This is a genomic window from Stutzerimonas chloritidismutans (assembly GCF_020783375.1).
Lineage (GTDB): Bacteria > Pseudomonadota > Gammaproteobacteria > Pseudomonadales > Pseudomonadaceae > Stutzerimonas > Stutzerimonas kunmingensis.
The window spans coordinates 56,349-166,780 of the sequence record NZ_CP086067.1 but is presented as its reverse complement, the minus strand read 5'-3'; the positions used below and the strand labels follow the sequence as shown (position 1 = coordinate 166,780).

The window sequence follows — 110,432 nt, the reverse complement described above, 5'->3', positions numbered from 1 at the left end:
TCGGCGAGTACCTGGCCAACAACGGCAAGACCCAGCTGCGCATCGCCGAAACCGAGAAATACGCCCACGTCACTTTCTTCTTCTCCGGCGGCCGCGAAGAGCCCTTCCCCGGCGAAGAGCGCATTCTGATCCCCTCGCCTCAGGTCGCCACCTACGACCTGAAACCCGAGATGAGCGCGCCCGAGGTCACCGATCGTATCGTCGATGCCATCGAAAACCAGCGCTACGACGTTATCGTGGTCAACTACGCCAACGGCGACATGGTCGGTCATACCGGCGTGTTCGATGCCGCGGTCAAGGCGGTGGAATGCCTGGACAGCTGCGTCGGGCGGATCGTCGAGGCGCTGGACAAGGTCGGTGGCGAAGCGCTGCTGACCGCCGACCACGGCAACGTCGAACAGATGGAAGACGTCATGACCGGCCAGGCGCACACCGCGCATACCTGTGAGCCAGTGCCTTTCATCTATATAGGCAAGCGCAACGTCTCGATCCGCGAAGGCGGCGTGCTGGCCGATGTCGCGCCAACCATGCTGACCCTGCTCGGCATGCCGGTACCGCCAGAGATGACCGGTCGCTCGATCGTCGAGCTGAGCTGATCGAGCCGGGCGGGAAGCGGCTGGCGCCAGCCGCCGTTTCCCGCTACAGGCTTCAAGCTTCCAGCTTGCTTTTTAGGCATACTACGTCGGTCATAACGCTCGGTTGACGCCCTCCAATGCCTCGTACCTTTCTCGCCCTCGCCTTCCTCTGCCTGCTCGGCCCCGCCGTGGCGGACGAACGTGCCGCAGCGCGGCAGCAGATCGAAGCCGCTCGCCAGGACATCGCCGAACTGCAGAAACTGCTCAAGCAGATCGAGCAGGAGAAATCCGGCGTTCAGAAGCAGCTGAAGACCACCGAAAGCGAGATGGGTCAGCTGGAAAAGCAGGTCGACACCCTGCAGCAGGAGATCGACCGCAGCGAGGCCGAGCTGGAACGCCTGAACGAGGAGAAAACCACCCTCGAAGGCGCACGTCTGGAGCAGCAGCGCCTGATCGGACTGCAGGCCCGCGCCGCCTATCAGAATGGGAGACAGGAATACCTCAAGCTGCTGCTCAACCAGCAGAACCCGGAAAAATTCAGCCGCACCATCACCTATTACGACTACCTGAACAAGGCGCGCCTCGAACAGCTCGACAGCTTCAACGAGACCCTGCGCCAACTGGCCGGAGTCGAGACTGACATCGAAGCGCAGCAGAACCTTCTGGCGGAAAAGAAGGACGGCCTGCTGGAGCGGCGCGAGCAACTCGCCGAGGTGCGCAAGGAGCGCCAGCAAACGCTGGCCAAGCTCAACAGCGACCTGTCCAGCCGCGAACAGAAGCTGCAGGCCCGCCGTCAGGAGCAGGCCCAGTTCGAACGGGTACTCAAGACCATCGAGGAAACTCTGGCCCGCCAGGCTCGCGAAGCCGAGGAAGCCCGGCAACGCGAACTGCTTGCCGAGCGCCAGCGTCAGGAACAACAACAATCCCGGTCCGGCACCAGCACTGCGCCGAGCGGCCCATTGGTTTCCAGTGCCGGCGGCAACTTCGGCGGCCCGTTCGCCAAGGCCAAGGGCAAGCTGCCATGGCCGGTGGATGGACGTCTCGTCGCCCGCTATGGCACTCCGCGCGGCGGCGACGCTCGAACCAAGTGGGACGGCGTACTGATCGGCGCCAGCGTCGGTACTCAGGTCCGCGCCGTCCATGGCGGACGCGTAGTGTTCGCCGACTGGCTGCGTGGCGCTGGACTGCTGGTAATCCTCGACCATGGCAATGGTTATCTGAGCCTGTATGGCCACAACCAGAGCCTGCTGCGCGACGCCGGCGATATCGTCAAGGCCGGCGACGCAATTGCCACGGTAGGCACCAGCGGCGGCCAGGAAACTGCCGCACTGTATTTCGCCATTCGCCAGCAGGGGCGCCCCAGCGATCCTGCCCAATGGTGCCGCGCGCAAGGTTAGCGAGCAGCGGCGTTCGGTCCTGCCGAGCCGCCCGCACCACCAAGCGCGCCCTCTCATAATTGGAGTTCGACATGTTGCACCTGCGCCGTTTCGCCCGCCCATCCACGCTCGCCCTGGCCGTATTGCTGGGGATGCAGGGCGGCGCATGGGCCCAGCAGCCCATGGAGGAGGCCGCGGCGCCAAGTGCCAGTGCCAAAGCCCCGCTGCCGCTGGAGGAGCTGCGCACCTTTGCCGAGGTACTGGACCGCATCAAGGCTGCCTATGTCGAACCAGTGGATGACAAAACCCTGCTGGAAAATGCCATCAAAGGCATGCTCAGCAATCTCGATCCTCATTCCGCCTATCTCGAGCCCGAAGCGTTCGCCGAGCTGCAGGAAAGCACCAGCGGCGAATTCGGTGGTCTCGGCATCGAAGTCGGCATGGAAGACGGCTTCATCAAGGTCGTTTCACCGATCGACGATACCCCGGCGTCCAAGGCCGGCATCGAAGCCGGCGACCTGATCGTCAAGATCGATGGCCAGCCGACCAAGGGGCTGTCGATGATGGACGCCATCGGCAAGATGCGCGGCAAGCCGGGCAGCAGCATCAGCCTGACGCTGGTGCGCGAAGGCGGCCAGCCGTTCGACGTGAAGCTGACCCGCGCGGTCATCAAGGTGCGCAGCGTCCGCAGTCAGATCCTGGAGCCGGGCTACGGCTACCTGCGCGTCACTCAGTTCCAGGTCAACTCCGGCGAGGAAGTGGGCAAGGCGCTGGCGAAGCTGAAGAAGGACAATGACGGCAAGAAGCTCAACGGCCTGGTCCTCGACCTGCGCAACAACCCCGGTGGCGTGCTGCAGGCGGCTGTCGAGATTTCCGACCACTTCCTGACCAAGGGCCTGATCGTCTACACCGAGGGTCGCATCGCCAATTCCGAGCTGCGCTTCAACGCCGACCCGGCCGATGCCAGCGAAGGCGTACCGCTGGTGGTGCTGATCAACGGCGGCAGCGCCTCGGCCTCTGAGATCGTCGCGGGCGCGCTGCAGGATCACAAGCGCGGTGTGGTGATGGGCACCGACAGCTTCGGCAAGGGCTCGGTACAGACCGTGCTGCCGCTGAACAACGATCGTGCACTGAAGCTGACTACCGCGCTGTACTACACCCCCAACGGCCGCTCGATCCAGGCCCAGGGCATTGAGCCGGACATCAAGGTCGAGCGTGCCAAGCTGACCCGCGAGCAGGCCGCCGATGGCTTCCGCGAGGCCGATCTTGCTGGCCACCTGGGCAACGGCAACGGCGGTCCGGACCGTCCCACCGCCACCCAGATCACCAGCGACTCGCCGCGCCCGCAGGACGATGACTACCAGCTCGGTCAGGCCCTGAATCTGCTCAAGGGATTGAACCTCACCCGCGGCCAGTGAAGATGTCAGGCTGGGTAGCAGGGCTGGCGCTGCTGGTGTTGCTCGCCAGCCAGGCGCTGTATGCCAGCGAGCCCGCAGCCACGCCGGACCATGTCCCGCGACCGCGGTTGACCCTGATAATCGACGACCTCGGGCAGAACCCGGCACGCGACCGCCGCGTGCTGCAACTGCCGGGGCCGGTCGCGCTGGCGATCCTTCCCGACACCCGCCATGCAGCCGACCTTGCCGAGCAGGCCCATCGCGCCGGCAAAACGGTCATGCTGCACATGCCGATGGCGCCTGCCCAAGGCCGTTTCGCCTGGCATCCCCAACTACCTCATGACGAACTGGCGCGCCGTCTCGACGCAGCGCTTGCGGCGGTACCGCATGCCAGCGGGCTGAACAACCACATGGGCAGCGCCATGACCGATCAGATACAGGCCATGACCTGGCTGATGGGCGAACTGCAGCGCCGCCACCTGTTCTTTCTCGACAGCCGCACCAGCCCGCGCACCGTGGCCGCCGCCAGCGCCCAACGCACGGCACTGGCCAGCCTGTCGCGGGACATCTTTCTCGATGACGATCCTTCACCGTCCGCGGTAGCCGAACGCTTTCACGCGGCAGTCGCGCTGGCGCGCAAGCAAGGCTCGGTCGTCATCATCGGTCATCCCCACGAGAGCACGCTGGCCGTGCTCGAACGCGAACTGCCGCGACTCTCGGCGCAGGGCATCGAATGGGTCGATGTCGGGCAGATGATCGCCACCCGCAGCAACCGCGCGATGGCCGCCCATGGTCGTGGCGGCGTCTACCGCTGAGCTTCAGAGATAGCGGCGCAGCATCGCATCCACCGTGCCCTCGGCACGCATCGCATCCAGCGCCCGCTGCAGACGCTCAACCACCTCGTCCGGTGTCGCCCGGTTGAGCGCGAGGAACAGCCGCGCTTCATTGAAACGCAGCACCGGTTTCAGGCCGGTCACACCTTCCTGCTTGGCCAGGTAGGGTCCGACCGGATCGGCGGTGGCCCAGACGTCGATCTGACCCTTGAGCAGCTTGCCGATGTTCTCCTGATCACGCAGCGAGTTGATCGGCGCCAGGCCCTTGCCCTCCAGATGCTGGCTGACCGCATCGTTCTTGTAGGCACCGATGCGCAGGTCGCGTGCCTGCTCCAGCCCGGTCAGGCGCAGAGGACTGTCGGCGGGCGCCAGCAGCACCCAGCTGATGCTCGCCAACGGGCCGACCCATTTGAACTGCTGCTCGCGCTCGGCCGTAAAGGTGGTGGAGAACAGCCCCTGATCCGGCTGTTCGAGCACCTGCTTGTAGATGCGATCCCAGGGAAAGCGCAGGGTCAGCTCGTAGCGGATATTCGCGCGGCGGAACATCTCGCGCACGATGTCGGCGTTGATGCCGTGGATGCGCGCGTCGGCGGCGTAGTTCTTGCCGTCCTCGGCCATGTTGAATGGTGGAAAATTCTCGGTCAGCAGCACGACTCGGTAGTCGTCAGGCAGCGCGGCGTGCGCATGAGCGCAGAGCAGCAGCAAGACGACGGCAATGATTCGCTTGAACATGGATCGCTCCCTTTTTCTCGATTCCCTGGCCCACCCCTCCGCGAGCCAGAGCCGGGGGCTGTCCAAAGCAAGATGCGAACCAGCGAAGTGCCACGGCGCCAGCGGCTGAGCGCCCGCTGAATCAGGGAAGCGTGCATGCGCCACGACCGCGCGAGCAGGAGGATCGGTGCACGCTACTGGCGCACCGCCGTCACTCGAGAAAGTCGGCGCAGAAGATGCGCCGACCTGGGAAGGCTCAGAGGTAGCGCGCGTTGATCTCGTCGATCACACCTTCGCTACGCATCTGGTCGAGCGCTTTCTGCAGCTTCTGCACCGTCTCATCGGCGACCTGCTTGTTCAGCGCCAGGTACAGCTCGGCACTGTCGAAACGCAGCACGCGCTTGAGTCCGGTCACGCCGTCCTGGCGGGCGAGGTAGCGGCCAGCGGGATCACCAGTGGCCCACAGGTCGATCTTGCCGTCGATCAGCTTCTTCACGTTCTCCTGATCGCGCAGGGCGAGCTGCGGCTGCAGCCCCTGACCGTCCAGGTGCTCGGCAATGGCATCACCCTTGTAGGCGCCGATGTTGTACTGGCGCGCCTGATCCAGGCTGGTCAGGTTGATCGGACTGTCGCCACGAGCCAGCAACACCCAGTCGTCCGGGCCGATGGGACCAACCCACTTGAACAGCTCTTCGCGCTCGGGCAGGCGCGCCGTGACGAAAACCCCGTAGTTCGGCTGCTCCAGCGCCATGCCGTAGATACGCTCCCAGGGGAAGCGCAGCGTCAAGGTGTAGTCGATGCCGGCACGCTTGAACATCTCGCGCACGATGTCCGCGGCGATCCCGGTGATGTGCTCGTCACGCGCGAAGTTCTTGCCATCGTCCGCCATGTTGTAGGGCGGGAAATTCTCGGTCAGCAGATTGATCTTGTCTGGCGCCTGAGCGTGCGCCAGCGTAGCGCCCAGCAGCAAAGCTGCGGCGATGGTAGAGATTGTCTTGCGCATGTGTGTACCCCCTGAGTACTTATCCGCAACAGCCGCGGACGTGTCCATGTTTCGAGAGCGAAGCCTTTCGCTCTGCCGGCAACGCGATCAGCGCATCACGATGCCGCGGGCGGCCAGATAGGCCTTGGCTTCCGGAATCGTGTATTCGCCGAAGTGGAAGATGCTGGCGGCGAGCACCGCATCGGCCTTGCCTTCGAGGATGCCATCGGCCAGGTGCTGCAGATTGCCGACGCCACCGGAGGCGATCACCGGGATGCACAGCGCTTCGCTGATGGCCCGGGTGACGCCCAGGTCGTAGCCGCTCTTCACGCCGTCCTGATCCATGCTGGTCAGCAGGATTTCGCCAGCGCCGAGGTCTTCCATCTTCTTCGCCCAGGCCACCGCATCCAGGCCGGTGGGCTTGCGCCCGCCATGGGTGAAGATTTCCCAGCGACCCGGCTCGCCCGGCGCGGAGACCTTCTTGGCGTCGATGGCGACGACGATGCATTGCGAGCCGAAACGGTCCGCGGCCTCGCCAACGAAGTCCGGATTGAACACCGCGGCGGTATTGATCGAGACCTTGTCGGCGCCGGCATTGAGCAGGTTGCGGATGTCCTGCACGCTGCGCACGCCGCCGCCGACGGTCAGCGGGATGAACACCTGGCTGGCCATGCGCTCGACGGTGTGCAGAGTGGTGTCACGGTTGTCGACGCTGGCGGTGATGTCGAGGAAGGTGATCTCGTCGGCGCCCTGCTCGTCGTAGCGGCGGGCGATTTCCACCGGGTCGCCGGCGTCGCGAATGTTCTCGAACTGGACGCCCTTGACCACGCGGCCGTTGTCCACGTCGAGGCAGGGAATGATGCGTTTGGCCAGGGCCATGGCTTTCTCCGAAAGCGGCTTCTTCAAGCCGCAGGCTTCAAGCTGCAGGTAGCGTGTAGGGTGGATCGCGCTTCACCGATCCACCGCAGTTCAGCGAATCACTCGTCCTTGTACTTCAGGTCGCAGAGCGCCTGCGCTTCGGCGACGTCGAGCGTGCCTTCGTAGATCGCCCGGCCGGTGATGGCGCCGACGATACCCGGCGTGTTGGTATCGAGCAGCTTCTGGATGTCGCCGATGTTATGGATGCCGCCGGAGGCGATCACCGGGATGCGGCTGGCGCTGGCCAGCGCCACGGTGGCCTCGACGTTGCAGCCCTGCATCATGCCGTCCTTGGCGATGTCGGTATAGACGATGGCCGAGACGCCATCGGCCTCGAAGCGGCGGGCCAGGTCGGTGGCCTGAACGCTGCTGACCTCGGCCCAGCCATCGGTGGCGACGAAGCCATCCTTCGCATCCAGACCAACGATCACCTTGCCCGGAAAGGCGCGGCAGGCCTCGGTGACGAACTCAGGCTCTTTGACCGCCTTGGTACCGATGATCACGTAGCTGACGCCAGCGCGCACGTAGTGCTCGATGGTTTCCAGGGTACGGATGCCGCCACCGATCTGGATCGGCAGGTTCGGATAACGCTTGGCGATCGCCGTGACCACCTCGCCGTTGACCGGCTGGCCTTCGAAGGCGCCGTTGAGGTCGACCAGGTGCAGACGACGGCAGCCGGCCTGGACCCACTTGGCAGCCATGGCCACCGGGTCGTCGGAGAACACCGTGGCATCGTCCATCAGGCCCTGGCGCAGACGCACGCAGGCACCGTCCTTCAGATCGATAGCGGGAATAATCAGCATGGCTTGAACCTGTTCAAATCAAGTGTCGGTTAAGGGTCAGCTCTTCTCGAGCGCCCACAAGTCGCTTTCGATGCTCTCGAACCGTTCCTTCAGGTGGCTCTGCACGTCGAAGATCGCCTTGTTGTAATACAGCGGCGCGATTTCCCGGGCGAACAGATCGAGCACTTCCTGCGCCTCGAACGAGCCCAGCTCGAGTTCGAAGCGGTCTTGCAGAAAGCGCTTGATGACCTGTTGCGCCGCCTGCTCCTGAGCGGCATCCAGCGTCAAAACCGGCGGCTTGAGCTTGGCCCGGCTCATTTACCAGCGACCATCCCAGGCGGCGAAGTTCTGCAGGAGCTGCAGGCCGTGGGTGTGGCTCTTCTCCGGATGGAACTGCACGGCGAAGCGCGAGCCATCGGCCAGCGCGGCGGCGAAGTCGTTGCCGTAATGGCCGCGACCGACCACCTGGCGCGGATTGCCGGCCTCGATGTAGTAGCTGTGCACGAAATAGAAGCGCCCATTGTCCGGAATCGCGTGCCAGAGCGGGTGGTCGACCACCTGCTTGACCTCGTTCCAGCCCATGTGCGGCACCTTCAGATGCTCGCCGTCCTCGTGCAGGTCCTTGCCGAAGAAGCGCACCTGGCCGGGGAACAGACCGATGCAATCGACACCTTCGTTCTCCTCGCTGCGCTCCATCAGCGCCTGCATGCCGACGCAGATACCGAGGAACGGGCGATCCTGGCTGACTTCGCGAACCAATTCATCGAAGCCCAGCCGGCGAATCTCGGCCATGCAGTCGCGAATCGCGCCGACGCCGGGAAACACCACGCGGTCGGCCTCACGGATGACCTGCGCATCGCTGGTGATCAGCACGCGGCCAGCGCCGACGTGTTCTAGCGCCTTGGCCACCGAATGCAGGTTGCCCATGCCGTAGTCGATGACGGCAACGGTCTGCATTACAGGCACCCTTTGGTGGACGGCATCTGCCCGGCCATGCGCGGATCGAGCTCGACGGCCATGCGCAGCGCGCGGCCGAAGGCCTTGAACACGGTTTCGATCTGGTGGTGGGTGTTGATGCCGCGCAGGTTGTCGATGTGCAGGGTCACCAGGGCGTGATTGACGAAGCCCTGGAAGAATTCCTGGAACAGATCGACGTCGAACTTGCCGACCACCGCGCGGGTGTAGGGCACGTTCATGGTCAGCCCCGGGCGCCCGGAGAAGTCGATCACCACGCGCGACAGCGCCTCGTCCAGCGGGACGTAGGAATGCCCGTAGCGGGTCATGCCCTTCTTGTCGCCGATGGCCTTGGTGAAGGCCTGGCCAAGGGTGATGCCGACGTCCTCGACGGTGTGGTGGTCATCGATGTGCAGGTCGCCATTGCACTCGATATCCAAGTCGATCAGCCCGTGACGGGCGATCTGGTCGAGCATGTGTTCCAGGAAGGGCACGCCGATGGCGAAGCGCGCCTTGCCGGTGCCATCCAGATTGATGGTGACCTTGACCTGGGTTTCCAGGGTGTTGCGCTCTACGTAAGCCGTACGTTCGGACATCAACAGCTCCGCTGATCGTGGGCGAAAAGGGGCACATTATAGGCGCAAACGCCGCAGCACGGATACGCGCCGGGCTTACTGGACTGCATCTTGCAGGAACCTGAGCGTCAACCCGCGGAGGTGCCGCCCATGCACGGACGGAAAATGCCTGCGACCCTGCGCTTCATGCTGGCGTCCCGGCGCAGCGAACTGCTCGGCCTGGAAGACCTGGCGCGCACCTGCGAACTGGTCACCCGTATCAGCCAGCTGGTGCACGCGCTGCAGAAAGAGCGCGGCTACTCGAACATCTACCTCAGCGGCAACGCCGCCCATCAGCGCCAGCAGCTGGACATGCTCAGCCTGGAAGCCGAGGCGCTGGAGCGCGAGGTGCGCCTGGATCTGGATCGCATCGATCTGGATGCCGTCAGCACTGCGGACAAGACCCGCCTGTTCACTCGCATCGCCTATGCCCTGCACAGTCTCGACGAGCTGCCGGCGCTGCGCCGGCGCATCCGCGAGCACGCCATCAGCATGCAGGACGCCACGGCAACACTGGTACGGCTGATCGGCGGGCTGCTGGCGGTGGTGTTCGAAGCGGCAGACACCGCTGCCGATCCGGACATCACCCGCTGCCTGGTGGCGCTGTTCAATTTCATGCAGGGCAAGGAACTGGCCGGCCAGGAGCGCGCGCTCGGTGTGGTCGGCTTCGCCAGCGGCTATTTCCGCGCGGACATGCTGGAGCGTCTGGAGCACCTGCTCGAAGGCCAGGAGCGCTGCTTCGCCACCTTCAGCCGCTTCGCCAGCCCGGCAGCGCAGGCGCTATGGCAAGCGCTGTGTGCCAGCGAGACGAACATCAACGCCTGCCGCCTGCGTGACATCGCCCGCCGGACCAGTCCCGGCGCGGCGGTCGAACCGCAGCTGTGCGAACTCTGGTTCGAGCTGCACACGCACCGCATCGATGCGATGAAGCAGGTCGAAACGCGCTTGGAGCAGGACCTGTTGCAACAGTGCCGCTACAGCATCGAGCGCATCCGCAAGGATCTGCAGAGCCATCGCAAGCTGCTCGACGGCATCGCCGACATGCACGCCGCCGCCGAGCAGGCCAAGCTGTTCAGCGTGCAGGCTAGCGACCTCGACGCACCACCTCCGGACGGCATGACCGCGATGGTGGCGCGCTCGACTTTGGAGCTTTTGCTAACCCAGAGCGTGCGCCTGCAGGGCCTCAATGAAGAGTTGCGCGAGGCACGTCAGGCGCTGGATGAGCGCAAGCAGGTGGAGCGCGCCAAGCAGCAGCTGATGCGCCAGCAGGGCTTTTCCGAAGGCGAGGCCTACAGCTGGCTGCGTCAGGCAGCAATGAACCAGGGCCTGCGTCTGGAGGAGATCGCCCAGCGCCTGCTGTCACTGGCACAGCCGGCGGCCGAGCGCGCCCCGGCGCGCACCCTGGGCCAGCGTTCCAGGCACTGAAAACAGGCACGCCGCACCATCTGCACAGCATGCCTGCCCCGCGGATGTGCATGCGCCGCCAGTCCCGCAGGATCGGCAAGCCCAATCCATTTCGAGCAAGACAATCACCAAGCTGGTCGCGCTCCGTCTGTGGCGCCGTCGCAAGTGCTTGATTTGACGGAAGCCACCAGACGATTCGATGCCGCGCCCGGGCCCGTCCGGCGCCACCCAAGCAGTTCTGGCACAGCTTTCGCAAAGATCAGGCAAGGCCGGATCCTTCGGCTTTCACAACTCCTCATCAGGACAACGGTGTCCACGCTCTCCGGCTCCAGCCGGGCGGTGTGGCGCCGTTTTTTTTCGCCCAAAGGAAAACCCGACCATGACCGACAAGCCGAACAACGACCAGCCCAGCAGCGTAACGCTGGCCTCGCGCCGCAGCTTTCTCAAGCACTCGATCATTGCCGCCAGCGGCGTCGCCCTGTTCGGCGGCATGTCCCTGGGCATGCGTTCGGCCGCCTGGGCGGCGGGCGGGGATGTGGAGACGAGCAAGGCCAAGCTCGGCTTTATCGCCCTGACCGACGCCGCGCCGCTGTTCGTCGCCGCCGAGAAGGGCTTCTTCGCCAAATACGGGATGACCGAGGTCGAGGTACTCAAGCAGTCGTCCTGGGGCACCACCCGCGACAACCTGGTGCTCGGCTCGGCGAAGAACGGCATCGATGGCGCGCACATCCTCACGCCGATGCCCTACCTGATCAGCGCCGGCATCGTCACGCCGAACAACCAGCCGGTACCCATGTCGATCCTCGCGCGGCTGAACCTGTCCGGCCAGTGCATCTCGGTCGGCGAGGAATATCGCGACCTGAAGATCGGCCTCGACAGCACCCCGTTCAAGGCCGCGCTGGAAGCGAAGAAGGCCAGCGGCAAAAAAGTCAGTGCGGCGATGACCTTCCCCGGCGGCACCCATGATCTGTGGATGCGCTACTGGCTGGCGGCCGGCGGCATCGACCCGAATGCCGATATCAACACCATCGTCGTGCCGCCGGCGCAGATGGTCGCCAACATGAAGGTCGGCAGCATGGACACCTTCTGTGTCTGCGAGCCTTGGAACGCCCAGCTGATCAACCAGAAGATCGGCTACACCGCCAACACCACCGGCGAGCTGTGGCACAACCACCCGGAAAAGGCCTTCGCCCTGCGCAGCGACTACGTGGCCGCCAACCCCAACGCGGCGAAGGCGCTGACCATGGCGATCATGGAGGCCCAGCAGTTCTGCGAAAAGGCCGAAAACAAGGAGGAAGTGGCGAAGATCTGCTCGCAGCGCAAGTGGATCGGCGCGCCCTACAAGGACATCGTCGACCGCATGAAGGGCAACTTCGCCTACGGCACCGGCAAGGTCATCGAGAACCATCCCGAGCAGATGCGCTACTGGGACGACCACGCCTCCTACCCGTTCCAAAGCCATGACCTCTGGTTCCTCACCGAGAACAAGCGCTGGGGCTACCTGCCGGCCGACTTCGACAGCCAGGCGCTGATCGCCAAGGTCAACCGCGAGGACATCTGGCGCGCCGCCGCTGGCGAACTGAACCTGCCCGCCGAGCTGATCCCGGCCTCCACCTCCCGCGGCGTGGAGAAGTTCTTCGACGGCAAGGTGTTCGACCCCGAGAACCCGCAAGCCTATCTGGACAGCCTGACCATCAAGGCCATGGCCTGATAACCGCAACCCGCGAGGAAAAGCCCATGAATGCCAACGTCAAACTGCAGCCCGCCACCGCCGAGCCGGTATCCATCGTCCGCCCTTCCCGGCTCGCCGCCCTGACTCGACGCAGCGGCCGCTACGCTGTGCAGCAGCTGGTGCCGCCGCTGGTGATCCTGCTGCTGCTCGGCTTGATCTGGGAGATGCTCTGCTCCGGCGCAGACGCCGCGCTGCCGCCGCCCTCGCAGGTGGTCGCGGAAACCTGGGAGCTGATCATCGATCCGTTCTACGACAACGGCGGCAATGACGTGGGCCTGGCCTGGCAGCTGCTGGCGAGCCTGCAGCGGGTTGCGGTGGGTTATATGCTGGCGGTGGTCGCCGGGGTCGGCCTCGGCGTGCTGATCGGCCAGTCGGACTGGGCCATGCGCGGCCTCGATCCGATCTTCCAGGTGCTGCGCACCGTGCCACCACTGGCCTGGCTGCCGCTGTCGCTGGCGGGTTTCCAGGACAGCCACCCCTCGGCGCTGTTCGTCATCTTCATCACCGCGATCTGGCCGATCATCATCAATACCGCGGTGGGCATCCGCAACATCCCGCAGGACTACCGCAACGTCGCCCAGGTGCTGCAGCTCAACGGCTTCGAGTACTTCAAGACCATCATGCTGCCGGCCGCTGCGCCCTACATCTTCACCGGCCTGCGCATCGGCGTCGGCCTGTCGTGGCTGGCGATCATCGCCGCGGAAATGCTCATCGGCGGCGTCGGTATCGGCTTCTTCATCTGGGATGCGTGGAACGCATCGCGCATCAGCGACATCATCCTCGCGCTCGTCTACATCGGCGTGGTCGGCTTCGTGCTCGATCGCCTGGTGGCCTTCGTCGGCCAGCGCATCACCCGCGGCATTCCGGCCAACTGAGGAGCAACGCCATGAGCTATCTCTCCATCGAACACCTGGACAAGAGTTTCGTGCGCGGCAACCTTGCCTCGCAGGTGCTCAAGGACATCAACCTGAACATCGCCAAGGGCGAGTTCATCTCCATCATCGGCCACTCCGGTTGCGGCAAGTCGACGGTGCTGAACATCGTCGCCGGGCTGCTCGACCCCAGCCTCGGCGGCGTGATCCTCGACGGCAAGGAGGTCCGCGGCCCAGGCCCGGACCGCAGCATGGTGTTCCAGAACCACTCGCTGCTGCCCTGGCTGACCGTCTACGAGAACGTCGAAGTGGCAGTGAACAAGCTGTTCAAGCGCAGCATGAACAAGCGCGAACGGCGCGACTGGATCGAGCACAACCTGGCGCTGGTGAACATGGGCCACGCACTGAACAAGTATCCGCAGGAAATCTCCGGCGGCATGAAGCAGCGCGTCGGCATCGCCCGCGCGCTGGCGATGAAGCCCAAGGTGCTGTTGCTCGACGAACCGTTCGGCGCGCTGGATGCACTGACCCGCGCGCACCTGCAGGACGAGGTGATGAAGATCCAGAAGGACCTGGGCAACACCATGATGATGATCACCCACGACGTCGACGAGGCCGTGCTGCTCTCCGACCGCATCGTGATGATGACCAACGGCCCCTCGGCGACCATCGGCGAAATCCTCGAGGTGAAACTGCCGCGCCCGCGCGACCGCATCGCCCTGGCCGACGACCCGGAGTACAACCACTATCGCCGTGCGGTGCTGAGCTTCCTTCACGAGCGCCATCGCCTGCACTGAGCGAACGCGCCAACCGCCGCCGTCTCGTGCGCTGGCGGCGGTTCGGCGTATCCTTGCCGGCACTTCTGCTCAGCCGTCGCAAGGTCGCCATGCCCGTCTACGTCGAATCCGTCACCCAGCCCAGCCCGCAGGATTTAACCGATCTGGCGAAAATCTACGCCGACGCCCCCGAATGGCTGCTGACGCCCTATGCCAGCGCCGAAGCGCTGATCGAGGCGGCGCTGGCCGATGGCAGCCTGATCGCAGGCCGCTTCAATGACCGTCTGCTCGGCGCCGCCCTGCTGCGGCGCGGCGACGAAGCCTGGCGCCTGTCACACCTGTGCGTACGCAAGGTCACCCGCAAACGCGGCGTCGGCCGCCGGCTGCTGGAAGAAACCCAACGGCTGGCCAGTGAAGCCGGCAAGCCGTTGCGCCTTGCCGCACCCGCCGGTCATCTGGAAGCCAGCGCCCTGGCCGCGCGAACGCATCTGCCGCTGGATTCGCTCTAAGTCGCCCACGCGATATCCGCTGCGCCCTGCCTGATCCGCCGACGGGGCGCGCTTGCCGCCCCGCCGCGGCCATCTGTGGAACCCGCACCCGCAACGGCACTCCAACGCCGACCGCGTTCCCGACAAGTGCAGGCACGGGGCTATACTCGGCACTTTTCAGATCGTTCATCTACAAGGACTCGTCCATGAAATCGCTCGGCAAAATCCTGGGTCTGGTCTTTCTCGGGCTGTTGCTGATCGTCGTGGCGGCGGGCTTCGCCCTGACCCACCTATTCGATCCCAACGACTACAAGGACGAGATCCGCGACCTGGCACGCAGCAAGGCCGGCCTCGAACTGGACATCAAAGGTGACATCGGCTGGAGCCTGTTCCCCTGGCTCGGCCTGGAGCTGCACGAGACCACCCTGGCCAGCGCACAGACACCCGAGCAGCCGTTCGCCGACCTGCGCATGCTCGGCCTGTCGGTGCGAGTAATGCCGCTGCTGAGCCGCGAAGTGCAGATGAGCGACATCACCGTCAACGGCCTCAACCTGACCCTGAGCCGTGACGAACAGGGCCGCGGCAACTGGGAGGGGGTTGGCCAGCCGGCCAGGCAGGCCGAACAACCCGCGCCAGCCGCTGACGCCAGCGAACCACCGGCCGAACCGGATGCAGCCCCCGCTCCGCGCAGCAAGCCACTGACCCTGGACATCGACAGCCTGACCGTCAGCGATGCCCGCGTAACCTACAGCGACGCCAAGACCGGCCAGCAGTACAGCGCCGAAAGCATTGAGCTCACGACCGGCGCGATCCGCGAAGGCAGCCCGATCCCGCTCAAGCTCAACGCCTTCTTCGGCAGCAACAAGCCGGTGATGCGCGCGCGCACCGAACTGCAGGGCACGCTGCGTTTCGACAACCAGCTCAAGCGCTACCAGTTCGAAGACATGCGCCTGTCCGGCGAAGCTTCCGGCGAGCCGCTGCAAGGGCAAACACTGACCTTCAGCGCCCAGGGCCAGCTGCTGGTCGATCTCGCCGCGCAGATCGCCGAATGGAACAGCCTCAAGTTCACCGCCAACCAGTTGCGCGGGCTGGGCGAGCTGAAGGCGCGCGATCTGGACAAGGAACCGAAGATCAGCGGCGCGCTGACCGTCGCGCAGTTCAACCTGCGTGAATTCCTTCAGGGCACCGGCCAGCAGCTGCCGGCCATGGCTGACGCTGCCGCACTGAGCAAGGCCGAACTGGTCAGTCGCCTGAGCGGTACGCCGAACAGCCTGGCGCTGGAAGAACTGACCCTGAAGCTCGACGACAGCACCTTCACCGGCCGCCTCGCCGTCAGTGACTTCTCCCGCCAGGCGCTGCGTGTCGACCTCAAGGGCGACCGCTTCAATCTGGATCGCTACCTGCCGCCGCCGAGCAAGGAGCAGGCGGCCGAGGCAGCGCGCAAGAGCGAGGTCAAGAGCACCCAGGCCAGCGCAATCGGCAGCGGCACCACACCACTGCCCAACGCTCCGACCCAGCAGGCCTGGAGCGAAGCATCGGTGTTGCCGCTGGATCAGCTGCGCAAGCTCGACACCGAGGTCAATCTCGCCATCGGCAGCCTGACCGCAATGAAGATCCCGCTGGACGGCTTCAACCTCAAGGCTCGTACCCGCAACGGCCTGCTGACCCTGCAGGAAGTGCGCGGCGGGCTGTATGGCGGACGCCTGGATGGCTCGGCCAGTCTCGACGTACGCCCGGCACTGCCATTGCTGACCGTGCAGAACCGCTTCAATGGCGTACCGGTCGAGCGCCTGCTGGAAAGCCAGGGCGAGGACGTGGTGGTCAAGGGGCTGCTCAACCTGGATGCCGACCTGCGCACCCAGGGCAACAGCGAGAAGGCCTGGATCGACAACCTCAACGGCAAGGTCGGCTTCATCATCGACAACGGCGTGCTGGTCGATGCCAACCTCGAGCAGCAGCTGTGCCGCGCCATCGCCACGCTCAATCGCAAGCCGCTCGCCAGCGACCCACGCAGCAAGGACACGCCGTTCCGCGAACTCAAAGGCAACCTGACGCTGCGCAACGGCGTGGCCAGCAACCCCGACCTCAAGGCCAGCATTCCTGGGCTCACCGTCAACGGCAACGGCGACGTCGATCTGCGCGTACTGGGCATGGACTACCGCGTCGGCATCGTCATCGAAGGCGACAAGGGCGCCATGCCGGACCCGGCCTGCCAGGTCAACGAGCGCTACGTCGGCATCGAATGGCCGCTGCGCTGCCGCGGCCCGCTGGAGCTGGGCGCCAAGGCCTGCCGCTTCGACAACGACGCCCTGGGCAAGGTCGCAGCGCGGCTGGCCGGCGAGAAGCTCAACGAGAAGATCGAAGAGAAGCTCGGCGACAAGGTCAGCCCCGAGCTCAAGGACGCGCTCAAAGGCCTGTTCAACCGATGAGCCCCGAGCAGTTCGGCGCGGCGGTCCTCGACTGGTTCGACCGCCACGGCCGCAAGGATCTGCCCTGGCAGCAGGGCATCACGCCGTATCGGGTGTGGGTGTCTGAAATCATGCTGCAGCAGACCCAGGTCAGCACCGTGCTCGGCTATTTCGACCGTTTCATGGATGCGCTGCCCAGCGTCGAGGCGCTCGCCGCCGCTGAGGAAGATGAAGTCCTGCACCTGTGGACCGGCCTCGGGTACTACAGCCGCGCACGCAATCTGCACAAGACCGCCAAGCTGATCGTCGCCGAACATGGCGGCGTTTTTCCGGCCGACGTCGACAAGCTCGCCGAACTGCCTGGAATTGGTCGCTCCACGGCCGGCGCCATTGCCAGCATCAGCCTGGGCCTGCGCGCGCCGATCCTCGACGGCAACGTCAAGCGCGTGCTGGCCCGCTACGTTGCGCAGGATGGCTATCCCGGCGAGCCGAAGGTGGCCCGCCAGCTGTGGGAGGTGGCCGAGCGTTTCACCCCGCAGCAGCGCGTCAACCATTACACCCAGGCGATGATGGATCTCGGCGCCACGCTGTGCACCCGCAGCCGCCCGAGCTGCCTGCTCTGTCCACTCAAGGACGGCTGCCGCGCCCATCTGCTCGGGCGCGAAACCGACTTCCCGGTGCCCAAGCCACGCAAGGCGCTGCCGCAAAAGCGTACTCTAATGCCGTTGCTGGCCAATCGCGACGGCGCCATCCTGCTCTATCGGCGCCCGTCGACGGGCCTGTGGGGCGGGCTCTGGAGCCTGCCGGAACTGGACGACCTCGCGGCCCTCGACCCATTGGCCGCGCGGCATGCCCTGCAGCTCGAGGAGCGCCGCGAGCTGCAGGGGCTGACCCACACGTTCAGCCATTTTCAGCTGGCCATCGAGCCCTGGCTGATCAGGGTCAAGTCCGCGCCCGACGCCGTGGCCGAGGCCGACTGGCTCTGGTATAACCTCGCCACCCCGCCGCGCCTCGGCCTTGCCGCGCCAGTAAAGACACTGCTCAAGCGCGCCGCAGCTGAATTGAATGCAGGAGAAACCTCATGACCCGCACCGTGAACTGCCGCAAGTACAACGAAGAACTCCCCGGCCTCGAGCGCCCGCCGTTTCCAGGCCAGAAAGGCGAGGACATCTACAACAACATTTCCAAACAGGCCTGGGACGACTGGCAGAAGCACCAGACCATGCTGATCAACGAACGCCGGCTGAACATGATGAACGCCGAAGACCGCAAGTTCCTTCAGGGCGAGATGGACAAGTTCTTCTCCGGCGAAGATTACGCCAAGGCCGAAGGCTACGTGCCGCCGAGCGAATGACCGTCGGCTGCGCTAAGCGCCCGTCCGGATTAAATATTTTTCCGGACCACGCTTGACAGGTAAAAGCCAAATCCGTCTAATAGCGCCCCGTTGCCCAGGTAGCTCAGTCGGTAGAGCAGGGGATTGAAAATCCCCGTGTCGGCGGTTCGATTCCGTCCCTGGGCACCACTAATACCGAAAAACCCCAAGCGAAATTAACCTCCTTGGGGTTTTTTATTGCCTGCGATTTGTGCCAGCGGCGCGCTGCGCTCCAGCCCCGCCTTCCGGAATGGCTTGACGGCATTCACACGGAAGCATCCTCCCAGCATCGCTGGCATCCTGTGATCTTCCGCAAGCCGCTCACCGGCTGAAGCTCGGATACCGAGCGGCAGCCACGCCACGCCACGCGGGACAACCGCAAGCCACGCATGCACGGCCAGGCCTTATCACTTCATCGCTCCGACTTCATTCTGCGCTAGGCTGCTGCTAACTGGGCGGGCCAGAGCCGGATGTTGCCCGGCCGCGTGAACTGCCAAGGAATGCCGCAAAGCGCAAGGAGCCGAACGGTGCACAGGATTCTCTCGATTCTGCTGATATGGCTGTTGTCGAACGCCGCCCCGGCAGGCGCGGCGCAGTGGCGTTTCGTGACCGAAGACTTCCCGCCGTTCACCTATCCGGCTGACGCCCCGGCCAGCGAAACCGCAGGCGTTGGTGCGGCCGGCCCGTTTGTAGAGGTGGTACATGCGATCTGCGCACGCTTGCAGCACCAATGCACGATCACCCTGTATCCCTGGCAGCGCGCATTCCGCCTGGCCGAACAGGGACAGGTGGACGGAATATTCACACTGACACCTTCACCGCAGCGCGAGCAGATGTTCCACATCAGCCGGATGCTGGTCACTTCTCGCTACAGTGTTTTCGCCCAGGCCGAGAGCAGCTTCGTCTTCAACCAACCAGGTGATGTGGCGGGCCGGCTGGTTGGCGTCTATGGCCCATCCGGCACCTCTTACGTGCTGTCCGAGCGCCTCAAGTCGGTGCCCGACGTACGCCTGCACCTGACTACCGACAATCGCCGACTGCTGCGCATGCTGCAGTCCGGGCGCTTCGGTGTGGACGGCCTGGCGGTGCTCAATCAGGATGTTGCCTGGCACCTGATCGAGGAAGAGCGACTTGCCGATGTGCGCGAGGCTGGCGAAATGGGCCCGATCAGCTATGGCATCGGTCTTTCGCGCAAGACGGTGAGCGCGGCACAGTTCGAAGCGTTCGAGCAGGCGCTGGACGCGGCAATAGCCGATGGCACGGTGCCGAAGATTCTGCGCCGGCACCAACTCGAAGCCGCCTTCTGATCGTTACGCGCGCCATGGCAAGGCGGCGGTTCGGCGTATTTCTCGCCATGCGTGATCGGCCGCCATTTCGCCAACGCTGACGGTTCATCTGAGACCTGGCGCCGATCAGGGCAGCGACCAGCCTGTTACCCTCGCCCGCCCCGAACCGCATGGATGCCCTCATGCTGCGCTACCTGCTTGCCGCCCTGCTCATAACTGCCATGCCTGCCTCTGCCGAATCGTTCGACTGCCGGGTGATCGGCATCGCCGATGGCAACACCTTCAGCTGCCGGACCAACGTGGGAGAACGTTTCAGGGTCCGGCTGGCGGAAATCGACACCCCGGAGCTCAAGCAACCCTACGGCAGCCAGGCCCGGCAAGCGCTCTCCGACCACATCTTCGGCAAGAACGTGACGCTCGTAGTCAAGGGCCGCGATGACCTGGGACGGACCCTGGCGCGAGTCAGCGTTGGCAACATCGACGTCAATTCGGAGATGGTCAGGTCTGGCACGGCCTGGGCGTATCGCGGTCACCTTGACGACCGCTCGCTGCTCGATCTGGAGGCGGTTGCCCGCGAGTTCAGGCGCGGCCTGTGGTCATTGCACAAGACCGAACAGCAACCGCCATGGGAATGGCGCGAGCAGATGCGCAAGAGCCGCTAGCCCGGCCCGCAGGCTCAGCCCTGTGGGTAACGGGCGGAGCGGCCATAACCGGCGGAAAACAGCCAAAGCTTAATGAAAGTAATTTACATTTAGTTTACATTCGCGCTCCCTGAACAAATCCAACACCGGGAGCTTTCACGTGTTTCGCAGAACCAGCCTGTGCTTGTCTATCTCTCTTGCATCCCTTTCCCTCTCGTCCCTGCCGGCCAATGCGGCAGATGAAGCGACGGAGCTCGAAGCAGTCACGATCAGTGCGACACGGGCCAGAAGCGAAGCGGGCAAGACGCCACAGAAAATCACGGTGATCAGCCGCGAGCAAATCGAGCAGCAACTGGCGATCACCTCGGACCATGGCGCGATCCTGAGCAACCTGATCCCCTCGTACTCGCCAAGCCGGCAGAAGATGAGCAGCGCCGGCGAGACCTTTCGCGGCCGCTCGGCACTGATCCTCATCGACGGCGTGCCACAGTCCACGCCGCTTCGGGACAGCCAGCGCGACGGTTATGTGATCGACCTGTCGATGGTCGAGCGCATCGAAGTCATCCATGGCGCCAGTGCCGAGCACGGCCTGGGCGCTACCGGCGGCATCATCAACTATGTCACCCGCCGTCCTGAAAGCGGCGAGCTGCGTCAGCACGCGGGCGTCAGCTTCACCGCGCCGGGCGACTACGAGTCCGAGGGACTGGGCTACAAGCTCGATTACCGGGTGGAAGGCACCCAGGGTGACCTCGATTACCTCGCCGCCGCCAGTTGGCAGACCCAGGGCATGTTCTACGATGCCAACGGCGATCTGATCGGCGTCGACGACACCCAGGGCGACGTGATGGATTCGACCGGCACCGATCTGCTGCTCAAGCTCGGTTACTGGCTGGACGACAATCAAAACATCGGTTTGATGGTCAATCGCTACGAAGTCGAAGGCGAACACGAGTACGTCAACGTGCCGGGTGACGCCGACGCGGAGATACCCGCGACCTCGCGCAAGGGCGACCCGCAGGGCAAGGCACCGCAGAATGAAGTACTCGCGACCAGCCTGTCCTACAAGCATGCCGATCTGTATGGCAACGAGCTGGGCCTGCAGCTCTATACCCAGCGATTCCGCGGCCGCTTCGGTGGCGGCACCAATGCCACCTTCCAGGACCCCAGCATCGCGCCGGCGGGAACGCTGTTCGATCAGTCGCAGAACGAGTCGGACAAGATCGGCGGCAAGCTGACGATCAGCCGCGATGGCATGCTCGACAACCGTCTGATGCTCACCGGCGGACTCGATGTGCTGCAGGACACCACCAGCCAGCAGCTGATTCTCACTGATCGGGAATGGGTGCCAGAAACGGTGTTCCGCAACTATGCGCCGTTCCTCCAGGCCGAGATCCGCGCGCTCGACCAGCTGACCTTGCATGCCGGTGTGCGGCATGAATTCGCCGATCTCGACGTCGACAGCTTCCGCACCATTGCCTCGACCAAACCGGTGGGTAGCGTCGATGTGGAAGGCGGCAACCCGACGTTCGAGGAAACGCTCTACAACGCTGGCCTGGTCTGGCAGATGAATGACTGGGCGCAACTATTCGCCAACTACTCGGAAGGATTCGGCATGCCGGATGTCGGTCGCGTGCTGCGGGGCATCGGCACGCCGGGCACCAGCGTCGACAACTTCCTCGACCTGCAACCGGTGGTTACTGAAAACCGCGAGATCGGCTTCCGCCTGAATCATGGCCCGCTCGACGCAGAGATCAGTTACTACGAGTCGGATGCCGACCTCGGATCGCGTCTGGACAGCGTGGGCGGGGTCTATCAGGTTCGCCGCGAGCGCACCGAAATCGATGGCATCGAGTTCACCGGCGGCTGGCAGATCAACAAGGCGCACCGCCTGAAGCTGATGTATGCCCAGGTCAACGGCCAGTCCGACACAGACGACGACGGCAAGGTCGATACCGACCTCGATGGCGCGAACATCTCGCCGGATCGTTACGGCATCAGCTGGCAGGCCAACTGGAACGACAAGCTGCACAGCCTGCTGCAGGCCAACCACTATGCCAGCCGGGGCTTTGACCAGCCGGGCCTGGATTTCGACGGCTACACCCTGGTCGATGCCTCGCTCGGTTATCGCCTGCCGGTCGGCGAAGCCCGCCTGGGGATCGAGAACCTGTTCAACGAGGACTATCTGACCTACTACTCGCAGGCCGCCAACACCGGCGCACCCGCAACCCGCAATGGCCGCGTCTTCAATGGTCGTGGACGGACATTCACCCTTGGCTATCAGGTCAGCTTCTAAGACATGCACTCAGCGGCCAAACAGGGGCGGCAACAGCACCAAATGGACTGGCGCCACCACGCCAGTCTCGCGCTGCGGGTTCTTGCGGGCATCGGCGGCGGCTTCGCCTGTACCGTAGCGCTGGCTTCGGCCAGCGCTCGGTTGTTGGTGCAGCTAATCGGGCTGGCCGGTCACGAGGCGGTGCTGATAGCCTGCATGCTGGGTTTCGTCATCTACCTCGGCCTGCTGCTCTGGGCGTTCGTCGAACCACGGCTGTGGCGTCTCTGCCTGCTATTGCTGCTAGGCATCGCCAGCGACCTGGCGCTGCAGGTCGGCCCGCTGGCAGCGCGGCCGCTTATCGCTGGTGCAGGTTGACGATGCCCGGGAACGGATTTCGTGCTTCGCTGAGCTGGCTGCACACCTGGACCGGTGTGCTGCTCGGCGGCCTGCTGCTGGCGGTTTTCTGGTCCGGCAGCCTGGTGGTCTTCGATCGCGAGATCGACCGCTGGATGCTGCCTTCGACGCGGCTCGGCTCACCACCTGTCGACCTTTCCCTGGATCGCCTGGTCGTGCCGCATGCCCAGCGGCTGGCCGGCACGGCGGCGCGCTGGAGCATCACTCTGCCCAGCGAGCGCACACCGGTCATCCAGTTGGAGTTCCCGAATGCCGAGGGCGTATCGACGCGCCGCTTCATCGATCCTGCCAGCGGCGAGCTGCTACCGGACCATGGCAGCTGGGCAGCCACCGGGTTCCTCTTTCCGTTCCACTACAGCCTGCATCTGCGCTGGCGCAATGTCGGCTACTGGCTGCTGGGCATCGCCGGCATGGGCATGCTGCTGTTGCTGATGTCCGGCGTGGTGATCCATCGCAAGATTATTCGCGAGTTCTTCACCTTCAGGCCGCACAAGAGCACGCAACGCGCCACGCTGGATCTGCACAACCTGACCGGCGTCGTCGCATTGCCGTTTCATTTTCTGATCAGCCTATCCGGTCTGATCATCTTCTTTGCCATCTACTTTCCGACGGTCATCGAACGAATCTACCCAGGCAATCCGGCTGCCTTCAGCACCGAGGCATTCGGCAACTACACACGGCAGGCATCCACCGAGCCCGCGACGCTGGCCTCACTGGACGCCATGCGCGACCGTGCACGCGGAGCCTGGGGTGATGAGCCCTACATGCTGCGGATATGGCATCCCGGAGACGCCCAGGCATACGTGGAGGTTCGCCGCAGCTTTGCCCGCGAGGTGACCATGAACGTCGATCGCATGACCTTTGACGGCAGCAGTGGAGCCCTCCTGCTCGATCACCGGACCGGGCCGGTGGCCGCCATCCAGCGATTCTTCAGCGGCCTGCATTTCGTTCAGTTCGAACACTGGACGCTGCGCTGGCTGTATTTTCTGGGCGGGTTGTCCGGCTGGATAATGATCGCCACCGGCCTGCTGTTCTGGACCGGCGCCCGCCGCGCCCGACATCAGCGGCACGGGCATACCGGCGCGCACCTGCTGGACGCGATCTGTGTTTGCAGCTGCAGCGGTCTGATCCTCGCCACGCTTGGCTTCTTCATCGCCAATCGCGCGTTGCCGACCGACGTTGGCCGCTTCGAGATAGACCGCGCCGCCCTCGAAGGCTGGGCGTTCTTTCTGATCTGGGCGTCGACTCTGGTCCATGCGCTGATCCGTGGCGCGGGTGCCTGGCACGGACAATTGCTGGCCATCGGCGTCGCCGCACCGGCAGCGGTGCTGCTGAACTGGCTGACCACGGGCGATCATCTGCTGCACAGCCTCCAGCAAGGGCGCTATGCGGTTGCCGGCATGGATCTGTTGCTCATGTTGCTGGCGCTTCTGACGCTGGCTGCAGCACGACGCCTGAACCGGCGCATTACCAATGCCTGAAGTCACGCAGTTGGGCGTCTTTATCCTGTGTTACCTGGCGTTCGCCCAGCTCGCGCTGCTGCAGCAATCTCATCGCCAGAAGGTCTGGCGATCAGCTGCACCTGCGCCCGCACGCGAGCGATGGCTACGCCGAAGCGTCGCCGCGATTTCCTTCGCCGGCGCGCCCACGGCCCTGATGACGGTGGAGGGGCCAGGCTTTGCTGTACTGCTCTGGTTCTTGCTGATGGCGGCCGCCGCTATAGCGGTCAGCCTTACCCTCACCTGGCGACCGGGCTTGCTGCGCGGGCTACCCTGATTCGGGGGTCGCGCCGCGGACGGCGACACGCTAGCCTGCAAGGGCGTGGAGCGTATTGCCGCTCTGCCGATCGCCTGGAGCTTGCAGCATGCCCACTCGATGGATTGCGATAGTCGTCGGCCTGGCACTCATGGGCAATTGCCAAGCCGATGAGCTGCGCTTCGTCACCGAGGACTTCCCGCCGTTCAGCTATGCCACGACGGCCACCGGCACCGAGGACCGTGCAGCCGGGCCTTTCGTCGAGATCGTTGCAGCCGTCTGCGCGCGACTTCGGATCGACTGTCCGGTGCAGCTGCTGCCCTGGCGACGCGCACTGGCGCTGGCCGAGGACGGTGAAGCGCAGGGGATCTTCACCGTGATCCGCTCACCGGATCGCGAGCGCGCGTTTCACCTCACTCGCATGCTGGTCACCTCCCGCTATGGGGTCTATGCGCGTTCGGCGAGCCGCTTCGTCTTCCATCGCCCCGAGGACCTGGCCGGACGCAGCGTCGCCGTGTACGGGCCCTCCGGAACCTCCTTCGTGCTCGGCCAGCATCTGGCCGAGGTCGGCGACGTGACGCTGATCCTGGAGGCGGATAACCGGCGGCTGCTGCGCATGCTGGAGGCCGGCAGGTTCGGCGAACAGGGCGTCGCCGTGGTCAATCAGGACGTCGCCTGGCACCTGATCGATCAGGAGGGGCATACCGACATTCACGAGGCGGGTGAGCTGCAACGAGTTTCCTACGCGATCGGCCTTTCCCGCGCCGCGGTCAGCGAAGCCGAATTCGAACGTTTCAACGACGCGCTCGAAGCGCTGATCGCCGACGGCAGCGTTGCGGCCATTCTACGGCGCCATGGCCTGGAGCCCGCGTTCTAGTACCGGCGCTATAGATCAATCGACACCCAACCCATCTTTTCGCTGAATCATTCGGCGCTTCGGACCGTCTACCCCAGAGGCAGCGTTCGGGCTCTCCGGAGGTTTCGCCGCGTACATCCCGCTCATCACCCATTCGCAAAGGGAGGCTGACCGCCCATGGACGCCGCCAAGAAAATGCCCAAGGCCATCATCCTGTTCCCCGTGTTCATTCCAGCCGTGATCGTCACGCTGCTGCTGGTGATCGGGACCATCAGCAATCCGGAGCTGGCCGGTGAGGTGTTCAGCTCGACGCTGGCGTTCATCACGACCAACTTCGGCTGGTTCTACATGCTCTCGGTAGCCTTTTTCCTGGTGTTCATCGTCGGCATCGCGATGACGCCCTGGGGCAGCATCAAGCTGGGCCCGGACCACGCCGAGCCGCAGTACAGCTTCCCGGCCTGGTTCGCCATGCTCTTTTCCGCCGGCTACGGCATTGCCCTGCTGTTCTTCGGCGTGGCCGAACCCGTACTGCACTACGCCTCGCCGCCCGCCGGTGCGGGGGAAACCGTCGATGCGGCCAAGCAGGCCATGCAGATCGCCTTCTTCCACTGGGGCTTTCATATCTGGGCCATCTACGGACTGACCGGTCTGGTGCTGGCGTACTTCTCGTTCCGCCACGGCCTGCCGCTGTCGATGCGCTCGGCGCTGTACCCGATCATCGGCGAACGCATCTACGGGCCGATCGGCCATGTGGTGGATGTCTTCGCGATTCTCGGCACGCTGTTCGGCATCGCCACCACGCTGGGCCTGTCCGTCACCCAGATCAACGCGGGCATCAACTACCTCTGGCCGTCGATACCGATCAGCATCAACGTGCAGATCATCGCCATCGCGATCATCACCGGCCTGGCGATCTGCTCGGTGGTCGCCGGCCTCGACAAGGGCGTGAAAAACCTGTCGCTGTTGAACATGATCCTGGCGATCGGCCTGATGCTCTTCGTGTTTCTGGTCGGGCCTACCATTTTCATCCTCGAAACGTTTCTGCAGAACACCGGCAGCTACCTGAACAACATCATCGAGCGCACCTTCAACCTGCAGGCCTACAGCCGCAGCGACTGGATCGGCAACTGGACGCTGTTCATCTTTGGATGGACCATCGCCTGGTCGCCCTTCGTCGGCCTGTTTATCGCCAAGATCAGCCGCGGCAGGACCATTCGCCAGTTCGTCTTCGGCGTGATGTTCGTTCCGACCATCTTCACCTTCCTCTGGTTTTCGGTATTCGGCGACACCGCGCTGCACATGATCATGGTCGAAGGCTACACCTCGCTAATCTCGGATGTGCAGGCGGACAACGCCATCGCGCTGTTCAAACTGTTCGAACTGCTGCCGATGACGTCCATCGCCTCGTTCCTGGCGGTGGTGCTGATCATCACCTTCTTCGTCACCTCGTCGGACTCCGGCTCCCTGGTCATCGACTCGCTGGCCGCCGGCGGCGCGCTGCACACGCCGGTCTGGCAGCGTGTGTTCTGGGCCAGCATCGAGGGCGTAGTTGCGTCCGCCCTGCTCCTGGCCGGCGGCCTCAGCGCGCTGCAGACCATGACCATCGCCAGCGCGCTGCCCTTCGCGATCATCATGATGATCGCCGCGCTGGGCATGTGGCGCGCTCTGGTGATCGAAGGCCACCACGAAACCAGCCTGCAAAGCCACATGCAGGGCAGCCGGCTGGCGAGCAACGCCGGTCCCGGCCTGTGGAAGAAGCGCCTGGCGGGGATGGTCAGCTTTCCCAGCAGGGAAGAAGTCGACAGCTTCATGAGCACCACGGTGCTCAAGGCCATGCGCCGCGTGCAGCGCGAACTCAGTGGCCAGGAATGGGCTGCCGAAGTGCACACCGATGAAGCCCACTCGCGGCTCTACCTGGAGGTCATCAAGGACGACCAGGTGGACTTCATCTACGAGATCCGTGCGGTCGGTTACGCCATGCCGGCGTTCGCGCTGACCGAAGGGCCGCAGGCCGACGAGCAGTACTACCGCGCCGAAGTGTTCCTGCGCCGCGGCGGCCAGCATTACGACGTCTACGGATACGACCAGGCGGACATCATCAGCGACATACTCGACCAGTTCGAAAAGTACCTGCACTTCCTGCACATCTCGCCGGGCAGCTTGCCGTGGAAGATGGCCGAGCACGACGAAATGCTCTCCGACGACCAAAACACGCCCAAGCCGGAAGCGAGCTGAGACCGTGGCCGCTTCGCGCCGCACGGAAGCGGACCGAGCCTGCCGTTTACGCAAGGCACCGGAGTGTGCCTGCGCGTACAGCGCCGATTTCATCTATATAGATAGGGGCGCATCGGTGGCCAGCGAAACGTGACCGATCGGTCACAGTGCTCAACGCCGCATCGCGCTTGGCGCATGCCGCATCGCATGCTAGGTTTGCGCCTCGCCAGGACGGCGAGCAGTTCGCGCGGAGCGCACCATCAGATATCTAGACCATGGCGGCCTTCGCCGGTCTGTAAGAGGACCCCTCATGGCCGAGGCCATCCCTGCACTGGAAATCCGCAACCTGCACAAGCGCTACGGCGATCTGGAAGTTCTCAAAGGCATTTCGCTGACCGCCCGCGATGGCGATGTGATTTCCATCCTCGGCTCTTCAGGCTCCGGAAAATCCACCTTTCTGCGCTGCATCAACCTGCTGGAAAACCCCCATGAGGGCGAGATTCTGGTGGCCGGCGAGCAGCTCAAGCTCAAGCGCGACAAGCAGGGCGACCTGGTCGCCGCCGACGGCAGGCAGCTCAATCGGATTCGCAGCGAACTGGGTTTCGTGTTCCAGAACTTCAACCTCTGGCCGCACATGACCATCCTCGACAACATCATCGAGGCACCGCGCCGCGTGCTCGGTCAGAGCAAGGCCGAAGCCACCGAGGTGGCAGAGGCGCTGTTGGCCAAGGTCGGTATCGCCGACAAGCGCCACGTCTATCCCAATCAGCTGTCCGGCGGTCAACAGCAGCGCGCGGCCATTGCGCGGACGCTGGCGATGCAGCCAAAAGTGATCCTCTTCGACGAGCCCACCTCGGCGCTCGATCCGGAAATGGTACAAGAAGTGCTTGCAGTGATCCGGTCGCTCGCCGAAGAAGGCCGCACCATGCTGCTCGTCACCCATGAGATGAATTTCGCCAAGCAGGTATCCAGCGAAGTGGTATTCCTCCACCAGGGCCTGGTCGAGGAGCAAGGAACGCCCGAGCAGGTATTTGACAATCCTCAATCGGCGCGCTGTAAACAATTCATGTCCAGCCATCGCTAATGGAGCAACACCGCATGAAGAGCTATAAGAAGATCCTGCTGACCGCTGCTGCATCGTTGATCATCGGCACCCAGGCATTCGCCGCGGAAAAACTACGGATTGGTACCGAAGGCGCCTACCCGCCCTTCAACCTGATCGATGCCAGCGGCAAGGTGGTCGGTTTCGACCTCGACATTGCCCACGCCCTCTGCGCCAAGATGCAGACCGAGTGCGAAGTGGTCACCTCGGACTGGGACGGCATCATCCCGGCGCTGAATGCCGGCAAGTTCGACTTCCTTGCCGCCTCGATGTCGGTGACCGAAGAGCGCAAGAACGCCGTCGATTTCACCGACCACTACTACACCAACAAGCTGCAGTTCGTGGCGCCCAAGTCCACCGACTTCAAGACCGACAAGGACTACCTGGACGGCAAGGTCATCGGCGCCCAGCGCGCGACCATCGCCGGTACCTGGCTGGAAGACAACCTGGACGGCGTGGTCGACATCAAGCTCTACGACACTCAGGAAAACGCCTATCTGGACCTGGCCTCCGGCCGCGTCGACGGCATCCTGGCCGACACCTTCGTGCAGTGGGAATGGCTCAAGAGCGATGCTGGCAAGGGCTTCGAGTTCAAGGGCGAGCCGGTATTCGATGACGACAAGATCGCCATCGCCGTGCGCAAGGGCAACGACGAGCTGCGTGAGAAGCTGAACAAGGCGCTGGCCGAGATCATCGCTGACGGCACCTACAAGCAGATCAACGACAAGTACTTCCCGTTCAGCATTTACTGATCCAACCGAGCCGAAGCCCGGTCGCCTGAAACTGGCCGACCGGGCTTCGGTGTTTGAGCTTCTATGATTCCTGACCTTCACGGATTCGGTCCGGCGCTTATCGCCGGCACCTGGATGACCATTCAACTGGCCCTCGCCTCCCTGGCGCTGGGGCTGGTGCTCGGTCTGCTCGGCGCTCTCGCCAAGACCTCGCCCTACAGCGCGCTGCGCTGGCTCGGCGGCACCTACTCGACCATCGTGCGCGGCGTACCCGAACTGCTCTGGGTGTTGCTGATCTATTTCGGCACCATCAGCATGATTCGCGGTATCGGCGAGCTGTTCGGCATCGAGAACCTGGCCCTCAGCCCGTTCGCCGCCGGCACCATCGCCCTTGGTCTGTGCTTCGGCGCCTACGCCACCGAAGTCTTCCGCGGGGCGCTGCTGGCCATTCCCAAGGGACACCGTGAGGCTGGCCTGGCCCTGGGGCTGGGCAAACGGCGGATCTTCACGCGGCTGATCCTGCCGCAGATGTGGCGCCTGGCGCTGCCGGGTCTGGGCAATCTGTTCATGATCCTGATGAAGGACACGGCACTGGTATCCGTCATCGGCCTGGAAGAGATCATGCGCCGCTCGCAGATCGCCGTGACCGCCAGCAAGGAGCCTTTCACCTTCTTCCTGGTCGCCGCCTTCATCTACCTGTGCCTGACCATCGTCGCCATGATCGGTATGCATTTTCTTGAAAAACGTGCCGGCCGCGGCTTCGTGCGGAGCGCAGCATGACCTGGGAAATCTTCATCAAGTGGCTGCCGAGCTTCATCGAAGGCGCCTGGCTGACGCTGCAACTGGTCGGCGTTTCGGTCGTCGCCGGGCTGATCCTCGCCGTGCCGCTGGGCATTGCCCGCTCCTCCCGCCTGCTGGCCATACGCGCGCTGCCCTATGGCTACATCTTCTTCTTCCGCGGCACCCCGCTGCTGGTGCAACTGTTCCTGGTCTACTACGGCATGGCGCAGTTCGAGGTGGTGCGCCAAAGCGTGCTCTGGCCGTACCTGCGTGACCCGTACTGGTGCGCGATCATCACTATGACCCTGCACACCGCCGCCTATATCGCCGAGATCATCCGCGGAGCGATCCAGAACGTGCCGCCGGGTGAAGTCGAAGCCGCGCGGGCGCTGGGCATGTCACGGGCGCAGGCGCTGCTGCACATCATCCTGCCACGCGCGACGCGCATCGGCCTGCCGGCCTACAGCAACGAAGTGATCCTGATGCTCAAGGCCAGCGCCCTGGCGAGCACCATCACGCTGCTGGAACTGACCGGCATGGCGCGCAAGATCGCCGCCCGCACCTACCTGCACGAGGAAATGTTCCTCACCGCCGGCCTGATCTACCTGCTGATCGCCTTCATCCTGATGCAGGGCTTCAAGCTGCTGGAACGCTGGCTCCGGGTCGACGCCTGCCAGGGTCGCTGAACCGCGCGACCTGTAGGGTGGAGCGCGCGTCGGCGATCCACCATGGCGATCCACCGAGTGGCCCCTATCGAACGGAGCCACGCTGGATGTGATAAGCAACATCCACCCCATGCCCCGGAGGCGGATGAAATCCCGCCTTGCGACCGTTGTCAGACGCAAACCCGAGCCCATCACGAGATTGCCCATGCCTGTCGATATCCAACGCATCGAAATGGACCAGCTCGCCGTCTGGCGAGTCCGCCGCGGCGAGGACGAACTGCTGATCGCCGAACAGGGCGCGCAGATCCTCAGCTATCGCCAGGGCGACGCACCACCGATCATCTGGCTCAGCGAAGAGGCAGCCTTCCAGCAGGGTCAGTCGGTACGCGGCGGCGTGCCGATCTGCTGGCCCTGGTTCGGTGACCTGGCGCGCAATCCGCAGACCGTACAGGCGAGCTACCACGGCGAACAACCCGCACCTTTCCATGGCCTGGTACGCACGGTGCCCTGGCAGTTGCGCGAACAACGCAGCGATGGCGATGCGGCTATTCTCGAGTTCGACTGTCCGCAGGCGCTCGGCGCGTTGCCGGGCTGGCCGCATCGGGTCGAACTGACGCTGCGGATTCGCCTCGCCGATGATCTCCAGCTCAGCCTCAGCAGCCGCAACGACGGTGACGAGAGCGTTGCCATCAGCCAGGCGCTGCACAGCTACTTCGCCGTCAGCGACATCCATCAGGTGCGTGTGGAGGGCCTCGCCGGCTGCCCGTACATCGACACCCTGCTGGACTGGAAAGAATGCCAGCAACAGAACGACCTGCATTTCAGCGGCGAAACCGATCGTGTCTACCAGCAGCTGCCGGCCACCCTGAATCTCGTCGATCCGGCGTGGCAGCGGCGCATCCGACTGACCACCAGCGGGTCGATGTCCGCCGTGTTATGGAATCCGTGGATCGACAAGGCGCAGCGTCTGACGAGCTTCGCCGACGATGCCTGGCAGCGGATGCTGTGCATCGAGACGGCCAATGTGCTGGACGACGCGGTGGTGCTCCAGCCGGGTCAGCGCCACATCCTGACTGTGTCCATATCGGCAACTTCCAGCGACCTATAACATTTGTCGACCCCGATTCCGTGACCGGGTAGAAAGTTGCACGTAAGTATTCTCTTACAAGCAACCGGCATATTTCCTACGAATTAAGTTGTTATACAAAGGCAACTTAATCCCCCGTTTTGAATTAGTTCCGTCGCCAGCTGGTTAATATTCCCAGCTGCAACGGAGATCACACTTCTCGCCTTGAACGACACATACCCCACGTCTAGGATGCCCACCCCATAAGGCCCTGTGCAATTTGTTGCGCAGGGACGGTGTGCAAGAAGTTGCGCACCCCCTTTTCTCGGAAACATTCCGCTTTTGATATTGGCGGCATGTTTCAAAGTTCACGGATCGAACTTGAGCGTCACGGAAGACCCAATGCACGCCAGCGCACTCAGCAAGCATTATCTGGAACTTGCCAGAAAGCCGGTCAATGACAGCAATTTCGCTGGCGACGATATTCGCTACAGCAGCGAATACGAATTGCTCGAGGCTGAACTTGCCAAGGCCGGGGCACTTCATCAGACCACCGGCATCGACTGGCAGAAGGTCCGCGAAGGCAGCGAAGTGCTGCTCGCTTCGCTGTCCAAGGACCTGCGTGCTGCAGCCTGGCTCACATGGAGCCTGTTCCAACGCGAATCCTTCGCTGGGCTGCAGGCTGGCCTGAGCCTGCTGCAATACCTGTGCAGCAATCACTGGGACGAGCTGCACCCACGCAAGCCACGCACCCGCGCCGCCGCGATCAACTGGTTGCTGCCGCGCCTGGAGCAGACCTTTTCCGAAGACGTGCCGGTTGGCGAACAGCTGCCACTGTTTCGCAGCCTCGCCGAGCAATTGCATGCGCTGGAGCAGTGCCTGTCCGGCCATCTGGGCGAAGACGCACCGCTGCTGCTGCCGCTGTGCCGCCAGCTCGACGGCATGGTCAAACGCGCCAGTCAGGGACAGGCGCAGCCAGGTACGGTGGGGGCGGCCATTGCCCAGGTCAAGCAGGTCGCCAGCCAGGTCTTCGCTCCCGGCTCGCCGATAGAGAACGACAAGGAAGCGCTCAAGGCCGTGCGCAACCTGCAGGAGCAGGCGCGCCCACTGACCGCCTGGTGGCTCAAGCAGCGCACCAGCGATCTGCGCCCCCTGCGCCTCGCGCGCACCCTACTCTGGCTGAGCATCGATAGCCTGCCGGAGCACAACAGCGAGCAGATCACCGCGCTACGTGGCGTACCCGCCGACAAACTGGCGAGCTACCGCGAACGCTTCGCTCAGGGGCAGTACGCCGACCTGCTGGTGGACCTCGAAAACAGCACCGCGCGCGCGCCGTTCTGGCTGGACGGCCAGCGCCTGGCCTGGGAGTGCCTGCAGGAGCTGGACGCCGCGCAGGCCATGCGCGAAGTGGAGATCCAGCTCGCGCTGTTCCTGCAACGCATACCGCGTCTGGAAGAACTGTGCTTTCACGACGGCACCCCGTTTGCCGATGCCGAAACCCGTGCCTGGATCAGTGGCCAGGTCATGCCCCATGTGCAGCCGACAACGGCCGCCAGACAGGAGGAGCCGCCCGTAGCCGGCACCCTGCAACCGAGCTGGGAGCTCGCGCTGCAGGAAGCTGTGCCGCTGCTGCGCAAGGACGGCCTCAAGCCCGCCGTGCAGCAGCTCAAACAGGGCTTGGCTCGCGCCCGAGGTGGCCGCGAGCGCTTCTTCTGGCAGCTGAGCCTCGCCCGCCTGTGCTACCAGGCCAAGAAATACGAGCTGGCCAAAACCCAGCTCGAAGCACTCGACCAGCAGCTCGAAGCCAGTGGCCTGGGCAGCTGGGAACCCGATCTCGCCCTCGAGGTACTGCGCCTGCTGCACAGCTGTTGCGAGCTGCTGCCGCAGAACCACGCCGTGCGTGAAAGCAAGGATGAGATTTACCGCAGGCTGTGCCACCTCGATCTCGAAGTGGTGCTGGATTAACCGCAAAGGAGAACACCATGGCCAAAGAAGGCTCGGTTGCACCCAAGGAACGCATCAACGTCACGTTCAAGCCGGCCACCGGCAATGCTCAGGAAGAGGTCGAGCTGCCCCTCAAGCTGATGGTGCTGGGCGATTTCACCCAGCGCGCCGACGATCGCAAGATCGAAGACCGCAAGCCCATCGCCATCGACAAGAACAGCTTCGACGAGGTCCTGGCCAAGCAGGAGCTGAACCTGACCTTCGGCGTGCCGAACCGTCTGCAGGACGAGCAGACCGATGACGAGCTGGCCGTGCAGCTGCGCATCAATTCGATGAAGGACTTCAACCCGGCCAATCTGGTCGAGCAGGTCCCGGAGCTGAAGAAACTGATGGAACTGCGCGACGCCCTGGTCGCCCTGAAAGGCCCGCTGGGCAACGCCCCGGCCTTCCGCAAGGCCATCGAAAGCGTACTCGCCGACGACGATTCGCGTGACCGCGTACTCGGCGAACTGGGCCTGGCGGCCAAAGAGAAGCTGGACGCCTGATATCACCGACAAGGAAGCACATCTACATGACCACTAGCGCAGCCGCCGTCGAGCACGGCAACCACCTCGCCGAAGGCGGCATCCTCGACCGCATCATCGCCGAAACCCGCCTGACCCCGGACGACGAGGCCTACGACATCGCCAAGCGCGGCGTCTCGGCCTTCATCGAAGAACTGCTCAAGCCGCAGAACGAAAACGAGCCGGTGAAGAAGGCCATGGTCGACCGCATGATCGCGGAGATCGACGCCAAGCTCAGCCAGCAGATGGACGAAATCCTTCACCACCCGCAGTTCCAGGCCCTGGAGTCCTCCTGGCGCGGCCTCAAGCTGCTGGTCGATCGCACCAACTTTCGCGAGAACATCAAGCTCGAGCTGCTCAACGCCTCCAAGCAGGACCTGCTCGACGACTTCGAGGACAGCCCGGAGATCGTTCAGTCCGGCCTGTACAAGCACATCTACACCGCCGAATACGGCCAGTTCGGCGGCCAGCCGGTCGGTGCGCTGATCGCCAACTACTTCTTCGACCCCAGCGCGCCCGACGTGAAGACCATGCAGTACGTCGCCAGCGTCGCCAGCATGTCCCACGCGCCATTCATTGCCGCTGCCGGCCCGAAGTTCTTCGGTCTGGAAAGCTTCACCGGCCTGCCGGACCTGAAGGACCTGAAGGATCACTTCGAGGGCCCGCAGTTCACCAAGTGGCAGAGCTTCCGCGAACAGGAAGATGCCCGCTACGTCGGACTGACCGTACCGCGATTCCTGCTACGCAACCCCTACGATCCGGAAGACAACCCGGTGAAGAGCTTCGTCTACAAGGAAAACGTCGCCGGCAGCCACGAACACTACCTGTGGGGCAACACCGCCTACGCCTTCGCCAGCCGCCTGACCGACAGCTTCGCCAAGTTCCGCTGGTGCCCGAACATCATCGGCCCGCAGAGCGGCGGAGCAGTGGAAGACCTGCCGCTGCACCATTTCGAAAGCATGGGCGAGATCGAAACCAAGATCCCGACCGAAGTGCTGGTTTCCGACCGTCGCGAGTACGAGCTGGCCGAGGAAGGCTTTATCGCCCTGACCATGCGCAAGGGCAGCGACAACGCCGCGTTCTTCTCCGCCAACTCGGCGCAGAAGCCCAAGTTCTTCGGTAATAGCGAGGAAGGCAAGACCGCCGAGCTGAACTACAAGCTCGGCACCCAGCTGCCCTACCTGTTCATCGTCAACCGCCTGGCGCACTACCTGAAGGTGCTGCAGCGCGAGCAGATCGGTGCATGGAAGGAGCGCACCGACCTCGAACTGGAACTCAACAAGTGGATCCGCCAGTTCGTCGCCGACCAGGAGAATCCGAGCTCCGAAGTACGCAGCCGTCGTCCGCTGCGCGCCGCCCAGGTCAACGTCAGCGACGTCGAGGGCGAACCGGGCTGGTACCGCGTCAGCCTCAGCGTGCGCCCGCACTTCAAATACATGGGCGCGGATTTCACCCTGTCGCTGGTCGGCAAGCTGGACAAGGAATAAGCACTTGAACGGATACGGCAGCCTCTTCGAACGCCTCGGCGGTGACGCCGCGCGGCGTTCCGGCTGGAGCCGCGAAGTCGCGGCGATGGCCTCGGTGGCTGCCCATCTGGCGAAGATGCTCAGCACCCGAGCGGGCAGCGTGCAGACGCTGCCCGACTACGGGTTGCCCGATCTCAACGATATGCGCCTGTCGCTGCACGACTCGCTGCAGCAGGCGCGTATCGCCATCGAACGTTTCATCGAAGCGTACGAACCCAGGCTGACCCAGGTGCGCGTGCTGTCGCTGCCGCGCACCCACGATCCACTGACCCTCGCCTTCACCATCGAAGGCCTGCTGGAAGTGGATGGCCTCAAGCGCCAGGTCAGCTTTTCCGCCAGCCTGGACGGCAGCGGACAGGTCAAGGTCCAGTAAGGAGACAACGGATGTCCGGCAAACCCGCAGCCCGCCTCGGCGACCCTACCGCCTGCCCGAAGACGGGCCACGGCACCAACCCCATCGCCGCCGGCTCACCCGACGTGCTGTTCGACGGCCTGCCGGCCGTGCGCCAAGGCGACGCCTCCGCCTGCGGCGGTGCGATGGCCAGCGCAGTGATTCCCAATGTGCTGATCGATGGCAAGCCGGCTGCGGTGGTGGGCAGCGTAGGCAGCCATGGAAATGTGGTGGTTGCAGGGTCGGGGACGGTGATTATTGGGACGAGTGGGGGTGGAATGCCGGTCAGTCCGGTTTCTTCGCTTTCCATCGCCGCAACCGCCGCAGCCACTCTCGTCAATGCCCTTGTTCCTGCTGCGCAAGCCTCAGAACAATCGGTGCTGAACTACAGCATCCGGCTTATGCATGGAGGCAACCGAGTGCTGACGCCCCTTATGATTTCAGACTTTGCAGAATTGCCTTCGGCCACCACGAAAAACCGGGAAACCATCGACTTCCTAGTACAGAACCGCAGTCAGAAGGCTGACAGTTTGGCTCTCGAAGTTTTCGATAGGGGAACGTTGGTATATAGCGAAACGGATACCTCTCGATTACTACCCGCAGGCGAGCACCTCTGGCAGTGGGACGGCTATGACCTGAACGGCATACTCGATACGCGTGTGCTCAAGAGTGAGCAGCTAGTAGTACAGCTGACAGCCCGCATCGGTGGCGAAGAGCAGGTGACAGCGTTACGCCTGATCAACTCTGCCGAGGAAGCCACCTGGGTCGATGCACGTGTTAGTCGCAACGGGAATACGGTAGAGCTCACTGTCCGTCCGAGTTTTTCAAACGGCGGGATCAAGGGCCGTAATGAACAACTGACGGCCAGAACTTTCGAGGAACTCAAAGCTTTAGCGAAAAGCGGTATTGAACGCTACTGGTCGCGTGATGGGAGTCGTGGCGCCATTGGAGCGGCCGTCCAAACTGACAAGGGTGTCTTCCGAGTCAAGGTGTCGGCGCGGGTAAACGAAAAGCCTAGCGCCAAAGACTTCCCCTTGATTGCGTCGATTAGTGATGATTTCGGACGTTCCACCAGCTTTGCGATGTTCAAGAAGATCTACCACAACCAAGGCTGGTGGGCCGCGGCCAACTATCCGGTCGATTTCGCTGACCAGGAGTTCGAGCATACCGCGGCACATGAGCTGGGCCACCTCATCCTGAACGAGTACGGGGATGGCGGGCTGATTCCTGAGTATTCGTGGAGTCACAAGTCGACCTCCACAGTCCTGACCCAGAAGCCTTTGGACAACAACCCGGTCCCTGCCGGAGGGGAAATAGACCTTATGCACTACCACTCTGATGGTCCACGCAACATGCTGGACTATTGGGCGCGCACCGTAGCTTCGGAGAACGATGTAAAGGGGCTGCTCTGGTTAGCAAGGGTGAAATTCAATGCTTAAGCGAAGCCTACTGCTCTGCTCATTCTTTATCGCCGGCTGCAGTGCGCAACCGAAAACCGCTTTCGTAGCCAACTTCGAAAACACATGCGTCTATCCCGTCGAAATATCCGTTCACGAATATTCGAATGGCAAGGAACCCTTTAGCCCGGGTCAAAAACTCGATTCAGGCGAATCCATCGAAGTTCTGTCCCAAGTCACTTTCAGCGATAGCCTCGAGCAGAGTGTTCCGCCTGGGTACCGTTTGGACATCGTCGCTCAAGGCAAGTCGATCGTGCTCGATAAAGCGCGTTTTCTAGCGCAGTTAGCGCAGTCGCCAATCGAGCGTAAAGCCCGCGGCATAACGATTTGGCGGGTCCGTGACATGGCGCTATGCCCATGACTTCAAATGCTGAGGCGACCAACAGCGTGCCGCTTGAATGCTATGACCAAAGCGAGCTGAAAAAAATTTTCCTCGCTTGCGTGCTCGGTCTGCTCAGCGGCTGCGCTGCCAGCCAAGCCCAACCTAAGCTGCCGTTTGACGCGTGGTACGCCGGCACTTTCGCGCCGGACCATATGGACGTATGGGTAGAAAGCGTGGACGTGATCGACCTCCGCGGTCTCGCATACGAAAGAGTCAACGGCGGAGTGCCATCCTATGCCAGCACGATCGCGGGCTGGCCTTCGCATCCGGCCGGAACCGCCGGGAAGGGCCTACGTGGCATCGACCTACCGGAGATCATTTTTGTGCGCTGGCAATCACTAGTCGAACCGCAGACCTATAACGTGCGCATCAATGTTCCCGAATGGGTGCGTGAGGAGATGCTCAAGCCTCAGGCTCCTTACTGCCGTGGCGAGAAAAGAGTCGTCGAAGGGATGTATCGCAGGGTTATAACCATCGGCGTGGCCCCTGGAGGCATCGCCAAGGCCTGGGTAGGCGGACCCTGCCTGCAATCCATCGAAATAGGTCGCTTCGAAGCGGCCATCAGCAAGGTCGGGCCGTACGGCGGGAAATCCAACGGAGAACATCGTCCGCTTTCCGACAAAGCCAAGGCCTATATCGAGCAACACGGGGTGCCCTATGGGTCATGGTAGATCCTCCTCGCCCTACACCCGCCTGGCACTCGCCGCCCTCGCGCTGACATTGGCCGCCTGCACCAACACTTCCATGCCGCCACCGCGCGAACTGGCCGGGCGCTACGAACTGGTCGGCGTGATGGAAATGGGCTCACAGCTGCTGCTCCATGAACAGGGCACGTTCGAGGCGGTGCTTTACTACGGCAGCCTCGACATCCAAGGTCGAGGGCGCTGGGCAATGGTGGACGGGCAGATCGAGTTGCGCGAACGCGGGCCGAGGGCCTTTTTCGACAAGATGAGACTTGTGCCAAGCGGCAACTGCCTGCTCGTGGACATGGACACCACCACGGGATGCTACCGCCGACGCTAGGTGCAATCTGCACAGCGCCGGACACGAAACGACAAGGATGAATCGTTAGACATGTCTTTCAACCATTACTACCAGAGCGAACTCACCGCCCTGCGCCAGCTGGGCAAGCGCTTCGCCGAGCGCAGCCCGGCGCTCGCGCCGTTCCTCGGGCAGGCCGGGCGCGATCCGGATGTCGAGCGGCTGCTCGAAGGCTTCGCTTTTCTCACCGGGCGGCTGCGGCAGAAGCTCGATGACGAGCTGCCGGAACTGACCCACTCGCTGATGCATCTGCTATGGCCGAACTACATGCGTCCGCTGCCAGCCTTCAGCATGCTGCAGTTCGATCCGCTGAAACGCCCCGGCCCAGCGCTGACGGTGCCGCGCAATACGCCGGTGGAATCCAATCCAGTGCAGGGCGTCAGTTGCTGCTTTCGTACCGCCTACGCCACCGAGGTGCTGCCGCTGGCGTTGCAGGCGCTGGAGTATTCGGTCAAAGGCACCGGTGCGCTGCTCAGCCTGCGCCTGCAGATGAGCGCCGATGGCCATCTCGGCGAGATCGGTCTCAACCATCTGCGCCTGCACCTGGCCGGCGAGCCCTATATCAGCCAGCTGCTCTACCTGAGCCTGTTGCGGCATCTGGGCGGCATCGAGCTGGTGCCGCTGGACGCGCAGGGTCATCCGCTGGCCGGTCCGGATGGCCGACCGCTGACGCCCTTGCAGCTCAACGCCAAGCAGGTCGAACCGGTGGGATTCGCCGAGGATGAGGCGCTGATCCCCTACCCGCTCAATACATTCCGCGGCTATCGCTACCTGCAGGAATATTTCGCCTTCCCGGACAAATTTCTCTTCGTCGACCTCAAGGGTCTGGAGGTCATCCAGCGCATCCCCGAGGATTTGCTCAAGCAGGCCCGCGGCCTGGAGCTGCGCTTCGACATTCACAAGGCCGGCGTGCAGCGCATACGTCCGACGCTGGACAACGTGCGCCTGTACTGCACACCGGTGGTCAACCTGTTCCCGCACGATGCCATCCCGATCCGCCTGGACGGCAAGCAGGACCAGTACCTGCTGCTGCCAGCAGAGTATGACTCGCAGCAGTGCGGCGTGTTCTCGGTGGACCGGGTGACCGGCTGGAAACCCGGCGGCATGGGCTACGAAGAATACGTGCCGTTCGAATCCTTCGAGCACGACGCCAGCTTCGATGTGCCGGTGGCGCGCCCGCACTACAGCGTGCGCCAGCAACCTTCGCTGCTCGGAGAAGGGCAGGAAACCTGGCTCAGCTTCGGCCTGCGCAACCTCGACCAGCACGAGACGCTGTCCATCGAGCTGACCTGTACCAACCAGAACCTGCCGCGCCAGCTGAAGCTCGGCGACATCTGCAAGCCCTGCGAAGACACGCCGGAATTCCTCAGCTTCCGCAACATCTCGGCGGTCACCCCGAGCTACGCGCCGCCGCTGCAGCGTGACTATCTGTGGAAGCTGATCAGCAACATGTCGCTGAACTACCTGTCGCTGGCCAACGTCGAGGCGCTCAAGGTGATCCTCGAGACTTACGACCTGCCGCGCTATTACGACAAGCACGCCGAGAACGTCAGCCGGCGGCGCCTCGGCGGCCTGACTCACATCGCCCACCAGCACGTCGATCGCCTTCATCGCGGGCTGCCGGTGCGCGGCGTACGTACCGAACTGACCATGAACCAGGACGGCTTCATCGGTGAGGGCGATCTGTTCCTCTTCGCCTCGGTGCTCAACGAATTCTTCGCCCTCTACGCCAGCCTCAACTCGTATCACGAGCTGCGCGTGCAGAGCACACAGGGAGAGGTGTACCAATGGACGCCGCGCATGGGTCAGCAAACGCTGCTCTGAAATCGCTCAACCGCGGCATTCGCGAGTACAGCCTGTTCCAGGGCGTGCTGCTGGTGCTCGATCGCCTGCGCCAGCTCAACCCTGGCCTGGACGAAGAGTCGCTCTACGAGCGCCTGGAGTTCCAGGCCAACCCGAGCCTGGGCTTTCCCGGCAGCGATATCGAGCAGGTGCAGTTCTTCCAGGAGCATGGCGAGTGGCGCGCGCGCCTGCGCATCAACCTGGTCAGCCTGTTCGGCGCCGGCTCGCCGCTACCAGCCTTCTACGGTGAACAGGCACTTGGCGACAGCGAGGACGGCAACCCGACCCGCGACTTTCTCGACCTGTTCAACAATCGCCTGCAGCGCCTGCTGCTGCCGATCTGGCAGAAATATCGCTACCGCGCCCGCTTCACCAGCGGCGCCCATGACCCCTTCTCGGAGCAGCTGTTCGCCCTGGTCGGGCTCAGCGGCGAGGCCATCCGCAACGCGCCAGAGCTGAACTGGAAGCGCCTGCTGCCCTATCTCGGCCTGCTCAGCCTGCGCGCGCACTCGGCGGCATTGATCGAATCGGTGCTGCGCTACTACTTCAAGCACGCCGAGCTGAACATCGAACAATGCCTGGAGCGCCAGGTGGAAATCCTCGGCGAACAACGCAACCGCCTCGGCCAGGCCAACAGCCAGCTGGGCGAGAGCCTGGTGCTCGGCGAGCGGGTCCGCGACCGCGGCGGCAAGTTCCGCATCCATATCCGCCAGCTGGACTGGAATCGCTTCCACGAATTCTTGCCCATCGGCAGCGGCTACCAGCCGCTCTGTGCGCTGGTGCGCTTCACCCTGCGCGATCCGCTGGATTACGACCTGCGCCTGGAGCTTCGCCCAGACGAGATCCGTGAACTACGCATCGGCGCCGCCAACAACTGCCGCCTCGGCTGGACCAGCTGGCTCGGGCGTGAACGCGCCGACGGCCTGGTCACTCTGGGCAGCAAAACTCATTAAGGAAGATGAAAATGATCAATGTCGACTTGCAACAGCTGGTACTAGCACTAGACGCCGAAACCAAACGCGACTTGGAAGGCGCCGCCGAACGCTGCGTGGTACGTGGCGGCAGCAAGATTCTCGTCGAGGATCTGCTGCTCGGCCTGCTTGAGCGTCCCGATGGATTGCTCAAGCGAGCCTTGCTGGATGCCGAAGTGGATGCCGGCGCACTGGCGCAGGCGCTGCAACCGCGAGGTGAGCACAGCGAGTCGCGCAACCCGGTGTTTTCCACCGAACTGGTGCAATGGCTGCAGGATGCCCTGCTGGTGGCCAGCCTGGAACTCGGCCAGAGCCAGATCGACCAGGCCGCGCTGATTCTCGCGCTGCTGCGCAATCCGCTGCGCTATGCCGGCAGCCACTACCAGCCATTGCTGGCCAGGCTGGATGCCGAGCGCCTGCGCGACTTCGCCCCAAGCCAGCAGCCGCAGGCCGCGAACGCCAAGCCGGCAGCCAGTGGCGAATCCAACCTGGCGCGCTTTACCCACAATTTCACCCAGCAGGCCCGCGACGGCAAGCTCGACCCGGTGCTCTGCCGCGACTCGGCGATCCGCCAGATGATCGACATCCTTGCCCGGCGGCGGAAGAACAATCCGATCGTGGTTGGCGAGGCCGGAGTCGGCAAGACCGCCATCGTCGAGGGCCTGGCGCTGCGCATCGCCGCTGGCGAAGTGCCTGCGGCACTCAAGGGCGTCGAGCTGCTCTGCCTGGATCTCGGCCTGCTGCAGGCCGGCGCCAGCGTGAAAGGCGAGTTCGAGCGCCGTCTGCAGGGCGTGATCGACGAGGTGAAAGGCTCGCCGAAGCCGATCATCCTGTTCATCGACGAGGCGCACACGCTGATCGGCGCCGGTGGCCAGGCTGGCAGCGGCGATGCGGCCAACCTGCTCAAGCCGGCCCTGGCACGCGGCGAGCTGCGCACCATCGCGGCGACGACCTGGAGCGAGTACAAGAAATATTTCGAGAAGGACCCGGCGCTGGCCCGGCGCTTCCAGCCGGTGCAACTGCACGAGCCGAGCGTTCCGGAAGCCGTCACCATCCTGCGCGGGTTGGCGCCGGTCTATGAAAAGAGCCACGGCATTTACCTGCGCGACGATGCGGTCACGGCCGCCGCCGAACTGTCGGCACGCTACCTGGCCGGCCGGCAGCTGCCCGACAAGGCCGTCGATGTGCTGGATACCGCCTGCGCGCGGGTGCGCATCAGCCTCGCCGCCGCGCCCGAGGCGCTGGAATGTCTGCGTGGCGAAATCGCCGAAGGCGAGCGCCAGCGTGAAGCCATGCGCCGCGATCTGGCCGCCGGCCTGCCGGTCGACACGGCTGCCCTGGAGCGACTGGAGCAACGCCTGATCGCGGCGGGGGACGAGATCGAGCTGCTCGAATCTCGCTGGTCCAAGCAGCGCCAGCTCGCCGAGTGCCTGCTCGAGCTGCGCAAGCGCACGGCCGAAGCCCGCGGCGCTGCGATCGAGGACGACGTGGCCACATCGCTCGATGAGCTGGAGGCCGAGCTGCGCGCCGTGCAGGCCGAACTCGCCGCAGCCCAGGCCGAGCAGCGACTGGTCAGCCATGAGGTCTGTCCGCGCCTGGTGGCCGAGGTGATCAGCCACTGGACCGGTGTGCCGCTGGCGCAGCTGGCCCGGGAGCACAACGCCCAGGTCGCCAACTTCGCCGCCGAGCTGCGCGCCCGGGTGCGCGGTCAGGAACAGGCCGTGGAAGCGCTGGATCGTGCCATGCGCGCGGCAGCGGCCGGGTTGAACAAGCCCGACGCTCCGGTGGGCGTGTTCCTGCTGGTCGGCCCCAGCGGCGTCGGCAAGACCGAGACCGCCCTCGCTCTGGCCGACCTGCTGTACGGCGGCGAACGCTTCCTCACCGTGATCAACATGTCCGAATTCCAGGAGAAACACAGCGTTTCCCGCCTGATCGGCGCACCTCCGGGTTATGTCGGCTACGGCGAAGGCGGCATGCTCACCGAAGCCGTGCGGCAGAAACCCTACTCGGTGATCCTGCTCGACGAGGTGGAGAAGGCCGACCCGGATGTGATGAACGTCTTCTACCAGATCTTCGACAAGGGCGTGGCGAATGACGGCGAGGGCCGCGAGATCAACTTCCGCAACACCCTGATCCTGATGACCAGCAACCTTGCCAGCGAGCGCATCGCCGGTTTCTGCAGCGCCGGGCAGCGGCCGGCGGCCGAGGATCTGGAACTGGCCATCCGTCCGCAGCTGTCGCAGCACTTCAAGCCGGCCCTGCTCGGGCGCATGCGCGTGGTGCCCTATTACCCGATCGCCGGCGAAGTGCTCGACGAGCTGGTTGCGCTCAAGCTGGCACGCTTCGGTGAGCGCCTGCAGCGTCGCCAGCTACAGTTCAGCCATTGCCCGGCACTGGTCACGCACCTTTCCGAGCGCTGCGACGACAGCGACAGCGGTGCACGCCTGATCGACCATCTGATCGAGCAGCACCTGCAACCGCTGGTGGTGGACCGCCTGCTCGATGCCATGGCCAGTGGCGAGCCGCTGCAGCGGGTGCATGCCACGCTGGATGGCGACGGCGCGCTGGTCTGTGAGTTCGCCTGAGATGTCCGCAATGTTCAATCAGGTGCCACAGCCGCTGCGCTATGCCGAGGCCCTGCTGGGCCGCTTCGCCGAACTGGCGCGCGCGGCGAACGCCGACAGCCTGCTCGGTGGGCTGGTGGAAACCGCGGCGCAGCTGAGCGATTGCCAGCTCAGCCAGCTTTATCTGCTAGACGCCACCCATACGCGCCTGACGCTCTCGGCCGAGTGGCACAACGGCCTGCTGCAGCCACGCGAAGCCACCAGTCTGCCGAGCGATTATGACGGTGAGCAGCTGCTGCAGTATTGTCTGTGCCAGAACCAGACCCTTTGCCTCAGCGAACTGGATAGCAGCCTGCATGCTTCGGGTTTCCTGCCGGATAGCCCGAAACCGTGGCGTAGCCTGCTCTGCCTGCCGCTGCAGGACGAGCAACAGCGCGTCGCCGGCCTGCTGCTCACGGCCAGTACCGAGTCGCGCGAGCTGCACGGTTTCAGCGGCTCGCTGGCCCAACTCGGTGCCTTCGGCCTCGCCCAGCTGCATCTGCTCCAACGCCTGCGCGCGCCCGGCAGCACCACGCCACCTGCCGCGCCAGTCAGCCCCTGCGCCAGCGGTTACGGCCTGATCGGCGACAGCCCGCGCATGCGCGCGGTCTATCAGCTGATCGGCAAGGTGCTGCACAGCCCGGTCAACGTGCTGCTCACGGGAGAAACCGGCACCGGCAAGGAACTGGTGGCGCGCGCCATCCATGACTGCGGTTTCCGCCGTAGCAAGCCCTTCATCGTGCAGAACTGCGCTTCGCTGCCTGAGCAGCTCTTGGAAAGCGAACTGTTCGGCTACCGCAAGGGCGCTTTCACCGGCGCCGACCGCGACCGCAGCGGCCTGCTCGATGCGGCGAACGGCGGCACGCTATTCCTCGACGAGATCGGTGACATGCCGCTGCTGCTCCAAGCCAAGCTGTTGCGCGTGCTGCAGGAAGGCGAAGTGCGCCCGCTGGGCTCCACCGAGACCCACAAGGTTGACGTGCGCGTCGTTGCCGCCACCCACCGTGACCTGCGCAGCCAGGTGGAGAACGGCCTGTTTCGCGAGGATCTTTTCTACCGCCTCTCGCACTTCCCCATCGAACTGCCGCCGCTGCGCGAGCGCGACGAGGACATCCTGCGCCTGGCCCGGCATTTCGCCGACAAGGCCTGCGCCTTCCTGCAGCGCGATCTGTGTCGCTGGTCCGACGCCGCGCTCGAACGTCTGGCAGGCTATGCCTTCCCCGGCAACGTGCGGGAATTGAAGGGGCTGGTGGAGCGCGCGGTGCTGCTTTGCGAAGGCGGTGAACTGCTGCCGGAGCACTTCAATCTGCATGTGGAGGCGAGCCTGGACAGCAGCCTGAACCTGCGCGAACGCATGGAGCGGGTCGAACGCAGCCTGCTCATGGATTGCCTGCGCAAGAACGGCGGCAACCAGAGCCAGGCCGCCCGCGAACTCGGCCTGCCGCGGCGTACGCTGCTGTATCGCATGGAACGGCTGAATATCAGCCCGGCCGATCTCTAAGGAAGGAAAGACGCCATGTTCAACCCCGCCAACCAGGCCCACTTCACGCTTTCCCTCGAAGGCATCGAGCACGACTTCAAGGTGCTCGAGCTCCAAGGCCGCGAGGCCATCAGCCAGCCCTATCGCTTCGACCTGGAACTGGTCAGCGAGCGCCCCGATCTGGATCTGGAAAGCCTGCTGCATCGCCCGGCCTTCCTCGCCTTCGCGCCGGATGGCAGCGGTATTCATGGGCTGGTGCATCAGGCCGCCCAGGGTGAGTCCGGCCAGCGCCTGACCCGCTATCGACTGACGCTCGTGCCGCAGCTGGCCTACCTCGCCCATCGCACCAACCAGCGCATCTTCCAGCACCTCAGCGTGCCGCAGATCGTCGCCCAGGTGCTCGAGGAGCATGGCATCCAGGCCGATGCCTACCGCTTCCAGCTCGGCCCGGTGATTTACCCGCCGCGCGAATATTGCGTGCAGTACGACGAAACCGACCTGCACTTCATCCAGCGCCTGTGCGAGGAAGAGGGCATTCACTATCACTTCCAGCACAGCGCGGCCGGTCATGCCCTGGTCTTCGGCGATGACCAGACCGTCTTCCCCAGGCTCGCTGCCACCGCCTATCAGCAGGACAGCGGCCTGGTCGCCGACCAGCCGGTGATCAAGCGCTTCGGCCTTCGTCTGGAAACCCGCACCAGCCGCGTCACGCGCCGCGATTACGATTTCGAGAAGCCACGTCTGACTATGGAGGCCGCGTTTCATAGCGACTTCCAGCCCGACCTTGAAGACTACGATTACCCCGGCCGCTTCACCGAGCGCGCCCGCGGCAAGCACCTGTCGCAGCGCGCCCTGGAGCGCCACCGCCACGACTACGAACTGGCCGAAGGCGAAAGCGACCAGCCGCAACTGGTGAGCGGGCACTTCCTCCCGCTCGGCGAACACCCCCGCAGCGACTGGAACCAGCTCTGGCTGCTGATCGAAGTACTGCATGAAGGTAAGCAGCCACAGGTGTTGGAGGAGTCCATTACCAATGTCCCAGCTCACCACGGACTGGCTCCCTCTCCCCTATGGGGAGAGGGCCGGGGTGAGGGGGCTCTTGCCAGCTCCCACTTCCATCAGGGCTACCGCAACCACTTCACCGCCACCCCCTGGGACATCCCCTTTCGCCCGGCTCTGAAGCATCCGAAGCCGAAGGTGCTCGGCAGCCAGACCGCCGTGGTCACCGGTCCCGCCGGCGAAGAAATCCACTGCGATGAATACGGCCGCGTGCGCGTCCAGTTCCACTGGGACCGCGAAGGCCAGGCCGACGACAAGACCAGCTGCTGGCTGCGCGTCTCCTCCAGCTGGGCCGGCGACCGCTATGGCGGCATCGCCATCCCGCGCGTTGGCATGGAAGTGCTGGTGACCTTCCTCGAAGGCGACCCCGATCAGCCGCTGGTGACCGGTTGCCTCTACCACAAGGAACACCAGGTTCCCTACGACCTGCCGGCGAACAAGACCCGCACGGTGTTCAAGACCCTCAGCTCACCAGGCGGTGGCGGCTACAACGAACTGCGCATCGAAGACCGCAAGGGCGCCGAACAGATCTACCTCCACGCCCAGCGCGACTGGGACGAGAACATCGAGCACGACCAGAAAATCCGCGTCGGCCACGAGCGCCACGACACCGTGGAGGCCAACAGCTACAGCGAGTTCCGCGCCGAAGAGCACCGCACCACCCACGCCGACCGCAAAACCGAAATCCGCGCCAACGACCACCTCACCGTGGGCAATACCCAGCACCTGAAGATCGGCACTGGGCAATTCATCGAGGCGGGCAATGAAATCCACTACTACGCCGGCAGCAAGGTCGTCATCGACGCCGGCATGGAACTCACCGCCTCCGGCGGAGGCAGCTTCCTCAAACTCGACCCCAGCGGCGTGACGCTGAGCGGTGCGACGATCCGGATGAATTCGGGTGGCTCGGCTGGCACCGGTTCAGGCGTGAACGTCATCTCTCCCCGGATTCCTTGGGCAGCCGACCAAGACAAAGCCGGCGCCAAGCCCAAGCTCGCGCTGGCCAATACCCAACTGCAGCTGGCGCGCCAGGCCCGGCAAATTGCCGCCAGCCGTTGCCCGATCTGCGAAGCGTGCCGGGCGGGGATGTGTGAAGTGGGAGGCGGCCGATGAACGACAGGGTCGAACACTGGCTCAGCGAGCAACAAGCCCAAGGCCGACCGCTGCTGCTCGTTATCGACAGCCTTGCAGAACCGACTCCGCTGCCTAGCCTGTTCTCAACGGATCTGGTGCACAGCTACGCCAATATCTATCAGGGTACCGAGGTCGACGAGATGGCCGACGCCGCTCCTTGGCTGATATTGCTGAACGAGCTGAATTTCACGCAGCTACGTTCGCTGACCGATGCACCGGAGCAGAACTGGGGCTGGCTCGCCAGCGTCGACCACGCCGACATGGCTGCGCTCACTCAGCACTGGCAAGCTCGCATCTTTGCCGACGAACAAGGGCAGCGTTCGCTTTATCGTTTCCAAGACAACCGCATCATCGCGCGTCACCTCGGCGAACTGGACGCGTCACAACGTCCTCTGCTGCTTGGCCCAATGACCAGCGCGCTCTGCTGGGATGGTCAGGACTGGCAATGGTTCGATAACGAGCTGCCAGGGGAGTACCGCGAGCCCTTCGAAAAACCTTGGTTGTCCATCCCAGAGCCAGAGCAGGTACAACGTGCCGTGGCACACCACAACCTTGAGTTGTGGCTATGGCAGACCCATACGCAGGCGACCACTCGGCTCGCCGAAACCCAGGTGGTGAGTGACTGGCTGGACCATCAACTCGACAAAGCGAAGGAATGGCACTGGCACGGCGAGCCGCAACTGCACTTTCTGCTCCGCTACCAGCTCGACCCCGAACTAGCCAATCACCCGGCCTGGCCACCGACCGCGAGGGAAACACCGGAAGCCCACTATTCGCGAGTCAGTTCAACACTGGCTTCAAGCCTTTCCGCATGAGATCGAACAGATGACTGCTCACACCTTTTTCCATAGCCGCTTCCTGCTTGCTCGCGCATGGCCTGCGCTGCTGGGCCTACTGCTCAGCGGTTGCAGCACGCTTGGCTCGGTCGGCGCCGACACCTTCACATTGCAAGGCGAGCTACCTGCCGATTTCGCACTGAAGGCCCAAGCTCATTACGGCGGGTCCGAGAGTTGTAGTGGCCGCGGTCATGTGAAGACTTTCAAAGAAGATTACGAAAAGGTGTTGCATGGGTATAAGTTCGAGATTCCTGTTAGTTATCAAGATGGCCTTTGTGATCTGCAACTGGTTAGGGTCAAATTATTCATCCAGGCCCGTTACGGAGAAAAGGATTGGCAACAAACTTACGATAACGGCGAACTGCTGGTAGTTGCGAAACCGACTACCGAGGATGACAACAATCTACCTGGCCGCCCTGAACCGATACGCTCTGAGTGCTCATGGTTATTCCAAGAAAGCAGGCTAAACCTAGAAATATCAAAAATACTTAGTTGCAAGGGAGCAGGAGCTCGACTAAACAGAAAACAGCTATCCCAGCAGACCGTCATGTTGACCTTTACGGTAAGTCCTAGAGAAAAACCTTATCGGGATAATACTTGGATAGAATTTCCCGAAGGGTGGAGGCCGTGCCTACCTAAGGAGGGCTGGCAGCAGTGCCAAGATCCCCCAGTGTTTAAGACATACAGAAACAACAACAAAGAGTGCACCATTTATCCAAATTGCACGGAATAACCAAGGATGACCGGAACAACAGAGCAACTAAGCTGCCCTTTGAAAAACGCTTGGGTTAGCTTCCGCCTTGTGGATGAGCATGGAGAGGGCTCACCTTACGCTGGATTGCCTTACAGGCTATTTGATAATCAAGGCCAAGTTAACGAGGGGCTTTTAGATAGCGATGGCTTCGCTCACATAACGGATGTACATCCTGGCATTATGGTGCTCGAACTATCGCAACCCGCAACGACCTTCATTAATCCTTGGTACGAAGAGCTTTCTATTAGAGAGGTTTTCAAGGTACCGCTGACAGCTATACAAATCGCAGCGGAACAATCACCCGCAGGGCCTCGACGCACTGATGGACAAACCTATCTAGCGCGAGAACGCGCAGCAAAAGAAGACGCTTATTTCATACGAGCCGAAGTCAGCGATTTCGTAGCGAGCAAAGGTCATCTTCCGACACCAGACGAAAATTGGACGACACCATCGGCACTAAAACAAAACGCAGGCTCAGCAGCAGACCAGCCAGGCGTTGCTCTTGGTTGTAACAGGCGCCATGTCATCGAGATAAAGGCGCTACGTGCCTACAGTCCGTTGCTTTCCCGCGGCGCTGATTTCTGCGCGCTGAATGCCTATCACCTTGCGGTCATGAGCGCTTTCGCCTACGCCCCATTCAGCACCTCTACCAATCCTTACTCTTCAGCACCGCCACCCTATTCAGCGCTTGGCAGCATCGGACACGTATTTCAGAACCAGCTAGGACGCCGGATTCAGCCAACACAATTCAACACCGCGTCCCCCTATCACCTACTCTGTGAAGAAGTGCCTTATTCGAAGCGCCTCGAAATCATGCCTTACGATCCGGCGCGCTATGAAAAGGAAGCACAGGAGGGCTGGCGAAATCCCGAAGATGTGCACTTCTTGCACGATACGGATAACGAAACAAGTACCAACACCCAAGCGTTCATCACCCATAACGACAAGATCGTATTGATTTCCGTCCGCGGTACACAGGAGTTTCTGGCCGACGCCAGCCGAGATGCAGATGCCCGCCAGGTGCCATACGAAGAAGGTGAAGGCCAAGCACACCGCGGCTTCTACAAAGGATTTCAGGCTGCAAAGCCATTCTTAGAGCGCTACCTAAACGCCTTTTATACCGGCGAACAAACGCTGATCATATGTGGCCACAGCTTAGGCGGGGCCATTGCACTCCTACTGGCCGAATGGCTACGGCGCAAGCCCACCAAACCTAAGGTAATCCTCTACACCTTCGGCGCCCCACGCGCGGGCGACGCAACCTTCGTCAAGGCCGCCCGCCCTCTTGCGCATCACCGTATCGTCAATCACAACGACCCAATACCTGCGCTTCCACTGCCGTGGATGGATGCCGAATGGAGGCTGGCACTCCCCGGTGCAGCTCTGGTGTATAGCTCACCGGCTCTCGGCATTGCGCTGCTGCTCGCGGGCATCGTGAACCTTCAAGGTGATCCCTACGAGCATCACGGGGAGCAATGGCATTTCATGCCACGCAAGCCCGGCGCGGGCAGCGAGACGGCGATTCTGTGGCAGCCGGGCTGCGCGATGATTGCCGAGCAGACCTGCGCTCGTACCATCGGCGAAATCGGTCTGGATGGAGATATGCCGAAGCGCGTTGCGCTCGCAGGTTCTCAACATTCGAGCGACAGCGGCTATGCGCGAGCGGCGCTGGCCAACCTGCTGCGCTGGACTGTCAGCGTAGAGCAGCGCAACGGCAGGCTGTTCACCGACGCTGAGGTTCACGACATTTATGCCCAAGTCCTGAGTACCGCGCAGCTGCTGGAAAGCTGGCAAGCGCGCTCCTTCAATGAATTCCGCTGGGAGATCAGGCGCAGGGGGGTAATGCGTTTCTACGGCAAGACGGATCTTGAACTGCGCGCCATCTACGCCGATGCGGTGGAGCAGGGCGAACGCGTTCGAGCCGAACAAAGCCCCGCATTGTCTCGCGCACAGCAGCGCCTGCTTGCTCAGGCGGAGCGGATGGTGTCAATGCGCAGCGTCTTTGGGGAGCACGCGGAGCGGCCGGACCTGCCGGAGCTGGTCGAGCAATGGCGTGCTATTGAGGACAACCAGAATGTGGAACGGCTGGCTACCAGCACGCCACGAAGCGCCGGGGCCATTGCCTAGCACTCGCTGGGTCGCCTGACCCTTTCAATCATCAATATCCGAAACTACGACAGCATCAAGACTACGCTCGGCCTATCTACAAAATCGATCCTGCATAACGCTTCTGCGATTACTGAAAGAGGCGAGGCTCCGTAGCTTGGGCAACGGATCAATGCGGGCGGAGGCGCAGCAGGAGATATTGCAGGAGCCAAAGTAGCCACCGCTTTTGTAGGAGGGATCGCGCTTGCGTTCGACGTGACGTTCGGAGCTTCTGCTCTCGCAGTCACCGCAATCGCTGGCGCTGCTGCCGGGGCCTATTACGGCGGGTCGGGCGGCGGAGGCTTTGGCGAATATGTCGGCGATATTATTTATCAAAGAGTGAACAGATGAGCGACGTTTCGATATTAGAACGAATTTTCTTTCTCGGGTGGCTAGTGCTATTCGTAGCCGGCGGATTCAACGGAATCTACATCTGCTTCCATGGTATTCGTCGACTTGACCAATACTTTTCTCAATTAGCAAATATTGAATGGGAGTCACATAACCCCTTTGATAGTATCTGTCGAATGCATCGATATAGCTTTCAATATACTTTTGGCGTAAAACGGCCAGATATTAGCAACGGCATAGCCGCATGGCTTTATTTTACGTGCATCAGTCTTATTATTTATTGGATAAGTATGTTTATCGGCTTTCTTGGCCATCAATTCGGCATAAATATTCTTGAATGACCGCTCTTAGCGCGTTCATACACATGAGTTTTTGGCAACCACAAGATGAGTGACGCCTCGATACTTGAACGAATCATAGTTTTTTCTTGGATCCTGCTTGCCGTCATTGGGGGCTTCAACGGGATCTACATCTGCTTTCATGGAATTCGCCGACTCGACCCATATTTTTCTACTAAACCCAATGTAGAATGGGAGTCGCATAGTCCCTTTGATAGTTTTTGCCGAATGCATAGATATAGTTTTCAATATACCCTCGGCTTAAAACGACCAGCTATTGGTAACGGCCTAGCCGTATGGCTTTACTTCACTTGCATCAGCCTTATAGTTTATTGGATCAGCATGTTTATTGGTTTTCTTGGCCATCAATTTGGAATAAGCATCTTGAATTGAATTGCTATCAGAAAATACGTTAGCGACACTTCTATAATCGGCAGGTTTAACTTCTTCTGGCGCAATAGCTGAAAACCGAACGCGCGACTAGCGATTCGAAGGCTACCCATCCAAGCAGGCACAACCGTTCGGCAGCCAAAGGCTGGCGGCCGATGAACGGGCAGGGATTAAGCCTGCTGAAGTGACAAAATGACATCACAGCTGCGGATGCAGCCCTTCCGATGATCAGAGTCACTTTCATGTCCGCCAATCGCCGCTATTCCATCATCCTCGACCACACCGGCCAGGTCCTGCTCGAGCAGGCCTCGCTTGAGCAGGTCGAGGCGTTCTGGGACGCCAATGATGCCCTTTACTTTGGTCTGCGCATCGAAGACGCGCAGAGCGATCACGCCACCGTGTTTGTCACCGATGAGATTCCTGAGGATGAAGACGTCGTGCCTGCCTGACATGGCGACTCCAGGCCGGCGCTAGCGAATCCCCAGCAGGTGATCGAGCGAGAGCCGGCCGGCGCCTCGACCTATCAGCAGTAGTAGCAGCGCCGCCCAGCTCAGGTGAGTCGACCAGGCGTCCGGGTAGACGAACAGCTGGATCACCAGCGTCATCAGCAGCAGTGCCAACGCCGACAGCCGCGTGAACAGGCCGAGCACCAGCAGCAGCGGGAAAAGATGCTCGGCATAGGTCGCCAGGTGCGCCGCGATGGACGGTGGCAGCAAAGGCAATGCGTATTCGCTGCGAAACAGCTCGAACGTGCCCGGGGTGATGTCCAGCACCCCGTTCACTTTGGTGCGCCCGGAGAGCAGGAAGATCGCCGCGATGGCCAAGCGTGCCAGCAGATTCAGCAGCGAATCGCCGAGCAGTTGCTGCAACCGCTGCGCGACCGCGTTCCATTGCTGACGCAGACGCAGCGGCAGGTTGTGCATGGCGTTCATGACGATTCCTCATGTGGATGGCGTCGTCGGCACCAGCGCGGCGAACGCGCCTGCCGCCAGCAGCCGGCCTAGCAGGTCGTTGAAGTCGAGTTGCGGTTGAGCCGCCAGCGCCTGTTCCGAGGCCTGCTCCAGCGAGCGGCCAGCGGCACAGGCGTCGAGAAATGCACAGCCGGCGCGTTCGAGTGGCTGCCAGCCGATGCGGCCGGCGCTTCGGCTCAGCAGTACCCCTTCGCCTTGCCAGACCAGCTCTGCCGGCACCACACGTCCTTCACGGGTGCAACTCCAGATGCTGAAAACCGGCAGCTCGGTTAACCACCGCCAACGCAGCGCAGCGCGCGGAACGAGCGTCTGCCGGGCCAACTGCTCCGGGGTTTGGGTCGCCAAGGCAGCGAGGGCCACAACGGGTTGTTCCACGGCGCTGAATACCTCTAACCAGAGCCGGTCCAGCTGCGCGACACCAGACAGATAGGGAAGCGCGAGCGCCGGTTCGAAATCCTGCAGGAAGGCCGGAAAATTCTCGCCGTACTCAAGCAACGGGCCACTGCGCGGCGGCATCTCGCGAGCGTACAGCGTCGCGGCGGCGGCAAACCATTCCTCCCCCACCAATCGTTCGACGGCAGGGAAATTGGCGCGCAGCGCATCGACACAGCCCTTGGCCAGCGTATTGCGGTACACGGCGAAACCCGGCTGCCCGACCAGCGCAGCGACCTCGCCCGCCGCACTGCCGGGCGCGTCGGTCAGCGCCGCGACGAAGGCGTCCTGAAATGCCGCCAGCGAGCCGCTCATTGCCAGCCCCCCACTTCATCGAGCGTCTGCTGGGCACGAGCGCGCTCGACCATTAGCGTCTCGAAAGCCGGCAGCTGGTCGTCGCGCTCGATCAACGTCGGGCGCGGGCCGATACGCTCGATCAGTTGCCGATAGAGCGCCCAGACCGCCGCGTCCACCGGTGCATCGTGGGTGTCGATCAGCAGCGAGGATGCGTCATCCTGGCTGTGCCCGGCCAGGTGGACCTCCATGATCGGCGCGGCGGGAAAGCGCCGCAGGTAGGCGGCCGCATCGAAGCCCAGGTTGTGCGCGCTGACCTGCACGTTGTTGACGTCCAGCAGCAGGCCGCAGCCGGTGCGCTGGCTGAGCTCGGCGAGAAAATCGATCTCGTCCCACTGGTGCTGCTCGAAGCGCAGGTAATGGCTGGGATTCTCGATGGCGATGCGCTGCCCAAGCATCTCCTGGGTGCGCTCGATATTCGCCGCGATTCGCCTCAACGCCGCCGTGGTCCGCGGAAAAGGCAACAGATCAGGATGGTAATTTCCGCGCCAGCTCGACCAGGCCAGGTGTTCGGAGATCAACGCCGGCCGCACACGTTCGGCCAGCGCCTTGAGCCGCTGCAGGTGCGTCTCATCCGGCGCACAGTCGGCAGCCAGCGACAGCGACACACCGTGCAGCGACAGCGGGTGCTGCGCGCCCACTGCCTCCAGCCAGTCGAGCCGTGGGCCGCCGCCGACCATGTAGTTTTCCGGATGGACCTCGAACCACAGCCCGTCCGCCACGCAGGCGCAGGCGTCCGTGTAATGCTCGGGTTTTAGCCCTAGTCCTGCTCCGAGAATCTGCATGGCCGGCACGCTAGGCTCAGCGCTCGACCGGCGTCAGCGAGCCCATTCCCTTGGGCGTCTCGATCGAGGTGCAGGTACCGACGGGCACCAGTTTCCAGGCGTTGCCTTGGTAATCGCGCTTGGAACTGCCGGCGCAACTGGTGCCGGCACCGGCCTTGCAATCGTTCTGTCCGGCCAGCGCGACGCCGTAGCATTTTTCCATGTCGCCTTTGTCGTTCTCGCCTGCCTGAGCGCCAGCGGCGATCGAAGCCAGGGCAATGGCGGCAGCCGCAAGGTTGAGAGCCTTCATGTTGGATTCTCCGCAATCGTTGAGTGGCCATCGGCGAATCTGCAGATGGCTCGTGAGGTAATTCGCTGCGTCAGTCGTGGTGGTTACAGTCGGCGAAAAATTATTTTGAGATTTTCTCGCGACGTCCCTACCGTGACCCTGGCCGACGGGCGGCGGACATTTCGCGGTTCCACCTGTAACCAGAGCAGCCGATGGAACGAACTACCTCTCAGGAGACACTCCAGGCCCGCGAGAACGAGCTGCGTGCGCTGCTGCTGCGCGGGCTGGATGGCGATGCGAAGGCCTACCGGGCATTCCTCGACCAGCTCGGCGGCCATCTGCGCGGTTTTCTGCGTCGCCGCCTGTCGCAGTCGAGCGAGCTGGAGGACGTTCTGCAGGAGGTACTGCTGGCGGTGCACAATGCGCGGCAGACCTATCGCGCTGAGCAGCCGCTGACGGTCTGGGTGCAGGCGATCTGTCGCTACAAGCTGGCCGACCACTACCGCACCCGTGGCCGTCAGGCCGCGCAAACGGACTGGCTGGACGAGGCCGACAAGCTGCTCGCCGTACAGGACAACGCGCAGGCCGAGGCCCGCCGCGACCTGGGCAAGCTGCTCCAGCAGCTGCCGCCACGCCAGCGACTACCCATCGTTCACGTCAAACTGGAGGGCCGCTCGGTGGAAGAAACTGCGCGTCTGACCGGGCTTTCCAGCTCGGCGATCAAGGTCGGCATCCATCGCGGGCTCAAGGCCCTGGCGGCGAAGATTCGAGGTGGCGCATGAAAACCGATGACCTGATCGCCCTACTCGCCAGCGAGGTTGCACCGGTGGACCGGCACGTCCTCGCCAAGCGCTTCGCCACGGCGCTGCTGTGCGGCCTGGCCGGCGCGCTGTTGCTGATCGTGACCGCGTACGGCATTCGCGCCGACCTGGCGACCATCGCCGGGACACCACTGTTCTGGGCCAAGCTGGCACTGCCGGCGACCCTGCTCTTCGGTGCCCTGTTGCTGACCGCGCGCATGGCCCGCCCCGGCACGCAGGTGGGTCGTAGCTGGGCGCTGCTGGCGGCGCCAGTGGTGATCGTCTGGGTCGCCGCGCTGGCGATCCTGCTCACGGCCCCTGCGGAGTCGCGCGTGTCGCTGCTGCTCGGCGACACCTGGCGCGAGTGCCTGGCGAATATCGCGCTACTGTCGATTCCCGCCCTCATCGCCGCGTTCTGGGCGTTGCGCGGGCTGGCGCCGACGCGCCCGCGCCTGGCCGGCGGTGCTGCCGGCCTGCTCGCTGGCAGCATCGCCGCGCTCGCCTACAGCCTGCACTGCCCGGAGATGGCGGTGCCGTTCTGGGCGCTCTGGTACCTGCTCGGCATCTTGCTGCCCGGCGTGCTCGGTACACTCCTCGGGCCGCGCCTGCTGCGCTGGTGAGGCGCCGCAGTGCGCCCTCGTCCGGCATAATCGTTGACCCGCCCGCGGAGCCGAAGCCATGCAGATCGACGAAGAACTGACCCTGAAGAAGCTGGAAGTTTTTCTGGCCTTCATGCGCAGCGGCAATCTGGGCAAGGCCGCGGTGGAGCTGAACACCAGCAACGTCAGCGTGCACCGCGCCATCCACTCCCTGGAAAGCGCGCTGCGCTGCCCGCTGTTCAAGCACGAGGGGCGCAACCTGATCCCGCTGGAAAGCGCCTACGTGCTGGAAGAGCGCGCCCAGCAGCTGATCAAGGACGTGCTCGAGACGGTGCGCCAGACCCGCGAAGCCGCCGGCTTTTCCGCCGAACGTTTCAAGCTCGGTGCGCTGTATTCGCTAACGGTGAAGACCGTGCCGCAGCTGATCATGGGGCTGAAGCTGCGCCGCAGCGAACTCAACATCGACCTGATCCTCGGCTCCAACGTCGACCTGCTCTACAAGCTGAAGAACATGGAGCTCGACGCCATCCTGGTGTCGCTCAACGAAAGCGTGGCCGACCCGGACTGCGCGCAGGTGCAGCTGTTTTCCGACGACATCTTCCTCGCCGCGCCGGCCGACTCGCCCTTCGCCAATCAGAGCGAGGTGGACCTCAGCGACCTGCGCGACGCCACTTTCATCACCCTGTCGCAGGGCTTCGCCACCCACCAGGACGGCAACCGGGTGTTCCAGCTGGCGGGCTTCGAGCCGAAGGTGGCGATGCAGGTGAACGACATCTTCACCCTGCTCAGCATGGTCAATTCCGGGGTCGGCTACGCGCTGCTTCCGGGGCGCGTGGGCATGGTCTACGAATCGCGGGTGCGGCTGATCCCACTACAGGCGCGTTATCACCTGCAGCAGCATATCGGCGTGGTGTTCCTCAAGGCCAAGGAGCGCGACCCCAACCTGCTGGCGCTGCTCGCCGAATGCCGGATGTACAGCCTGAAACACCCGAGCTAAGGCGTCGGCATATGGCCAGCCGGATCGGCATGATCGGCGCCGCAGCGGTGGAAGAGGCTTCGCCGTCTTCCACCCTACGACCGCTGTGTTGGGCGACGTAGGGTGGATAACGCGAAGCTTATCCACGCAGCCTTTCGCAACGACGCCGAGTCGCGATACGGACACTCAAAACCGCACGCCGGAAAGCACGGCCTGCGCCGAGCGTGAAGGTAGCCACACCGTGGGTGCAGAGCCGGCACGAAACGGTGGAAGAGGCTGCGCCGTCTTCCACCCTACGACCGCCGCATTAGGCGACGGCTGTCTGCCCGGATGCGACCGGAGCCGGCCGGCCCAGGCTTTGCGCCACGACGTCACCGATCATGTCCGCGGTGATAGCGCTCAGCGTCCAGCCAAGGTGGCCGTGGCCGGTGTTGTAGAACACACATGGCGCGCTGCCGCGGCCGACCTTGGGCATCATGTTCGGCATCATCGGCCGCAGGCCGGCCCAGGGCACTACGCTGCGGGTGTTCACACCGGGGAAGCACTGGTTGACCCAGTCCACCAGCGGGCGGATGCGATCGGCACGGATGTCGCGGTTGTAGCCGTTGAACTCGGCGGTGCCGGCGACGCGGAAGCGGTCGTCGCCGAGGCGGCTGCTGACCAGCTTGGTTTCATCGTCGAGCAGGCTGACGATGGGTGCCGAGGCACGGCTGACTTCGTCGGCCAGGTTGACCGTGATCGAGTAGCCCTTGACCGGATAGATGTTCACCCGGTCGCCGAGCTGCGCGGCGAGATCACGGCTGGCGGTGCCGGCGCAGATCACCAGGCCGTCGAACTCCAGCCGCTCGCCACCGGCAACGCCGCCCAGCGTCACGGTAGCGCGCTTGCCGTCAGTGGCCACCGCCTGCACGTCCTCGCCATACAGGCAGCGCACGCCGAGCCGCTCGATCGCCGTGGCCAGGCCATGGGTGAACTTGTGGATGTCTCCGGTGGAATCGCACTCGGTGAAATAGCCGCCGTAGTAGGTGCCGGCCAGGGTCGGTTCGATGGCGCGCATCTCTTCCGGCGTCACGCTGCGCCGCGGCAGGCCGCCTTCGGCAAGCAGGCGCGAGACCAGCCCGGCATGCTCGAAACCGGCCTTGTCACGGTAGATGTGCAGGATGCCCTTCTTCTTCAGGTCGAAGTCGATGCCTTCGGCTTCTGCCCAGGCGAACAGGTGCTCGCGCGCGGCGATGGCCAGGCGTGCGGTTTCGATGGTGTTCTGCCGGTAATTTGGGATCGAGCCGATGAACTCGGCGAACCAGGAGAGCTTGTGCCAGCTGGGCTTGGGATTGACCAGCAGCGGCGCATCGCTCTTGAGCATCCACTTGAGGCCCTTGACGATGGTCGACCAGTGGTTCCAGACCTCGGCATTGGAGGCCGATAGCTGGCCGCCGTTGGCGAACGAGGTTTCCATCGCCGCGTAGCGGTGCTTTTCCAGCAGGGTGACCGAGAAGCCGCGCTTGGCCAGGGCATAGGCGGTGGTGACGCCGGTGATACCGCCACCGATGACTGCGATTGTTTTCATTGTTGTCGCTCCAGAACGTCAGGGGGTCATAGCCCGTGCGCCCAACGCGCGGCGGGCGCCCCCTCTGTTCTGGACCTGAGAGATTCACGAGCGCGTGACGGCTCGCTTGCTCCTTCGGTGCGCCCGGCGACGAAAACCGGGCGGCTCTTCAGAGTGTCAGCAGTGATAGCGGTCCTTTTGCCTGAGAGTTTCCGGGGCGGTTGCTCCTTCGGCGCTGCCATGCGGCAGTCTCTCCCGCAATCACATCGATTCGCGTCGACCGCCAGCTGTGGCAAATCGTCACACAATCGCAGAGACACCCTGCCAGAAAAACCTACCGCTGTAACCCCCGACGTTGGGCCGAGGAGACGAGAGGCCGGGCAAGGGCGCAGCAGATCGCACCCCGCACCCCGCACCCCGCACCGGCTGTGCGGATCGCTTCAGACCTGGAAGCGCGCGGTCAGCTCCTGCAGCTCGCTGCCAAGCCGCGCCAGCTGCACCGTCGAGGCCGCGGTCTGCTGCGCGGCGGCGGCCGACTGCTCGGCCACATCGCGCACGCTGAGCACGCTGCGGTTGATGTCTTCGGCCACCGAACTCTGCTCTTCCGACGCCGTAGCGATCTGCATGTTCATGGCCTGGATGGTCGAGATCGTGCGGGTAATGGCCTGCAACTCGTCGCCGACATCACGCGCCAGCCTGACCGTCTCATCGGCCAGGCCGCGGCTGCTGTCCATCAGCGACGAGGCATGCAGCGCGCCCTTCTGCAGATTGCCGATCAGCTCCTCGATCTGCGCCGTCGACTGCTGGGTGCGCAACGCCAGGCCGCGCACCTCGTCGGCCACCACGGCGAAACCGCGACCGGCGTCACCAGCGCGGGCCGCCTCGATGGCGGCATTGAGGGCGAGCAGGTTGGTCTGTTCGGCAATGCCGTTGATCACCGTGAGCACGGTGCTGATGCCCGCCGTTTCCTGGTTCAGCTGCGCCATTGCCTCGGCCGACAGCCCGACCTGGGAGGACAGGCGGTCGATCTGCGTCAGGGCCCGCTGCACCACCACATCACCCTGCGCCGCCTGGCGGTCGGCATGCTGTGCGGCGCTGGACGCCTCGTCGGCATTGCGCGCCACCTCCTGCACGGTCGCGGCCATCTCGTGCATGGCGGTGGCGACCTGATCGGTTTCCAGGCGCTGGCTCTGGATGCCCGCGCTGGTCTGTTCGGTCACCGCCGAAAGCTCCTCCGCCGCGCTGGCCAGCTGGCCGGTGATGCCGCTCATGCGGCCGATCAGGTCACGCAGATTGTCCCGGGTGCGGTCCAGCGCATCGAGTAGCTGGCCGAACTCGTCGCTGCGCCGCTGCCGCGGCTGCTCGGTCATGTCGCCTGCACCGATGCGCGCGGCGATCGCCACGGCCTGGGCCAGCGGTTGCGTCAGCTGACGCACGATAAGCCAGCTGATCAGCAATCCCAGCGCCACCGCCAGCAGCGTGATTGCCAGCAGCAGCGCCTTTTTCTGCCCGGCTTCGGCGCTGCGCTTGTCGGTCTGGGTCTGCACGATTTCGCTGGTGTTGCGGTAGATGCTGTCGAAGATGCTCTGCATTTCTTCGCGCGCCTGCGCCTGGGCGGCGACGATTGGTGGCAGCTGGCCGAACTGGCGGATATAGGTCGCCACCGAGTCACGCAGAGGCTGCAGATCGACGCCGGGGGTACCGGCCAGCTGGGCATCCAGCCTGTCCACCGCCGCCTGCAGCGTGCTGAACTGTTGCTGCAATTGCTGCAGCGACTGCTCGGTCTCGGTCATCAGGTAGCCGCGCACCATGAAGCGCACCATGCGGTTGTGCTTGGAAACTTCACCGGCCTGCAGGCCGATGGCTGCGCTACGCGGATCCTCATGCATGACCGGTGCGTCCGGCGTGCCGGCCCAGCGCGCCTCCAGCTCGGCGATCAGTGCATCGGACGTGTTGCCGGCCGCGACCCAGCTGCTGCGCGTCTTCACCTTGCGTTCCCAGAGTCCGGCCAGCTCGAGAAAGCGCTGGCGGTAGTGCTGGGCCTCACTGGCGATGGCGTCCAGGCGCTGCAGGTCCTGCGGATCGCTGAATTCAGCCTTCTGCTCCTGCACCAGCTCGACGACCCGGGCCACCGACTGCTCGACCGCTTCCACATGACGGGGATCGCCACGGGTCTCGAAGCTGATCTGGGCGTAACGGATGCGATTGGCCTCGTCGAGCAGCCTGGCTGCGCTCTGCGCCTTGTCGCTGCGAGAGATCAATGCATCCATGCCATAGATACCGATCAGTGCGACGGCGATGGTCAGTGCCAGAACGGCGGCGAAGCCAAGGGCCAGTTTGTGGCTGACCTTGAGAGAGTTCATCTTTCGGCATTCCTTGATGAACGCAAACGCGCCCTGACGGGCGCGCTGCGTATGGCGGGGAACTACAGCGGGGGTCGGCTCAGCCCAACAATCCGCGCATGACGAAGAACAGCAGCGATGGTCCGAGCAGGCAGCCCAGCGCGGTGTAGAAAGCCGCGGTCAGGCAGCCGTAAGGCACCAGGCGGGCATCGGTGGCCGCCAGGCCGCCGGCCACACCGCTGGAGGTACCGATCAGACCGCCGAAGATCACCGCCGCACGGGGGTTGTTCAGGCCGATCATCGGCGCCACGAACGGCGTCGCGATCATCACCAGGATTGCCTTGACCAGACCGGCAGCGATAGACAGCGCCATGACCTCTGAACTCGCACCAATCGCCGCGCCGGTTACCGGGCCGACGATGTAGGTCACAGCGCCCGTGCCGATGGTGGTCAGGCTGACCGCGTCGGTGTAGCCGAACGCCATGGCCACCGCGACGCCGGCGATGAAGGAGGAGAACACGCCGACGAACAGCGCGAGCACGCCCACCAGACCGGCGCGCTTGAGCTCCTCGACGCTGACGCCGAAACCGGTGGCGACGATGGCGAAGTCACGCAGCATGGCGCCGCCGAGCAGGCCGATGCCGGAGAACAACGCGATATCCACCAGGCCCTTCTGCCCGCCGGTCACCACGCCGCCGATGTACGACAGCAACAGGCCGATGAGGATGGCGACCGCCGAGCCGTGCAGGCGGCCCTTGGTGAGCTTGTCCGACAGCCAGTAGGAGATCCACATGGTCGCGCCGATGATGGCGAAGCCGCTGATCAGGCCGTAGCCGGAGATCACTTTCATCAGAGATTCGTACATGGATCAACCCTCCGTGGTCAGTGGCTTGGCTTCATCGGCTTCAAGCTTTTTTCTGCCGATCCGGTCGAGCACCGGCACCAGCGCGAAGGCCACGGCGACAGCCGCCACACCGGCGAGAATGGCCATCGGGCCGCCGCTGAGGGCGCCGTAGACGTTCTGTTGCGCCGCCATCGCGACCACGATCGGAATGTATACGGCACTCCAGAATTTCACCCCCTGTTCGGTCTCCATGTTGAACAGGCCGCGCTTCTTCAGGTAGCTGCCGAGCAGGATCAGCAGGACCATGGCGATACCCACGCCGCCGACGTTTGCCGGTACGCCCAGCAGCTTGCCCAGCAGCTCGCCGGCGAAAATGCCGGTGAGGGTACACAAGGCCAGGAAGGCCACACCAAAGATGATCATTGTTCTTGTCCTTTTTGGTTACGCCGCCTGCAGAGGGCTTGGCGCGTGTTGTCGAGGTAGTTGTTTTTATCCATCGATCAGCCGCGAGTAAGGCTTGCTCGCGCTGAATGTGCACGCGGTCTATCGGCTCTGGCTGCCCTCCTGACGCAGCAAGGCGTCCAGTGTGTCGAGCCGGGCGCCGTCGAATGCGGCCAGCGTACCCTGTTCGAAAACCCGTCGTGCCAGGCCGGTCAGTACCGAGCCCGGGGGCAGTTCGATATGCAGACGCACACCGCGTTCGTAGGCGGTGCGCAGGGTGCCGTGCCAGTCGACGACGCGGCACATGTTGAAGGCCAGATCGTCGCGCAGGCGCTCGATATCGAATATCGGGCGTGCGGACGAGCTGCTCAGATAGCGAGCTTGCGGAGCGCGCAGGCTGACGTCGGCGAAGGCTTCGGCCAGCTCACGCGCCGGCTGCTCGAGCAGCGCGCAATGCGAGGGCACGCTCATCGCCAGGCGCCGCGCACAGGAGGCGCCGAGAGCCTTGGCGCGGGCGGCGACTGCGGCCATGGCGGCGTCGCTGCCGGCGATGACGAGCTGGTTGTCGGCGTTGATATTGGCCAGGTAGGCGGGCTCCCTGGCCTCCGCCAGCAGGCCCTCGACCGTGCCCAGCGACAGGCCGAGGATGGCGGTCATGCCGTAGCCGTGCGGGTAGGCCCGCTGCATCAGCTCGCCACGCAGCGCAACCAGTCGCACCGCATCGCGATAGTCCAGCGCCCCGGCGACCACCGCCGCGGCGTAGGCACCGATGGACAGCCCGGCGACATAGTCCGGCCGCTGGCCATCACGCATCAGCAGCCGCGCTCCGGCGACACCGGCAATCAGCAGGCAAAGCTGCACGGCACGGGTCGATTGCAACGCGTCGGCCGAATTGAGCAGCAGCGCATCCTCACCCAGCACCGCACTGGCTTGCGTCAGGCATTCGTGCACTTCGGGCTCCTGCGGCAGGCGCTGGAGCATGCCGGGTTTCTGCGCGCCCTGGCCGGGAAAGGCGAACAGGCTGCTCATGCCGCACGCTCCGCTTGCCAGGGATCGCCAACCAGCCGGGGGCCATCCGCGGTCTTGACCAGCACCCGCGCGCCGTCACCGGCCCATTCCCTGAGCGCCACACCGCCCAGCGGGGTCTCCAGCTGCAGGTCGACGCGGCAGGCGCGGCGTTCCAGCAGCTGCAGCAACGGGCGCGCCTCGCTGCGTGGCAGCGGATGTTCGGTTCTGAGCAGCAGATCGAGATCGCTGTCCGGGTGCGCCGTCGGCAGCCCGGTGGCGAGTTGAAAACCGGCCGATCCGGTGACGCCCCAGGCGTGGCCCAGCGCATCGAGCAAGGGGCGTAGCTCGGCGAGCACGCGGAACACCGGCAGATCCTCACTGGCCTGTCGAGCAAGCAGATCTTCCGGCGCCAGCCGATGACTGATCGCCTCGACCGGCATCAGCGCGGCCAGGCGTTGATCACGCGTCGCCCCCCGCAACCCGACCGCAACCAGGCCGGCAGCCACACGCGCACGCCGCACCACCACCGGCTGGCCAGCGGCGAGCACAGCGACCGCCCAGGCGGGCGCATCGGCCGGCAGCTGCTCGGGACGCATGCCCCAGAGCAGGTCGTGGGGGCGGGGAGTGTCGTGCATCTACAGCCTCCTCGTGATTGTTGTTGTCGAGTCGCTGATGGGTTCGGCGGATACGGCCGCTCAGGTGTTCGCTACCACTGCGCGCGCAACAGCTCGCGCACCCGCGACGACGCCTCGCGATTCGACGCGCCCAGACGGCCGCGCAGGTCGCTGCTGCCGCCGATGTCCGCCACCGCCTTGTTCAGGCAGTCGCGCACCCGCTGCAGGTCGTCCGCCGAGGGCTGCTCGATGCTGTCCACCGAAAGGGTTTCCCAGAGCAGGCCGAGGGTCGCGTAGTTGTCGATGTCGTAAGCCATTGGCGGCACTGATTCGGCCAAGGCTTCCAGCTCCTCGACGCTGCGCAGGGTGATGCGCGCCGCGGCGGCCTTGCCCATGGCATGCACCATCACGCCCGGATCGCGCAGGGCGATGATCCGCTGGGCCTGATAGCCGTGCGCGAGAAAGGCACCAGACATGGCCTTGCCCACCAGCAGCGCGATCACCGGATGCCCGGCCAGCCGCGCACGGGCATAGCCGTCCACCGCACCGGCCAGCGCCTGATGAATGCCCAGCGCCTCTTCGCGACGGCCGTAGGCCTGGCTCGGCACGTCGACCACGGCGACCACCACACGCTTGTCCGCCTTGTCGCGATCGGCGGCGATCACCTCGTCCAGCGCCTGGCCCAGCGCCCAGCCTTCGAGCAGGCCGACCTCGCCGTTGCGCGCGCGCGGGAAGGGATTCTCGGCATCCGGCACCACGGCGATATAGCGGGCGGTACGATCACCGAGGGTGCCATCGACCACCTTTACCGAGGCCGGATAGCCCGCCAGTACCTGACCGCCGGCCAGGGCTTGCAACCAGTTCAGTCCACGGCTCATTGGACATCTCCTTCGTAGAGGGCACGCACGGCGGCAGCATCGAGCTGCGTGCGGGTATCGACGTCAGCCAGCCGTTGGAGGAACCAGGCGTAGCGGCGGCTGCGCGGCTGCAGCGGCTTGCCGAGTGCGAACAGCTCGTGCAGCTGCGCGCGGATGGCATCGGTGTCGTCGGCGACGTAGGCGTCCACCAGACCCGAGGCGTAGCGCTGCTCGCCGCCGGTCAGGCTCCAAATGAACGGACGGTCACGCGAGTCGTACTCGTCGAGCCCGGCTTCCTGCTCGATCACCTGCGGACCGTTGAGACCGACGCGGGCCTCGCGGGTGACGACCAGATAGCTGCACAGCCCGGCGGCGATGGACATGCCGCCGAAGCAGCCGACGGAACCGGCGACCACGCCGATCACCGGCTGGTAGTCGCGCAGCTCGACGATGGCCGCCTGGATCTCGGCGATGGCGGCCAGGCCCAGGTTAGCTTCCTGCAGGCGCACGCCACCGGTTTCCAGCAGGAGCACGGCGCGGGTCGGGATGCCGTTGCGGTTGTCTTCAGCAGCCAGTTCCAGCGCGCCAGCGATTTTCGCGCCGCCGACCTCGCCCATGCTGCCGCCCTGGAAGGCGCCTTCGATGGCGGCGATCACCGCTGGCTGGCCGTCTATGGTGCCTTTGGCCACCACCACGCCGTCGTCGGCCTGGGTGACGATGCCCTGCTTGGGCAGCCAGGGCGAGGTAACGCGATCGAACGGATCGAGCAGTTCGCGGAAGCTGCCTTCGTCCAGCAGCGCGCGGGCACGCTGGCGGGCACCAAGTTCGACGAAGCTGCGCGACTCGAGTAAACGGGCCACGGTGTTAGCGGACACATCAGTCATGGCCGACCTCCTCCAGTCCCTGCTCCAGGCGCAGACGCACTACGCCGGGTGTGGCCCCAAAATCGTGAATATCGATGTTCAATGCTGGTGGCGTCTGCTCGCGGAACATCCGCTCGAACAGGCTCTTCCAGCGTTGCTCGGCACCATTGACCGAGGTGACTACCTGGATCGCCAGCTTGCCGGCCTGGCCGGGCTCCAGCAGCACTTCCAGATCGCCCGAGCCGACCACGCCGACCAGGGCCTTGCCACGGGCGGGTTGCCCGGCGGCGAATTCGAAAGACAGGGTTTCCATGTTCAGTTGCTCCCAGTCGGCGCCGGCGCATGCTGCGCCATGCGGTCGAGGAAAAGGGTGGCGGCCAGGAGGTCGGCGGCGCCGCCCGGCGAGGCGTTGAGGGCGAGCATGTCGCGATCAAGCAGGCGCAGCTGGCGACGGCCGGCGAGGCTGGCGGCACCACCGGCTTCGAGCACGGCGCGGGCACCGGCCTGCATGCTGGTCAGCCCTTCAAGACCGGCGCGATGCAGCACGCAGGTGTCGGTCAGGCTGCTCATGATCGCCAGCAGTGCATCGAGCCTGGCGTTCTGCTCGCCGGCGCCGGCGCGGCGACTGGCCAGCAGCTGCGGCAAGCCGTGCACGATGACCGCGGGAAAGCCGTGTTGGGCCTGTTCGCGGGCGCCGAGCACGCCGTAGCGACGGCAGACCCGCGCGCCATGGCTGTCCGGGTTATGCGGTGCAGCCGGATCGTCCAGCCGCGCCAGGGCGGCCGCGCTGGCGGCGATCCCGCCAGCCGAGGCGCCGCTTTCCAGCATCGCCGCCGCGCTGAGCAGCCCCAGCGCCCAGATCGCGCCGCGATGGGTATTGACCCCGGCGGTGACGCGCAGCATCTCCGCTTCACCGTCGCGGCCCAGTTGGCCGAGGGTTTCACGCAGCGCCTGGCTGACCCGACCTTCGCTCCGCGCCGCATCGGCCATGGCGGCAAAGGCCGGCCACAGCGACTGCGCCGAGGCGTGCATCAGCCCCAGATGCAGATCGCTGTGCGCGCCACTGCCGCGCCGGTCGACCAGCCCCGGCTTGGGCGACAGATCGGCCTCGTCGACCAGCGCCTGCACCGCCAGATCGGCCAGGCGCTCGGCCGCGGACGGCGCCTGTCTTGCAATGAGTGCGCTCATCACCAGCTCCTGAACTTGGCAGGCGGGCTGTAGAGGCCGCCGGACCAGTCGACCAGCTCGGCGATGCTCTTGGCGGCGAGCAGCTCGCGGCTGGCGTCGTTGCGGCGGATGCCGAGGTCTTCCGGTAGCGCGATCAGCCCTTCGCGGCGCATGCGCTCGGTGTCCTTCGGGTTGTGCCGCAGGCCGATGCTGGTGACGCCGGCCACCGCGGCGATCATCGCCTGGCGCTCTTCCAGCGAGCGGGCCTTGTACAGGTAGGCGATGCCTTCCTCGGTAAGCAGATGGGTGACGTCATCGCCGTAGATCATGATGGGCGCCAGCGGCATGCCGCTCTTCTTCGCCACCTCCACCGCATCGAGCTGCTCGACGAAGGTGGGTTTGCCGCCTTCCTGGAAGGTCTCGACCATCTGCACCACGAGCTTCTTGCCGCGCTCGAGCAGGGTCACCGGGGCTTCGCCGCCGGGCATGGCCATGTCCAGCCAGGCGGGTGTCGGGTGACGGCGACCGCGCGGGTCGTGGCCCATGTTCGGCGCACCGCCGAAACCGGCCAGGCGGCCGCGGGTGACGGTGGAGGAATGCCCATCACCATCGACCTGCAGGGTGGCACCGATAAACAGGTCCACCGCGTATTGCCCGGCCAGCTGGCACATCATGCGGTTCGAACGCATCGAGCCGTCGCGGCCGGTGAAGAACACGTCCGGGCGCTGGGCGATGTAGTTCTCCATACCCAGCTCGGTGCCGAAGCAATGCACGCTCTCGACCCAGCCGGTCTCAATCGCCGGGATCAGCGTCGGGTGCGGGTTGAGCGTCCAGTTGCGGCAGATCTTGCCTTTCAGGCCCAGCGATTCACCGTAGGTCGGCAGGATCAGCTCGATGGCGGCGGTGTTGAAACCGATGCCGTGGTTGAGCGACTGCACGTTGTGTTTTTCGTAGATGCCGCGGATCGCCATCATCGCCATCAGCACGTGCACCGGCTTGATGTGGCGCGGGTCGCGGGTGAACAGCGGCTCGATATAGAACGGCTTGTCGGCCACCACGACGAAGTCGACCCAGCTCGCCGGAATGTCCACCCGCGGCAGCTCGTCGACGATTTCGTTGACCTGGAAGATCACGATGCCGTCGCTGAAGGCGGTCGGCTCGACCAGCGCCGGGGTATCCTCGGTGCTCGGCCCGGTGTAGATGTTGCCGTGGCGGTCGGCCTGAAAGCCGGCGACCAGCGCAACGTTGGGGATCAGGTCCACCAAGAGGCGCGAATAGAGTTCGATGTAAGTGTGGATGGCGCCGACTTCCAGCAGGCCGTCTTCAAGGAGCTGGCTGATGCGCAGGCTCTGCGGACCGGCGAAGGAGAAGTCCAGTTTGCGTGCGATCTGCCGCTCGAACAGATCCAGGTGCTCGGCGCGGCTGACGCTCGGCATGATCATGTGCAGGTCGTGCAGCTTGCCGGGGTCGGCCTTGGCCAGGGAGCGGGAGAGGAAGTCCGCCTGCTTCTGGTTGTTGCCCTCGAGCACCACGCGATCACCGGGGGCGATCAGCAGTTCCAGGGCCTCGACGATCCGCTCGCTGGGCAGCACCACGCCATCGGCGAGGCTGCGCACCTGATCGAGACGCCGGGCTTTTTCAGCGCGACGACGCGACCACTGCGGCGGTGGGGAGATTGTTGTTGTCATGGCGACTCCACAGTTTTTCCGCTTGTGGAGCGCACAGTAGGGACGTGACCGAAGGGTCATCAATCAAGCAGCGGACGCAATCGTTACGTTTGGGTTAACGATATGTCTGGACGGCCGGTTTGCTGGGGATGCAGCAGGCGCGGCGCGTTGCACGCCACGCCTCCTGGAGCCGATTACTTGTCGCGATCGATATTGAACGGCGACCAGGCCTGGCGCGTCGGCATCACTTCCAGGCGGTTGATGTTGATGTGATCCGGCAGGGTGGCGACGTAGAAGATCTGCTCGGCGATGTCCTCGGCGGTCAGCGGCGTGGTGCCGCGGTACAGCCGGTCGCTGGCGTCCTGATCGCCCTTGGTGCGGACCAGGGTGAACTCGGTCTCGGCCATGCCCGGGGCGATGTCGGTGACGCGCACGCCGGTGCCGAGCAGGTCGCAGCGCAGGTTATAGCCGAACTGCTCGACGAAAGCCTTGGTCGCGCCGTAGACGTGGCCACCCGGATACGGCCAGTGGCCGGCCACCGAGCCGATGTTGACGATGCTGGCACCCTTGCCGGTGGCGATCAGCGTCGGCAGCAAGGCATGGGTGACGTTGACCAGGCCGGTGATGTTGGTATCGATCATGGTGTGCCAATCGGCCAGATCAACCTTTTGCGCGGGCTGCGGCGCCAGCGCCAGGCCGGCGTTGTTGACCAGGCAATCGATCTGACGGAACTCGGCGGGCAGCTGCTCGACCACCTCCGTCACCGCGCCGGCATGGCGCACGTCGAGGGTGGCGATATGCACCGGCACCTTCGCCGACAGCTCGCTCTGCAGCTCTTCCAGGCGCTCGCTGCGCCGCCCGGTGAGCACCAGCGCCCAGCCGGCCTCGGCGAAGCGGCGGGCAGTGGCGCGGCCAAAGCCGGAGGTGGCGCCGGTGATGAATACGATCTTCTGTTTCATGCTCTTCCTCTTTTCTGACAGGCCCGACCGTCGTGTAGGCGACGCGGCAGCTCGCTGACCAGCTTAGGGGCGCGCGCCGCGAAGGCAAAGCGCCGCGTGCGCTGATCGCGCGCCAGCCGGCCGCCGCTGCGCTGACCATCGAAACTTCACCGAATGGTCATCGCAGGTTCACGGACGCTTAGCGGGACTGCAACAGAGCCTGACTACCTTCTCGTCTAGACAAGTTGGCCGACCTCCCCGGCCGCGCAGACGAGAGGGCAAGACATGAATGCGGCTATTCGAGTCGAGCGACTGAACAAGACCTTCGCCGGCAAGCAGGCGCTGTTCGACCTGGGCCTGGCGATACAGCCGGGCGAGATGGTTGCGCTGATCGGCGCGTCCGGTTCCGGCAAGTCCACGCTGTTGCGCCACCTGGCCGGACTGGCCTGCTGCGACCGCTCCGCCGGCGGGCGCATCGAGGTGCTCGGCCGCGAGGTACAGGCCACCGGCCGTCTGCATGGCGAGGTGCGCCGCCTGCGCGCCGACATCGGCTACATCTTCCAGCAGTTCAACCTGGTCACCCGCCTCAGCGTGCTGGACAACGTCCTGCTCGGCTTTCTCGGCCGCATGCCGCGCTGGCGCGGATCGCTGGGCATGTTCAGCGACGAGCAGAAGCGCCAGGCCATGGCCGCACTGGAGCGCGTCGGCCTCGCCGAGCGCGCCGCGCAGCGCGCCTCGACGCTCTCCGGCGGCCAGCAGCAGCGGGTGGCGATCGCCCGTGCGCTGACCCAGCAGGCCGAGGTGATCCTCGCCGACGAACCCATCGCCTCGCTCGACCCGGAGTCGGCGCGCAAGGTCATGGAAATCCTCGCCGACATCAACCGCCAGGACGGCAAGACCGTGGTGGTGACCCTGCATCAGGTCGATTACGCCCTGCGCTACTGCTCCCGCGCCGTGGCGCTCAAGGGCGGGCGCATCCATTACGACGGCCCCTCGGCGGCGCTCAGCGACCGCCTGCTCAACGACCTCTACGGCGCCGATCTGGACGCCAGCCTGCTGTTCTCCGACCGCGCCCGCAATGCAGAGCCGCGGTCGTTGCAGCTGGTCAACGGCTGAGCCCCACGCCACCCGACAACCAACGCCACACCCAAGGAGTGACCTCCATGTTGAAACGCTTCAGTCGTGCTCTCGCCGCTTCCACGCTGCTGGCCGGTGCCCTCGCCGGCACCGCTCAAGCCGCCGAGACCATCACCTTCGGCATCATTTCCACCGAGTCCTCGCAGAACCTGCGCAGCGTCTGGGAACCCTTCCTCGCCGACATGAGCAAGCAGACCGGCTACGAGGTGAAGGCCTTCTTCGCCCCCGATTACGCCGGGGTCATCCAGGGCATGCGCTTCGACAAGGTCGATCTGGCCTGGTACGGCAACAAGTCGGCGATGGAAGCGGTGGATCGCGCCGGCGGCGAAATCTTCGCCCAGACCGTCGCGGCCAACGGCAGCCCGGGCTACTACAGCCATCTGATCGTGCACAAGGACAGCGCCCTGAACTCCGTCGAGGACGTGCTGAAGAACGCCAAGAGCCTGACCTTCGCCAACGGCGACCCGAACTCCACCTCCGGCTATCTGGTGCCCGGCTATTACGTGTTCGCCAAGAACAAGGTCGACGCCAGCCAGGCCTTCAAGCGCAGCCTCAACGGCAGCCACGAAGTGAACGCGCTGTCGGTGGCGAACAAGCAGGTCGATGTCGGCACCTTCAACAGCGAAGGCATGGAGCGCCTGGAGATCACCGCGCCGGACAAGGCCGCGCAACTGAAGATCGTCTGGACCTCGCCGCTGATCCCGGCCGACCCGCTGGTCTGGCGCAAGAACCTGAGCGACGAGCAGAAGAACAGGCTGCGCGAGTTCTTCATGAGCTACGGCGCCAAGCCGGCCGAGAAGGAAATTCTCGCCGCGCTGCAGTGGGCACCGTTCCGCGCCTCGGACAACGACCAGCTGCTGCCGATCCGCCAGCTGGAACTGTTCAAGAAGCGCAGCGAAGTCGCCGCCGACAGCAAGCTCTCCGACAGCGATCGCCAGGCGCAACTGCAGAGCATCGACCAGGAGCTGGCCAAGCTGGAGCAGCGCATGGCCGAGCGCGAGCAGAAGAACGCCGCCGCCAAGGCCAGCTGAGTAACGCCGGGCGTGGCGCTGCGGCGCCACGCCCCCGTCCGTGTCGTTTGTGAGAACCGAACATGACCACTCTGAGCACCACACCGCCACTGGCGGGCAACGACAAGCGCAGCTGGCTGCGCCTGCTCGGCTGGGGCCTGTGCCTGGCCGTGCTGGCCTGGTCCTGGCAAGGCGCGGAGATGAATCCGCTGCTACTGATCCGCGACAGCGCCAACATGGCGACCTTTGCCGCCGACTTCTTCCCGCCGGACTTCAGCAACTGGCAGCTGTACCTCAAGGAGATGGTCACCACGGTGCACATCGCCCTCTGGGGCACCCTGCTGGCGATCGTCTGCGCCATCCCGCTGGGCATTCTCAGCTCCGAGAACATCGTGCCCTGGTGGGTCTACCAGCCGGTGCGCCGGCTGATGGACGCCTGCCGGTCGATCAACGAGATGGTCTTCGCCATGCTCTTCGTCGTCGCCGTCGGCCTCGGCCCGTTCGCCGGCGTGCTGGCGCTGTGGATCAGCACCACCGGCGTGCTCGCCAAGCTGTTCGCCGAAGCGGTGGAAGCCATCGAGCCGGGCCCGGTGGAAGGCGTGCGTGCCACCGGCGCCAGTGCGCTGCAGGAAGTCATCTTCGGGGTGATTCCGCAGGTGCTGCCGCTGTGGATTTCCTACTCGCTGTACCGCTTCGAATCCAACGTGCGCTCGGCCACGGTGGTCGGCATGGTCGGCGCCGGTGGCATCGGCGTGATCCTCTGGGAAGCCATCCGCGGTTTCCAGTTCGGCCAGACCGCCGCCCTGCTGCTGATCATCATCGCCGTGGTGAGCCTGATCGACCTGCTCTCCCAGCGCCTGCGCAAGCTCTTCATCTGACGGAGCGAGGCGCTGTGCGCCTCTCGAAAACACCATGCAGTTGTCTAGACAACCCAGTGAACCGCTCTACCTCGAACTGGCCCAGGTGCTGCGTGGCGAGCTGCGCCACTACCGCATCGGCGACTTCCTCCCCGGCGAGATGCAGCTGGCGCGGCGCTTCGCGGTCAACCGCCACACCCTGCGCCGTGCCGTCGACGAGCTGGTCCAGGAAGGCCGCCTGCTGCGCCGCCAGGGCAAGGGCACCCAGGTGCTGCAGCGCCCGCTGGTGTATCCGCTGCAGGCCGACAGCGCCTACAGCGAATCGCTGGCCGCCCTCGGCTTGCGTACCGAGGCGCGCCTGCTCGCGCGCCGTCAGCTCAGCGCCAGCGCCGAGGAAGCGCGCCACCTGCAACTGGCCGAGGGCGCCGCGCTGATCGAGCTGAGCACCCTGCGCCTGCTCGACGGCGAGCCGGTCAGCCTGATCCGCCACCGCTACTGCGCCAGCCACGCCGAACGGCTCGCCGACTACCAGGGCGGTTCGCTGCGCCGCTACCTCGGCGAACGCGGCCTGCCGCTGACGCGCCGTTTCAGCCTGATCGGCGCACGCCTGGCCGATCGCGACGAGGCCGCACAGCTGCTGATGCCCCTGCGCATGCCGCTGCTGTCGGTATTCACCCTGTCCTGCGATGCCGCCGGGCGACCGGTGGAGATCGCCCTCTCGGCCAGCCGTTCCGACCGCTTCCAGTACCAGGTCGCCACCTGATGGAGAACCCCATGCACACCCGCGAACAATCCCCGCGCCAGCGCTGGATGGCCGTGCTGGCCCGCGCCAGCGCCACCGACCTGGCGCCTTTCGAGAGCGCCCTGCGCGACTGCGCCTACCAGCTGATCCGTCCCGCGGAAATCGGCATGACCCTGGTGCGCGGCCGCATGGGCGGCACCGGCGCGCCGTTCAACCTCGGCGAGATGAGCGTCACCCGCTGCGTGGTGCGCCTGGCCGACGGCAGCACCGGCTACAGCTACCGCGCCGGCCGCGACAAGCGCCAGGCCGAGCTCGCCGCGCTCGCCGACGCCCACCTGCAAGGCCCGCAACAGAGCCGCTGGCTCGCCGAGCTGATCGAACCGCTGGCCGCCGCGCAGGCCCGCCGCGCCGCGCAAAAGGCTGCCGAAACCGCCACTACCCGCGTGGAGTTCTTCACGCTGCTGCGAGGAGAAGACTGATGAATCGCGCCCCATCCGACCTGTTGCAGGCCGCCTTCGCCGACCCGGTGCTGGATGCACAGAAGAGCTTTCGCGCCGCGCTCAAGGCCCTGGCCGAGCCGGGCACGCGCCAGCCGCTGGTCAGCGTCGCCGCCATCGAGCCGCTGCAGGCCGCCGGCTACGCGCTGTGCCTGAGCCTGCTGGATAACGACACACCGCTGTGGCTGGCGCCGGCCTTCGACACCCCGGCGATCCGCGCCAACCTGGCCTTCCACTGCGGCTGTCCGATCGTCGAGGCACGCGAGGAGGCGATGTTCGCCCTGCTTGATGCCGCCGCCCTGGACGACCTCTCCGGCTTCTACGCCGGCAGCGAGCGCTACCCGGACCAGTCCTGCACGCTCTTGGTCCAGCTCGACCGTCTCGACCGCGGCCCGGCGCTGAGCTGGCAGGGCCCGGGCATCGACGGTAGCCGCCTGGTCGGTCTGCCGCTGAAGCCGGCGTTCTGGCAGCAGCGCGCCGCACGCAACGACTTCCCGCGCGGGCTGGACGCGCTGTTCTGCGCCGAAGGCGAAGTGCTCGGCCTGCCGCGCAGCACCCGCATCGGCGATTCGCTGCAGGAGGTGGCCTGATGTACGTCGCAGTCAAGGGTGGCGAACAGGCCATCGACAACGCCCACGCGCTGCTGGCGAAGAAGCGCCGCGGCGATACCGGCATCGCCGAACTCGGCGTCGAGCAGATCCGCCAGCAGCTGCCGCTCGCCGTGGCGCGGGTGATGAGCGAAGGCTCGCTGTATGACGAGGAGCTCGCCGCGCTGGCGATCAAGCAGGCCGCCGGCGATCTGGTCGAGGCGATCTTCCTCTTGCGCGCCTACCGCACCACGCTGCCGCGCTTCGCCGAAAGCCTGCCGCTGGACACCGGCGCCATGCAGCTCAGCCGGCGCATCTCGGCGACCTTCAAGGACGTGCCCGGCGGCCAGCTGCTCGGCCCGACCTTCGACTACACCCACCGCCTGCTCGATTTCGCCCTGCTCGCCGAAGGCCAACACCCCGGCCCGCCGATGGATGAAAACACCACGCTGAGCAACTGCCCGCGAGTACTCGGCCTGCTCGGCGAGGAAGGCCTGATGACGCCGGAAATCGACCGCGGCGAGCCGGTGCCGGACCTCACCCGCGAGCCGCTGGAGCTGCCCTGCAGCCGCGCCGAACGCCTGCAGGCACTGGCGCGCGGCGACGAGGGCTTTCTCCTGGCACTGGGCTATTCGACCCAGCGCGGCTACGGCCGCAACCACCCGTTCGCCGGCGAGATTCGCATCGGCACCGCCGAGGTCTGGATCGAGCCGCAGGAGCTGGGTTTCCCGGTCTGCCTCGGCGAGATCGAGCTGACCGAGTGCGAGATGGTCAACCAGTTCGTCGGCGAGAGCGCCGAGCAGGCGCAGTTCACCCGCGGCTACGGCCTGGCCTTCGGTTATGCCGAGCGCAAGGCGATGGGCATGGCGCTGGTCGACCGCGCGCTGCGTGCCGGCGAGTACGGCGAGGAGGTGCAGGGGCCGGCGCAGCAGGAGGAATTCGTCCTGATGCACTGCGACAACGTCGAGGCCGCCGGCTTCGTCTCGCACCTGAAACTGCCGCACTACGTCGACTTCCAGTCCGAGCTGGAGCTGATCCGCAAGCTGCGCCAGCCGCAGGCCGAGCCGACCGAAGCGCTCGCTGAAACGCCAGCGAAGGAGAAACGCGCATGAATGCCCAGGCCATTCCCGCCAGCGATGCGGGCTACAACTTCGCCTACCTCGACGAGCAGACCAAGCGCATGATCCGCCGCGCACTGCTCAAGGCGGTCGCCATTCCCGGTTATCAGGTGCCCTTCGGTGGCCGCGAGATGCCGCTGCCCTATGGTTGGGGCACCGGCGGCATGCAGCTGACCGCGGCCATTCTCGGCGCCGACGACGTGCTCAAGGTGATCGACCAGGGCGCCGACGACACCACCAACGCGGTGTCGATCCGCCGCTTCTTCGCCCGCACCGCCGGGGTCGCCACCACCGAACGCACACCCGCGGCGACGGTGATCCAGACTCGCCACCGCATCCCGGAAACCCCGCTCGCCGCCGGGCAGATCATGGTCTATCAGGTGCCGATCCCCGAGCCCTTGCGCTTCATCGAACCCTCGGAAACCGAGACGCGCACCATGCACGCGCTGGGCGACTACGGCGTGATGCACGTGAAGCTCTACGAGGACATCGCCACCTTCGGCCACATCGCCACCAGCTACGCCTACCCGGTGACGGTGGACGAGCGCTACGTAATGGACCCCTCGCCGATTCCCAAATTCGACAACCCCAAGCTGGACCGCAGCCCGGCGCTGATGCTGTTCGGCGCCGGCCGCGAGAAGCGCCTCTACGCCGTGCCGCCGTACACCCGCGTGGTCAGCCTGGATTTCGAGGATCACCCCTTCCAGATCCAGCAGTGGGAACAGTGCTGCGCCATCTGTGGCAGCGGCGATTCCTACCTCGACGAACTGATCGTCGACGACGCCGGCAGCAAGCAGTTCGTCTGCTCGGATACCGACTATTGCGCGCAGCGCGCCCAGCAACAGGAGAGCCACCCATGAGCGCCGCCGAACAACTGCTGCCCGCCACGAGCGTCGGCACCGAGCCGCTGTTCGCGGTGCGCGACCTGACCCGCCTGTACGGCCCGGACAAGGGCTGCCAGGGCGTTTCCTTCGACCTCTACCCCGGCGAAGTGCTGGGCATCGTCGGCGAGTCCGGCTCGGGCAAGTCCACCCTGCTCTCGCTGCTCTGCGGCCGCTGCCCGCCGGATCGCGGCAGCGTGCAGTACCGCGATGGTGCCGGCGACTGGCTCGACCTCTACGCCGCCAGCGAGGCCGAGCGGCGCACGCTGCTGCGCACCGAATGGGGCTTCGTCGAACAGAACCCGCGCGACGGCCTGCGCATGGGCGTTTCCGCCGGCGCCAACATCGGCGAGCGGCTGATGGCCCAGGGCGTCAGGCATTACGGTCAGCTGCGCGCCGCCGGGCTGGACTGGCTGCAACAGGTGGAGATCGACCCGGCGCGCATCGACGACCTGCCGCGGACCTTCTCCGGTGGCATGCAGCAGCGCCTGCAGATCGCCCGCAACCTGGTTTCCAGCCCGAAGCTGGTGTTCATGGACGAACCCACCGGCGGCCTCGATGTGTCGGTGCAGGCACGTCTGCTCGACCTCTTGCGCGGGCTGGTGCGCGAGCTGGACCTGGCGGTGGTGATCGTGACCCACGACCTCGCCGTGGCGCGCCTCCTGGCCGACCGGCTGATGGTGATGCGCCGTTCGCGGGTGGTGGAGTCCGGTCTGACCGACCAGATCCTCGACGACCCGCAGCATCCCTATACGCAGCTGCTGGTGTCCTCGGTGCTGCAGCCATGAAGGAATCCGCCATGAACACGCTGATCGAGGTCCGTGACCTCGCCAAGACCTTCACCCTGCACCAGCAGCACGGCGTCAGCCTGCAGGTGCTGCGCGGGCTGAACTTCACCGTCGCCGCCGGCGAGTGCCTGGTGCTGCACGGCCAGTCCGGCGCCGGCAAGTCGACCCTGCTGCGCACGCTGTACGGCAACTACCTGCCCGCCGGCGGCAGCATCCGTATCCGCCATGCCGGCGACTGGCTGGAGCTGGTCGGCGCCGAACCGCGCCAAGTACTCGCGGTGCGCCGGCAGACGCTGGGCTATGTCAGCCAGTTCCTGCGGGTGATCCCGCGGGTGCCGGCGCTGGAGGTGGTGATGGAACCGGCGCTGGCGCGCGGCTGGAGCCGTGCCGATGCCGAGGCGCGGGCCAAGGCGCTGCTGACCCGGCTGAATATTCCCGAGCGGCTCTGGCAGCTGGCCCCCGGCACCTTTTCCGGCGGCGAGCAGCAGCGCGTCAACCTCGCGCGCGGCTTCATGGTGAGCTGGCCGGTGATGCTGCTCGACGAACCCACCGCCTCGCTGGACGAAGCCAACGCCGCCGTGGTGCTGGAACTGATCGACGAAGCCAAGGCGGCCGGCAGCGCGCTGATCGGCATCTTCCACGACCGCGCGATCCGCGAGGCAGTCGCCGACCGTTACCTGGACATGACGCAGGAGGACCTGGCCCATGCCAGCTGAACAGATACTCAGCAACGCCCGACTGGTGCTGGCCGATCAGGTGTTCCACGGCAGCCTGCTGATCCGCGATGGCCTGATCGCCGACATCAGCGAAGGCGCCAGCAGCCTGCCGCAGGCCCAGGACCTGGGCGGCGATCTTCTGCTGCCGGGGCTGGTGGAACTGCACACCGACAACCTGGAAAAGCACATGAGCCCGCGTCCGGGCGTGGACTGGCCGTCCGCCTCGGCGGTGCTGACCCATGACGCACAGATCGTCGCCGCCGGCATCACTACGGTGTTCGATGCGCTGTCGATCGGCGATATCAATCCCAAGGGCAAGCGCATGCAGCAGCTCGGGGTGATGCTCGAGGCCATCGCCGAGGCCGAGGCGGCCGGGCAGACCCGCGCCGAACACCGCCTGCACCTGCGCTGCGAAGTCAGCCACCCGCAGTGCCTGGAGCTGTTCCGCGAGCTGGTCGAGCAGCCGCTGGTGCAGCTGGTCTCGGTGATGGATCACGCGCCGGGCCAGCGCCAGTTCGCGCGCATGGAGAAGTACCGCGAGTACTACATGGGCAAGTACCACCTGAGCCCGGCGGAGATGGATCATTTCGTCAGCGAGCAGCTGGCCAACTCGGCGCGGCACAGCGACCAGCAGCGCGCCGCCATCGTCGACATCTGCCGCAGCCGCGAACTGGCGCTGGCCAGCCACGACGATGCGACCCTGGAGCACGTTACCGAATCGGCGGACTACGGCATGGCCATCGCCGAATTCCCGACCACCTTCGAAGCCGCCGAGGCCAGCCACGCGCGCGGGCTGAAGGTGCTGATGGGCGCGCCGAACATCGTTCGCGGCGGCTCGCACTCGGGCAATATCGCCGCTGCCGATCTGGCCCGACGCGGCGTGCTGGACATCCTCTCCAGCGACTACTACCCGGCCAGCCTGCTGCAAGCCGCGCTGGGCCTGGCCGAGCAGGACAACGGCTACGACCTGCCGCGCGCCATCGCCACCATCAGCCTGGCGCCGGCACGCGCGGCCGGGCTGGATGATCGCGGCGAGATCGCCGTCGGGCTGCGCGCCGACCTGGTCCAGGCGCAGGTGCACAAGGGCCAGCCGGTGATCGGCCAGGTCTGGCGCCAGGGCCGGCGGGTGTTCTGATGGCGTATTTCGGCAAAGCTGACAAGGCGCCAGCGGGTAGCGCGGCTGGCTCTATACTGCCTGCCACCGCGCTGGCTTCGATGATCGGGAGTAACCCCATGCAAGGCCGTTTGATCTACCTGACCGGGCCATCCGGCGCCGGCAAGGACAGTCTGCTCGACGCCGCACGCGCAGCGCTCGCCGAGCGCGGCGTGCGCATCGCCCGGCGGGTCATCACCCGCTCGGCCGAGGCCATCGGTGAAGCCGCGCATTCGGTGAGCGCCGAGCAGTTCGAACGCATGGAGGCCGAGCAGGCCTTTGCCCTCAGCTGGCGCGCCAACGGGCTGGCCTATGGCATTCCGGCCGAAATCGACGCCTGGCTGGCGGCCGGCGAGGATGTGCTGGTCAATGGCTCGCGAGGTTATCTGCCCGAGGCGCGCAGGCGCTACCCGGATCTGCTGGCGGTGCTGCTGACCGTCGAACAGGACGTGCTGCGCGAGCGCCTGCTGACCCGCGGCCGGGAGACGCCCGAGCAGATCGAGGCGCGCCTGGCGCGCAACGCGCTGTTCAGCGGCGAGCTGGACGACTACATCCGCCTGGACAATTCCGCCTCGCTGGAGCGCAGCGTCGAGCGCCTGCTGCAGCTGCTCGACGAGCACCGCCAATGCGGCTGACCCTGCTCGGCACCGGCGGCGCCGCGCAGGTGCCGGTGTACAACTGCGCCTGTCCGGCCTGCCGTGCCGCGCAGCTCGACCCGAGTCGCCGCCGCCGTGCCTGCTCGGCGCTGGTGGACTGTGGCGGCCAGCGCTGGCTGCTCGACAGCGGCCTGCCGGACCTCTGCGAGCGCTTCGCCCCGGGCAGCTTCAGCGGCATCCTGCAGACCCATTACCACGCCGATCATGCCCAGGGCCTGCTGCAACTGCGCTGGGGCACCGGGCTGCACATTCCGGTGCTCGGCCCGGACGACGCAGAGGGCCTCGCCGACCTCTACAAACACCCCGGCATCCTCGATTTCAGCGAACCATTCGCCGCCTTCGAACAACGCATGCTCGGCACGCTGCGCGTCACCGCGCTGCCCCTGGTGCACTCGAAACCCACCTTCGGTTACCTGCTGGAAGGTCACAGCCGCTGCATCGCCTACCTCACCGACACCGTCGGCCTGCCGGACAGCACGCGCGAACTGCTGCAGGACACCGCGCTGGACGTGCTGGTGCTGGACTGCTCGACACCACCGCGCGATACGCCACCGCGTAACCACAACGACCTGACCCGCGCATTGCAGAGCATCGAGGAGCTGCAACCGGCGCAGGCCGTGCTGACCCATATCGGCCACGAGCTGGATGCCTGGTTCATGCAGGCGTCACGGGAACTGCCGGACAACGTATGCCTGGCATACGACGGGATGACGCTCTAGCGCTTAGGAGAGAAACCGAGCTTGCGGCTTCCATCGTCCAGCAGCGGACGAAACACCGAGCCGCCTGCTCGCAACGCCTGGAAAACGCTGCGCGGTCTTCCACCCTACGATGGCGATGGCGATGGCGATGGCGATGGCGATGGGATCGTAGGGTGGATAACGCGAAGCTTATCCACCATGGGTCCGTTGCATGGCGAAACGTCGGGCAGGGCCTCCGACGCGTGGAAAACGCTTCGCGGTTTTCCACCCTACGGCCATGAACCATGGAGCGGATTCCGGGCTGACGTCGGCTCTAACGCCCCGGCTGCGGACGGAAACCCGGCACGCTGCTCGGGCGGTCGACCCGCGCGGCCGGCATGCTGCAGTTGAGATCGCGGAAGGGCCGGCCGTCGAGCTGCTCCCAGCCTTCCCCTGGCGAGGTCTGGCGGCAAATGATGGTGCCGTCCAGCTTGCTCTGCCATTGGTAATAGGGCGCCGGCGCGGCGCTGGCGGCGATGGGCAGGAACAGACTGAGGGCGAGCAGGAAAATGCGCATGGCGGACTTCGGCGGTGCGATGGCGCCACTCTAACCCTTCGGCTGGCCTTGGCAAGCGCCGTCCGGCGCGCTCAGAACCAGACCCGCGCCGCCTCTCGCAGGAAGATTTCCACGGTCTTCGGCCCGACGCCCTCGAACGCCAGCAGCCGCTTCTCCACCCCGTCGCGCGTCTCACCGAGCTCACGCAGGCGACCCAGCCTACCGTCGTACTCGGTCAGCAGCTTGTCGCCGAGCTTCAGCAGGCGCGCGGCAGTGGACTCGTCGTAGCGCACGTAGCGCGCCTGGCCGAGCAGCTGGACCAACCCGCGCGGGCCACAGTCACGCAGCTTGCGCGGCGTGTCGAGCCGGTTGCGCTCCACCAGTACCCGGTACGCCTCGGCGGCGATGTCGCGCTGGATGCGCTTGCCGAACAGAAAGCTGGCGACGAACCACTTGAACAGCTCCGCCTCGCCGCGGGTCACGTCGATGCCCAGATCCTCTGCGCCTATTTCTGCAGTCATACCGCCTCCGCGTTCGCTCACTCATTCGAAGGCCGCGACGGACAGGGGTTCGCACAGCAATGAGCGGTTTTCCGCCCACACCCCGACAACAATAGGCGGATTCTTGCCGATGCCCCATCCAAGGATGCCGGCAAAGGCCGATCCAGAGCATCGCGACAGACTGGCACGGCTTCTGCTAATGGCAATGTGCTCGATGCGATTCCAACGACAAGAAGAGCTACCAGCGATATCCATCCTCCGGACTCTCCGGTGTCATCGCCCCTCTGCTTGTTCGTCTGGCGCGTTCCCGAACGCGGCATCGTCTATCGTCAACATGCTGCGTCAACCAATAAAAACGAAACGGAGATCCACCATGAGACTGACCAAACGCCTGGGCCTGCTCGCTGCCGCTGCGGCCTTCACTGCCAGCACCGCGGCCGTCGCTGCGCCGACCTTCATCAACATCCTCACCGGCGGCACCAGCGGTGTGTACTACCCGATCGGCGTGGCCCTGTCGCAGCAGTACAACAAGATCGATGGCGCCAAGACTTCCGTGCAGGCCACCAAGGCTTCGGTGGAAAACCTCAACCTGCTGCAGGCCGGCCGTGGCGAACTGGCCTTCTCCCTGGGTGACTCGGTTGCCGACGCCTGGAACGGTGTCGAGGACGCCGGCTTCAAGGCTCCGCTCAAGCGCCTGCGCGCCATCGCTGGTACCTATAACAACTACATCCAGATCGTTGCCAGCGAAGAGTCCGGCATCAAGACCCTGGAAGACCTCAAGGGCAAGCGCATCTCCGTCGGCGCGCCGAAGTCCGGCACCGAGCTGAACGCCCGCGCGATCTTCAAGGCCGCCGGTCTGGACTACAAGGACATGGGCCGCGTCGAGTTCCTGCCCTATGCCGAGTCGGTCGAGCTGATCAAGAACCGCCAGCTGGACGCCACCCTGCAGTCCTCGGGCCTGGGCATGGCCGCCATCCGCGACCTGGCCAGCACCATGCCGGTGACCTTCGTCGAGATTCCGGCCGCCGTGGTCGAGAAGATCGAGAGCGACGCCTACCTGCCAGGCGTGATCCCGGCCGGTACCTACGACGGTCAGGATGTCGACGTTCCGACCGTGGCCATCACCAACATCCTGGTCAGCCACGAGAAGGTCTCCGATGAAGTGGCCTACCAGATGACCAAACTGATGTTCGACAACCTGTCGTCGCTGGGCAACGCCCACTCCGCCGCCAAGGACATCAAGCTGGAAAACGCCACCAAGAACCTGCCGATTCCGCTGCACCCGGGTGCCGAGCGCTTCTACAAGGAAGCCGGGGTTCTCAAGTAACCCAGCGCTGACAGACGGGCGGAGCGGGCCCTGCGGCCTGCTCCAGCCCGCATCCTTGTAGCAGCAGGCTTGCCCGCGTTGCCTCGTTGGCAAGCCTGCTTCTACAGGCCCCACCTTGCAGTGAGAGAGTGATTCCCATGAGCGAAAGCCAAGGGCTGCACGCCAGCCCCAGCGAATGGCCGAGGGCGCTGTTCTACGTCGCCCTGCTGTTCTCCATCTATCAGATCGTCACCGCCGCCTTTCACCCGGTGTCCAGCCAGGTGCTGCGCGCCGGTCACGTCGGCTTCCTGTTGCTGCTGGTGTTCCTCTGCTATCCGGCCCGCGGCAACGGCAAGCCGTTCCAGCCAATGGCCTGGCTGCTTGGCCTGGCCGGTTTCGCCACCTTTTTCTACCAGTGGTATTTCGAGGCGGACCTGATCCAGCGCTCCGGCGACATGACCACCACCGACATGGTGGTCGGCCTGACGCTGATCGTGCTGGTCTTCGAGGCCGCTCGCCGGGTGATGGGCATCGCCCTGCCGATCATCTGCGGGCTGTTCCTCGCCTACGGCCTGCTCGGCGAATACCTGCCCGGTGATCTCGCCCACCGTGGCTATTACCTGGACCAGATCGTCAACCAGCTGTCGTTCGGCACCGAAGGCCTGTACGGCACGCCGACCTACGTTTCGGCGACCTACATCTTCCTGTTCATCCTGTTCGGCTCGTTCCTCGAGCAGGCGGGGATGATCAAGCTGTTCACCGACTTCGCCATGGGCCTGTTCGGCCACAAGCTCGGCGGCCCGGCCAAGGTGTCGGTGGTGTCCTCGGCGCTGATGGGCACCATCACCGGTTCCGGCGTGGCCAACGTGGTCACCACCGGCCAGTTCACCATTCCGCTGATGAAGCGCTTCGGCTATCGCCCGGCCTTCGCCGGCGGCGTCGAGGCCACTTCCTCGATGGGCAGCCAGATCATGCCGCCGGTGATGGGCGCGGTGGCCTTCATCATGGCCGAGACCATCAACGTGCCCTTCGTCGAGATCGCCAAGGCCGCGCTGATTCCGGCGCTGCTGTACTTCGGCTCGGTGTTCTGGATGGTCCACCTGGAAGCCAAGCGCGCCGGCCTCAAGGGCCTGCCGAAGGACGAGTGCCCGAGTGCCTGGGCCGCAGTGAAGGAACGCTGGTACCTGCTGATTCCGCTGCTGGTGCTGGTCTGGCTGCTGTTCTCCGGACGCACGCCGATGTTCGCCGGCACCATCGGCCTGGCGCTGACGGCGATCGTCATCCTCGGCTCGGCGATCATCCTCAAGGTGTCGTCGTTCGGCCTGCGCATCGCCTTCTGGATCGCCCTCGGCCTGCTCTGCGCCGGCTTCTTCCAGCTCGGCATCGGGGTGATCTTCGCGGTCATCGCCGCGCTGGTGGTGGTCTGCTGGTTCATCAAGGGCGGCCGCGACACCCTGGTCATCTGCCTGCACGCACTGGTCGAAGGTGCGCGCCATGCGGTGCCGGTGGGTATCGCCTGCGCCCTGGTCGGCGTGATCATCGGCATCGTTTCGCTGACCGGCGTGGCCTCGACCTTCGCCGGCTACATCCTCGCCGTCGGCGAGAACAACCTGTTCCTCTCGCTGCTGCTGACCATGCTGACCTGCCTGGTGCTGGGCATGGGCATCCCGACCATTCCCAACTACATCATCACCAGCTCGATCGCCGCGCCCGCGCTGCTCGACCTGGGCGTGCCGCTGATCGTCTCGCACATGTTCGTCTTCTACTTCGGCATCATGGCCGACCTGACTCCGCCGGTGGCGCTGGCCTGCTTCGCCGCCGCGCCAATCGCCAAGGAGAAGGGCCTGAAGATCAGCATGTGGGCCATCCGCATCGCCATCGCCGGTTTCATCGTGCCGTTCATGGCGGTGTACAACCCGGCTCTGATGATGCAGGGCGGCGACTGGGGCGCCACGCTGTACATGCTGTTCAAGGCCGCCTTCGCCATCGGCCTGTGGGGCGCGGTGTTCACCGGCTACCTGCAGCGGCCCATGGCACTGTGGGAGAAGCTGCTGGGCTTCGTCGCCGGTGCGGCGATGATCCTCGCCACACCGATGAGTGACGAGATCGGCTTTGCCCTCGGCGCGATCTTCCTCGCTCAGCACATCTGGCGCGCCCGCCGCGCCGAGCGTCTGGCGGCCGCATGATCGGTCTGTGCCTGGGGTTGGCAGGTGTGGTGTGGGCCGAAGTGCCCGCCCCCGCCTTTACCCTGGCGTGGAACCACACGATCGAGAAGATCCGCTGGGAAGAGGATTACCGCGTGACGCCGGACGGGCTGCTGCTCGGCGAAGCGCGGGTCAAGGGTTCTGGTGCCGGGATGGAAATCCCGGATGACGCCGAACTGCGCGACGGGGCCTGGCACTACCAGCGCCAGATGCCTGCGTTGCCACTCCTGCGCCTGGGGCGAACCCCCGAGGCAGGGGATTACCAACTGTGTTTTGACCAGCGTTGCCACGCGATGAGCGAATGGCTAGGCCCGCCACAAGCGGACCAGCCGGCGCTGGAAGTCTGGGGCTGTACCGTGCAAACGGCGAGTGTCGGGAACGATTGACCGGCTCGCCGGTGATCGTTGAAGAGGGGTGTTCGCGCAGGCGGCACCCCTTTTTCTTTGGTTCTTCGTTAGGTTCGAGGGAGTAGCAGCGATGGCTGCTTGGATGGATGCAGGTTCAGATCGCATAGCCATTTTCGAGCTGCTTGGAAGCTTGGTTTCGCCCTGCTGGGCGACCTACTTTTTCCAGTCGCGCCTGCCCGGCCGGAAAAAAAGTAAGCAAAAACGCTTGCCCCTCCATCCGGACTGGGCGTCCCCGGTTCGCTGCGCTCGACTTCCCTCGTTCCATCGCCGCTCCGGGGGCCGGCGTACAAGGGCCATCCATGGCCCTTTATCGCGGGGACGCCTAGTCCTCTCGCGGCATTCATGCCGCTCACTCCCCTACGCAACGATTGCACTCGGCCTCCTGAAAGGGGCGAATGGTGTCGCCTGATGACTTTTGCGCAAGAAACCAAGCAAAGAAAAGAAAAGCGGATGATTGTGCCGTAGGGATTTGTCGCGTCCTCAATGGAGAGTGCGAGGGCTGGGCCCACGTGTAGGAATTTGGAGCTTTGAAGCCATCAGCGACCACTTAAACGCCGAACATCTGTTCTGCTTGCACGGTCCGCCAGGCGGCTCAAGCGCCCCATCAGGAGGGTGAGTGGAATCGGTGCGTAAGGGGGTGAGCCGCAGGGATGCGGCGAAAGGCTTAAAGGGCCATGGATGGCCCTTGTAAGCCGACCCCTGAAGCAGCGATGGAGCGAACGAACCCCGCGCGAAGCGCGGGGCCGGATGGCGGGGCAAGACTTTTTGGTTCCTTTTGGGGCGACTGCCAAAAGGAACTCGCCCAGCAGGGCGAAACCAAACTCCCAAGCACCTCGCCAATCGGGAAGAGCTGAAGCCGTTCATTCACCGCATGCTATCCGCCAGTCCGGCGCCAATACTCCCTTCTCAAAACGGCGAGGTAGCCCTTCCCCCGCCCATAAAAAAAGGCGCACATCCCTCTCGGTGATGTGCGCCAAAGCGTCCCGCTCGCACGCTATTACTTGGTCTGCATGATCAGATCCCGCCGCATCAGCGTCTTGATCTTCACCAGATGGTCGTCTTCCTGAGTCTTCGCATGAACGAAGCTATCGGCGATGTTCGGATGACCGGCCGCCTGCGCCAGTTCGATCAGCAGTTCCCAGGCGGCGTTGTCCGCCAGCTCGGCCGTCAGCAGTGCGTTCATGCACTGCGCGACGTTGGTCCGCGGATCGGTCAGCACCTGCATGATGCCCATCGCCATGACCCCGGCGACATCCGCGCTCGGCGTCTGCGCGGTGGGGTCGGCGCCGAGTTTTTCCATAGCCGCATGCACCAGCATCATGTGCTCGAACTCTTCGTCGCGGATGTGCTGCAGCACGCCCACCAGATCGTTGCCCGAGTCCAGGTTGCGCGCCTTGGCGATCATCGCCTCGTACAGGCGCACGCCGTTGCGTTCGAAGGCCAGGCGCTCGCCGAGCTTGTCGATGAACACCTCGGGGCTCTTGCCCTTCATCATGTCGAAGCTGGTCTTGAGCATGCCCTTGGCCGAGCCGGGCACCGGCACGGAGCCGATGCGGTCGGCCTCTTCGTTGCGTTCGGCACGCTCGACGAGCATGCCGCGCTCATCTCCCGGCACGTCCGGGTGGATGTCGTTGACGGCATCGAGCAGGCGCTTGGTGTCCTTCGGGGACATCTGCACGCCGGTGTAATTGGTACCTACTTTCGCTGCAGTAGCCATGTTCGTCTCCTCAGGAAGCCTTGCGCATCAGTTCGCCACCCGGCGCCCACTGGTAACCCGCCGAGACGATGTCCGAGGCGAGCCCTTCCGAGGCGAGGTGGTTGCGGTAATCGAGCGAGGACTGCGGCTCCTTGGCCTTGTCCACATAGGCCGGGCCAGCAGTGCGCAGGTTGACCTCGGCGGCCAGCACCTGGCGAACGAAATCGCGCTGGCTCTTGAACTCGACCATCTTCGGCAGCGGGCCGGCGAGAATCTCGGCCGGGTCGCGGCGCTCGAGCTTCTTGAACCATTCGCAGGCGACGTTGAGGTGGCCCAGCTCGTAGTCGAGGAAGCGCTCCCACATGGCCTTGATCCGCGGGTTGGTCTCCTGCTCGGCGCAGCTGGCGTACATGTAGACCTCCATCGCCTCGTGCACCAGCCACTTCTCGATATGGCTTTCGCTGGGGTCGGATAGCGAGCCGTACTGGGTCACGTGCTGCTCTTCCACCGAGGCGATCTCGGCATACAGCTGGCGCGCCAGCGGGTCGGCGAACAGCGGGCCGATGTTCATGTAGTAGTCGTGCGTCTGGTATTCCGCGCCGGTGATCAGTGCCGCGTGGATCTTGGTGATCAGCGCGGCGCTGTCCTTCTCGTAGTTGTCGCGGATGTCGTTCTCCGGGTGCCGGTGGTGCTCGGAGGTCTTGCGGCCGGGAACGATGTCGGTATAGCCCTGCAGGATGTTGTTGGCATCCTTGCCCTCGAGGCGATCGAGCATCGCCGAGTAGCGGTACAGGTGGTCGAAGTCCTCCAGCAAGCCGAAGCGATAGGTCTGCGCCTGGTAGGGGTCGGGCTCGTTCTGTGCCACGGCCGCGGTCACCTCGATGGCGACCTGCTCGTAGGCGACGGTGGTTTCCAGTGGCGAGTGGTCGGCGCCGATCAGCCAGTTGATCATGGTCGCCTGGTGCTGCTCGGTACGCCGGATCTGCGCCAGCGGCAGGCGCAGTTCCTTGTTGAAGCGGGCGATGCCGTGACTCAGGCGCAGGGCGTCGGTCTCGACCCCGTTCATGAGGATGATGCGGACACGGGTAAAGGCATCGTCATCGAGCTTGCTGATCGGCTTGCCGGCCATTTCCTTCCATGTGAATTTCTGCTTCTCCAGTGGTGTGCCTTTGTTGTCGAAAATTCCGGAAATGGTCTCCATGGAGCCTCCGTTGTTATGCGTGGATATCAGGCATAGGTGGATCGCCGCCGTATGAATCGGCGACCTAGTAAAGAGGACCGGAGAGCTGGAGAAAGGATTCGCACCGTTCAGCGGACAGAGTTATCGCAGCCGATGAACGGCAGATCGGAGATTTTCGACGCAAGAGCCATAACGGCGCGTAACGCCCACGGCAACAGGGCGCGCCGTTTCGCTTGTTCAGTCAGCCAGTTTCGAAAGCCGGGCTTCCCGCTCGTCGGCAGGCAGTTCCGTTAGCTCCGCAACCGCCTGGTGAAAGCGCGCCCAGTCCCGCTCGCACCGCTCGAACAGAGCAGCAAAGGCCGGTACCCAGCGGTCATACAGGCCGAACGGCAACAGCGTGGCGTTGTTCAGTGGCTGGGCGAACCAGCGATCGTAGCGCCTATCGCCGTTCCACTGGCTGTCACGCAGATGTCGATAGCGCTGACGCAGCGTCGCGAACGCGGCCTGCTTCAGCGCGCGCAATTCGGTTGGCGAGCGGCCCGAGGCATACAGCTGGTCCAGCCGCTGGCGGGTATCGAGTAGCAGCTCAACCAGTTGCCGATAACGCACCCGCGCCTGTTCATCCCGCTGAGGCAGGTCGCGATGGGCACGCCACTGGCGCAGGCCCTCGCCCTCGACGAAGGTGGCGTAGGACTCGTTGAATGCGGTGTCGCCGGGCAGATACAGCTGCTGATGAGCCAGTTCGTGGAAGATCAGCGCCGCCAGCTGCTCGTCGTTGCGCCGCAGCATCGAACTGAGCAGCGGATCGGCGAACCAGCCCAGCGTGGAATAGGCCTCGACACCCGCCACATGGGTATCCAGCCCGCTCAGCCGCAGCCGCGCCGCCTCGCCGCGGGCGGCACCCTGGCGGAAGTAGCCGCGATAGGCCACGCAGCCGGCGATGGGAAAGCAGTGCTCCAGCGGCTTGACCGAGAACTCCTCGGTGGCGAACAGATTCCACACCACATAGGGCCGACCGAGTTCGGCGTACAGCCGATAGCTGTCGTTGTCCGGCAACTCCAGCGCCTGGCTGGCGAAGCGACGCGCCTGCAACACCTCGCCCAGCCGTTGGCGCAACGCCGCATCGCGCGACTCATCGACGATCAGCGCCTCGATGGGTTCGCGCTGGCGCAGCAACTCCAGCTGGCCGGCGGCGAGCTGGCCGTAATAACTGCAACCATTCAGACAGACGGCAAGCAGCAGGGGAACCCAGCGCAGGCTGCGGCTGTCGATGGAGGCGGCGTTGGGCTTGGGCATCGGGTTTTCGCTCGGTGGTCGGGCTGGCGCCGGCGTGCGTAGCGCACCCTACAAAGGCCGTGCTGCCGATTGCAACCTGCGGCAGCCTATGACGCCCAATCGAACCCTTGCCGGCCCATGATCACCGGCTGGAGCCTTGTACATGCGCGGTTTCCTTCTCGTCACCCTGCTCGCCAGCCTGGCCGGCTGCTCCATGTGGATGCCCAAGTCCGATCCCGAGCAGGCCTGGATCGAGCTCAACCCGAACGGCGAAACCCAGCTGCAGGCGGTGGCCGTGGATGGCAAGACACTGGAAGACGACCGCTATTTCCAGGTCCAGCCTGGCAGCCGCATGCTGGAGATGCGCTACCGCTTCGAGGTCAATGGCGCCAATGTCGGCCCCGGCAGCAACCCGCTGCCGCGCGACTGCAAGCTGACCCTGGAATACGACAAGTTCACCGCCGGCGCACGCTATCGCCTGGTGGCCGGCGGCTATGGCTTCCGGCCCTGGGCCAAGCTCTACGACCAGCACCAGTACGTGCTGGCCCGCGCCGAGGAAAAGGGCTGCGGCGACCTCGCCGGCCGCTGAGTCCGCGTTGAAATGCGCCGTCATCTGGCGCACCCTCGGCAGCATCGGTGAGGCGCAGCGCGTCTCACCCCGCCATTCGCCGAGGATCCAGCCATGCGTCGCGCACTCCCCCTCGCCCTGCCCGCCCTTCTCGCCCTGGCCGGCTGCGCCGGGCCATTGCCGCAACCCGACCCGAACATGGCCTGGGTCGACATGACCGCGCAGCCCAGCGACATCTTCATGTCCGACCAGCTGGACGGCAAACGCACCCCCGACGGCCGTTATTTCCAGGTCCCGCCGGGCGCCCATGAACTCGAAGCGCGCTACGAATTCGAAGTGACAGGGGGCGACTTCGGCCTGTTCGGCGAAACCCACACCATTCGCTGCACCCTGGTGATCCGCTACGACGACTTCCAGCCCGGCCAGCGCTACCTGTTCCAGGCCCGCTCGCTGGGTTTCACCCCGCAAGGCTGGTTGCGCGACGAACAGCGCAACGTGCTGGTCGAGGCAGAGGCCGAGCACTGCCACTGAGCGCGCTCGCACCCGACCGCCTTACGTCATGAGGTAAACGATGTCCCGCATTGCAAACACCCGCTTCTCCGCTCTCGACCTGGCGCCGATCCGCGACGACGGCACGCCGGCCCAGGCGCTGCACAATGCCGTGGCCTTGGCGCGCCATGTCGAGGGGCTTGGCTTCCAGCGCTTCTGGGTCGCCGAGCACCACAATATGGACGGCATCGCCAGCGCTGCCACCGCGGTGTTGCTCGGCTACCTGGCCGCCAACACCACGCGCATCCGCCTCGGCGCCGGTGGGGTGATGCTGCCGAATCACGCGCCGCTGGTGATCGCCGAGCAGTTCGGCACGCTGGAAGCGCTCTACCCGGGCCGCATCGACCTCGGTCTCGGTCGCGCGCCCGGCGCCGATCAGTTCACCGCCCATGCGCTGCGCCGCGACCGCATGGGCAGCGCCGACGACTTCCCGCAGGACGTAGAGGAGCTGGAGCTGCTGCTCGGTCCGCGCCAGCCCAACCAGCGCGTCATCGCCATGCCCGGCGTCGACAGCAACATACCGATCTGGCTGCTCGGCTCCAGCCTGTTCAGTGCCCAGCTGGCCGCGGCCAAGGGCCTGCCCTACGCCTTCGCCTCGCACTTCGCGCCGCGCTACATGCACCAGGCGATCAAGCTCTACCGAGACAACTTCAAGCCTTCGGCGGTGCTCGACAAGCCCTACGTGATGCTCGGCGTACCACTGATCGCCGCCGACAGCGACGAGCACGCCGAGTACCTGGTGACCAGCGTCTACCAGCGCATCCTCTCGCTGATCCGCGGCCAGAGCCTGGTGCTGCGCCCGCCGGTGCAAAGCATGCAGGGCCTGTGGCTGCCGCATGAGCAGCAGGCCGTGGGCGACTTCCTCGGCCTGGCGCTGATCGGCGGCCCGGAGAAGGTTCGCGCGCGTCTCGACGTACTGCTCGAGCAAACCCAGGCCGACGAGCTGATCTTCACCTGCGACCTCTACGAAACCGCCGACCGCCATCGCGCCTTCGAGATCGTCGCCGAGCTGCGCCAGTAGAAAGCCGGCCGCTGCCCTGACCGGCGGCGGCCTACCTCGGCCCTGTCGGCGAACCCTGCCGCCGGGCACCGCTCCAATGGCACACACCCCTGGGCGCAACCGCGCCCCGCCATCGGAACACGCATGAATTTTCTCGAATGGATGGCCGTACTCGGCGTCCTGCTGCTGATCCTCGCCCTCGCCTCGGCCTACCTGCGCTGGCTGCCGATCACCACGTCGCTGATCTACCTCGGTTTCGGCGTGCTCATCGGCCAGCTCGGCATCGGTCTGTGGGAGATGGAGTTCCTGCATATCGCCGGCTGGATGCAACACCTCACCGAAGTAGCGGTGCTGGTGTCGCTGTTCGTCAGCGGCCTCAAGCTGCGCATGCCGCTCAGGCACCCGGCGTGGAAGAGCGCCTATGTACTGGCCGGGCCGGTGATGCTCGCCTGCATCGGCGGCGTCACCTTGCTCTGTTACTACGTGTTCGGCCTGAGCTGGGGTGTCGCGGTGCTGATCGGGGCGATTCTTGCGCCCACCGATCCGGTGCTGGCGAGCCTGGTGCAGGTCAATGATGCCCGCGACAGCGACCGCCTGCGCTACGGCCTGTCCGGTGAAGCGGGCTTCAACGATGGCACCGCGTTTCCCTTCGTGGTCTTCGGCCTGATGCTCATCGCCCAGGGCCAGCTGGAAGCCGACTGGGTCGGCGAGTGGGCGCTGCATCGGCTGCTATGGGCGGTGCCGGCTGGGCTACTGATCGGCTTTCTGCTGGGCAAGCTGGTCGGCCGCGTGGCGATCTACCTGCGCGCACGCCACACCGATACCGCCATGTCGCCCAACGATTCGCTGGCCTTGGCGCTGATCGCGCTGGCCTACGTCGGCGCCGAGCTGGCCGGTGCCTGGGGCTTTCTCGCCGTGTTCGCCGCGGGCCTCGGCCTGCGCCATGCGGAAATGGCCGCCGCCGATGATTCGGAGACGCCGTCCGAAGAGCTGATCAACGATGCCGTGCCGCATCTTGCCGAAGGGGGTCTAGCGCCGCGCGCGCTGTCACTGGATGACCGACAGCTCGGACAACCGCGGGTCGCCGCGGGCGTGCTGATGGGCGATGTACTGGCGTTTGGCGGACAACTGGAGCGCAGCCTGGAAGTGCTGCTGGTGACCATGCTCGGGGTGCTGGTCTCGGTGCACTGGGACTGGCGTGCGGTGCCGCTCGGCCTGGCGCTGTTCCTGCTGATTCGGCCGCTGAGCGTGATGCTGCTGATGCCGCGGCGCTACCTCGACCGCGCCCAGAGCCTGACGGCCGGCTGGTTCGGCATTCGTGGCATCGGCAGCCTGTACTACCTGAGCTACGCGGTGACCCACGGCCTGCTGCCGGACGAAACGCATACGATCATCGGCCTGGTGTTATCGGTCGTAGCGCTGAGCATCGTGTTGCACGGGCTCAGCACCCAGCCGCTGCTGCGTCGCTACGAACGCAGCCGCGCTGCCGCCGACTGAACGGCGGCCGCGCGTGGCGATCAGCTGTTTTCGAGTCGGAAGCCGACCTTCATGGTCACCTGGAAGTGCCCGACCTTGCCGTTCTCGACGTGGCCGCGAATCTCGCCAACCTCGAACCACTCGACGTTCTGCAGCTTGCTGCTGGCTTCGGCGATGCCGTTCTGAATTGCTTCGTCGACGCTGTTGCGCGAGGAGCCGACAATTTCAATCTTCTTGTACGTGTGATGATCCGACATTGAACAATCCCCTTCTGGTCTGAAGAGCCTCCGCTCGGTAATGACGCGTCCTGTTGATTGAGGCCCGCAGAGCGCCCCGGAAGTTCAGCGGAACGGTCGATCCGCCGATGGCGGGCGGCGAATCACCCTGGTGGATAACGCGCAGCTTATCCACGCGGTTCCCGGCACGATCACTCCACGCGCCGATAGCGGTAATGCTGCGGCTTGAACACCTGATTGAAATGCCGACCCAGCGAATCGGCTTCGAGCAAGGCCTGCACCGCATCGGGCGGGACCTCTTCATAGCGGTACAGCGCGCCGCTGCTGAATTCCACTTCCAGCACTTGCTGCTCGGGGTCGTAGCCAAGCGAGCGCAGGCTGCGCGAGGTCACCGCCGCGCGTTTCATGCGCTGGGATCGGCTTGCTGGGCGAAGCCGTCGGCCTGCATGCGCCACAGCGCATCGAACTCACCGCCGTGGCGGCGCAGCTCCTGCGGCGGGCCGTCTTCGACGATGCGGCCGTCACGCAGCACGATGATGCGGTCGAAGCTCGCAAGCGTGGACAAGCGGTGCGCCACCGCGACCACGGTGCGGTTGTGCACCAGCAGGTTGAGTGCCGCCTGGATCTCGCCCTCGGACTGGGTATCCAGCGCCGAGGTCGCTTCGTCGAGGATCAGGATCGGTGCGTCCTTGAGGAATGCGCGGGCGATACCCAGGCGCTGGCGCTGGCCGCCGGAAAGCATCACGCCGCGCTCGCCGACCAGGGTGTCGTAACCCTGCGGCAGTTCGCGGATGAAACCGTCGCAGAAGGCACTGCGCGCCGCCTCGACCACTTCCTCGTCGCTGGCGTCCGGGCGGCCGTAGCGGATGTTCTCGCGGATGCTGCGGTTGAACAGCGCGGTTTCCTGCGGCACCACGGCGATCTTCTCGCGCAGGCTATCCTGGCTGACGCTGCGGATGTCCTGGCCGTCGATGAGGATGCGCCCGTCCTGCACGTCATCGAGGCGCTGGATGAGGTTGATCAGGGTCGACTTGCCGGCCCCGGACGAGCCCACCACACCGACCTTCTGCCCCGCCGGAATGTGCAGGTCCAACCCCTCGAACACGGCGCCGCGATCCGGGTAGCTGAAGCTGATGCGCTCGAAGGTGATGTCGCCTTCGGCCAGCATCAGCTGGTTGTCGCTGTCGTCCAGGCCATGGGGCTGGACGATGATGCGCAGGGTGTCGTCGATGGCACCGATCTGCTGCGTGGCATCCACCAGCGCCAGCGCCAGATCCCGCGAGCCATGCAGGATGCGAAAGGTCAGCGCGCTGACCAGCACCACGTCGCCGGCCGTGACCTCGCCACCTACCCACAGCTGGATCGCCCAGATCAGCATGCCGCCAGCCATCACCGACAGGCAGATGTCGTGCATCACCCGGGCCTTTTCCAGGTACATCCAGCTGCGCCGCTGGGCACGGGCTTCGAAGCCGATCTCGTGGGCCAGGCGTTCGGCCTCGCGATCACGGGCGGAGAAGGCCTTGATGGTCCAGACGTTGGAGACTGCATCCACCAGCTCGCCGCCGACCCGTGCCGATTGCGCGGCGAAGCGCTGATGCTTGTAGCGACCACGAATACCGAACCCGGTGATCAAAACGGCGACGATGGCGACGAAGATGATCAGCGCCACGGCCATGCGCACGTCCACCGTGAGCAAAACCACCACGGCGCCGAGAAAGTCGACGATCGGCGGCACGATCTTCCAGGCCAGCCCGCCGTAGATGGCGCCAGCCGCCTGGCCAACGGCAGAGATGCGATTGCCCAGCGAGCCGGCGAAATGCTCGGTGAAATAACGCATCGGGTGGCCGGTCAGGTGCTTGAACAGGTCGACGCGGATATCCACCACGCTGGCGACCACGGTGCGGCAGCCGAGCCAGCCGCCCAGGCGCCAGAACACGTTCTCGGTGACGATCAGGCCGATGAACAGCCCCAGCGGCCACCAGACGTTGGCCGCGCCGCGATCCGCAGTGCCCTGGGCCATCGCATCGACCAACAATTTCATGCCGTACTGCACCGCCACCGCGCAGCTGGCGGCACCGATGATCAGCGCCAGCAGGCCACCGAAATGCCAGGGCCGGGCGCAGATGTAATGCCAGAGAAAGGCCACCGGGCGGCTGGGTAGCGGCAGCTCGTCCGGCTTGGCCTGAGGCACGGCGGCCGCCTGGTTCATGGCATGGCTTCGGCTAGCTGTAGAGTCGGGCTGGAGTGGCTGAAACGCATCTGCTGCAGCCGCAGTTCGTCGGCCAGCCCTTCATGCACGCAGCGCTTGCCGTTTTCGTCGGGAAAGCCGAACAGCCCGACCGGGCAGTGCCGCTCATCGGTCCAGCCCGGGTAATCCAGCACCGGATACAGGCAGATGCCCTCCACCGGCACCCCGGCCTGCATCGCCAGACCCGCCTGCTCGCTGACGTACCGCAGCCAGTCCCCGCGCACGTCGCCTTCGGCGCCGGTTTCGGCAATCAGCAACGGCCTCCCATAACGCTGATGGATTTCCCGCAGGATGCCCTTGAATGGTCGGTAGTCCGGGTTGTCGCGCTCGATGGTACGGCCATCACCGTGGTACCACTGGTTGTTCGAGTAGTAGTTGATGCCGAGCACGTCGAGGTACTCCGGCGCGCCGCCAAGCCCCGGCCATTGCTCGCCGCAGAGCATGTCCCAGGCCTCGAACTGCGATTGGCGGAAGCGCTCGGCGTCGCGCTGCGGGCCGGGCCGGTCGTTGGCCGCGACCACATGGATGGCCGGATCGACCTGGACGAAGCGCGCCCGTGGCTCGACCGCGCGGATCGCCTGCATCGCGGCGATGGTGGCGCGCACCAGCTGGTGCTTGAGTTCGAAACCACGGCCGCGGGCCATCGGATTGAAATAGGCCTCGTCGCCACCGGCCCAGGCCCAGAAGGAGATCTCGTTGAGCGGCGCGTAGAACGGCACCTCAGCGGTCTCGTCCTTGATCAGCTGCGCGGCCGCAGCGGCATAGCGGGCGAAGCGCTCGACGAACTGCGGCCGCCAGATGTCGATGTCGTCCGGCCAGCCGTAATGGCACAGATCCCAGATCACTTGGGTACCCTGGCGCTGCGCCGCCTGCAGCATGGGCAGGAAGCTCGACCAGTCGTACTGCCCCGGCTGGCGCTCGATCAGGTGCCAGCGCAGACCGTCGCGCACGCTGTGCAGGCCGTGGCGGTGCAGCTCGGCATAGTCGTGCGCGGCCCAGCGGTCGTGCCCGGTCGCGGCGATCAGATCGAGACGCCGACCGTCGCTGCGCCGGTGGTTGGAACACTCGAAACCACCAAGGAAGAAACTCTTTAACAGACTGGGGTGGTGCATCGTTTACCTCATGGATGACTCGCTACGGCCGGGCAGCAGCCGAGCGGCACTGGCCTGCCGTGTGGCGACAGGCTCATGCATAACGACCGTCTGGCTTCAGCCGAGTTGCTCGGGCACCGCTTGCGGCTGCGTTGCCAGCTCGGCTTCCTCGATGCGCTTGTACAGCGCCAGCGCCTGCCCGACTACCTGATCCATGTTGTAGTACTTGTAGGTGCCGAGGCGGCCGACGAAGGTCACGCCGGGCGTCTGGTCCGCCAGCTGCTGATAGCGCTTGTACAGCTCGGCGTTCTCCGGCCGCGGGATCGGGTAGTAGGGATCGCCCTCCGCCGAGGGGTACTCGTAGGTGATGCTGGTCTTCGGATGGGCCTGCCCGGTGAGGTGCTTGTACTCGCTGATGCGCGTGTAGGGCACATCCTCGCTCGGGTAGTTGACCGTACCTACCGCCTGGAACTGCGCCTGCTCGAGCTGCTTGTGCTCGAATTTCAGCGAGCGGTACGGCAGCTTGCCGAAGCGGTAATCGAAGTATTCATCGATGGGGCCGCAGAAGATCAGGTGGTCGTACTGAACCTCGTCGCGGATCTCGCGGTAGTCCGTGTTGATCATCACCTTGATGTTCGGATGCGCCAGCATCTTCTCGAACATCTTGGTGTAGCCGTACTTGGGCATCTGCTGGAAGGTATCGGTGAAGTAGCGGTCGTCGGTGTTGGTGCGCGTGGGGATGCGCGAAGTCACCGACTTGTCCAGCTGCGACGGGTCCAGTCCCCACTGCTTGCGGGTGTAGCCGCGGAAGAACTTCTGGTACAGCTCGCGGCCGATGCCGTTGATCACCACGTCTTCGCTGGTCTGGATGTTCTCCACCGGCTCGGCACGGCTGGCGAGGAAATCTGCCGCTTCCTCTTCGGTGGTCATGTTCAGACCGTAGAGCCTGTTCAGCGTGGTCATGTTGATCGGGATTGGTACTTCCTGCCCGTCCACTTGCGCCAGCACGCGATGCTCATAGGGGCGCCACTCGGTGAACTGCGAGAGGTAGTCGACGATGCGCTGGGCGTTGGTGTGGAAGATGTGCGGGCCGTAGCGATGGATCAGCACGCCGGATTCGTCGTGATAGTCGTAGGCGTTGCCGGCGATGTGCGGGCGCCGGTCGACCACCAGTACGCGCTTGTTCAAACCCCTGGCCAGCCGCTCGGCGAGCACGCTGCCGGCGAAACCGGCACCGACGATCAGGTAATCGAAGCCACGCCTGCGCGCCTGCGGCTCTTCACCGGCACCACCGCCGAGACGTTCCGGGTTGCTGTCTTGCGGGGTCATATCGCGCATTGCATCTTCTCCTTCATCAGGCTCCAGGTGTGGTCCCAGGACATATCACCGAGGATCTCGTCGGCCTTGGCCAACAGCGCATCGCGGTCCTCGGCATCGGCCAGGGCGGCTTCTGTCGCGGCGACGAACGCCTCGGCACTGTCGGCGATGCGCACGATGCCGGTGTCACCGTAGGTGCGCACCACGTCGGTGATCGGCGTGGACACCACCGGGCAACCGCCGGCGAGGTATTCGGGGGTCTTGGTCGGGCTGATGAAGCGGGTCGATTCGTTCAGCGCGAACGGCATGATCGCCACGTCCCAGCCCGACAGGTATTGCGGCAGCTCGTCGTAGGTCTTGCCGCCGAGGTAGTGGATGTTGTCGCGGCGCGGCAGCTCGGCTGGGTCGATCTTGACCACCGGGCCGATCAGCACGATCTGCCATTCCGGCTTCATCCGCGCCACCTGCTCGATCAGCTCGAGATCGAGACGCTCATCGATCACCCCGTAGAACCCGAGGCGCGGATGGGGAATCTCCGCCTGGTCGTCCGGGTCGTGCTGCGGCCGGCGCGCGGCGGCGAAATGCTCGACATCCACGCTGCTGGGGAGCGGATGCGCATTGTCGTGACGCTGGCGCTTGGCTTCATAGAGGCTGTAGCCGCCGGTAAAGACCAGATTGGCGCGACACATCAACTCCACTTCGCGCTCGATCAGCTGCGGTGGCGCACCGCGAAAGGCCGAGAGTTCGTCCATGCAGTCGTAGACGATCAGGTTCGGTGCCAGATGATCGGAGAACGCCAGGCTCATCGGCGTGTAGTACCAGAGCATCAGCTCGCTGACGCCGAGCTTCTCCAGGTAGCCATCGAGCAACTGGCGTTGCACGCGGATCGCCTCGTCCCCCTCGCAACCGGCGGGCAGCCGCGGGATCAGCACCTGCACGCCGTTCTCTTCGGGTCGCACTTCCAGCCAGGGTTCGGCGTCCTCGGTGGGAATGGGTTCTTCGTGGAAGAGCACGTTGTAGTCGCGGGCGAAGCGCGACATCAGGTGCTGCGGGCGCTGGTAGACGAAGCTCCAGCGCAGATGCGAGAGGCACAGCAGCGTCGGGATCTGGTCGTCGAAGGCCACTTCGGCCGGCGCCTGCTGCGCGTTGCGGGATTTACCGATGTCGTACTGGAACGGGCCGGCCCAACTCATGTAGCACCTCATTTCGGTAGCCGTGCCCGGGCGTTCCTGCCCACTCACCATGCCACGTCGATGCCAGCGCTGCCCTGCGTAAGGCGTGTCATCGCGCCACGACTACGAGCCGTCAGATGCCCTGCAACCCGCGTCGTCCGCCGGTAGTGGACGGCAATCGGCGGTTCGGGTTCCCGCCAATCATCCGATAGCGCAGCCCGTCGGCCGTCCGGCGGCTGGATGGAACTCGCCAGAACCTTGCCCCGTCCGTATCAACAGGACGCCTTAACACCGGCACCGGAACCACGCGCGCAGCTCGTCGTCGCCGTCCCGTTCCGTTTCGCCGATTCCAGATTACGGAGACTCATGCAGCGCCATTCACTGGCCAGCCGCAGTGTCCCGAGCGTGTCGAAAAGACAGCGAATGCGGAGGTAGACAGATGATTCTGGTAACAGGAGGGGCCGGCTACATCGGCTCACACGCGGTGCTCGAACTGCTGCAGGCCGGGCATGAAGTGCTGGTGCTGGACAATCTGTGCAACAGCTCGCAGGCCGCTCTGGACCGAGTCGAGCAGCTCGCCGGGCGACCGCTGCAGTTCGTCAGGGGCGATGTGCGCAACCGCTCGCTGCTCAAGGCGCTGTTCGCTGCCTACCCGGTCAGCGCGGTCATGCACTTCGCCGGGCTCAAGGCGGTTGGCGAAAGCGTGCGCGAGCCGCTGCGCTACTACGAAACCAACGTCGGCGGCAGCATCGCGCTGTGCCAGGCGATGGCCGAAGCCGGCGTGTTCAAGCTGGTGTTCAGCTCCTCGGCGACGGTCTACGGTGAATCGCCGGTGATGCCGATCACCGAGGACCGCCCCACCGGGGTGCCGACCAACCCCTACGGCCAGTCCAAGCTGATGGCCGAGAACGTGCTCAAGGGCCTGGCCGATTCCGACCCGCGCTGGTCGATCGGCCTGCTGCGCTACTTCAACCCCATCGGCGCCCACGAGTCCGGGCTGATCGGCGAAGACCCCAACGGCGTACCGAACAACCTGCTGCCCTACATGCTGCAGGTCGCGGTCGGTCGTCGAAAGCAACTGAACGTCTATGGCAACGACTACCCGACCCCGGACGGCACCGGCGTGCGTGACTACATTCACGTGGTCGATCTGGCCAAGGGGCACCTGAAAGCGCTGGAGCGACTGCAGCTGATTCATGGTGTTTCCACGTGGAACCTCGGCACCGGCAAGGGCCACTCGGTACACGAGATGATCACCGCCTTCGAGGAAGTCACCGGGCGCCCCCTGCCCCACGTGATCAAGCCACGCCGCAGCGGCGACATCGCCCAGTGCTGGTCGGACCCGACCAAGGCCGAACAGGAACTCGGCTGGCGCGCCGAGAAAGACCTGACCACCATGCTCGCCGATGCCTGGCGCTGGCAGAGCCGCAATCCGCGCGGTTACGCCGAGGAAAAAGTCGCCGCCGCAGAGATCGCTTCGCAGACCGCCCTGGCCAGCTGAGCCCCGGTCGTGCGGCGAATCGTGCCGCACGACCAATCGCCCGGACGGCGAAGTCCGCCTATCGCCGGTCGATCTGATGACCAGCGCCGGACAAGGACATCGCCGGCTCATCCCCGCTCCACTGCAAGCGGTTGTCGATGCCAGCCACAGTGACCTGCGCCGGGCCGTCGAACACCAGTTCCAGCTCGTGATCAGCGCCTAATACCTCAACGATTGCCGTCTGGCCTCGGCCAAGGATGGTGGTACGGATCTGGTTCTTGTTGGTGTCCACGGTCAGACGGTCGACGGACTTCGCCGTTACGCTGTTTCCGATGCCCGACACTTCCAGCGCAGACGCCTTTTCCAGGCTGATCTCATGGTCTGTCCCGTAGACCTGCACCACACCACAGTCCCCGGTAAGGCTGATCTTGTTGGCATTACCGGAGATGGCCACGTCCTTGCCAAGGCAGGGCACATCCCGTGACAGCTCGATGCCATCCAGTTCGATCGGTTGAGCATGGGCAGCCGCCGCCAACAGTAGGCCGGCCGCGAGCATCGCAGCAGAAGCGCAAGCATTCATTCGCTAAGTCCTTTCTAGGCAGAAGAAGGCATCGGAGAAAACCGCTGCGATCATTGATCGCTCCGCTGCCGTGCGGCGTAGGACTCGATGGCGACGACCGAGTTCAAGCGGCCGCGCGCGCGCGGTCAGGGCGAGTTGCGTCATGCAGCACGCGCAAGTAACCACCCGCTGTTCGCGCCCGAAGCGATCTGCGCTTTCCAATCGCCGCATTCATGCCACCGAACGAACCGCGTCCAAACGATCTCCGCTCTGTGGGAGCGATCTCGATCATGAATAGCCACGCCGATGCTTCCGCCTGGCTCTTTATCCGGGCTTCTGCGCACCGCGCAACTCGTCCCGCAGCCACGCCGCCAGGCGTTCGGCACGCCGATCCAGCCGCCGTGCCGGCACCCAGAGCGCCAGGCGGGCGCTGGTTTCGACGAAACCCCAGGGCGCGAGCAGCCGCCCCGATTTCAGATCGTCGGCGACCAGCTGCTGCGGTGCGATGGCCACGCCCAGCCCGGCCAGTGCCGCTTCCAGGAGGAAGTACAGGTGCTCGAAGCTCTGCCCGAGGCGCAGCTGCGTGGGGTCCAGTTGCTGCCGGCGCGCCCAGCTCGGCCAGGCCTGCGGGCGCGAGGCGGTATGCAACAGCGCTTCGTCGAGCAACGCCGCGGGCGGTGCGCTGCGCAGTTCGGCACAGCGCGGATGGTAGGGGCTGAGCACCGGGCCGATGCGCTCGACGGCCAACTCGAACACCTGCATGTCCGCTGGCCACGGCGGCTCGGCGTACCACAGCGTGGCATCCAGCCCCGGTTTGCGTGGATCCAGCTCGCCCTCGCTGGCGGACAGCTGCAGACGCAGCTCGGGCAGGTCACGATTGAGCCGATCCAGCCGCGGGATGAACCAGCGCGCCAGCAGGCTGCCGGGACAACCGAGGACGAACGGCGCCTCGGCCGTCTGCCGCTGCAGCTCGGCACAGGTGCTGCGCAGGCGCTCGAAGGCCTCGCTGGCGGCATCGCGCAAGCGCACCCCGGCATCGGTGAGTTTTACGCCACGACCTTCCTTGATGAAAAGGCCTATACCCAGCTGCTCCTCAAGCTGCTTGACCTGCCGGCTGACGGCCCCGTGAGTGACATGCAGCTCGCGCGCCGCTTCGCTGACACTACCCAGACGGGCGGCCGATTCGAAGGCGCGCAACGCATTGAGCGGGGGAAGATCCTGAGCCATAAGCGTGAGTTTTCCTGACAGGTCGTGGAGATCTTATCGCTTTTAACCCGGCCCCCATAGCCGTACCCTGAGGCCATCGCATCATCCGTCGCCTGTGGCAGCGGTCTTGACCGCGAATGCGCCGAAACGCGTTCAGGACAAGTACCCGAGCACAGGCCCGGCAACCGTTACAGGAGCCTCACATGACGTCATATCGCAGCGGTCCCGACGACCGCGGCCTGTTCGGCCGCTTCGGCGGCCAGTTCGTCGCCGAAACCCTGATGCCGCTGATCAACCAGCTGGCTGCCGAGTACGAGAAGGCCAAGAGCGATCCGGCCTTCCTCGAGGAGCTGGCCTATTTCCAGCGTGACTACATCGGCCGTGCCAGCCCGCTGTACTACGCCGAGCGGCTGACCGAGCATTTCGGCGGCGCGAAGATCTACCTCAAGCGCGAAGACCTGAACCACACCGGCGCGCACAAGATCAACAACTGCATCGGCCAGATCCTGCTGGCCAAGCGCATGGGCAAGCAGCGCATCATCGCCGAGACCGGCGCCGGCATGCACGGCGTGGCCACCGCCACCGTGGCCGCGCGCTTCGGCATGCAGTGCGTGGTCTACATGGGCACCACCGACATCGAGCGCCAGCAGGCCAACGTCTTCCGCATGAAGCTCCTGGGCGCCGAGGTGATCCCGGTCACCGCCGGCACCGGCACGCTGAAGGACGCGATGAACGAAGCCCTGCGCGACTGGGTGACCAACGTCCACAACACCTTCTACCTGATCGGCACCGCCGCCGGCCCGCACCCCTACCCGGCCATGGTGCGCGACTTCCAGTCGGTGATCGGCAACGAAGTACGCGAGCAGATCATGCAGAAGGAAGGCCGCCTGCCCGACTCGCTGGTCGCCTGCATCGGTGGCGGCTCCAACGCCATCGGCCTGTTCCACCCGTTCCTCGATGACGAAGCGGTACAGATCGTCGGCGTCGAAGCGGCCGGTCACGGCATCGACACCGGCAAGCACGCCGCCAGCATGGCCGGCGGTGCGCCGGGCGTGCTGCACGGCAACCGCACCTTCCTCTTGCAGGACGCCGACGGCCAGATCACCGATGCGCATTCGATTTCCGCCGGCCTCGACTACCCAGGCGTCGGCCCTGAGCACGCCTGGTTGCACGAGATCAAGCGCGTCGAATACGTGCCTTGCACCGACGACGAAGCGTTGAAAGCTTTCCACCAGTGCTGCCGCCTGGAAGGCATCATCCCGGCGCTGGAGTCCGCCCACGCCCTGGCCGAAGCCTTCAAGCGCGCGGCGAAGCTGCCCAGGGAGCACCTGATGGTGGTCAACCTCTCCGGCCGCGGCGACAAGGACATGCAAACCGTCATGCACCACTACGACGAACAGGAAGAACATATATGAGCTCGGTGAACTCCCGTCTGCAGTCGCGCTTCGCACAGCTGAAGCAGGAAAACCGCGCCGCGCTGGTGACCTTCGTGACCGCCGGTGACCCGGACTACGCCACCTCGCTCGCCATCCTCAAGGGCCTGCCGGATGCCGGCGCCGACGTCATCGAGCTCGGCATGCCGTTCACCGACCCGATGGCCGACGGCCCGGCGATCCAGCTGGCCAACATCCGCGCCCTGGCAGCCAAGCAGAACCTGCCGAAGACGTTGCAGATGGTCCGTGAATTCCGCGAAACCAACAGCAGCACCCCGCTGGTTCTGATGGGCTACTACAACCCGATCTTCGCCTATGGCGTCGAGCGCTTCGTCAGCGATGCGAAAGAAGCCGGTGTCGACGGCCTGATCGTCGTCGACCTGCCGCCGGAGCATAACGACGAACTCTGCGACCCGGCCCAGAGCGCCGGCATCGACTTCATCCGCCTGACCACCCCGACCACCGACGACCAGCGCCTGCCGGTCGTGCTCAACGGCAGCTCGGGCTTCGTCTACTACGTCTCGGTGGCCGGCGTGACCGGTGCAGGTTCCGCCACCCTGGAACACGTCGAGGAAGCGGTAGCGCGCCTCAAGCGCCACACTGACCTGCCGGTGTGCGTCGGCTTCGGCATCCGCACGCCGGAACAAGCCGCCGCCATCGCACGGCTGACCGAAGGCGTGGTGGTGGGCTCGGCGCTGATCGACCAGATCGCTGGGGCCAAGAGCCCGGAAGACGCGGTGGAAGGTGTGCTCGGCCTGTGCCGCCAGCTCAGCGCCGGAGTACGCGGCGCCCGCGGTTGAGGCTTTAGTGCGGTAACCGAAAAGCCGCTGTACCCGTGAGAGGGCAGCGGCTTTTTCGTTCGTGTACGGGCGTTCGTTGCCTCAGGAACGGCCTATCCGGTGGGCTTCAAGCCACCACGGCGCCGTATCTATCACCACTGCTTTTCTGCAAGACCATTCACTCATTGCCTACAGGCGTCAGACATGGACATCAACGACCTCCCCTTCGGTACTACCGACTGGGCGACTATTGAACCCACCCTGCATCCAGGCGAAACCGGCAGCGCTTACTGGCGCACCCGCCAGTTTGGCCCCATCCGCGTGCGCATGGTCGAGTACACCCCGGGTTATCTGGCCGACCACTGGTGCAGCAAGGGCCATATCCTGCTGTGCCTGGAGGGCGAGCTGCACACCGAGCTTCCTGATGGGCGCCGCTTCATCCTTACGCCGGGCATGAGCTACCAGGTCGCCGACGGCGCCGAGCCGCATCGTTCATCTACCCAAGTGGGGGCAAAGCTGTTCGTGGTGGATTGATTGCGTCACCTCTGCACCTGAGGCGCACGACGCGGGATCAGCGCCTGCGATGCAGATGCGCGGTGGACGATCAGACCGCCATCGACAGCAGAGGCGCCCCATCGCTCGGCTCAGCCTTTCTTTTTCTTCTTTTTCAGCGCCTTCAACCGCTGCGCCGCGCGCTCCACGACGGCCTTCTTGTCCGGGCGCTTCATGCGTTTCCATTTGCGGATCTCGTCCTTGGTGCGGCCGGAGCTGGTACAGACTTCGTCCGTGAGCTTGCAGACGGAAATGCACGGATTCTCGACGTCCTTGCCCACGGTCAGTGCCGTGTCGTGGCGTTGCGGGCTAGGCGACGTTGCCAGTCACCGCCATCGTCGCGCCGGCAGGCTTCCTCGCTGTCGAAGCGCACCGGTGCGCGCAGAGCGCTCATGTCGATGCCTGCCTCGGCCAGCGCCGCCTGGGTCAGTGCCTGCATGCGCGCGCCCTGCCCTTGGCCAATCGCCAGCGCCCGCTGTGCCTCGGTGACGAATACCCAGGTGACCTGCAGGCTCTCGGGGAAGCGCGCGTAATCGACCTCATGGGTGAGCCAGCTGAAGCCGACGACCTCCGCCTTGCCCGCCTCGCAGGCCTGGCTCAGGCAACTGGCAAGTTGCCGTTCCATACGGGTCTGATCGCGTTTGCTGAGGGGCATCGTGAAGTCCTGTATCCGGCTTAGGCCCCGAGTGGATGGGACAGTAGGAAGGAGTCTAGCGCGACCGCTGCATGCCGGATCGTCGGCACCGCTTGTTGTCAGTACCACTGATCGATTACTGACTATGGTTGCCACGCTCGCGGCAATCTCACACAGCGAGGCGCTAGCGTGGGCTGTAGGCAGTCATGAAGGAAGGACCCTGGGCGCTACAGCTTGCGGTAGCGGCGGCACTGCTGAACGACGTATTTGCGCACATGCTGCACCTTCGCCCAAGCCACCTCATCCATGCCAACCGTCTGCAGTTCAGCTTGCAACTCGGCGCTATTGGCAGCTGGCTCGATCAGATCCAGCATTTGCCGCAGCTCCCGCAGTACGAACGGCGGCGCAAGGCCCATGTGGCGCGCCAGCTCTTCCCAATCGGCTCTGCGCAGCTGCTGCGGATGGAAGTTACCGCCCACCGCGAAACCAAGACTGGGGCTGTATGGCAGCACCATCGTACATACCAGGTCATAGGCCGGCGCCAATGACCAGCGCCCCTTGGCGTCTTGTAACAGCGAAATGTTCTTGGCATGGCCATCGCTGTTGCCGGCCAGCACGTTGAATATCTGCCAGCGCAGCAGCTGGCGCACCTGCAGCGCAGGCATGGCCGTCACCGCGCGCAACAGGTCTGCGCAGGCAGCCAGCGTCGGGCCGCCCTCTTCCTGGTACTTGAGCCGCCGCGGATAGCCAAGCGCCTGGCACATGTCCTCCTGGTGCACACGCTCGATCTGGTTATCCACTCGCTCACGATCGTAACGAGTCACAGCAAGATAGTGAGCCTTCCCTGCCTGACCTGCGTGCGAGTCGGGAACCACAAGCCCAGCGATCCGAGCCAGGCGGTTCATATAGAGCTCGTTGAAAACCAACGCCGGCTTTAGCGAGAACTTGATCAGATGCGAAGAAGCGGCGGTGCCGCGCGGGAGGTAGAGCTGGCCGCCTTCGAGGATTACGGGAATCTTGTCCTGGGCGCCGGCAAGCGAAAGCCGTGTCGCCTTGCCCGGCTGGAACAAGGCGTAGCGCTCCTTACCCTGCGCCCACCGCGCCAGCTGATTGGGGTCGACCGGTTCCTGGCCAGATTCGATCAACGCATCGGCCCGCTCCGGGTCAACAATGCGCAACGCACCGGCACAATCACCACCGATGGCGGCCAACAGCGAAAAGTCGTCATCGGCGATCCCAAGCCGGTTCACCAGCAACTGCCGCGAAGCTTCTTCGGGAAGCAGATTGGCAAACCAGTTGTGTGCCGTGCCGAGCCTTGGCGCAAACACACCGGTTGCAAGCGGCAAGCTATTGGAGATTGCAAACCGCGCTGCTTCGCTATAACGAAAACCCATGCTGCGGCCATCGTCACCCAGCCAAAGCTCACCGATACGGCAATCACCCCGGTAGACGCCGAGCAGTCCGCTCACAGGTCGCTCCCGTCACGTCTAGCCGCCAACAGCTCGATGCCAAGCGTATGACACACGTTCAGCACCCGCCCGAACGAACAGCTCTCGCGGCCATTTTCCAGCTCGCTCAGAAAGCGCACGCTCACGCCACATAGACCGGCAGCGTCCACCAGACGCAGCCCCTGCCCCTTGCGGGTGCGCTGGATCATCTTGCCCAGCTCGGCCATTGATATAAACGCGGTAGGTCCACCCATTTTCCCGTTCCGTACAATTTGCTCTTCTGAAACAGCTCACTTCCGTTTTTTTCCCAATAGGGAAAATACTCTCCACTGCTGGCCGGTGCACTGGATTTTTTACCGATCGGGAAAAAGATCTTCTAGTCCATCTCAAAAAACCCCTCGCAGAACAAACCATCGCCCATCGATGACCAATATCGACCCGCTTGATTTCGACAGCGCCGGCCGAGGGCGTAGCATGCCCTGCACATCCCCAGTAGCCACCGAGGAGATTGTTCATGCCTGATATCCCTTACGTCCCGCCGAAGGTCTGGACCCACGACGCGCCCTCGGGCGGCAAGTTCGCCAGTATCAATGCCCCCACCGCCGGTGCGCGGGAGGAGAAGGTGCTGCCGGTGGGCAAACATCCGCTGCAGCTTTACTCGCTGGCCACGCCCAATGGCGTGAAGGTCTCGATCATGCTCGAGGAGCTGCTCGCCGCCGGCCACAGCGGTGCCGAGTACGACGCCTGGCTGATCAACATCGGTGAGGGCGATCAGTTCGGCAGCGGCTTCGTCGAGATCAATCCGAACTCGAAGATCCCCGCGCTGGCCGATCACAGCGTCGCAGGCAAACCGCTGCGGGTGTTCGAATCCGGCTCGATTCTGGTCTACCTGGCGGAGAAGTTCGGCGCCTTCCTGCCCACGGAAATCCGTGCGCGTACCGAGACGCTGAACTGGCTGTTCTGGCAGATGGGCTCGGCGCCCTTCCTCGGTGGCGGCTTCGGCCATTTCTATGCCTACGCGCCGGAGAAGTACGAGTACCCGATCAACCGCTACGCGATGGAGGCCAAGCGCCAGCTCGACGTGCTCGACCGCCAGCTGGCGCAGAACCGCTACGTGGCCGGTGACGACTACAGCATCGCCGACATGGCGATCTGGCCCTGGTACGGCGTGCTGGCGCGGGGCGAGCTGTACGACGCTGGCGAATTCCTTTCCGTGCAGGACTACAAGCACGTCCAGCGCTGGGCCGCGGAAGTCGCCGAGCGCCCGGCCGTGATCCGCGGGCGCAAGGTCAATCGCACCTGGGGCGATGAATCCGAACAGGCCCCCGAGCGCCACAGCGCCGCTGACCTGGACTGAACCGCAACCCGAGCGGGCGGTGGAAGGCGCGAAGCCTTTCCACCGCCCGCCATCTTGCCCTGGCAGGCTGCCCGGCCCCGTCTGCCGAGGGGTCCTGCTTCAACGTCCCTCATCGCCGCGCAGCGACTGCACGGCCCTCCTCCGACCGCTGATCCTCCACGCTGAACTATGCCAGTGCGCTCCTACCCAATATTCATGAGCGCCGTTAAATCCGCGACAGACGCGGCCAGCATCAGCACACGGCCGCCGCCATCGCGACAGGTGCAGAGCGCTCACAACCCGGTTGTTCAACACAACGTGAGGTGGATCATGAGACATACACTGGTAGCAGCGTTCGCAACGCTGACCGACGCCAACCGCACCCGCGGCGATCTGATGTCGCGGGGCATAGCGCGCGAACAGATTCACGCCATTGGTGCCGAGAGCGCCGATATCCATGCCTACGATGCGCCCTACACCACCACTCCCGACGTCCCGGTGGATCGTACGCATCACGAATCCAAGGTCACGCACTTCTTCAAATCGCTGTTCGGCCATGAACCGCACGAAACGCACCGCCACTACGCCACCGCCTATCCAGATGCCGTACGCCGCGGTGCGCTGGTGATCGCTGTGGATGTCGACGATGAAGATCAGCTGGCCAAGGCGCGCGATGCCCTGGAATACAACGGTGCCATCGACATCAACGAGCGCGGCGGCAGCGGCGCAGTCGAAGGCTATCCAGGCCCG

At 64.7% G+C, this 110,432-nt stretch carries 111 protein-coding genes, 1 tRNA gene and 1 riboswitch (2 of these 113 cut by a window edge); of the genes, 72 read left to right on the top strand and 40 right to left on the bottom strand.

Annotated features, from left to right (window positions below; genetic code table 11):
- The 4 genes from gpmI to LLJ08_RS00815 form a co-directional block, all read left to right on the top strand.
- On the top strand, window positions 1-596 hold the 3' end of the coding sequence (gene gpmI / locus LLJ08_RS00830; RefSeq protein ID WP_014818640.1) for a 2,3-bisphosphoglycerate-independent phosphoglycerate mutase. The gene continues 952 nt to the left of window position 1, outside the view; the window shows 596 of its 1,548 coding nt (coding positions 953-1,548); its start codon lies off the left edge, out of view; the stop codon is at window positions 594-596.
- A gap of 116 nt (window positions 597-712) precedes the next feature.
- Window positions 713-1,972, top strand: a complete 1,260-nt coding sequence (locus LLJ08_RS00825) for a murein hydrolase activator EnvC family protein (protein ID WP_228207971.1) — start codon at window positions 713-715, stop codon at window positions 1,970-1,972.
- A 71-nt stretch (window positions 1,973-2,043) separates the two neighbouring features.
- Window positions 2,044-3,369 (top strand): S41 family peptidase, encoded by a 1,326-nt coding sequence (locus tag LLJ08_RS00820; protein WP_228207970.1) that lies wholly within the window; start codon window positions 2,044-2,046, stop codon window positions 3,367-3,369.
- A 2-nt stretch (window positions 3,370-3,371) separates the two neighbouring features.
- Window positions 3,372-4,163: a divergent polysaccharide deacetylase family protein gene (locus LLJ08_RS00815; protein WP_023444020.1), complete on the top strand. Its 792-nt coding sequence runs from the start codon at window positions 3,372-3,374 to the stop codon at window positions 4,161-4,163.
- A 3-nt stretch (window positions 4,164-4,166) separates the two neighbouring features.
- Here the strand turns inward: LLJ08_RS00815 and LLJ08_RS00810 are convergent, their stop codons facing one another.
- The 7 genes from LLJ08_RS00810 to hisB form a co-directional block, all read right to left on the bottom strand.
- Window positions 4,167-4,913 (bottom strand): substrate-binding periplasmic protein, encoded by a 747-nt coding sequence (locus LLJ08_RS00810; RefSeq protein ID WP_228207969.1) that lies wholly within the window; start codon window positions 4,911-4,913, stop codon window positions 4,167-4,169.
- 235 nt (window positions 4,914-5,148) lie between these two features.
- Window positions 5,149-5,895: a substrate-binding periplasmic protein gene (locus LLJ08_RS00805; RefSeq protein ID WP_014818635.1), complete on the bottom strand. Its 747-nt coding sequence runs from the start codon at window positions 5,893-5,895 to the stop codon at window positions 5,149-5,151.
- A gap of 87 nt (window positions 5,896-5,982) precedes the next feature.
- Window positions 5,983-6,753, bottom strand: a complete 771-nt coding sequence (gene hisF, locus LLJ08_RS00800) for an imidazole glycerol phosphate synthase subunit HisF (protein ID WP_014818634.1) — start codon at window positions 6,751-6,753, stop codon at window positions 5,983-5,985.
- A 98-nt stretch (window positions 6,754-6,851) separates the two neighbouring features.
- Window positions 6,852-7,595 carry a 1-(5-phosphoribosyl)-5-[(5-phosphoribosylamino)methylideneamino]imidazole-4-carboxamide isomerase gene (gene hisA / locus LLJ08_RS00795; RefSeq protein ID WP_125897343.1) on the bottom strand — a complete coding sequence of 248 codons (744 nt, stop codon included), beginning with the start codon at window positions 7,593-7,595 and terminating at the stop codon, window positions 6,852-6,854.
- A gap of 36 nt (window positions 7,596-7,631) precedes the next feature.
- Entirely contained in the window at window positions 7,632-7,892 is a 261-nt protein-coding gene (locus tag LLJ08_RS00790) for a DUF2164 domain-containing protein (RefSeq protein ID WP_041108768.1), read from the bottom strand.
- The gene (gene hisH / locus LLJ08_RS00785) at window positions 7,893-8,531 is read right to left on the bottom strand and encodes an imidazole glycerol phosphate synthase subunit HisH (RefSeq protein ID WP_015275172.1); all 639 of its coding nucleotides are present in this window, start codon (window positions 8,529-8,531) and stop codon (window positions 7,893-7,895) included.
- On the bottom strand, window positions 8,531-9,124 hold the full coding sequence (hisB, locus tag LLJ08_RS00780) for an imidazoleglycerol-phosphate dehydratase HisB (RefSeq protein WP_003282885.1): 594 nt from the start codon (window positions 9,122-9,124) through the stop codon (window positions 8,531-8,533). Before hisB ends, hisH begins: the two co-directional genes overlap by 1 nt.
- 129 nt (window positions 9,125-9,253) lie before the next feature.
- Between hisB and LLJ08_RS00775 the strand changes: the two genes are divergently transcribed.
- The 39 genes from LLJ08_RS00775 (at window position 9,254) to LLJ08_RS00585 (ending at window position 53,632) form a co-directional block, all read left to right on the top strand.
- Entirely contained in the window at window positions 9,254-10,567 is a 1,314-nt protein-coding gene (locus LLJ08_RS00775; protein ID WP_228207968.1) for a nitrate regulatory protein, read from the top strand.
- Between the two features lie 358 nt (window positions 10,568-10,925).
- On the top strand, window positions 10,926-12,257 hold the full coding sequence (locus LLJ08_RS00770) for a CmpA/NrtA family ABC transporter substrate-binding protein (RefSeq protein WP_042927518.1): 1,332 nt from the start codon (window positions 10,926-10,928) through the stop codon (window positions 12,255-12,257).
- 26 nt (window positions 12,258-12,283) lie between these two features.
- Window positions 12,284-13,153, top strand: a complete 870-nt coding sequence (gene ntrB, locus LLJ08_RS00765) for a nitrate ABC transporter permease (RefSeq protein WP_042927516.1) — start codon at window positions 12,284-12,286, stop codon at window positions 13,151-13,153.
- A gap of 11 nt (window positions 13,154-13,164) precedes the next feature.
- A complete protein-coding gene (locus tag LLJ08_RS00760; RefSeq protein ID WP_003296263.1) occupies window positions 13,165-13,947 on the top strand; it encodes an ABC transporter ATP-binding protein in 783 nt (260 codons plus the stop codon).
- Between the two features lie 89 nt (window positions 13,948-14,036).
- Window positions 14,037-14,435: an aspartate 1-decarboxylase autocleavage activator PanM gene (gene panM / locus LLJ08_RS00755; protein WP_041015118.1), complete on the top strand. Its 399-nt coding sequence runs from the start codon at window positions 14,037-14,039 to the stop codon at window positions 14,433-14,435.
- Window positions 14,436-14,620: 185 nt separating this feature from the next.
- Complete coding sequence (locus LLJ08_RS00750; protein ID WP_228207967.1) at window positions 14,621-16,843, top strand: AsmA family protein; 2,223 nt, start codon at window positions 14,621-14,623, stop codon at window positions 16,841-16,843.
- Window positions 16,840-17,907 (top strand): A/G-specific adenine glycosylase, encoded by a 1,068-nt coding sequence (gene mutY, locus LLJ08_RS00745; protein WP_221103589.1) that lies wholly within the window; start codon window positions 16,840-16,842, stop codon window positions 17,905-17,907. The genes LLJ08_RS00750 and mutY overlap by 4 nt, the downstream gene beginning before the upstream one ends.
- Complete coding sequence (locus tag LLJ08_RS00740) at window positions 17,904-18,176, top strand: oxidative damage protection protein (protein WP_003280779.1); 273 nt, start codon at window positions 17,904-17,906, stop codon at window positions 18,174-18,176. The genes mutY and LLJ08_RS00740 overlap by 4 nt, the downstream gene beginning before the upstream one ends.
- Before the next feature lie 92 nt (window positions 18,177-18,268).
- Window positions 18,269-18,344, top strand: a tRNA-Phe gene (locus tag LLJ08_RS00735).
- 350 nt (window positions 18,345-18,694) lie between these two features.
- Window positions 18,695-19,501, top strand: coding sequence for a substrate-binding periplasmic protein (locus LLJ08_RS00730; RefSeq protein WP_031297178.1), 807 nt, complete (start codon window positions 18,695-18,697; stop codon window positions 19,499-19,501).
- 161 nt (window positions 19,502-19,662) lie between these two features.
- The gene (locus LLJ08_RS00725; protein ID WP_042927618.1) at window positions 19,663-20,142 is read left to right on the top strand and encodes a thermonuclease family protein; all 480 of its coding nucleotides are present in this window, start codon (window positions 19,663-19,665) and stop codon (window positions 20,140-20,142) included.
- A 163-nt stretch (window positions 20,143-20,305) separates the two neighbouring features.
- The gene (locus LLJ08_RS00720; protein WP_228207966.1) at window positions 20,306-22,414 is read left to right on the top strand and encodes a TonB-dependent receptor; all 2,109 of its coding nucleotides are present in this window, start codon (window positions 20,306-20,308) and stop codon (window positions 22,412-22,414) included.
- A 42-nt stretch (window positions 22,415-22,456) separates the two neighbouring features.
- Complete coding sequence (locus LLJ08_RS00715; RefSeq protein WP_048512712.1) at window positions 22,457-22,768, top strand: hypothetical protein; 312 nt, start codon at window positions 22,457-22,459, stop codon at window positions 22,766-22,768.
- Between the two features lie 2 nt (window positions 22,769-22,770).
- Window positions 22,771-24,288: a PepSY-associated TM helix domain-containing protein gene (locus LLJ08_RS00710; protein WP_228207965.1), complete on the top strand. Its 1,518-nt coding sequence runs from the start codon at window positions 22,771-22,773 to the stop codon at window positions 24,286-24,288.
- On the top strand, window positions 24,281-24,583 hold the full coding sequence (locus LLJ08_RS00705; protein ID WP_048512713.1) for a DUF3325 domain-containing protein: 303 nt from the start codon (window positions 24,281-24,283) through the stop codon (window positions 24,581-24,583). Before LLJ08_RS00710 ends, LLJ08_RS00705 begins: the two co-directional genes overlap by 8 nt.
- An 88-nt stretch (window positions 24,584-24,671) precedes the next feature.
- On the top strand, window positions 24,672-25,439 hold the full coding sequence (locus LLJ08_RS00700) for a substrate-binding periplasmic protein (RefSeq protein WP_228207964.1): 768 nt from the start codon (window positions 24,672-24,674) through the stop codon (window positions 25,437-25,439).
- Window positions 25,440-25,595: 156 nt separating this feature from the next.
- A complete protein-coding gene (locus tag LLJ08_RS00695; RefSeq protein ID WP_228207963.1) occupies window positions 25,596-27,653 on the top strand; it encodes a BCCT family transporter in 2,058 nt (685 codons plus the stop codon).
- Between the two features lie 289 nt (window positions 27,654-27,942).
- Window positions 27,943-28,716, top strand: a complete 774-nt coding sequence (locus LLJ08_RS00690) for an ABC transporter ATP-binding protein (protein WP_014818616.1) — start codon at window positions 27,943-27,945, stop codon at window positions 28,714-28,716.
- 14 nt (window positions 28,717-28,730) lie between these two features.
- Window positions 28,731-29,486 (top strand): ABC transporter substrate-binding protein, encoded by a 756-nt coding sequence (locus tag LLJ08_RS00685; RefSeq protein ID WP_023444040.1) that lies wholly within the window; start codon window positions 28,731-28,733, stop codon window positions 29,484-29,486.
- A 63-nt stretch (window positions 29,487-29,549) separates the two neighbouring features.
- Window positions 29,550-30,245, top strand: a complete 696-nt coding sequence (locus LLJ08_RS00680; protein WP_042927624.1) for an ABC transporter permease — start codon at window positions 29,550-29,552, stop codon at window positions 30,243-30,245.
- Window positions 30,242-30,931 carry an ABC transporter permease gene (locus tag LLJ08_RS00675; RefSeq protein ID WP_044314867.1) on the top strand — a complete coding sequence of 230 codons (690 nt, stop codon included), beginning with the start codon at window positions 30,242-30,244 and terminating at the stop codon, window positions 30,929-30,931. The genes LLJ08_RS00680 and LLJ08_RS00675 overlap by 4 nt, the downstream gene beginning before the upstream one ends.
- Window positions 30,932-31,115: 184 nt before the next feature.
- Entirely contained in the window at window positions 31,116-32,018 is a 903-nt protein-coding gene (locus tag LLJ08_RS00670; protein WP_228207962.1) for a D-hexose-6-phosphate mutarotase, read from the top strand.
- 360 nt (window positions 32,019-32,378) lie between these two features.
- Window positions 32,379-33,941, top strand: coding sequence for a type VI secretion system protein TssA (gene tssA / locus LLJ08_RS00665; protein WP_228207961.1), 1,563 nt, complete (start codon window positions 32,379-32,381; stop codon window positions 33,939-33,941).
- A gap of 17 nt (window positions 33,942-33,958) precedes the next feature.
- A complete protein-coding gene (tssB, locus tag LLJ08_RS00660) occupies window positions 33,959-34,465 on the top strand; it encodes a type VI secretion system contractile sheath small subunit (RefSeq protein ID WP_008567243.1) in 507 nt (168 codons plus the stop codon).
- A 26-nt stretch (window positions 34,466-34,491) separates the two neighbouring features.
- Window positions 34,492-35,970 carry a type VI secretion system contractile sheath large subunit gene (gene tssC, locus LLJ08_RS00655; protein WP_023444045.1) on the top strand — a complete coding sequence of 493 codons (1,479 nt, stop codon included), beginning with the start codon at window positions 34,492-34,494 and terminating at the stop codon, window positions 35,968-35,970.
- A 4-nt stretch (window positions 35,971-35,974) separates the two neighbouring features.
- Window positions 35,975-36,382: a type VI secretion system baseplate subunit TssE gene (gene tssE, locus LLJ08_RS00650; RefSeq protein WP_003303358.1), complete on the top strand. Its 408-nt coding sequence runs from the start codon at window positions 35,975-35,977 to the stop codon at window positions 36,380-36,382.
- 11 nt (window positions 36,383-36,393) lie between these two features.
- The gene (locus LLJ08_RS00645) at window positions 36,394-37,839 is read left to right on the top strand and encodes a PAAR domain-containing protein (RefSeq protein WP_179485399.1); all 1,446 of its coding nucleotides are present in this window, start codon (window positions 36,394-36,396) and stop codon (window positions 37,837-37,839) included.
- The gene (locus tag LLJ08_RS00640; protein WP_179485398.1) at window positions 37,832-38,218 is read left to right on the top strand and encodes a hypothetical protein; all 387 of its coding nucleotides are present in this window, start codon (window positions 37,832-37,834) and stop codon (window positions 38,216-38,218) included. Before LLJ08_RS00645 ends, LLJ08_RS00640 begins: the two co-directional genes overlap by 8 nt.
- 56 nt (window positions 38,219-38,274) lie before the next feature.
- Window positions 38,275-38,910 carry a DUF2931 family protein gene (locus LLJ08_RS00635; protein ID WP_179486367.1) on the top strand — a complete coding sequence of 212 codons (636 nt, stop codon included), beginning with the start codon at window positions 38,275-38,277 and terminating at the stop codon, window positions 38,908-38,910.
- Window positions 38,897-39,262, top strand: coding sequence for a hypothetical protein (locus tag LLJ08_RS00630; RefSeq protein WP_179485397.1), 366 nt, complete (start codon window positions 38,897-38,899; stop codon window positions 39,260-39,262). The genes LLJ08_RS00635 and LLJ08_RS00630 overlap by 14 nt, the downstream gene beginning before the upstream one ends.
- Before the next feature lie 51 nt (window positions 39,263-39,313).
- Window positions 39,314-41,104: a type VI secretion system baseplate subunit TssF gene (tssF, locus tag LLJ08_RS00625; RefSeq protein ID WP_228207960.1), complete on the top strand. Its 1,791-nt coding sequence runs from the start codon at window positions 39,314-39,316 to the stop codon at window positions 41,102-41,104.
- The gene (gene tssG / locus LLJ08_RS00620; protein WP_228207959.1) at window positions 41,068-42,075 is read left to right on the top strand and encodes a type VI secretion system baseplate subunit TssG; all 1,008 of its coding nucleotides are present in this window, start codon (window positions 41,068-41,070) and stop codon (window positions 42,073-42,075) included. Before tssF ends, tssG begins: the two co-directional genes overlap by 37 nt.
- 11 nt (window positions 42,076-42,086) lie before the next feature.
- A complete protein-coding gene (tssH, locus tag LLJ08_RS00615) occupies window positions 42,087-44,678 on the top strand; it encodes a type VI secretion system ATPase TssH (RefSeq protein WP_256445895.1) in 2,592 nt (863 codons plus the stop codon).
- Window positions 44,679-44,688: 10 nt separating this feature from the next.
- Window positions 44,689-46,197, top strand: a complete 1,509-nt coding sequence (locus LLJ08_RS00610) for a sigma-54 interaction domain-containing protein (protein WP_221103649.1) — start codon at window positions 44,689-44,691, stop codon at window positions 46,195-46,197.
- A 15-nt stretch (window positions 46,198-46,212) separates the two neighbouring features.
- The gene (locus tag LLJ08_RS00605) at window positions 46,213-48,348 is read left to right on the top strand and encodes a type VI secretion system Vgr family protein (protein ID WP_228207956.1); all 2,136 of its coding nucleotides are present in this window, start codon (window positions 46,213-46,215) and stop codon (window positions 48,346-48,348) included.
- Window positions 48,345-49,184 (top strand): DUF4123 domain-containing protein, encoded by an 840-nt coding sequence (locus LLJ08_RS00600; RefSeq protein WP_125940576.1) that lies wholly within the window; start codon window positions 48,345-48,347, stop codon window positions 49,182-49,184. The genes LLJ08_RS00605 and LLJ08_RS00600 overlap by 4 nt, the downstream gene beginning before the upstream one ends.
- A gap of 10 nt (window positions 49,185-49,194) precedes the next feature.
- On the top strand, window positions 49,195-49,938 hold the full coding sequence (locus LLJ08_RS00595) for a hypothetical protein (protein ID WP_045666204.1): 744 nt from the start codon (window positions 49,195-49,197) through the stop codon (window positions 49,936-49,938).
- A 6-nt stretch (window positions 49,939-49,944) separates the two neighbouring features.
- Window positions 49,945-52,086 (top strand): lipase family protein, encoded by a 2,142-nt coding sequence (locus LLJ08_RS00590; RefSeq protein ID WP_228207955.1) that lies wholly within the window; start codon window positions 49,945-49,947, stop codon window positions 52,084-52,086.
- 1,339 nt (window positions 52,087-53,425) lie between these two features.
- On the top strand, window positions 53,426-53,632 hold the full coding sequence (locus LLJ08_RS00585) for a hypothetical protein (RefSeq protein ID WP_228207954.1): 207 nt from the start codon (window positions 53,426-53,428) through the stop codon (window positions 53,630-53,632).
- A 21-nt stretch (window positions 53,633-53,653) separates the two neighbouring features.
- Here the strand turns inward: LLJ08_RS00585 and LLJ08_RS00580 are convergent, their stop codons facing one another.
- From LLJ08_RS00580 to LLJ08_RS00565, 4 genes are read right to left on the bottom strand one after another with little or no spacing between them, the layout of a single operon-like run.
- Window positions 53,654-54,115: a DoxX family protein gene (locus LLJ08_RS00580; RefSeq protein WP_228207953.1), complete on the bottom strand. Its 462-nt coding sequence runs from the start codon at window positions 54,113-54,115 to the stop codon at window positions 53,654-53,656.
- Window positions 54,116-54,124: 9 nt separating this feature from the next.
- On the bottom strand, window positions 54,125-54,901 hold the full coding sequence (locus LLJ08_RS00575) for an HvfC/BufC N-terminal domain-containing protein (protein WP_228207952.1): 777 nt from the start codon (window positions 54,899-54,901) through the stop codon (window positions 54,125-54,127).
- Window positions 54,898-55,725, bottom strand: a complete 828-nt coding sequence (gene bufB / locus LLJ08_RS00570; protein WP_228207951.1) for an MNIO family bufferin maturase — start codon at window positions 55,723-55,725, stop codon at window positions 54,898-54,900. Before bufB ends, LLJ08_RS00575 begins: the two co-directional genes overlap by 4 nt.
- 16 nt (window positions 55,726-55,741) lie before the next feature.
- A complete protein-coding gene (locus tag LLJ08_RS00565) occupies window positions 55,742-56,014 on the bottom strand; it encodes a BufA1 family periplasmic bufferin-type metallophore (RefSeq protein WP_023444060.1) in 273 nt (90 codons plus the stop codon).
- Window positions 56,015-56,205: 191 nt separating this feature from the next.
- On the opposite strand from LLJ08_RS00565, the gene LLJ08_RS00560 reads away from it, so the two are divergent.
- From LLJ08_RS00560 to LLJ08_RS00550, 3 genes are read left to right on the top strand one after another with little or no spacing between them, the layout of a single operon-like run.
- The gene (locus LLJ08_RS00560) at window positions 56,206-56,775 is read left to right on the top strand and encodes a sigma-70 family RNA polymerase sigma factor (RefSeq protein WP_228207950.1); all 570 of its coding nucleotides are present in this window, start codon (window positions 56,206-56,208) and stop codon (window positions 56,773-56,775) included.
- Complete coding sequence (locus tag LLJ08_RS00555) at window positions 56,772-57,413, top strand: NrsF family protein (protein ID WP_228207949.1); 642 nt, start codon at window positions 56,772-56,774, stop codon at window positions 57,411-57,413. Before LLJ08_RS00560 ends, LLJ08_RS00555 begins: the two co-directional genes overlap by 4 nt.
- Before the next feature lie 58 nt (window positions 57,414-57,471).
- Entirely contained in the window at window positions 57,472-58,389 is a 918-nt protein-coding gene (locus LLJ08_RS00550) for a LysR family transcriptional regulator (RefSeq protein ID WP_228207948.1), read from the top strand.
- 286 nt (window positions 58,390-58,675) lie between these two features.
- Here LLJ08_RS00550 and LLJ08_RS00545 read toward each other — a convergent pair whose 3' ends face one another.
- The 12 genes from LLJ08_RS00545 to LLJ08_RS00490 all read right to left on the bottom strand — a co-directional run bounded on the left by LLJ08_RS00545 (window position 58,676) and on the right by LLJ08_RS00490 (window position 70,676).
- Window positions 58,676-59,935: a D-amino acid dehydrogenase gene (locus tag LLJ08_RS00545; RefSeq protein WP_228207947.1), complete on the bottom strand. Its 1,260-nt coding sequence runs from the start codon at window positions 59,933-59,935 to the stop codon at window positions 58,676-58,678.
- Between the two features lie 159 nt (window positions 59,936-60,094).
- A riboswitch (glycine riboswitch) is annotated at window positions 60,095-60,182 on the bottom strand.
- Window positions 60,183-60,354: 172 nt separating this feature from the next.
- Window positions 60,355-62,277 carry a HAMP domain-containing methyl-accepting chemotaxis protein gene (locus LLJ08_RS00540; protein WP_228207946.1) on the bottom strand — a complete coding sequence of 641 codons (1,923 nt, stop codon included), beginning with the start codon at window positions 62,275-62,277 and terminating at the stop codon, window positions 60,355-60,357.
- A 79-nt stretch (window positions 62,278-62,356) separates the two neighbouring features.
- The gene (madM, locus tag LLJ08_RS00535) at window positions 62,357-63,121 is read right to left on the bottom strand and encodes a malonate transporter subunit MadM (RefSeq protein ID WP_101276791.1); all 765 of its coding nucleotides are present in this window, start codon (window positions 63,119-63,121) and stop codon (window positions 62,357-62,359) included.
- Window positions 63,122-63,124: 3 nt separating this feature from the next.
- Window positions 63,125-63,523, bottom strand: a complete 399-nt coding sequence (gene madL / locus LLJ08_RS00530) for a malonate transporter subunit MadL (protein ID WP_014818589.1) — start codon at window positions 63,521-63,523, stop codon at window positions 63,125-63,127.
- A 120-nt stretch (window positions 63,524-63,643) separates the two neighbouring features.
- Entirely contained in the window at window positions 63,644-64,570 is a 927-nt protein-coding gene (gene mdcH / locus LLJ08_RS00525; protein WP_228207945.1) for a malonate decarboxylase subunit epsilon, read from the bottom strand.
- A complete protein-coding gene (locus LLJ08_RS00520; RefSeq protein WP_228207944.1) occupies window positions 64,567-65,184 on the bottom strand; it encodes a malonate decarboxylase holo-ACP synthase in 618 nt (205 codons plus the stop codon). The genes mdcH and LLJ08_RS00520 overlap by 4 nt, the downstream gene beginning before the upstream one ends.
- Before the next feature lie 71 nt (window positions 65,185-65,255).
- Window positions 65,256-66,041, bottom strand: coding sequence for a biotin-independent malonate decarboxylase subunit gamma (gene mdcE, locus LLJ08_RS00515; RefSeq protein WP_228207943.1), 786 nt, complete (start codon window positions 66,039-66,041; stop codon window positions 65,256-65,258).
- Window positions 66,038-66,904: a biotin-independent malonate decarboxylase subunit beta gene (locus LLJ08_RS00510; RefSeq protein ID WP_228207942.1), complete on the bottom strand. Its 867-nt coding sequence runs from the start codon at window positions 66,902-66,904 to the stop codon at window positions 66,038-66,040. Before LLJ08_RS00510 ends, mdcE begins: the two co-directional genes overlap by 4 nt.
- Entirely contained in the window at window positions 66,897-67,196 is a 300-nt protein-coding gene (locus LLJ08_RS00505; RefSeq protein WP_003281886.1) for a malonate decarboxylase subunit delta, read from the bottom strand. Before LLJ08_RS00505 ends, LLJ08_RS00510 begins: the two co-directional genes overlap by 8 nt.
- 2 nt (window positions 67,197-67,198) lie before the next feature.
- Complete coding sequence (locus LLJ08_RS00500) at window positions 67,199-68,071, bottom strand: triphosphoribosyl-dephospho-CoA synthase (protein ID WP_228207941.1); 873 nt, start codon at window positions 68,069-68,071, stop codon at window positions 67,199-67,201.
- Complete coding sequence (gene mdcA, locus LLJ08_RS00495) at window positions 68,071-69,738, bottom strand: malonate decarboxylase subunit alpha (protein ID WP_228207940.1); 1,668 nt, start codon at window positions 69,736-69,738, stop codon at window positions 68,071-68,073. Before mdcA ends, LLJ08_RS00500 begins: the two co-directional genes overlap by 1 nt.
- A gap of 173 nt (window positions 69,739-69,911) precedes the next feature.
- Window positions 69,912-70,676: an SDR family oxidoreductase gene (locus tag LLJ08_RS00490; protein WP_042925826.1), complete on the bottom strand. Its 765-nt coding sequence runs from the start codon at window positions 70,674-70,676 to the stop codon at window positions 69,912-69,914.
- A gap of 264 nt (window positions 70,677-70,940) precedes the next feature.
- Between LLJ08_RS00490 and phnC the strand changes: the two genes are divergently transcribed.
- The 13 genes from phnC (at window position 70,941) to phnP (ending at window position 81,516) form a co-directional block, all read left to right on the top strand.
- A complete protein-coding gene (gene phnC, locus LLJ08_RS00485; RefSeq protein ID WP_014818580.1) occupies window positions 70,941-71,771 on the top strand; it encodes a phosphonate ABC transporter ATP-binding protein in 831 nt (276 codons plus the stop codon).
- 47 nt (window positions 71,772-71,818) lie between these two features.
- The gene (phnD, locus tag LLJ08_RS00480; RefSeq protein ID WP_228207939.1) at window positions 71,819-72,823 is read left to right on the top strand and encodes a phosphonate ABC transporter substrate-binding protein; all 1,005 of its coding nucleotides are present in this window, start codon (window positions 71,819-71,821) and stop codon (window positions 72,821-72,823) included.
- Window positions 72,824-72,885: 62 nt separating this feature from the next.
- Window positions 72,886-73,680, top strand: coding sequence for a phosphonate ABC transporter, permease protein PhnE (phnE, locus tag LLJ08_RS00475; RefSeq protein WP_003303859.1), 795 nt, complete (start codon window positions 72,886-72,888; stop codon window positions 73,678-73,680).
- 34 nt (window positions 73,681-73,714) lie between these two features.
- Window positions 73,715-74,422 carry a phosphonate metabolism transcriptional regulator PhnF gene (gene phnF, locus LLJ08_RS00470; RefSeq protein ID WP_228207938.1) on the top strand — a complete coding sequence of 236 codons (708 nt, stop codon included), beginning with the start codon at window positions 73,715-73,717 and terminating at the stop codon, window positions 74,420-74,422.
- 11 nt (window positions 74,423-74,433) lie between these two features.
- Window positions 74,434-74,880 (top strand): phosphonate C-P lyase system protein PhnG, encoded by a 447-nt coding sequence (gene phnG, locus LLJ08_RS00465; RefSeq protein ID WP_228207937.1) that lies wholly within the window; start codon window positions 74,434-74,436, stop codon window positions 74,878-74,880.
- Window positions 74,880-75,488, top strand: coding sequence for a phosphonate C-P lyase system protein PhnH (gene phnH, locus LLJ08_RS00460; RefSeq protein WP_228207936.1), 609 nt, complete (start codon window positions 74,880-74,882; stop codon window positions 75,486-75,488). Before phnG ends, phnH begins: the two co-directional genes overlap by 1 nt.
- On the top strand, window positions 75,488-76,597 hold the full coding sequence (locus tag LLJ08_RS00455; protein WP_228207935.1) for a carbon-phosphorus lyase complex subunit: 1,110 nt from the start codon (window positions 75,488-75,490) through the stop codon (window positions 76,595-76,597). Before phnH ends, LLJ08_RS00455 begins: the two co-directional genes overlap by 1 nt.
- On the top strand, window positions 76,594-77,463 hold the full coding sequence (locus tag LLJ08_RS00450) for an alpha-D-ribose 1-methylphosphonate 5-phosphate C-P-lyase PhnJ (RefSeq protein ID WP_228207934.1): 870 nt from the start codon (window positions 76,594-76,596) through the stop codon (window positions 77,461-77,463). Before LLJ08_RS00455 ends, LLJ08_RS00450 begins: the two co-directional genes overlap by 4 nt.
- Window positions 77,460-78,272: a phosphonate C-P lyase system protein PhnK gene (gene phnK / locus LLJ08_RS00445; protein WP_041013863.1), complete on the top strand. Its 813-nt coding sequence runs from the start codon at window positions 77,460-77,462 to the stop codon at window positions 78,270-78,272. Before LLJ08_RS00450 ends, phnK begins: the two co-directional genes overlap by 4 nt.
- Window positions 78,273-78,283: 11 nt before the next feature.
- On the top strand, window positions 78,284-78,988 hold the full coding sequence (gene phnL, locus LLJ08_RS00440; RefSeq protein ID WP_041013862.1) for a phosphonate C-P lyase system protein PhnL: 705 nt from the start codon (window positions 78,284-78,286) through the stop codon (window positions 78,986-78,988).
- Complete coding sequence (locus tag LLJ08_RS00435) at window positions 78,978-80,123, top strand: alpha-D-ribose 1-methylphosphonate 5-triphosphate diphosphatase (protein ID WP_228207933.1); 1,146 nt, start codon at window positions 78,978-78,980, stop codon at window positions 80,121-80,123. The genes phnL and LLJ08_RS00435 overlap by 11 nt, the downstream gene beginning before the upstream one ends.
- Window positions 80,124-80,221: 98 nt before the next feature.
- On the top strand, window positions 80,222-80,776 hold the full coding sequence (gene phnN / locus LLJ08_RS00430; protein WP_014818569.1) for a phosphonate metabolism protein/1,5-bisphosphokinase (PRPP-forming) PhnN: 555 nt from the start codon (window positions 80,222-80,224) through the stop codon (window positions 80,774-80,776).
- Window positions 80,767-81,516: a phosphonate metabolism protein PhnP gene (gene phnP, locus LLJ08_RS00425; RefSeq protein ID WP_014818568.1), complete on the top strand. Its 750-nt coding sequence runs from the start codon at window positions 80,767-80,769 to the stop codon at window positions 81,514-81,516. Before phnN ends, phnP begins: the two co-directional genes overlap by 10 nt.
- Before the next feature lie 292 nt (window positions 81,517-81,808).
- On the opposite strand, the gene LLJ08_RS00420 is transcribed toward phnP, so the two are convergent.
- Window positions 81,809-82,051 (bottom strand): hypothetical protein, encoded by a 243-nt coding sequence (locus LLJ08_RS00420; RefSeq protein ID WP_015275114.1) that lies wholly within the window; start codon window positions 82,049-82,051, stop codon window positions 81,809-81,811.
- Window positions 82,052-82,122: 71 nt separating this feature from the next.
- Entirely contained in the window at window positions 82,123-82,551 is a 429-nt protein-coding gene (locus tag LLJ08_RS00415; protein WP_228207932.1) for a DNA methylase, read from the bottom strand.
- Window positions 82,552-82,903: 352 nt separating this feature from the next.
- Between LLJ08_RS00415 and LLJ08_RS00410 the strand changes: the two genes are divergently transcribed.
- From LLJ08_RS00410 to LLJ08_RS00400, 3 genes are all read left to right on the top strand, one after another.
- The gene (locus LLJ08_RS00410; RefSeq protein ID WP_228207931.1) at window positions 82,904-83,857 is read left to right on the top strand and encodes a TAXI family TRAP transporter solute-binding subunit; all 954 of its coding nucleotides are present in this window, start codon (window positions 82,904-82,906) and stop codon (window positions 83,855-83,857) included.
- 137 nt (window positions 83,858-83,994) lie between these two features.
- Window positions 83,995-86,022 (top strand): TRAP transporter permease, encoded by a 2,028-nt coding sequence (locus LLJ08_RS00405; protein ID WP_228207930.1) that lies wholly within the window; start codon window positions 83,995-83,997, stop codon window positions 86,020-86,022.
- A complete protein-coding gene (locus tag LLJ08_RS00400) occupies window positions 86,019-86,426 on the top strand; it encodes a DUF1850 domain-containing protein (protein ID WP_003281867.1) in 408 nt (135 codons plus the stop codon). Before LLJ08_RS00405 ends, LLJ08_RS00400 begins: the two co-directional genes overlap by 4 nt.
- Before the next feature lie 1,018 nt (window positions 86,427-87,444).
- Here LLJ08_RS00400 and LLJ08_RS00395 read toward each other — a convergent pair.
- The 3 genes from LLJ08_RS00395 to LLJ08_RS00385 form a co-directional block, all read right to left on the bottom strand.
- A complete protein-coding gene (locus LLJ08_RS00395; RefSeq protein WP_041013856.1) occupies window positions 87,445-88,164 on the bottom strand; it encodes a ferritin-like domain-containing protein in 720 nt (239 codons plus the stop codon).
- Between the two features lie 10 nt (window positions 88,165-88,174).
- On the bottom strand, window positions 88,175-89,344 hold the full coding sequence (locus LLJ08_RS00390; RefSeq protein WP_042925849.1) for a hypothetical protein: 1,170 nt from the start codon (window positions 89,342-89,344) through the stop codon (window positions 88,175-88,177).
- Between the two features lie 216 nt (window positions 89,345-89,560).
- Window positions 89,561-90,619, bottom strand: a complete 1,059-nt coding sequence (locus LLJ08_RS00385) for an aminopeptidase (RefSeq protein WP_228207929.1) — start codon at window positions 90,617-90,619, stop codon at window positions 89,561-89,563.
- Between the two features lie 142 nt (window positions 90,620-90,761).
- Between LLJ08_RS00385 and LLJ08_RS00380 the strand changes: the two genes are divergently transcribed.
- The 4 genes from LLJ08_RS00380 (at window position 90,762) to LLJ08_RS00365 (ending at window position 94,212) form a co-directional block, all read left to right on the top strand.
- Complete coding sequence (locus LLJ08_RS00380; protein WP_228207928.1) at window positions 90,762-91,187, top strand: PA0061/PA0062 family lipoprotein; 426 nt, start codon at window positions 90,762-90,764, stop codon at window positions 91,185-91,187.
- Between the two features lie 93 nt (window positions 91,188-91,280).
- Window positions 91,281-91,697, top strand: coding sequence for a PA0061/PA0062 family lipoprotein (locus tag LLJ08_RS00375; protein ID WP_023446384.1), 417 nt, complete (start codon window positions 91,281-91,283; stop codon window positions 91,695-91,697).
- A 40-nt stretch (window positions 91,698-91,737) separates the two neighbouring features.
- A complete protein-coding gene (locus tag LLJ08_RS00370) occupies window positions 91,738-92,736 on the top strand; it encodes an LLM class flavin-dependent oxidoreductase (protein WP_228207927.1) in 999 nt (332 codons plus the stop codon).
- A gap of 123 nt (window positions 92,737-92,859) precedes the next feature.
- The gene (locus LLJ08_RS00365; RefSeq protein WP_228207926.1) at window positions 92,860-94,212 is read left to right on the top strand and encodes a cation:proton antiporter; all 1,353 of its coding nucleotides are present in this window, start codon (window positions 92,860-92,862) and stop codon (window positions 94,210-94,212) included.
- A gap of 20 nt (window positions 94,213-94,232) precedes the next feature.
- Here the strand turns inward: LLJ08_RS00365 and LLJ08_RS00360 are convergent, their stop codons facing one another.
- From LLJ08_RS00360 to LLJ08_RS00335, 6 genes are all read right to left on the bottom strand, one after another.
- Entirely contained in the window at window positions 94,233-94,448 is a 216-nt protein-coding gene (locus tag LLJ08_RS00360; RefSeq protein ID WP_014818555.1) for a dodecin, read from the bottom strand.
- 170 nt (window positions 94,449-94,618) lie between these two features.
- The gene (locus LLJ08_RS00355) at window positions 94,619-94,834 is read right to left on the bottom strand and encodes a KTSC domain-containing protein (protein ID WP_044313707.1); all 216 of its coding nucleotides are present in this window, start codon (window positions 94,832-94,834) and stop codon (window positions 94,619-94,621) included.
- The gene (locus LLJ08_RS00350; protein ID WP_228207925.1) at window positions 94,831-96,636 is read right to left on the bottom strand and encodes an ABC transporter ATP-binding protein; all 1,806 of its coding nucleotides are present in this window, start codon (window positions 96,634-96,636) and stop codon (window positions 94,831-94,833) included. The genes LLJ08_RS00355 and LLJ08_RS00350 overlap by 4 nt, the downstream gene beginning before the upstream one ends.
- Window positions 96,633-97,787 carry a glycoside hydrolase family 1 protein gene (locus LLJ08_RS00345; RefSeq protein ID WP_228207924.1) on the bottom strand — a complete coding sequence of 385 codons (1,155 nt, stop codon included), beginning with the start codon at window positions 97,785-97,787 and terminating at the stop codon, window positions 96,633-96,635. Before LLJ08_RS00345 ends, LLJ08_RS00350 begins: the two co-directional genes overlap by 4 nt.
- A 96-nt stretch (window positions 97,788-97,883) precedes the next feature.
- On the bottom strand, window positions 97,884-99,104 hold the full coding sequence (gene glf, locus LLJ08_RS00340; RefSeq protein ID WP_167362155.1) for a UDP-galactopyranose mutase: 1,221 nt from the start codon (window positions 99,102-99,104) through the stop codon (window positions 97,884-97,886).
- The gene (locus LLJ08_RS00335; RefSeq protein WP_228207923.1) at window positions 99,092-100,276 is read right to left on the bottom strand and encodes a glycosyltransferase family 1 protein; all 1,185 of its coding nucleotides are present in this window, start codon (window positions 100,274-100,276) and stop codon (window positions 99,092-99,094) included. Before LLJ08_RS00335 ends, glf begins: the two co-directional genes overlap by 13 nt.
- Before the next feature lie 418 nt (window positions 100,277-100,694).
- Here LLJ08_RS00335 and galE point away from each other — a divergent pair, with 418 nt between their 5' ends.
- Window positions 100,695-101,756, top strand: coding sequence for a UDP-glucose 4-epimerase GalE (galE, locus tag LLJ08_RS00330; RefSeq protein ID WP_125897385.1), 1,062 nt, complete (start codon window positions 100,695-100,697; stop codon window positions 101,754-101,756).
- A 58-nt stretch (window positions 101,757-101,814) separates the two neighbouring features.
- Here the strand turns inward: galE and LLJ08_RS00325 are convergent, their stop codons facing one another.
- Both LLJ08_RS00325 and LLJ08_RS00320 read right to left on the bottom strand, forming a co-directional pair.
- Window positions 101,815-102,315 (bottom strand): DUF3060 domain-containing protein, encoded by a 501-nt coding sequence (locus tag LLJ08_RS00325; protein WP_228207922.1) that lies wholly within the window; start codon window positions 102,313-102,315, stop codon window positions 101,815-101,817.
- A 303-nt stretch (window positions 102,316-102,618) separates the two neighbouring features.
- A complete protein-coding gene (locus LLJ08_RS00320) occupies window positions 102,619-103,521 on the bottom strand; it encodes a LysR family transcriptional regulator (protein WP_228207921.1) in 903 nt (300 codons plus the stop codon).
- Between the two features lie 182 nt (window positions 103,522-103,703).
- Here LLJ08_RS00320 and trpB point away from each other — a divergent pair, with 182 nt between their 5' ends.
- From trpB to LLJ08_RS00305, 3 genes are all read left to right on the top strand, one after another.
- Window positions 103,704-104,915: a tryptophan synthase subunit beta gene (gene trpB, locus LLJ08_RS00315; protein ID WP_228207920.1), complete on the top strand. Its 1,212-nt coding sequence runs from the start codon at window positions 103,704-103,706 to the stop codon at window positions 104,913-104,915.
- Window positions 104,912-105,733: a tryptophan synthase subunit alpha gene (gene trpA / locus LLJ08_RS00310; protein ID WP_125897389.1), complete on the top strand. Its 822-nt coding sequence runs from the start codon at window positions 104,912-104,914 to the stop codon at window positions 105,731-105,733. Before trpB ends, trpA begins: the two co-directional genes overlap by 4 nt.
- 183 nt (window positions 105,734-105,916) lie before the next feature.
- Window positions 105,917-106,246 carry a DHCW motif cupin fold protein gene (locus LLJ08_RS00305; protein ID WP_044313698.1) on the top strand — a complete coding sequence of 110 codons (330 nt, stop codon included), beginning with the start codon at window positions 105,917-105,919 and terminating at the stop codon, window positions 106,244-106,246.
- Window positions 106,247-106,356: 110 nt separating this feature from the next.
- Here the strand turns inward: LLJ08_RS00305 and LLJ08_RS00300 are convergent, their stop codons facing one another.
- From LLJ08_RS00300 to LLJ08_RS00285, 4 genes are all read right to left on the bottom strand, one after another.
- Complete coding sequence (locus LLJ08_RS00300; protein WP_228207919.1) at window positions 106,357-106,545, bottom strand: DUF1289 domain-containing protein; 189 nt, start codon at window positions 106,543-106,545, stop codon at window positions 106,357-106,359.
- 2 nt (window positions 106,546-106,547) lie between these two features.
- Window positions 106,548-106,919, bottom strand: coding sequence for a hypothetical protein (locus LLJ08_RS00295; protein WP_228207918.1), 372 nt, complete (start codon window positions 106,917-106,919; stop codon window positions 106,548-106,550).
- Between the two features lie 206 nt (window positions 106,920-107,125).
- Entirely contained in the window at window positions 107,126-108,367 is a 1,242-nt protein-coding gene (locus LLJ08_RS00290; protein ID WP_228207917.1) for a type II toxin-antitoxin system HipA family toxin, read from the bottom strand.
- Window positions 108,364-108,555, bottom strand: coding sequence for a helix-turn-helix domain-containing protein (locus tag LLJ08_RS00285; protein WP_228207916.1), 192 nt, complete (start codon window positions 108,553-108,555; stop codon window positions 108,364-108,366). The genes LLJ08_RS00290 and LLJ08_RS00285 overlap by 4 nt, the downstream gene beginning before the upstream one ends.
- Before the next feature lie 305 nt (window positions 108,556-108,860).
- Here LLJ08_RS00285 and yghU point away from each other — a divergent pair, with 305 nt between their 5' ends.
- Together yghU and LLJ08_RS00275 are read left to right on the top strand one after the other, a co-directional pair.
- On the top strand, window positions 108,861-109,703 hold the full coding sequence (yghU, locus tag LLJ08_RS00280; protein WP_228207915.1) for a glutathione-dependent disulfide-bond oxidoreductase: 843 nt from the start codon (window positions 108,861-108,863) through the stop codon (window positions 109,701-109,703).
- Window positions 109,704-110,012: 309 nt separating this feature from the next.
- A protein-coding gene (locus LLJ08_RS00275; protein ID WP_046617367.1) for a hypothetical protein crosses the window boundary here: on the top strand, window positions 110,013-110,432 show its 5' portion. The gene runs 390 nt beyond the window's last position; the window shows 420 of its 810 coding nt (coding positions 1-420); its start codon is at window positions 110,013-110,015; its stop codon lies beyond the right edge, outside the window.

What these genes read in the sequence shown, in the direction of transcription:
- LLJ08_RS00825 (WP_228207971.1), top strand. Translation starts at nt 713, where the DNA reads ATGCCTCGTACCTTTCTCGCCCTCGCCTTCCTCTGCCTGCTCGGCCCC.
- LLJ08_RS00820 (WP_228207970.1), top strand. Translation starts at nt 2,044, where the DNA reads ATGTTGCACCTGCGCCGTTTCGCCCGCCCATCCACGCTCGCCCTGGCC.
- LLJ08_RS00815 (WP_023444020.1), top strand. Translation starts at nt 3,372, where the DNA reads ATGTCAGGCTGGGTAGCAGGGCTGGCGCTGCTGGTGTTGCTCGCCAGC.
- LLJ08_RS00810 (WP_228207969.1), bottom strand. Translation starts at nt 4,913, where the DNA reads ATGTTCAAGCGAATCATTGCCGTCGTCTTGCTGCTGCTCTGCGCTCAT.
- LLJ08_RS00805 (WP_014818635.1), bottom strand. Translation starts at nt 5,895, where the DNA reads ATGCGCAAGACAATCTCTACCATCGCCGCAGCTTTGCTGCTGGGCGCT.
- hisF (WP_014818634.1), bottom strand. Translation starts at nt 6,753, where the DNA reads ATGGCCCTGGCCAAACGCATCATTCCCTGCCTCGACGTGGACAACGGC.
- hisA (WP_125897343.1), bottom strand. Translation starts at nt 7,595, where the DNA reads ATGCTGATTATTCCCGCTATCGATCTGAAGGACGGTGCCTGCGTGCGT.
- LLJ08_RS00790 (WP_041108768.1), bottom strand. Translation starts at nt 7,892, where the DNA reads ATGAGCCGGGCCAAGCTCAAGCCGCCGGTTTTGACGCTGGATGCCGCT.
- hisH (WP_015275172.1), bottom strand. Translation starts at nt 8,531, where the DNA reads ATGCAGACCGTTGCCGTCATCGACTACGGCATGGGCAACCTGCATTCG.
- hisB (WP_003282885.1), bottom strand. Translation starts at nt 9,124, where the DNA reads ATGTCCGAACGTACGGCTTACGTAGAGCGCAACACCCTGGAAACCCAG.
- LLJ08_RS00775 (WP_228207968.1), top strand. Translation starts at nt 9,254, where the DNA reads ATGCACGGACGGAAAATGCCTGCGACCCTGCGCTTCATGCTGGCGTCC.
- LLJ08_RS00770 (WP_042927518.1), top strand. Translation starts at nt 10,926, where the DNA reads ATGACCGACAAGCCGAACAACGACCAGCCCAGCAGCGTAACGCTGGCC.
- ntrB (WP_042927516.1), top strand. Translation starts at nt 12,284, where the DNA reads ATGAATGCCAACGTCAAACTGCAGCCCGCCACCGCCGAGCCGGTATCC.
- LLJ08_RS00760 (WP_003296263.1), top strand. Translation starts at nt 13,165, where the DNA reads ATGAGCTATCTCTCCATCGAACACCTGGACAAGAGTTTCGTGCGCGGC.
- panM (WP_041015118.1), top strand. Translation starts at nt 14,037, where the DNA reads ATGCCCGTCTACGTCGAATCCGTCACCCAGCCCAGCCCGCAGGATTTA.
- LLJ08_RS00750 (WP_228207967.1), top strand. Translation starts at nt 14,621, where the DNA reads ATGAAATCGCTCGGCAAAATCCTGGGTCTGGTCTTTCTCGGGCTGTTG.
- mutY (WP_221103589.1), top strand. Translation starts at nt 16,840, where the DNA reads ATGAGCCCCGAGCAGTTCGGCGCGGCGGTCCTCGACTGGTTCGACCGC.
- LLJ08_RS00740 (WP_003280779.1), top strand. Translation starts at nt 17,904, where the DNA reads ATGACCCGCACCGTGAACTGCCGCAAGTACAACGAAGAACTCCCCGGC.
- LLJ08_RS00730 (WP_031297178.1), top strand. Translation starts at nt 18,695, where the DNA reads ATGCCGCAAAGCGCAAGGAGCCGAACGGTGCACAGGATTCTCTCGATT.
- LLJ08_RS00725 (WP_042927618.1), top strand. Translation starts at nt 19,663, where the DNA reads ATGCTGCGCTACCTGCTTGCCGCCCTGCTCATAACTGCCATGCCTGCC.
- LLJ08_RS00715 (WP_048512712.1), top strand. Translation starts at nt 22,457, where the DNA reads ATGGACTGGCGCCACCACGCCAGTCTCGCGCTGCGGGTTCTTGCGGGC.
- LLJ08_RS00710 (WP_228207965.1), top strand. Translation starts at nt 22,771, where the DNA reads ATGCCCGGGAACGGATTTCGTGCTTCGCTGAGCTGGCTGCACACCTGG.
- LLJ08_RS00705 (WP_048512713.1), top strand. Translation starts at nt 24,281, where the DNA reads ATGCCTGAAGTCACGCAGTTGGGCGTCTTTATCCTGTGTTACCTGGCG.
- LLJ08_RS00700 (WP_228207964.1), top strand. Translation starts at nt 24,672, where the DNA reads ATGCCCACTCGATGGATTGCGATAGTCGTCGGCCTGGCACTCATGGGC.
- LLJ08_RS00695 (WP_228207963.1), top strand. Translation starts at nt 25,596, where the DNA reads ATGGACGCCGCCAAGAAAATGCCCAAGGCCATCATCCTGTTCCCCGTG.
- LLJ08_RS00690 (WP_014818616.1), top strand. Translation starts at nt 27,943, where the DNA reads ATGGCCGAGGCCATCCCTGCACTGGAAATCCGCAACCTGCACAAGCGC.
- LLJ08_RS00685 (WP_023444040.1), top strand. Translation starts at nt 28,731, where the DNA reads ATGAAGAGCTATAAGAAGATCCTGCTGACCGCTGCTGCATCGTTGATC.
- LLJ08_RS00680 (WP_042927624.1), top strand. Translation starts at nt 29,550, where the DNA reads ATGATTCCTGACCTTCACGGATTCGGTCCGGCGCTTATCGCCGGCACC.
- LLJ08_RS00675 (WP_044314867.1), top strand. Translation starts at nt 30,242, where the DNA reads ATGACCTGGGAAATCTTCATCAAGTGGCTGCCGAGCTTCATCGAAGGC.
- LLJ08_RS00670 (WP_228207962.1), top strand. Translation starts at nt 31,116, where the DNA reads ATGCCTGTCGATATCCAACGCATCGAAATGGACCAGCTCGCCGTCTGG.
- tssA (WP_228207961.1), top strand. Translation starts at nt 32,379, where the DNA reads ATGCACGCCAGCGCACTCAGCAAGCATTATCTGGAACTTGCCAGAAAG.
- tssB (WP_008567243.1), top strand. Translation starts at nt 33,959, where the DNA reads ATGGCCAAAGAAGGCTCGGTTGCACCCAAGGAACGCATCAACGTCACG.
- tssC (WP_023444045.1), top strand. Translation starts at nt 34,492, where the DNA reads ATGACCACTAGCGCAGCCGCCGTCGAGCACGGCAACCACCTCGCCGAA.
- LLJ08_RS00645 (WP_179485399.1), top strand. Translation starts at nt 36,394, where the DNA reads ATGTCCGGCAAACCCGCAGCCCGCCTCGGCGACCCTACCGCCTGCCCG.
- LLJ08_RS00640 (WP_179485398.1), top strand. Translation starts at nt 37,832, where the DNA reads ATGCTTAAGCGAAGCCTACTGCTCTGCTCATTCTTTATCGCCGGCTGC.
- LLJ08_RS00630 (WP_179485397.1), top strand. Translation starts at nt 38,897, where the DNA reads ATGGGTCATGGTAGATCCTCCTCGCCCTACACCCGCCTGGCACTCGCC.
- tssF (WP_228207960.1), top strand. Translation starts at nt 39,314, where the DNA reads ATGTCTTTCAACCATTACTACCAGAGCGAACTCACCGCCCTGCGCCAG.
- tssG (WP_228207959.1), top strand. Translation starts at nt 41,068, where the DNA reads ATGGACGCCGCGCATGGGTCAGCAAACGCTGCTCTGAAATCGCTCAAC.
- tssH (WP_256445895.1), top strand. Translation starts at nt 42,087, where the DNA reads ATGATCAATGTCGACTTGCAACAGCTGGTACTAGCACTAGACGCCGAA.
- LLJ08_RS00610 (WP_221103649.1), top strand. Translation starts at nt 44,689, where the DNA reads ATGTTCAATCAGGTGCCACAGCCGCTGCGCTATGCCGAGGCCCTGCTG.
- LLJ08_RS00605 (WP_228207956.1), top strand. Translation starts at nt 46,213, where the DNA reads ATGTTCAACCCCGCCAACCAGGCCCACTTCACGCTTTCCCTCGAAGGC.
- LLJ08_RS00600 (WP_125940576.1), top strand. Translation starts at nt 48,345, where the DNA reads ATGAACGACAGGGTCGAACACTGGCTCAGCGAGCAACAAGCCCAAGGC.
- LLJ08_RS00595 (WP_045666204.1), top strand. Translation starts at nt 49,195, where the DNA reads ATGACTGCTCACACCTTTTTCCATAGCCGCTTCCTGCTTGCTCGCGCA.
- LLJ08_RS00590 (WP_228207955.1), top strand. Translation starts at nt 49,945, where the DNA reads ATGACCGGAACAACAGAGCAACTAAGCTGCCCTTTGAAAAACGCTTGG.
- LLJ08_RS00585 (WP_228207954.1), top strand. Translation starts at nt 53,426, where the DNA reads ATGTCCGCCAATCGCCGCTATTCCATCATCCTCGACCACACCGGCCAG.
- LLJ08_RS00580 (WP_228207953.1), bottom strand. Translation starts at nt 54,115, where the DNA reads ATGAACGCCATGCACAACCTGCCGCTGCGTCTGCGTCAGCAATGGAAC.
- LLJ08_RS00575 (WP_228207952.1), bottom strand. Translation starts at nt 54,901, where the DNA reads ATGAGCGGCTCGCTGGCGGCATTTCAGGACGCCTTCGTCGCGGCGCTG.
- bufB (WP_228207951.1), bottom strand. Translation starts at nt 55,725, where the DNA reads ATGCAGATTCTCGGAGCAGGACTAGGGCTAAAACCCGAGCATTACACG.
- LLJ08_RS00565 (WP_023444060.1), bottom strand. Translation starts at nt 56,014, where the DNA reads ATGAAGGCTCTCAACCTTGCGGCTGCCGCCATTGCCCTGGCTTCGATC.
- LLJ08_RS00560 (WP_228207950.1), top strand. Translation starts at nt 56,206, where the DNA reads ATGGAACGAACTACCTCTCAGGAGACACTCCAGGCCCGCGAGAACGAG.
- LLJ08_RS00555 (WP_228207949.1), top strand. Translation starts at nt 56,772, where the DNA reads ATGAAAACCGATGACCTGATCGCCCTACTCGCCAGCGAGGTTGCACCG.
- LLJ08_RS00550 (WP_228207948.1), top strand. Translation starts at nt 57,472, where the DNA reads ATGCAGATCGACGAAGAACTGACCCTGAAGAAGCTGGAAGTTTTTCTG.
- LLJ08_RS00545 (WP_228207947.1), bottom strand. Translation starts at nt 59,935, where the DNA reads ATGAAAACAATCGCAGTCATCGGTGGCGGTATCACCGGCGTCACCACC.
- LLJ08_RS00540 (WP_228207946.1), bottom strand. Translation starts at nt 62,277, where the DNA reads ATGAACTCTCTCAAGGTCAGCCACAAACTGGCCCTTGGCTTCGCCGCC.
- madM (WP_101276791.1), bottom strand. Translation starts at nt 63,121, where the DNA reads ATGTACGAATCTCTGATGAAAGTGATCTCCGGCTACGGCCTGATCAGC.
- madL (WP_014818589.1), bottom strand. Translation starts at nt 63,523, where the DNA reads ATGATCATCTTTGGTGTGGCCTTCCTGGCCTTGTGTACCCTCACCGGC.
- mdcH (WP_228207945.1), bottom strand. Translation starts at nt 64,570, where the DNA reads ATGAGCAGCCTGTTCGCCTTTCCCGGCCAGGGCGCGCAGAAACCCGGC.
- LLJ08_RS00520 (WP_228207944.1), bottom strand. Translation starts at nt 65,184, where the DNA reads ATGCACGACACTCCCCGCCCCCACGACCTGCTCTGGGGCATGCGTCCC.
- mdcE (WP_228207943.1), bottom strand. Translation starts at nt 66,041, where the DNA reads ATGAGCCGTGGACTGAACTGGTTGCAAGCCCTGGCCGGCGGTCAGGTA.
- LLJ08_RS00510 (WP_228207942.1), bottom strand. Translation starts at nt 66,904, where the DNA reads ATGACTGATGTGTCCGCTAACACCGTGGCCCGTTTACTCGAGTCGCGC.
- LLJ08_RS00505 (WP_003281886.1), bottom strand. Translation starts at nt 67,196, where the DNA reads ATGGAAACCCTGTCTTTCGAATTCGCCGCCGGGCAACCCGCCCGTGGC.
- LLJ08_RS00500 (WP_228207941.1), bottom strand. Translation starts at nt 68,071, where the DNA reads ATGAGCGCACTCATTGCAAGACAGGCGCCGTCCGCGGCCGAGCGCCTG.
- mdcA (WP_228207940.1), bottom strand. Translation starts at nt 69,738, where the DNA reads ATGACAACAACAATCTCCCCACCGCCGCAGTGGTCGCGTCGTCGCGCT.
- LLJ08_RS00490 (WP_042925826.1), bottom strand. Translation starts at nt 70,676, where the DNA reads ATGAAACAGAAGATCGTATTCATCACCGGCGCCACCTCCGGCTTTGGC.
- phnC (WP_014818580.1), top strand. Translation starts at nt 70,941, where the DNA reads ATGAATGCGGCTATTCGAGTCGAGCGACTGAACAAGACCTTCGCCGGC.
- phnD (WP_228207939.1), top strand. Translation starts at nt 71,819, where the DNA reads ATGTTGAAACGCTTCAGTCGTGCTCTCGCCGCTTCCACGCTGCTGGCC.
- phnE (WP_003303859.1), top strand. Translation starts at nt 72,886, where the DNA reads ATGACCACTCTGAGCACCACACCGCCACTGGCGGGCAACGACAAGCGC.
- phnF (WP_228207938.1), top strand. Translation starts at nt 73,715, where the DNA reads ATGCAGTTGTCTAGACAACCCAGTGAACCGCTCTACCTCGAACTGGCC.
- phnG (WP_228207937.1), top strand. Translation starts at nt 74,434, where the DNA reads ATGCACACCCGCGAACAATCCCCGCGCCAGCGCTGGATGGCCGTGCTG.
- phnH (WP_228207936.1), top strand. Translation starts at nt 74,880, where the DNA reads ATGAATCGCGCCCCATCCGACCTGTTGCAGGCCGCCTTCGCCGACCCG.
- LLJ08_RS00455 (WP_228207935.1), top strand. Translation starts at nt 75,488, where the DNA reads ATGTACGTCGCAGTCAAGGGTGGCGAACAGGCCATCGACAACGCCCAC.
- LLJ08_RS00450 (WP_228207934.1), top strand. Translation starts at nt 76,594, where the DNA reads ATGAATGCCCAGGCCATTCCCGCCAGCGATGCGGGCTACAACTTCGCC.
- phnK (WP_041013863.1), top strand. Translation starts at nt 77,460, where the DNA reads ATGAGCGCCGCCGAACAACTGCTGCCCGCCACGAGCGTCGGCACCGAG.
- phnL (WP_041013862.1), top strand. Translation starts at nt 78,284, where the DNA reads ATGAACACGCTGATCGAGGTCCGTGACCTCGCCAAGACCTTCACCCTG.
- LLJ08_RS00435 (WP_228207933.1), top strand. Translation starts at nt 78,978, where the DNA reads ATGCCAGCTGAACAGATACTCAGCAACGCCCGACTGGTGCTGGCCGAT.
- phnN (WP_014818569.1), top strand. Translation starts at nt 80,222, where the DNA reads ATGCAAGGCCGTTTGATCTACCTGACCGGGCCATCCGGCGCCGGCAAG.
- phnP (WP_014818568.1), top strand. Translation starts at nt 80,767, where the DNA reads ATGCGGCTGACCCTGCTCGGCACCGGCGGCGCCGCGCAGGTGCCGGTG.
- LLJ08_RS00420 (WP_015275114.1), bottom strand. Translation starts at nt 82,051, where the DNA reads ATGCGCATTTTCCTGCTCGCCCTCAGTCTGTTCCTGCCCATCGCCGCC.
- LLJ08_RS00415 (WP_228207932.1), bottom strand. Translation starts at nt 82,551, where the DNA reads ATGACTGCAGAAATAGGCGCAGAGGATCTGGGCATCGACGTGACCCGC.
- LLJ08_RS00410 (WP_228207931.1), top strand. Translation starts at nt 82,904, where the DNA reads ATGAGACTGACCAAACGCCTGGGCCTGCTCGCTGCCGCTGCGGCCTTC.
- LLJ08_RS00405 (WP_228207930.1), top strand. Translation starts at nt 83,995, where the DNA reads ATGAGCGAAAGCCAAGGGCTGCACGCCAGCCCCAGCGAATGGCCGAGG.
- LLJ08_RS00400 (WP_003281867.1), top strand. Translation starts at nt 86,019, where the DNA reads ATGATCGGTCTGTGCCTGGGGTTGGCAGGTGTGGTGTGGGCCGAAGTG.
- LLJ08_RS00395 (WP_041013856.1), bottom strand. Translation starts at nt 88,164, where the DNA reads ATGGCTACTGCAGCGAAAGTAGGTACCAATTACACCGGCGTGCAGATG.
- LLJ08_RS00390 (WP_042925849.1), bottom strand. Translation starts at nt 89,344, where the DNA reads ATGGAGACCATTTCCGGAATTTTCGACAACAAAGGCACACCACTGGAG.
- LLJ08_RS00385 (WP_228207929.1), bottom strand. Translation starts at nt 90,619, where the DNA reads ATGCCCAAGCCCAACGCCGCCTCCATCGACAGCCGCAGCCTGCGCTGG.
- LLJ08_RS00380 (WP_228207928.1), top strand. Translation starts at nt 90,762, where the DNA reads ATGCGCGGTTTCCTTCTCGTCACCCTGCTCGCCAGCCTGGCCGGCTGC.
- LLJ08_RS00375 (WP_023446384.1), top strand. Translation starts at nt 91,281, where the DNA reads ATGCGTCGCGCACTCCCCCTCGCCCTGCCCGCCCTTCTCGCCCTGGCC.
- LLJ08_RS00370 (WP_228207927.1), top strand. Translation starts at nt 91,738, where the DNA reads ATGTCCCGCATTGCAAACACCCGCTTCTCCGCTCTCGACCTGGCGCCG.
- LLJ08_RS00365 (WP_228207926.1), top strand. Translation starts at nt 92,860, where the DNA reads ATGAATTTTCTCGAATGGATGGCCGTACTCGGCGTCCTGCTGCTGATC.
- LLJ08_RS00360 (WP_014818555.1), bottom strand. Translation starts at nt 94,448, where the DNA reads ATGTCGGATCATCACACGTACAAGAAGATTGAAATTGTCGGCTCCTCG.
- LLJ08_RS00355 (WP_044313707.1), bottom strand. Translation starts at nt 94,834, where the DNA reads ATGAAACGCGCGGCGGTGACCTCGCGCAGCCTGCGCTCGCTTGGCTAC.
- LLJ08_RS00350 (WP_228207925.1), bottom strand. Translation starts at nt 96,636, where the DNA reads ATGAACCAGGCGGCCGCCGTGCCTCAGGCCAAGCCGGACGAGCTGCCG.
- LLJ08_RS00345 (WP_228207924.1), bottom strand. Translation starts at nt 97,787, where the DNA reads ATGCACCACCCCAGTCTGTTAAAGAGTTTCTTCCTTGGTGGTTTCGAG.
- glf (WP_167362155.1), bottom strand. Translation starts at nt 99,104, where the DNA reads ATGCGCGATATGACCCCGCAAGACAGCAACCCGGAACGTCTCGGCGGT.
- LLJ08_RS00335 (WP_228207923.1), bottom strand. Translation starts at nt 100,276, where the DNA reads ATGAGTTGGGCCGGCCCGTTCCAGTACGACATCGGTAAATCCCGCAAC.
- galE (WP_125897385.1), top strand. Translation starts at nt 100,695, where the DNA reads ATGATTCTGGTAACAGGAGGGGCCGGCTACATCGGCTCACACGCGGTG.
- LLJ08_RS00325 (WP_228207922.1), bottom strand. Translation starts at nt 102,315, where the DNA reads ATGAATGCTTGCGCTTCTGCTGCGATGCTCGCGGCCGGCCTACTGTTG.
- LLJ08_RS00320 (WP_228207921.1), bottom strand. Translation starts at nt 103,521, where the DNA reads ATGGCTCAGGATCTTCCCCCGCTCAATGCGTTGCGCGCCTTCGAATCG.
- trpB (WP_228207920.1), top strand. Translation starts at nt 103,704, where the DNA reads ATGACGTCATATCGCAGCGGTCCCGACGACCGCGGCCTGTTCGGCCGC.
- trpA (WP_125897389.1), top strand. Translation starts at nt 104,912, where the DNA reads ATGAGCTCGGTGAACTCCCGTCTGCAGTCGCGCTTCGCACAGCTGAAG.
- LLJ08_RS00305 (WP_044313698.1), top strand. Translation starts at nt 105,917, where the DNA reads ATGGACATCAACGACCTCCCCTTCGGTACTACCGACTGGGCGACTATT.
- LLJ08_RS00295 (WP_228207918.1), bottom strand. Translation starts at nt 106,919, where the DNA reads ATGCCCCTCAGCAAACGCGATCAGACCCGTATGGAACGGCAACTTGCC.
- LLJ08_RS00285 (WP_228207916.1), bottom strand. Translation starts at nt 108,555, where the DNA reads ATGATCCAGCGCACCCGCAAGGGGCAGGGGCTGCGTCTGGTGGACGCT.
- yghU (WP_228207915.1), top strand. Translation starts at nt 108,861, where the DNA reads ATGCCTGATATCCCTTACGTCCCGCCGAAGGTCTGGACCCACGACGCG.